The organism is Acinetobacter sp. 228 (genome assembly GCF_048147885.1).
On the sequence record NZ_JAYWYV010000012.1, the window covers coordinates 1 to 95,100 of the forward strand.

A 95,100-nucleotide genomic window follows, 5' to 3' on the forward strand; every position below is an offset into this window, starting at 1 on the left:
TGGCGAGACCCAGGATCGAACTGGGGACACACGGATTTTCAATCCGTTGCTCTACCTACTGAGCTATCACGCCGATGCGGTGTATTAAGCCGTATCTGGCTTCATTAGTCAATCAAAATTATGAAAAAAATATTTGAGTGCCTGATTTTTGGCCTAAAAAAAATCCCTGATGGGATCAGGGATTGAAAACTTTTAAATCGTTTTAAAATATGGTGGCGAGACCCAGGATCGAACTGGGGACACACGGATTTTCAATCCGTTGCTCTACCTACTGAGCTATCACGCCGATGTCGCGTATTAAACAGTCTCCATTATAAATCGTCAAGAGCGGAGAGAATAATTTTCATCAAATGTTTACTTTTCCATCAACTCGGGTCAATTTGAGTCACAATTCAAACAGTTTTTACCAAAGACCTTAGCAATTCAAACAGATCTAGACGCTTGCTTACATAAAAAAGCAGCCTTAAGGCTGCTTTTGACTGCGCTATCTTTATATCTTTTCCAGATTGGCCAGACAACGATGAATGGCCCCACAGCCCGGTACAAAATTTTTCACGCCTTTATCTTCTTCCATGCGACAGACTTCACTGACCAGCCTTTCTGCCACACCACGACCACGGTTGGCCGGATGTACCACGATATTTTCCAGAATCCGGCTTTCGCCCTGCCCGGTGCACCAGATTGCCCCAATAATTTTGCTATTAAATTCTGCGCTATAAACTGAGGTATACTGTGCAAGGTTTTGCTCTAGTTGTTCCATGGCATCTGACCCGTCGCTAAATTCCGGGCTCGTGTCATACAGTCGCTCAAGCTGGCTGCGCACTTCGTCATTTTCTAAAGAAGTATAAGCATGTACGGTGATAGGCATTGATAAACCCTCCTGAGCAATCTAATATGCGGTGACTTCGTCACGGCGAAAATATTTTCTACATCAATCATTTTGACGTATTTGAGGAACGTGTCTATGACAGATCGTATCAGTGAAGTGGTAAGAAATACCAACGAAACCAAAATTCGAGTTCGTTTGAATCTCGACGGTACTGGTCAAGGCACCTTAAACACGGGTATTCCCTTTTTAGATCATATGATTGATCAAATCAAGCGGCATGGCCTGTTTGATATTGATATTCATTGTGAGGGCGATCTGGAAATTGACGACCATCATACTGTAGAAGACTGCGGTATTACGCTGGGTCAGGCTTTCGCGCAAGCGCTGGGTGATAAAAAAGGTTTGAAACGCTATGGCCATTTCTATGCGCCACTTGATGAATCTTTAAGCCGTGTCGTGGTCGATCTGTCGGGTCGTCCGGGCCTATTTATGGATATTCCATTTACCCGTGCCATGATCGGCCGTTTTGATGTAGACCTGTTCTCTGAATTCTTCCAGGGCTTTGTGAACCACTCGCTGATGACCGTGCATATCGACAACCTGAAGGGCAAAAACAGCCATCACCAGATCGAAAGCGTATTTAAAGCATTTGCGCGTGCACTGCGTATGGCCTGTGAAGTCGATCCACGTGCTGCCAATACGGTAGCTTCAACCAAAGGTACGCTGTAATGACCCGTATTGCCCTTCTTGATTATGGCATGGGAAATTTGCACTCTGCGGCAAAAGCATTAGAACATGTCGGTGCCACGGTTGATGTGACCAATGATCCAAAACTGATTGCACAAGCAGACAAGATTGTCTTTCCGGGCGTAGGCGCGATGCGTGACTGCATGCAAGGTATGCACGAAGCCGGGATTGATGAAGTGGTACGCAACGCCGTATTTAACAAGCCGGTACTGGCCATTTGTGTGGGTATGCAAGCCTTGATGCAACATTCCGAAGAGAATGGCGGTGCAGAGGCACTGGGTATTTTTGAAGGCGCAGTCAAGCATTTTCCGGAAATGGCGGGCTTAAAAGTGCCGCATATGGGCTGGAACCAGGTGCATCAGGCTGATCCTGATCATCCGATGTGGAACAATATCGAACAGGACGCGCGTTTTTACTTTGTGCACAGTTACTATGTAGAACCACAAGATTCAGACCTGGTGGCAGCGACTTGTACCTATGGCATCGAGTTCTGTACCGCAATTCATAAAGAAAACCTGTTTGCGACCCAGTTCCATCCGGAAAAGAGCCATACCGCCGGTTTACAGTTATTGAAAAACTTTGTGGATTGGAAGATCTAATCTCAGGATTTTTAAAGTTTCTAAAAAGCTCGCATCTGCGGGCTTTTTTATTCATTTAGATTAGTTCACTGCTAGAATTCTGACTATTTTTTAGCCATTAAAATTGTTATGATTTTGAAGTAACTCATTATATTTAAAAATAATTAAACTCAGGGGAAATACAATAATGAATCCACACTATCCAAGCAATGAATCAGCTTTAAGCCCAAATGGTCGTTTTGGCCGCTTGTCTTATCTCGGCTGGAACATGCTAATGACCTTTTCGCTCCTGATCATCATTGGGATGATTGCAGCTTTTTCACCTGGCCTATTTATGGATAGCTCTACCTTGGCAGGCTCATCCATGGTTTCAACTGTTCTCATCGGACTCGCTTACTTGGTCATGCTATATTTTAGTTTTGTTTTTACTATTCGCCGTCTACATGACCGTAATCACACAGGATGGTTATCCTTACTTGTCCTCATTCCGCTGGTCAATCTGATTTTTATCCTTTACTTAATTTTTGCTAAAGGGGATGACCGTCCCAACCAATATGGCCCTCGACGTAGCACCCGAACATGGGAAAAGGTTTTAGGCTGGCTCTATTTTTTAATTTTCCCTTTAGCTATTCTGGCTGCAATTGCGCTTCCGGCATATCAAGACTATGTGACTCAGGCTCAACAGGCGCAGATGGAACAGAGTAGCTATCACACTGATTAATCCTTGTTAAATTTTGCATAAAGCCCATTCTTCATGGGCTTTATTTTTGCCTAGAACAGCAAAAGTGATTAAGCTGAATGCATTCATTTAATGATTGAAGCTTATGCAACAGCTGCTGGATACTTTACCAAGCAAGGAACAAATTCAGACTTTTCTTGTATTTAAAAATCTTCCAATGCAACAGATTCAGGTGATTAATCGTCTGGAACAGTGTCATGCCCTTGAACAGGAGCTAAAAAGCTGTGCCGTCCTGGGTTTCGATTCTGAATCCAAGCCCACCTTTAAAGTCGGTGAAGTCTCTACCGGGCCACATCTGATTCAGCTAGCGACTTTGCACAAAGCCTATTTATTTCAAATGAATGATTCGATCTGGGATTTTCTTAAACCGATCTTTGCCAGTCGAGACCAGATCAAGGTCGGTTTTGGCCTGAAAAATGATGCGCATCTGTTCCGTAAAAAAGGCATTGAACTCAACAGTGTGGTCGAACTGTCCAAATGTTTTAAAGCTTTTGGTTTAAACAATCCGGTCGGATTAAAAAATGCCATGGCTTTGCTATTTCAAGTAAATTTTCCTAAATCCAAACGGATTAGTACCTCGAACTGGGCCAGCAAGAAGCTCAGCCCGGCACAGATTGACTATGCCGCGGCAGATGCCTATGCGCCCGTGCTGGTATTTGAAGAATTGTTGCAGCGAGGTCTTTTACCCAAAGAGATTCCCAATACGTCACTGAAATTGAGAATCCGCCCCTCATCGACGGCTTAAGCACTTGAGCCACGTATTGCGTCTGGCATGACAAGGATGACTCCAATATTGCTTGATATACGAATGAAAGCCGGGATGAGTAAAGTCGAAAACGGAGTTTCAACAGCAATGTCTTTTTACCGTTTTGATTAACGCTCAGTTCGATACGCGACCCACTATAAAGATCTGATCTCCATTCACTCGCAGACTCATTAACGCCATTAAAATAAATTACCTAACTCCTACCTGTCTGCGTACAGGTTTTCTTTATTCATACCGTTTAAGAGTTAGAAATTTCGACTTTATTTGCTAAGATGAAGCCACTGAAATTCATTCTAAAGATTGAGCAAGGAGCGAAAGCATGCTGATCATTCCTGCAATTGACCTGAAAGATGGCAAATGTGTCCGTTTAAAACAAGGTCGTATGGAAGACGATACCGTATTTTCAGACGATCCGGTCGCAACAGCACAGCATTGGGTAAATGAAGGCGCTCGCCGCTTGCATCTGGTAGATTTAAACGGTGCTTTCGCAGGTACGCCAATCCATAAGCCAGTGGTTGAAGCCATTGTCAAATCCCAGCCTGACTTGCCGATCCAGATTGGCGGCGGTATTCGTTCTCTGGAAACCATCGAGCATTATCTGCAAGCTGGTGTTTCTTTTGTGATTATTGGCACCAAAGCAGTTCAGAATCCTGAATTTGTTGAAGAAGCATGTCAAAAATTTGCCGGCCACATTATTGTGGGTATTGATGCCATGAATGGCATGGTGGCAACAGATGGCTGGGCCAATGTGACTGATGTCAAAGCTACTGACCTGGCGAAACGTTTTGCCGATGCTGGTGTATCCAGCATTGTCTATACGGATATCGCGCGTGATGGCATGATGCAGGGTGTAAACATTGAACAGACCGTAAACCTGGCACAATATTCAGGCCTGCCTGTGATTGCTTCAGGTGGCGTGACCAATCTGGATGACGTACGTAACCTGAAAGACCAACCGGGTATTTTAGGCGCAATTACCGGTCGTGCAATTTACGAAGGTACCTTAAGTTTACGTGAAGCACAGTTATTGCTAGATGAGCAACAAGCGCTATAATTAAGCCTGCTGTAAAAGAGGTCTTCGGACCTCTTTTTTATTTTTTATTTTTCTGATCTCCTCGCATGTCTACACTTATTTCCAAAAATCACTCCGGCTGGATGGTGAAAGCGCCGCAACTCGCCCTGATCCTGATCACCATTATCTGGGGAGGCAGTTTTATTACTGTGCAATACGGGCTGAATTTTAGCAGTCCGATGATATTTGTCGGTCTGCGCTTTGCTGCAGCAGCGCTTGCCGTCACCCTGATTTCACTGAAGTCGCTAAAAGGCATGAACCTGAAAGAGGCGTTCGCCGGCGCGGTGATTGGATTTATGATTTCCATTGGTTATGGCACCCAAACAGTGGGTTTACAGACCATTAGCAGCAGTGAATCGGCTTTTTTAACCGCCTTGTATGTGCCGCTGGTCCCGATCCTGCTCTGGCTATTGTTTGCTAAAAAACCACAGGTGATGACCTGGATCGGAGCGCTGTTTGCCTTTACCGGTCTGGTATTTTTGACAGGCAATGGCTTTGCTGCAATTCAGCTCAGTTTCGGGCAAACCCTGACGTTGCTTGGTTCGATTGCAATTGCACTGGAGATTATTTTCATCAGCCATTTTGCTGAACGGGTCAATGTACGCCGGGTTACAGTGCTGCAACTGATTTTTGCATCATTGTTCTGTTTTATGATCGCACCCGTTTTAGGTGAATCTCAGCTACCCGAATTTCACTGGCATCTGGCAGGAATTTTAGTCGGTTTAGGCATTGCCAGTGCCTTGATTCAACTGGTGATGAACTGGGCGCAGCGCATGGTCAATCCTTCGCAGGCAGCGATTATCTATGCCGGCGAACCGGTATGGGCAGCCCTGTTTGGCCGTCTGGCCGGAGAACGTCTACCTGCGCTCGCGCTAGTCGGTGGATTGATGGTGGTGCTTGGCGTGATTGTCAGTGAATGGAAACCAAAGTTTTTAAGAAAAGAACCAACAGAAGAATTAAAGCAAGATCTTTCTTAATTCCACTAAATCCCCCTTAAAAGGGGGATTTTTTCTCTGGGGAAATACGGCTAAAATTATTTGTTATACATCGGCTTGTTGTCATTTAAACGCATGATACCGCGGATCGCCCGATAGACAATCCAGATCCAGGAAACAAAAATGACAATCAAACAGAAAGCGGAAGCACCAAAGGTTACGCCGGCAAATAGATCGGGATCTTCATGAGTAAAGAACAGGAACAGGAAGGGAACAAAAGCAATAATATTCCAGAACAGATACCACCAGAAACTGCGGATCTGCCAGGTAAAGTGGCTTTCAAAGATGGAACCACGTACATCGCGCCGTTTTACATAGTTAATGATGAGGGCTACGACAGCCAGCAGGCCAGCACTAAAAATGGCCACGATATATAAAATGTATAATGCAAAAGTCAGTGTGCGGTTTGGGTCTTTATCAATGGAATAGTTCACATCCCCTCCTCGTATTTTCCCCTAGATATTTAAGCTATTGAATGGGGAAATCAGCCATAGAATCAAAATGATGTTAAAGCCTATGGTACAAAAATATATCTGCCGGAACGGTTGTTTTTGTGTTTTATGGCGTAATTTCTGCTGTGCCAGCCAGGCTGCCGGCCAGCCGCCCAAGAAGGCCACCAGATGCAAGGTATTTTCCGGAATACGGCGATTACCCAGCTGTGCTGCTTCCTTGTCTTGTGCGTAGAGCCAGTAGCTCAGTGCATTCATCAGGCTGACCAGCAATAAGACCAGTCCACTGAGTAAACCCGCCAGCGTCAGAACGACCAGAAACAGAAGATAACCCACACAGGCAATTTGCATGGGTTGTAATTTCTGTGTCTGCTGCGGCTTGGACGGCTTGAGTTTGGCTTGCAGACCTTTGCTTTGCGATGCTTTAAGGTACATCACCTGCTGCGCGCGATAACGTCCACGTTCATCCAGAACGACCAGATAATCCAGCGCACAGCCCACGATTGGACGTGGGCCAGGCTTGGCAAAATCCTTGATATGTAGAAATACGCGATCTTTGGCGGGGTCACTGGGCTGAATGAAACCATACCCCTGTTCATCAAACCATTCCACTAAGCGTCCCTGATCGCGCATATCCCCTATCCTTTTTAATCTGATTGTTTAAGCAGTGACGAATTTTAAGCGTTCAATCAGCATATTACGCATTTCGTCCGGATTTTTTTGCAAAATATCTTCGCCATTCCGACCCAGTGCTGCATTACGCTGTGCCACCTGCAGACGCATCATCCAGAAACGCCCAGCCGCCATGGCCAGATAAAGTTCCAGACAGGATTTTTCATCCTCAGTTAAGGGACGAACGGTTTCATACGCTTTTAAAAAGGCATTGGCCTTTTCTTTATTAAGGACCACGTCAGGATATTCAGTACAGAAATCATTTAACGTAATCGCGATGTCAAACAGGAATTCATCTTGATTCAACTCATAAAAATCCAGAATACCATTCAGCTGATCGCCTTCAAATAAAGTATTGTCACGGAACAGATCTGAATGAATAAAACCGCGTGGACGGTCCGGATATACCGCCGTTAAAGCCTCATATAAACCTAACAGTTTACCCAGCAAGACTTTATCTGCCGGATTCAAGCTTGGTTTGATCTCTTGAGACACTGCCAGCCAATATGCATGATCACGTACGAAATTACGTTGCAGTTTAAAGTCTTGTAACGCCACGTGCATTTTCGCCTGAGCCACTGCAATCGCTTCAACTTGTCCGATGGTAGAGGGCATCGGATGTTCACCCATCAGGCGCGGTGCAATTTGTGCCGGTTTATCTTTAATACTGTGAATCGCTTTGCCTGAATGCGATAAAGGCACCGGAACAGCCAACCCAGCCTGCCCCAGATGTTCCAGAACCGGAACCAGTTCGCCTGCTGCCTGTTCATCCATATCTTCAAATACGGTCAGCACATATTGCTGGTCTTCGCAGACTAAAAAATAGTTGGTATTTTGAATACCGCCTTGAATGGGAATCAGATCAATCGCCTTTAAACCATAAGGCGCTGCAAAATCCTGAACTTCCTTTAAAGTCAAAGTGGTATAAACCGACATAGAAAACCTGCGAAAAAACTTACATAATTTTGCTAGAATACCGTTTCCATCTGCCAAGGTGTAGCGCTTGCGTGGGTGAGTTTCATAATCGGCTGTAATAATTGGAAAAATTTATGCTAGCTAAACGTATTATTCCTTGTCTGGACGTGGATAACGGCCGCGTGGTCAAGGGTGTCCAGTTCCTTGATATTCGTGATGCGGGCGACCCGGTCGAAGTGGCGCGCCGATATAATGAACAAGGTGCCGATGAAATTACATTCCTTGATATTACCGCTACACATCATGGACGCGACACGACTTACCGTACCGTGGAACGTATGGCCGAATCTGTATTCGTGCCTCTGACTGTCGGGGGTGGTGTACGTAAAGTTGAAGATATCCGTTTACTGCTCAATGCCGGTGCAGACAAAGTCAGTATTAACTCGGCAGCCATTTATAATCCCGAGTTTGTGCAAGAAGCATCACAGCGCTTTGGCGCACAGTGTATCGTGGTGGCGATCGATGCAAAAAAAACTGGCGACCACAAATGGGAAATTTTCACCCACGGTGGCCGTAAAGAAACCGGGATTGATGCGATTGAATGGGCTGTGAAAATGGCTGACTTCGGCGCAGGTGAGTTACTGATTACTTCGATGGATGCCGATGGCACCAAAGCCGGTTACGATATTGCCCTGATGCGTGCGATTAATGACCGCGTCACGGTACCGACTATTGCTTCTGGCGGTGTGGGTAATTTACAGCATTTGGCGGACGGCATTATTCATGGTGGTGCCGATGCGGTACTGGCAGCTTCAATTTTCCATTTTGGCCAGCATACCATTCCGGAAGCCAAAGCCTATATGGCAGCCCAAGGGATTGAAATGCGCCTTTAAGCCGTTTTAGATGATGATTTGATTAAAGAGTGTTTTTATAAACACTCTTTTTTTATGCCTTAAATAAAACAACACAGCAAATACGGGACAAAAAAAAGGAGTCTTACGACTCCTTATAAAACCAAGATAAGACTACAGCACTTGGTATTCAAAATAACTCATTACACCCAGAAACATTATCAGTATGAGGCTTTGCTCACCGACAGGAGCAAATATAAGTGAAATCCGCAGGACAATATTGACAATACAATCGTATTTTATTGACAAATCACGACAAAGCCCTGTTTTACTCCATAACCTGTGTATTTAACTGCTTCATTACCGTATTTTTTGCAGTATTTTTCGTCATTTTAGTGGAAGCATCGGCCGATTTAACCGGAAAATATTGTTCTGCCCAGCGGTTCAGTTTTTTCGAGATCGGTGCAGGCAAGCTCAAACCTAAAGGATTCTGTTCCTGCAAATCTGCCGAGGAAACCACCCGGGTACCGAGCAGATAATCAAACCAGGGCTTGGTGACGCACCAGTTCGCATCCTGATTACTATTCATATGATGATCATAATGCCAGGGCAATTTCTTTTTGGCCCATTCCGGTTCCAGATGAGCCCGGCGATGTAAATAATAATAGTTACCTGCACTATATAGGGTAGCCAGTGTCATGCCTTTGGAAAAAGGATAAAAACTGAGTCCAAAAACGGTTGCGACCACTGCAAGTGAAGCTATTTCATTACGGGTACGCCAGTTATCCAGTCCTTCTACATAACCGAAATCGGAAAATTCCGTTTTGCGCACAACCCGGTGATGTTCCCAATGGGAGCGCATACTTTCCGGCACCGGACTATAGCGGCTCTGTCCCGGCCGGTGAACACCATGCAATACATACTTATGCGCAAACCATTCAAACCCATTTGCAACGACGAGTCCTGCCAGAAAACCTTTCCACATGATCTTTTACCTCTTGGTCTATTTTGAATATAGGCTAAATAAAGGACTAGATATTGACCAAAATATTCAATATGATTGACAAAATACGACAAAATAAAAGAATTAAAAATGCTGGTTCTAAAAGACTACGTAGGCTCGGTATACGGGGGTTTAGGACATTTGCTTTTGGACTATTATCAGTTGAAACAGCTTGAAGTCCCTAAGAAATTATTGGCCATTCAAAACCTCGAATGCTTCGATTTCGTCCTGTGGCGTGAGCTGTTAACAACACTTGATCAACAGCTGCAACGACCTGCTCTGGGTCTGGAAATAGCCCAACTGGTAGAAGTCAAACATCTCGGGATCATTGGCTATCTGACCCTCTCAAGTGAAACCTTGGGGGAGGCCTTCATGCGCTATCATGATTATCATCGCCTGATCTATGATGGCGGTCCACTCCAGCTGCAGTGGGAAGGTGATTATGTGTCGATTGGCTGGGCCGAAGTCCCTTTTAATTTGAATACCCAATTGACCGATGAAATCGCCATTGCACTGATGACCGAGTTCATTAAGACCATTGTTCAGGATCCGCGTGGTGTACAGTTATATGAAGTACATTTTCAGCATTCAATGCCCAAAAATATTTCCCTTTATGAACAGCATTTCCGCTGTAAGGTCCGTTTTTCCCAAGCTAAAAATCAGGTATTGGTACATGTAAGTGAACTTTCCATGCCACTGAAACAGGGCGACCAGACCTTGCAGAAACTGTTGATGCAACAGGCCAACGCACTGTTAGAAAAATTCCCGCACTCCACCCTGATTGATCAGCAACTGCAACAGGCGATTCTGATTGGCCTGCAAAAAAACCTGTTCCAGATTGAGCATATTGCCGAGCAGATGAATTTTTCAGTGCGTCAGTTACAGCGCCATTTGCAGAAACAGGGCAAAACCTACCAGCAACGGATGCAGGAAATCCGCTGCATGATGGCCATGCAATACCTGAAAGATCCACACTTGAGCTTGCAAGAAACCGCAATGTTACTCGGTTATTCTGAACAGAGTGCCTTTCAGCGGGCATTCAAGCAGTGGACCAAGCTGACGCCACAACAATGGCGATTAGAAAGCATCTCAATGTCGTGAACCCTGACAGGCACGAATAAAGACAGCAGCAATCTGCTCTCCCTATTGCAGCTTACTGATATAAAATTTAAAAAAAGCAAATAAAAACAATAAAGGAATACACTATGGATAAATATATTGCAGAATTGATCGGTACGTTCTGGCTGGTCTTCGGTGGTTGCGGCAGCGCGATATTAGCAGCGGCTTTTCCGGAACTGGGAATTGGTTTCGCTGGCGTCGCCTTGGCATTTGGTTTAACCGTACTCACCGGGGCTTATGCCCTCGGTCATATCTCGGGAGCACACTTTAATCCTGCGATCAGTGTGGGCTTATGGGCAGGTGGACGTTTTGAAGCTAAACAGCTGCTTCCCTATATCGTCTCACAGGTGATTGGTGCAATTCTGGCCGCCTGGTTACTGTATGTGATTGTACAAGGTCAGCTAGGATTTACCGGTACCGGTGCTTTTGCCAGCAATGGTTTTGCTGAACTCTCGCCCGCCCATTATTCTATGGGGTCGGCATTAATCATCGAGATTATACTGACTGCAATCTTTCTGATTGTAATTATGGGAGTTACTGATCGTCGTGCACCTGTTGGCTTTGCGCCAATTGCCATCGGTCTTGCCCTGACCCTGATTCACCTTATCAGTATTCCCGTGACCAATACTTCGGTCAATCCTGCGCGTAGTACAGGTGTAGCACTTTTTGCACAGACTGCAGCATTGAGTCAATTGTGGTTATTCTGGGTTGCCCCGATAGTTGGCGGCATTATTGGCGCATTGATTTACAAGACCCTGCTGGAAAAGAAAAACTAGTGCTTGCAGGGATAGAGATATAAAAATCTCTATCTAATTTATAAGTTCATTTTCTGCATGTTTCCCTTAGAACGTGCAGAAAAACAGAGCTGCACGTTTTATAAAAATGGATTTTCAATTTCATCCAGGTCATTACGCTGAATTTTTTCTGGCAGGTCAGGTGTGTTCTCGAGCTGCTGCACGACATCATCGATAAAAGCCTGCAAGGCTTTGGCCACTTTCAGCCCCTGCTGATCCTTGGTGATCTGCAAGTTACCATACAGGCTGACGCAGTCCAGATCATTTTCCAAAGTCAGATCATGAATGGCATGGGATTCGTTGCCATTTTCAAATGCTTTAAACATATCCTTTTCACCTGTCTTTGTTATTTTCTAATCAAGCTGTGATATCGATGCTACCTGAATTCCGGTTTTTTCAGCAAACTTATTTCAACAGCTGCAAAATATATTGCAATAAGGCATCAATCAGCTGTTTCACGATAGTCTCTTGCGTTGCGCTATCCATCGCACTGCCAGCTGCAGGTGAGGTCGAGCCGCTTGAGGCAAATTTGAACTGGCGTTGCAGCGCCTGCAGGTTTTCTTTGGAAACGTCTTCGGCACACTGGCTTTCCGCATCCCAGTTCGAATATTCAATTTTCTGGTTGGCTTTTACTGCCTTGGCTGTCAATGGCAGGCGATAAGTATTGCGCTTCTGCTCTTCAGTGAGCTGCGGGAACAGGTTAATTCCCAACTGTTCTTCCAGATAACAGACACTGACTATACGTACTTTGAGTGAATTATCATTCGGAGCATAGTAGGCACCAATGGCACCGGTTTTCGGCATATAAACTGCTTTATAGACCGCAGTCGGCACGATTACACCATTGCCGATGGTTTTGAGTTTTTTCCCTGCAAATACCGGACCGGTGATGACATAGACATCCTGCTTTTGCTTGGTCACAATCGCACGGGTAGCCTCTTCCAGCTCACGCCAGACCTGCTGATTGTTCTTGGGCGCCTGCGGCACCATATTGGCCAAGGAAAAACTGTCAAACTGTGCCGCTTTAGTCGGCATGTCAGCATTGGGTGCCATATGCCCCCGGTCATAGCCCGACCCGCGATAATCCGCCAATGTGGCACGATGTTTCGCACTAACCCGCTCTTCTTCATGAAAACTGTCTTCACGAGGAATTTTCTTGCTTAAGCGTGCCGGCGTTAAAGCTTCTGCCACCCAGAGCGGGGTCTTGGATACTCCGGAATACTCTACATTAAAGCCATTAAAACACAGTGAATAACTGTCTTTTTTCAGGCTCTCTCTCATCAGGTAAGGGGGTACATCACGGTAAAACTGGTTCAGGCAGGCAGAATCGGTAGAGGATGACAGTGATACCCATTGACTGATTTTTTCTTGACCAAAAGCGATGGCGAAGCTGCTCGAAGCCACTACACCCAGAATGACTTTAATACTATTATCATTTAAAAACTGAAAAAATGAATTTTTGGATTTACGCTGCTTCTTGGCCATTCTTACACGTACTTTTTAGATCAACACCGACTTTAATTGAGCTTAACAAGCTGTATAAGCGAAGTATATCTTGGCTCCACTATTCGTTTACTAAATAAACAATAACTGTGTATAAACCGCATTCGTTGTAACAAACTGTCTGGTTTTTATTTCTTTTTAAATGAATTTTCACGGTGTTTACGTAGCTTTGTTTGGCCTCATAGACTGAGTATGTAAAGCTAAGCGCCTATCCAATTCGTACAATTATTAGTAATGGTGTTAATTATGAATTCCAAATTCTCTAAAATATTAAGTTTAGGATTATTTACAAGTGTGATGAGCGTAGGGGCATTTGCCGAACCCACCATTCAACCGGGTGAAACACTTGAAAGCCTCTCTAAAGCTAAAATCAGTACAAAAGTGAATGGCCAGGAAGGCTCTTTAGAAAGTTTGGTAAATTCGGGCCAGATCCGCCTAGTTGACCCGCGTACAGTGGCACCACAGCCCGCAATGCCAAATACACCCGCCCCAATGTCTAATGATCCAGCAATGACTCAGGCACCAAATTCAGGTACTGTTCCTCAACCAGCTATGGTAGAACCTGGCATGAATGAGGCAGGTGTAGAGGCAAACATGTCTATGGCTGCGCCTCAACCACAACCAGCACTGGAAGAGCAGCAAACTGCTGCTATTACGTCAGAACAATCAATGCCTGAAGAGCAACAAGCTGCTGTGATTGAAGCAGAGGTAAGCAATGAACAGGCTGAAGTTGCGGTGCAATCGGATGCAGAGCCAGTACAGATGGAAGAACCTTTGAATGCGGCACCTGAAATGCCAGCTGCGGTAGAGCTTGAGCAATAAACCAAACTCGCCGGTTTATTGTTTTCTGTATAAAAAAACCAGAGTATGGCTCTGGTTTTTTTGATTTCTCATCTTACTTAGATCTGGATCTGGGTGCCCAGCTCGACTACACGGTTGGTTGGAATCTGATAAAAATCGCTGACCGGACTGGTATTACGCTGCATGGAAATAAACAGCTTTTCCCGCCAGGGTGCCATGCCCTCACCCACAGTATGCATAATCCGTTCACGTGAAATAAAGAAACTGATCTGCATTAGGTCATATTCAAAATTCCATTGCTCATAGGCCTGTTGTAACGCATCCGGAATATTCGGCTGATCCTTAAAACCGTAATAGATAAATACCCGGTAAAAGTGTTCACTCAGTTTTTCTACCTCAATCCGATCTTGTCTGTCGACAAAAGGAATGTCGCGGGTAATTACCGTGAGCATGATATTTCTTTCATGTAAGACTTTGTTATGCTTAATATTATGTAGCATGGCATGTGGCACAATATTGGGTGTACCCGTCAGGAAAACAGCATCCCCTGGTACAAACTTGGTGCCGTCCCCCATCGAGATGCTTTTAATAAATAAGTCTATCGGTAAAGCATCCTGCTCAAGCCGTGTCAGCACCAAAGCACGCCCGTCTTTCCAGGTCATGAGAATTGTAAACAGTACTGCACCAATCAGAATTGGTACCCAACCTCCTGAAGCGATTTTTAAGGAAGTTGAAGCAACAAAGATCAAATCCAGTGCCAAAAATGGCACAGCAAATAAAGCCACTTTCCATACCGGCCAACGCCAGAAGCCATACGCCAGAATTGAGATCAGAATTGTGCCGCAGAGCATGGTCATGGTCACTGCAACACCATAGGCACTGGCCAGACTGGCACTATTTTCAAACAGTAAAATCAGGATCAGGACCGAGATAAACAGCATCCAGTTAATGAAAGGCAGATAAATCTGACCGCGCTCCACTGCCGAAGTATGCTTGACTGACAGGCGCGGCAAATAACGCAACTGAATGGCCTGATTGACCATAGAAAACACCCCGGTAATAACCGCCTGTGAAGCAATTACCGCTGCTGCCGTTGCCAGTCCAATCATCGGGAACAAGGCCCACTCAGGTAACAGCATATAAAAAGGGTTCTCTAGTGCTTCAGGATTACGCAGCAACAATGCTCCTTGCCCGGCATAATTCAGCAATAGACACGGCAAGACAATAATGAACCAGGCCAGACGAATCGGCAGACGGCCAAAATGCCCCATATCGGCATAAATTGCTTCACCGCCGGTCATGGTCAGGATCACCGCCCCCATGGTCAGAAAAGCCACATAAGGCTGATCAACCACAAAGTGATAGGCCCAGTAAGGGTTTACCATCCAGAGTACAAATGGGGTCTGGATAATGCTCCATAAACCAAAGCCACCAATGGACAGAAACCAGAGCAGGGTTAAAGGCCCGAAGAACTTGCCCATCGTCGCCGTACCATGTCGCTGAATTATAAACAGTCCAGCCAGAATTCCGATCGATAACGGCACCAGCCATTGATTGAAAATGGGTGTCGCAATACTCAGGCCTTCGATGGCTGAGAGCACAGAGATTGCCGGAGTAATAATTCCGTCACCAAAAAATAGTGATGCCCCGATAAAGCCCAAGGCGATCAGGAAAATTTTCTTTTGATCGGAAATGCGTGTGGTACGCAGGTTCAATGCCAGCAGTGACATGATCCCGCCTTCACCATTGTTGTCAGCACGCATGATGATGGTGACGTATTTAAAACTGATGGTCAGCATCATGCACCAGAAAATCAGGGACAGGATGCCGAGTACTGAAGCTTCGCTAATGGCGAGATGTGCAGTGAGGAAGCATTGGCGCAGTGCATACAGCGGACTGGTCCCAATATCTCCAAAAACTACTCCAAGCGCAGCCAGCGTAATGACCGGAAGAGCTGCCTTTTGTGCAGTGCTTTGCATAAATTGTCTTCGTTTTTAACAAGCATTTTTGCGAATCATAGCACTGCGTTCAAAGTTTTTCCGCAAATCAATTGTTTCAAGCTTGGCAGACTGGCTTTTTTTCTATATCATCCACGGCCATGGTGAGGTGTCCGAGTGGCTGAAGGAGCACGCCTGGAAAGTGTGTATACGTTTATAGCGTATCGAGGGTTCGAATCCCTCTCTCACCGCCAAATATCATTATCATGTCGCCGCATGATGTCTCAAAAGGTTTAAATCTAAAGGGTTTAGGCCTTTTTTATTATCTAATACACTCCATAGCATAACAGTAGAATACCCGCACTTTTGCGGGTATATTTGCGGGTATCAGCCTTCATTCTCTAGGGAATGGACGACAAAAATGTCATAGTCATTCAAATTTATACCCGCTTGAACTGTTCTTGCGTGTGATTATGATCAGTTTTGAAACGAGGGAGATAGTGAAGGCTTTACCGAAGCTGGATATTTGAATATTAAGTTTTAAGGCATTAGAGGGGGTCTAATGCCTTAATTAAAATTAATTTATGAAAGAAATAATTTATGAATTTATATGAAATATTGCATATTTCTCAAGATGCACCAGAAGAAATTATTAAGCTTGCATATAAAGGGTTGGCTCAAAAATATCATCCAGATCGATATAAAGGTAATGATGCAAATGAAATAATGATTAAAATTAGAGAAGCATATGAAACTTTAATCGATCCAATTAAACGTAAAAATTATGATCAATTTCTTACAGAACAAGCCCGACGTAAGCAGCAACAAGAAGAATATATTAAGAAGAAGGAACAAGAAGAGTTTATGCGAGCTCAAAGAGCAGCTTTTGAACAGCAAAATAAAACCAACTCCACTAACGGCTCAAAAGACAACAGCCAAGAAGCTGATTCTGAAAGTTTCAAAATGAATATCTCCATTGATGTCCCACATAGCTTTTCTATTTTCTTCCCTTTTATAAAATTTAAAAATTGGATAATTTCAAAGAAAAAAGTTTTCATACAAATAGGTAGTACTTGTATTGCATTAGCTTTGATTTTCATAATTGTAATTGTAGCAAACTCATATATGCAGAGTTTATCGGATAAATCCGATGTAGAAGCAATTCTAGCTGCTGAAGAGGCAAGAGAGGCTGCTGAAGAAGCTGAAGCAGCAGCAGATGCCGCTGCGGTAGAGGCGACAGGAATTGAAGAAGATTACAGCCTAGCTGATTCAGAGTTAATGAATGATAGTGAAGAAGTTTATGCAGAAAGTGATGAAGCCAATACAGTTACTGATGAAAGAGCGATGTCCACATACGAAACTGGACTATTATATTACTTACAACCTAATCCTGCAGAAATTAAGACATCGTCCAAACAAGTGTATGATACTTTTAAAGAAAGTGGAATTATAGGAATTAAAGATCTTATCTCGAATTGCTATATTACATTTCAAAAATCAAAAAAATGTTTGTATTTAGACTTGGCTGGAAAATATATTAATGATTCAGGAGCAGATGCTGGACTTCCAGCAGATGAATTCTTTGAGAATGAAGCTATTATAGAAAGAATGAATAATAATTTTTATATTCCTAATAAAGTTGGAGCAGATTTAGCTACGCCTCATGCTGAACAAATAGCTCATCAAACCTATGAAACAATAGAAAAAATTATATCTGATGAAATGGCAGAAATGTAGTGTAATATGATCAGCGTTGATCAATTAAGCTTTTGGGACTAAAGAGTAATCATGTATCTAATTATAATTTCCCCAACCTAATTGATCAAAAAACTCAATTATTATTTTGTTTGAGGGTATTTTTGTGGGAAAATAGTCAATAATATTTATAATATTCAAATACTTAATTACAAAACCTAGCTTCCTCACTCTCACCGCCAAAATTCATTATCATGTAGCCACATGATGTCTTAGAAGGCTTAAATCTTAAGGGTTTAAGCCTTTTTTGTTGCCTAAATTATGAGGTGATGCGTTAAAAATAAAAGAATAACTATACAAGTTACATAAATGATGCCGGATGGCTGTTGAATGACACTGAGGAATATTCGAGCATGATCCTATCTTGGTAAAAAATGATGGATCGCTATGAAAGATGATGAAAAACCCCTAAATTTTGATGATGATAACGAGCCTCTGGATTTCGAAGATGAAGAGTTCACTGACGATAAAAAAGAGGATGAAATGTACAACCCGATCACCAAAGATGGATCAAGTGTAGATCCTGCGGATGATGGCACACGTCATCTTCGTCCTGAAGATGGTGATCCGCTAGAAGTCGAGCCTTAAGCCCTAGCCCAATTTTATATTGGGCTTTTTTTATAGTCTAAAACCTTAAAAGTGAGCATCTTGGACAGATGAATTGAAAAAGGATAATTCATTTTACTGGTTATTTTTGAGATGAGTATTGCTTGCCTTTTCTTTTGATAGATTTAAAGATGTAAGGATATAGGTTGGGATATATTGAAATAAATTCTCTGGATAAAACCATGATATATCCATTTTTATTAATTTCTTAACTTTATGTTCTTCTTTTAGTTTATTTATATGATGGAGACAAAAACTGGCATAAAAATAGCTTAATTTAATTGTCATCATCGCTATGTTATGGTGGAATCAAAACAGGATAAAAGGAGAATAAAAACCTAAAGATAGAAAACGTTATTGCTTGAGTCTTCCTTATTTGAGTTAGAAAAAAGTGGAAACACTGCTATTCGGAGAGTGAACATGAATAACAGCGCAAACTATGCAAAACAGATTAAAAATGCAAAACGTGGCGGTTATACCCCAACCCTTGCCAAGGACATCAATAAACATAAAATTCAAAAAGCCTTAAGACTCATCGAACAGTGGAGAAGCCTCGCTCAAGAACTCAAACCTCAAATGCAGTTTGATATGGCCTTTACTTTAGAGGAATGTGCACAAGAATTAGATCGTATCCTGAAAAACAGATAACCCTTTTAACGAACTCATATCCATAGCAAATCCTATAATTTCACCCTCGCCCATATTTTGATGTATGGGCAATTTCCTTACGAATAGCCAAACACAGAACTTTTCAATCATCAGATTGAAATAAGCAAATTCTGCCGAAACTGATTAAACGGTTATTTTTTGGCTTGCGTGACTATCAAAAATCTGTAAAATGCACTCCACCATGCCGGCATAGCTCAGTTGGTAGAGCAACTGACTTGTAATCAGTAGGTCCACAGTTCGAATCCGTGTGCCGGCACCATATCTTAGCCTCGCTTTTTAGTGAGGCTTTGATGTTTCTGGACCTGGGGTTTTTATAAGTAAGTGGGGGTCTGCAGCGCTTTATTCATTCTTCGATTGTGCCGTCACTTGCACATATCTAACGATCCCTTCCTGATATAATTTCTGGCACAGTTTTGCTGTCATCTGAATCTTAAATTGATCCAGTTTCGAGCCTTGAGCCTGAGCATCTGATGACTTTGAATTCAAAGTCTGTTGCACATAATCAGCAAAGCCGGAAAATACCGGTTCGGACAGATCCTGAATCTCAATATTTTTAAATTTAAAACGATCCAGACAGGCATATAACGCACCTACTGTCATTAAATCTTTTAAATTCACATCGGCAGATTTCAATAAGAACTGATACTTACGTCGTTGTAATGCATTTAAAGTTTCCCAGCGCTCGGACAAAACCAGATGATGGAAACCAATCCGCGCATTTGAATTTAAAACACTGCGGACCTGCTCTAAGAATACAGGCACAGGACTGTGATAGGCTGCATCCAGGCATAACACCACATCAAAACGCTGGGAAAATGGCAATTCTTTTAAACGCAAAAATGACGCCTGATAAATGGCATTCAGTTCTGGTAAATATTGCTGAATATTGGCTACACAGGCAGCTTGCAGCTCAACCCCGGCCAGATATTGCACCTGATAATGTTGTTGCCAGTACAGCAAACTTGCGCCCTGACCGCAGCCTAAATCCAGCAGTTTATCTTTTGAATTTAAATTCACAGATTGTGCAAGGTGATCGGCGAGCATTCGACAGGCAGCCGCATAATCCTGCTGACCTGTTTGCCAATACCCTAAATTGCTCCAGGGCAATTGGGCGTGATCGCCCAACGCAGCAGCATCAATCGTATACTTGTGCTGGGGAAGACGCTGACGCAATGCCTGAAGCCATTGCATGGATTAATAACCCAGTTGCGGTGCAACCTCGACCACAGGTTTTAAACCCTGAAAAGGTAAAGGTGCACCAAAAATTTCCGCAATTTTCATCGCTGAGGTCACCGCCGACTCCAGAATCGGTAAACCATCACATGACCATGAGCCACAGAAGAAGACCTTACGATTGGCTTCTAGATGACGTTGCTGCAATTCTTTATTCAGTGCCACCGTATTAGCATCAACAACTGCACGCGTCAGCATTACCGATTTGATCACTTTCTTCGGATCAATGTCAGTCACTGGACGCCAGGTCTGAAATACGGCCGATTTGCCAACCAGAGAAGGCTCAATCGAGTTGAGCCACACGGTAAATTGCTGACGGGTAAATTTACGGTCCATCATATAACTGAGTACGGCCCAGTCTTTACGTTTTGGCGGCATCACGCTGGCATCGGTATGAATCACCAGTTCGCCCTGTTCGAATTTGAATTTCTTCAATAACTCAATTTCACTGGCAAACTGTTCTGCATCCAGGAACTCCTCAATTTTGGTGGTCGGGGTCGCGACAATCACCCGGTCAAACAGTTTTGAATAACCGGCTGCATTTTCCACTCTGACCTGATCGCCTTGCTCTTGTACCAATGTGATCGCTGAACCGTCTTCAATCTGAATGCCTTCAATCAGCTTGTCGACCAGCGCCGGTGTACCGCCTTGCAGACGCAGTAACGCATCACCATCGGTTAATTGACGCAGGAAAATCAACAAGGGTTTAGCTGGCCATTCACCAATAGTTTTCGGATTACAAGTACAGATGGTATATAGCACCGGCATCACCGCACCATGCCAGAATACTTCTTCAATCTCGTTGCGGTTGATAAATTCTGCCAGGCTGATGTCCTGATTTTTTGATTTAAAGAATTTAGTCAATGCAACTTTTAACTGCAACAGGCCTTTGACCAAACGCCAGCCATACTGCTGCAAGCCTTTACGGTTGTTGATAATCGGGATATTGCCAATACGGCTGCGCGATGTGGTCAGCCAAGTTTCAGTTTTATCTTCAAATAACCAGCTGCAGGCCATATAAGTCCGCACCGGATAAGTTTTAATGCCTAGATGTGTGGCCAGGCTCAGGGTGTTTTTCCACAGATAGGGGTTCATCACACGTAAAGGTGCATCAATCAGCCCCCCTTCAAATTCAAGGCTATGACTGTCCATGCCGCGACCAGGAAGTGCTTCGAAAATCGTGATGTGATGCCCTGCATCTTGGAGCATTCTGGCTGTAGCCAGTCCGGCCATGCCACTACCTATTACTGCAATATCCAAACTGATCATCCGTCATTGAAAAACTACAGAAATTATGTACCATGCGCCAGTCAAACAGGTTATTAAAATCTTCCAGAATATATGTTTTTCGTAAAAGCTTTTGGATTGACGTGCTGCTGTTTTTTTATCTATTTCTTAGTATCAGTCCAGTTACATCAAATCTAGGATTTTACTCATATTTTTGCCTAATTGACTAAAAATACACTTTAAAAACAAATAATTTAGTTAACCATTTTTATAACCTTTGGTTGACAAATACTTTTAGAATACCTATGATTCGCAGCATAATAAAAGCTTAAACTTATCTGCTTAGACTCGGATGGGTTTATGCGAAAATTATTTAAAACGACAAGAAACTACAGCGCCTTTTAAATAAAAGCCTCTGCGAAAGCAGGGGCTTCTTTGTTTTCATACTTTATAAATCACGTAGCGTGGTACTGGACTCACCTGATTAACCGGAATAAGTAACTTGAAAGGCGGATAATAAAACTCTACCTTTCTTGATTTATCTTCAAATGAGGCGCAAATAGCTGAATTAAGAATTAAAAAATCCAGCAACTTGTGCTGGATCTTTTGCTGCAAAAAAGCAGGTATGAATTAGATTTTACCCACCAGGTCGATGGATGGTGCAAGTGTTGCTTCACCTTCTTTCCATTTTGCCGGACAAACTTCACCTGGGTGTGCATAGACATATTGTGCTGCTTTCACTTTACGCAGAAGTTCTTGTGCATCACGGCCGATACCACCCGCATTGATTTCAACAATCTGGATTTTACCTTCTGGATCAATCACGAAAGTACCACGATCTGCCAGACCTTCAGCCTCAATCAATACTTCAAAGTTTTTAGACAATGTCCAGGTCGGATCCCCGATCATTGGATATTGGATCTTTTGGATTTCCTCTGAGGTATCGTGCCAAGCCTTATGAGTAAAATGGGTGTCGGTAGAAACAGAATAAATTTCTACGCCCATTTTCTGGAATTCGGCATATTGATCAGCTAAATCTGCAAGTTCTGTTGGACAAACAAAGGTAAAATCTGCAGGATAGAAAAACACCACTGACCATTTACCTTTCAGGTCCTGCTCAGAAACTTCGATGAACTGACCATTGTGATAAGCAGTTGCATTGAACGGTTTGATTTCAGTATTGATTAAACTCATGAGATATTTCCTCTCGCTTATTTCTGGGATTGCTTATGTTGTGAAGCTAGAATACGAAAAATCTTCAAATAGGTAAAACCGTAAGTTTTTATAAAAATGATCGCTTTTTTAGATCATAAATTTCTATCGGTATTGCTTATCTCATTTATTTTCTCGATGCAGAGTTGTTCTGATCAAAAGCAACGTCATGCTTTAAGACTTCTTAATATTTTAATAAATCAGTGCTTTATTCAAACTTAATACAAATATTCAAGACATAAAAAACCCACCATATTCAGGTGGGTTTTAATGATGATTTACCTTCTGATCTAGAACGGTAGGTCATCATCTAGATCTGCTGCAGGCGCTGCTGTTGGAGCAGGTGCAGATTTCGGCGCAAAACCACTCGGATTATTGTTGCCATAGCCACCGCCTTGATTATTGTTGTTAAAGCCACCTTGCTGTGGCGTTGAACCATAACCAGATTGCGGGTTATTACCATAACCACCCTGGTTGTTGTTCGCCTGATTATTATTAAAACGTGGCTGATTAAAGCTGCTCTCACCCTGATCGTTTTGAGGGCGGCTAGAGTCTAGCATCTGCATTTGTTCACCACGGATTTCCGTCGTATAGCGTTCCTGACCATTCTGGTCAGTCCACTGACGGGTACGTAATGAACCTTCAATATACACTTTTGAGCCTTTGCGAAGATATTGCTGTGCAATTTCACCTAAACGGTTATGCAGCACGATACGGTGCCATTCCGTTTGTTCTTTGCGCTCACCCGTACTTTTATCTGTCCACGAATCGCTGGTTGCAATCGAAAATTGAGTGAGAGAACCACCATTTGCAAAAGTTTTGGTTTCCGGATCTTTACCCAAAGTACCCACTAAAATAACTTTATTTACACCACGCATCTGCCGTCTACTTCCTATATATTTCTGTATTTTACTTTATAAGAGTTATGATTAAATGGCTACCTCTTTACCTAACAAGTGCGTTAATTGTTGTCGCGAAGCATCATCTATTTGCTGTTTATCGACTTTTACATAGGCAACTTGCTGTTCAGACATCACCACGACCTCTTCAATACCACGAATCGCCAAAAGCTGAGAAGTCCATTCGTCAGTTTGTCTGCTTTCCGGCAATCGCAGTACCAATGAGGACAGATAACGCGGCTGAGCCAGACCAAAACTCATCAGCAGCCAGATTATCGCGATCCCTGTCAGGATACTCCAGCCCATTGAGGTATTATTGAGCAGCAGCAATTGTCCGCCAATCATACCGCCAAAGAACGCCCCTAAAAACTGGCTGCTGGCATTCACGCCCATTGCCGTCGCTTTGGACTGGATCGGTGCCGCTTTCGATAACCAGGATGGTAACAGGGCTTCCATCACATTAAAGGCGATGAAGAACAGGCACAGACCGGTCAGCAAGACATATTTGGATTCAAAACCAAATGCCATCACCATTAAACCCAGAATAATGCCAGTAATGGCGACCAGAAAAATCGCGCGCATTTTATGGTATTTTTCTGCCAGGATAATACTTGGAAAAGCAAAAAACAGACTGAGCACCAATAGCGGTAAATACACCCAGCCATGACTGGCTAGTGGCAAATCTGCAAATTCGATCAGCTGCGAAGGCACATAGATAAACATGGCGGTAAGCAATAAATGCAGGGTAAAGACCGATACATGCAGCCGGTTCAGATCACCGATTTTGAGTACCTGTTTCAGCTGTGCCAGATAGCCCTGCTGAAAGTTTTGATGATGGCGCGTGACTTTCGGCACCATCAACAGCATGGCAATCGCCGCCAGGCCCATCACCGTGGTCACCCAGAATAATCCCGAGATGCCGACCAGACCTGTGAGCCAAGGCCCCAGACTAAAGGCCACCACAAAAGACAGACCGATACTCATCCCCATGATTGCCATGGCTTTCATACGGTTTTCTTCACGGGTCACATCTGCCAGCAATGCCATCACCACAGCAGATACTGCCCCGCCTCCAGCAATCGCACGGCCGATAATGACACCATAAATGGTGTCCGACATGGCGGCAATTGCCCCACCTAATGCAAATAAAAGCAGCCCTAAAACCACCAGCGGCTTACGGCTATAACGGTCCGCAATCAGGCTGAATGGAATCTGTAACAGTGCCTGGGTCAGACCATAGACCCCGACCGCCAAACCGATCAGTGCAGGTGTCGCATATTGATATGCCTGCCCTGCCACCGAAAATACCGGGATAATCATAAACAACCCCAGCATGCGCAGTGCAAAAATACTGCTCAGGGCAAAGGTTGAACGACGTTCTAAAGCATTCATCATAAATTATGGCGATTGGGTTAATTAATCTGGAGCCCAGATTATAGGACATTCAGCTCATTAATAAGACAAGAATTTTAGTTGAAATAAAGATGATGCCGATCTAAAAATAAAAAAGCGCGGCCGGAGCCACGCTTTTCAGTCAAGAGCAACATTTTATTTGTCTAAAGCTGCCTGACGTTTTTTATACTGGATCGAGGCAATCACAGCCCAGACAATAAAGGCCACACCGATCAGACCGGTCACGACTTCTGGCACATGCACGCCAGTCCCGCTGGCGATCATGATAAAGGCCAAGGCACCAATCGCATAATGTGCGCCATGTTCCAGATAGATATAAGCATCCAGTGTACCTTTTTCGACCAGATAAATGGTCATGGAACGCACGAAGATCGCACCAATCGCCAGACCCAGCATGATAATCACCACATCCGAGGTAATCGCAAAGGCGCCAATCACGCCATCAAAACTGAAGGAAGCATCCAGAACTTCGAGGTAGAGAAAGCCACCGATACCGGCTTTTACCACGCCAGTAGGCACGCCATTTTCGTCATGACGAACTGCATTGCCATTTTCATCGACTTCCGGCTCACCACCCAATAGATGGCTCAGGACCTGTACCCCGATGTAGATCACAATACCCCAGATCCCCGCCATCGTCACGACCAGACGCTTGGCCTCTACCACATTGGCCGCCATAATCAGCAGCGCCACCAGGGCGATAAAGACCGACATTGCAGGAACACTGGCTATATTGGATAGACGGCGTTCTACACTTCTGAACCAGTGCGTGTCTTTTTCTTCGTCCAGGAAGAAGTTCAGGAACACCATCAACAGGAAGGCACCACCAAAGGCTGCAATCTCAGGATGATGTGCCATTAAACGCGCCGAATATTCTTTTGGATCATTCAGGGCCAGCTGGACTACTTCCATAAAGCCCATGTCTGCGGTTACCGCGACGATGGCCACCGGGAAGATTAGACGCATCCCGAAAACGGCAATTAAAATTCCGACCGTCAGGAAGAGCATTTTCCAGAAATGATCCCAGCCGCGAAGGACAGATGCATTGACAACCGCGTTATCAAAAGATAACGACACTTCCATAATCGCCAGAATAGCGGTGATGGTCAGTGCTGTGAACATGGTTTGCAGGCCCGCTTCCGGACCGTGGGTATAACCCCAATAAGCAGACAAACCAAGACACACAATCGAAAATGCAATTGAGAAACCAAAATGTTTCAACATACATATCGACCTTAGATAAATTTCATTGAATGTATTTCTTTAATTACAGGGAAATACTAAAACCAGAAGTTGTCTCAATTATGAAACTTTTGTCATCTAAACCAAAGCACTTCCTGAGCCATATTTGAGTATTTTCTGCTTTTCCAGGTTGTTGATCTTTTAAACAGGGCGTTCTTTGCTATAGTGCTGCATGCTTAGACCTCAACTGCTCAGGATTTTAGTATGAGTTTCTCTCAAGATGTATGGCAACGTAATCTCGAACTTTATCAGAAGACATTGGCGTTGCCTTTTAACCAGCAGCTGGCACAGGGCACCTTAAGCCGTGACGCCTTTAGCCATTATGTGATTCAGGATGCGCATTATCTGCTGGCCTATGGTCGTGCGCTGGCAGTCTGTGCAGCCAAAGCTTTTGAGGCAGATGACGTTATCCAGTTTAGTGAAGCAGCTAAAATTGCAATTGTGGTAGAACGCAGCCTGCATGATGGCTTTATGCAGGATTTTGGTATTAGCAAGGCGCAATTTGAGCAGACACCGTTGACGCTGGCATGCCATCATTATACTTCTTATTTGCAGGCGACGGCTTGGGCCGAAAGTTATCCGGTGGTATTGGCTTCGTTGCTGCCGTGTTTCTGGATTTATGCAGAAGTCGGCAAGGATATTGTCGACAATGCTGCAGCAAATAATCCTTATCAGGCCTGGATTGATACCTATGCCGGGGAAGATTTCCATACCGCCGTGCGTAATGTGATTGCAACCGTGGATCGGGTGGCAGCGCGTGTCGATGCCGATACCCTAGAAAAAATGCATACAGCTTATACCCATGCAGCGCGCCTGGAATGGCTATTCTGGGACAGTGCTTATGAACAACGCCAGTGGCCTGGTCTGGATTAATTTAAGCTGAATTTAGCCCTGTTCAATACAGGGCTTTTTTTCTAAAAAATTTTAAATAATGCAAAATAGTTTTAATATTCATCTTGATTGATACTCTGCACTTCCATGCACTCAACCTTTTGCAGACGTCGAATCCATATTTAAACGTCTTGATAAAAAGGTTGGCCAGAATTTCAATGGAAAAATACATCATCCGTTTCTAAATAGTTGCTTTTATACTGATCTTTTGACCAATCACCGACATAACTTGACGTTTAAAATACTTTTATTTGCACTTGAACATTTTTCATCCGGTATCATATAAGAGTTTTTGATGAATATTCTAGGATTCTTGCATGAGCCAAAGCCACATCCGTATTCGAGGCGCACGTACCCATAACCTGAAAAATGTGAACCTTGATATACCACGCGACAAGTTTGTGGTGATTACGGGACTGTCTGGTTCAGGTAAGTCCTCATTGGCCTTCGATACCTTATATGCCGAAGGTCAGCGCCGTTATGTCGAATCGCTTTCAGCCTATGCCCGCCAGTTCCTCTCCCAGATGGAAAAACCGGAAGTCGATTCGATCGAAGGCTTAAGCCCAGCTATTGCTATTGAACAGAAGTCTACTAGCCATAACCCGCGTTCGACTGTAGGCACTATTACCGAAATTTATGACTATTTACGTCTACTCTATGCACGGGTCGGAACGCCTTATTGTCCGGAACATGACCTGCCAATGGTGGCACAAACAGTCACTGAAATGGTCGATGCAGTCAAAGCACTGGAAGAAGGCACTACTCTGTTATTGTTAGCACCGGTCGTGCGCGAACGTAAGGGCGAATATACAGCGCTGTTTGAACAGCTACAAAGTCAGGGTTTTGTCCGCGCCCGTGTGGATGGCGAGATCATGGAAATTGATCCACCACCTGAGCTGGATAAAAAGAAAAAACATACCATTGAAGTGGTGGTCGACCGCTTTAAAGTACGTGATGATCTGGGTAACCGTATTGCCGAAAGTTTTGAAACCGCGCTACGTCTCGGTGGCGATATCGCGATTTTATCCTGGATGAAAGGCGAACATAACGATCGCGTGTTTTCAGCCAAGCATTCCTGCCCGCAATGTGACCGTGCTGTGGCTGAACTGGAACCACGCCTGTTTTCATTCAACAATCCCTTTGGTGCCTGTCCGGTCTGTGACGGTCTGGGGACCCGCAGCCATTTCAGTGCCGACAAACTGATTCCCAACCCTGAGATTAGCGTCAGTCAGGGAGCCATTCGTGGTTGGGACCGTCAGCGTCCATATTATTACAGCATGATCCAGAAAGTCGCCGAGCATTTCGGTTTTTCTCTAGAAACGCCGTGGAATGAACTGGATGCCGATACCAAGAAAAAATTTCTGTACGGCACCGGCAAAGAAAAAATTGATTTGAGTTATATCGATGAACGTGGCCGTCGCCATAATCGGGTCATTCCCTTTGAAGGAATTTTGCCGCATCTGGAACGCCGTTATCGTGAAACCGAAAGTAATTATGTGCGTGATGATCTGGCACAGTATCTGTCCAATGCCGCCTGCGATGCCTGTGATGGTTCACGCCTGAATGAAATTTCACGCAATGTGAAAATTCTGGACAAGACCATTGCCGACATTACCCGCATGTCGATTGGCGATGCTGAAAGCTATTATCAAGGCATTCATCTGGAAGGTGCACGGGGTGAAATTGCCGACAAGATTTTCAAGGAAATCCGTGAACGTCTGCACTTTCTGGTTTCGGTGGGCCTGAACTATCTCAGCCTGTCGCGTTCTGCGGAAACTTTATCTGGTGGTGAAGCGCAGCGGATTCGTCTGGCCTCACAGATCGGTGCCGGTTTGATGGGCGTCATGTATGTGCTGGATGAACCGTCGATTGGTTTGCATCAGCGTGATAACGACCGTCTGTTACAAACCCTGATCCGTCTGCGTGATCTGGGCAATACCGTCTTGGTGGTCGAGCATGATGAAGATGCGATTCGTGCCGCTGACCATATTATTGATATTGGTCCAGGTGCCGGCGTACATGGCGGACATGTGATTGCCGAAGGGACTTATGATGAAATTCTGGCGAATCCTGACTCGCTGACCGGAAAATATTTATCCGGCAAATTAAAAATCGAAGTGCCGAAAAAACGGATTCAACCGCCTAAGCCTGAGGAACAGATCAAGCTGATGGGGGCATCCGGACATAACCTGAAAAAAGTCGATCTGACCATTCCTTTAGGTATTATGACCTGTGTTACCGGGGTGTCCGGTTCGGGTAAATCTACCCTGATCAACCGCACCTTGTTACCTTTGGCGGCAACCCAGCTCAATGGTGCCACTACTTTAACTTCGGAAAAGTTTGAATCGATTGATGGTTTGCAGTTCCTCGACAAAGTGGTGGATATTGACCAGAGTCCGATTGGACGTACCCCGCGTTCCAATCCGGCAACCTATACCGGTCTATTTACCCCGATTCGTGAACTGTTTTCACAGACGCAAGAAGCCAAGGCACGCGGTTATGCTGCCGGTCGTTTCTCGTTTAACGTGAAAGGTGGTCGCTGTGAAGCCTGTGAAGGTGACGGCATGATCAAGGTGGCGATGCACTTCCTGCCGGATATGTATGTGCCTTGCGATGCCTGTCATGGCAAACGTTATAACCGTGAAACGCTGGAAGTGAACTATAAGGGCAAGAACATTTCCGATGTACTGGAAATGACCGTTGAAGATGCCATGCATTTCTTCGATGCCATTCCAGTGATTCACCGTCGTCTGGAAACGCTGAATCAGGTGGGCTTAGGTTATATCCGTCTGGGTCAGTCTGCTACCACCCTTTCCGGTGGTGAAGCACAGCGGGTCAAACTGGCACGCGAGCTGGCCAAACGTGATACTGGTAAAACCCTGTATATTTTGGATGAACCGACCACAGGTCTGCATTTTCATGATATTGCCAAACTGCTGGATATCCTGCATCAGCTCCGTGACAAGGGTAATACCATCGTGGTGATTGAGCATAATCTGGACGTAATTAAAACCGCCGACTGGGTGGTGGATTTGGGACCTGAAGGCGGTTCGGGTGGCGGTATGATTGTCGCGGAAGGAACGCCTGAAGAAGTAGTGAAAGTCAAAGCTTCACATACAGGTAAATTCTTGAAGCCGTTGTTGAAGTGATTTATTTTTTAAATCCTCCCCAACCCTCCTTTGAAAAAGGAGGGATTTTTCTTCTTTATCTGACGTCATATAGGACTTAGGGCTAGGGAGATTTTTTATTCAGGTAATAAGTATGCTAAAACGGTGATTCGTTCACCGTTTTTTATCTTTCACTAGACTATTGAACGAATTGCTTTAGCCAATTGCGCCAGTTCTTGATCATCTGCTCTTTGCGCATCATGCGATGAAATATATCCTTCATAGGCATCGAAATATTTATCGATTGACGAATTCACAGGTTGCCAATTCTTATGCAGGCCTTGAGTCTGATGCATCGGAAATAACTTGGCATGCACATGATCAACACCAAAACCTTCAAATACCATGCCGGTTCGACCCACATCTTCAAAATAATGATCCAGCCTTAATGCCACCTGTTTGGTGTAGAGAACCAGATTTGCCAGAACCTGATTGCTCAGTTCAAATGCATAACTAGAATAATGCTGTTTTGGAATAACAACTGTTACGCCCAGGGTATTTGGATAAATACTGAGGAAAGCCAAAAAATCCTCATTTTCATCGATCAGATGACAAGGTAATTCACCTTTCACAATCTGACAGAAGATACAATTTTCACTCATTTTAAACCTTTCTGAATTTTATAATTTTCAATCATTTAAATGGACGATACTTATTCTATTTTTATCATTACCAAATCTAAGGATGATTGCTTTCAAAACATTAATTTTAAATATTCTATTCAGTGTATTTAAACCTCAGCCACCGCATTGCGTCCTTTGGCCTTTGCCGCAAACAAAGCATCATCTGCATTTGACAATAAAGCTATCCAAGAGCCAGCACCAATCGCTACGCCAATACTGACCGAAACCTTAATCTCATCTCCTGTTGCAGTCACAATATGACGCTCAGCCACTTCAGCACGGATTTTATCAGCCACAATCAGTGCCTGCTGCATCTGGATATTTTCAATCAGTACCAGAAACTCATCACCCCCATAACGCACCAGTAAATCTGTAGCACGGACATTGGCTTTTAAACGCTCGGCCACCAGCTGAATGACCTGATCACCAATAATATGTCCATATTGATCATTCACCTGTTTAAAATGATCAATATCAATAATCATCAGACAGGTTTGGCTCAATTGACCCGGCTGATTTTCCAGAAAGCGGATATATTCTTCCAGGGCAAAACGGTTGGATAATCCGGTCAAAGAATCGGAGTGGGCAATATTCTTTAAACGAAATTCCAGGGCATCGCGTTCCTGCAACATCTGCTGCAATTTCTGAATGGCTGCAAATAGAGAATCCGAATGGCTCGTGTCACGCAGCGGCATATCAATTTTTTGACGACCCGAATTTTTAGATAAATTCAACAGCAGGCGACGCGCCTGAATCAGCGGCAGAAAAACCTGTTTGCGTGCAAAGACCATGGTAGAAATAGCGGTCAGCAATGAAATCAACGACAACAATATGCTCCAGGTCAAACGCTGCATATTGCTGTTCATTTCCCGGATCGCTGCATCTCTACTGTATTGCAGCAGGTAATTTTGCAGATCCACCACGGTCGCAAATTTGTCTACGATCGCTTCAGTCAGCTGGGTTCCGCTTAAATGGTAATCACGTTGCTCCAGACTATCATCGATCAGCTCGCTGACGATCGGTAAACCTTGCTGAATAAACTCGGTTTCTACCCGCCGATGCAAACGGATGAATTCCTCGGTCTTATCTTGAGCAGGTTGAAGGGTATCAATTAATGACCACAGATAACGCACCTGATGCTGGGTCTGTAAAGAGCGGGTAATATTTTCTGTCGGGAGCGGGGTGTCAAATGTCACATGCGCCATGACAGACGAGGCAACCCGCCCCGCCTGATCGCGCAAATCAGATAAAAATAGAATCTGGCTAATATAGTTCTTTAGATGAGTTGATGAGCTATCTGAAGTCATTGCCACACCCCGCAAAAGTTCGCGGCAACTTTCCCAGGCAGCGAACATCGCCAGAATTGCCTGATCCATTTCCTGTGCATTACGTTGCTGACGTGGCATCCGGGTATAAGCATCAACCTGTGCACGTCCTTTTTTCAGACTGATTTCAAGCTGTGAAAGTTGCTGATTCAGATCGTTAAAACCGACTTTTGCCAATACTTCAGTCGTCAGGCACAATTGCTGGTCTACCTGCTGCCGATAGCGGATTAACTCTTGCTGATGCTTGGCAAATTCTTGCACCGAACTGGACATGGCTTTATTGGCAGGTGCGCGCTCACGCGAAATTTTATTTGCCAGATCAGCGACCTGTTGCAAGGCATTAAGTTGTTGATAAGTTTGTCTGGATTTTAAATAGCTTTGACTGCTACTGACGATCAAGGGAATACAGATGCAGAGTAAGCACAAAATAATAATCGACATCGACCCGTATAAACGTTTACTGATCCACTCAGAGCGTAATGTATTCATGCTGTTGTATTACGCCCCAATATTACAAACAAATCCAAATAGAATGTTTATTATACAAATAAAAACAGATTTTCTTAAAGTCTTTAGTCTTAGTTAGCTTATGTTTTTCATAATTTTTTTAATCTAAACTTCTTAAAATCTGTACTATTGCTCCTTTCAGACGATACAGCAGAGTTTTATATCTACAGCCCCACATAAACGCATATCAAAATAAGAAAATATTTATAGTTAAAAAAATATAAAAACTTGCTTTCTGCACTATTTACACATGCAACAAAGAGGTGCATAATGCACCGCATTAGGGCGAGTTAAATTATTCCTCAGCAGATATTTTAGTTTACCCGCAAATTTTGGCGAAAAAACCCCAGTTTTCTATGAAAATTGGGGTTTTTTTTAACTATTAAGTTTTTTCATTCTATTTTTACTTTTCAAATTGCACCATTTTAGTGCCATCCAATTCTTAATATATCTGCTTTTGTCTTGAGTGTTTTAACTCAGGAATCGAGGATCGTTAAAATTAAAAATTCGGGGCAAAAAAAAGCCCAACCTTGGGGAAAGCTGGGCCGATAAAACAAAAAATTGTGGAGAATCAGGCTAAATCACCCTGAAAGTGTGAACTCTAACTTGATTTTTATATTATGTAAAATTCTCTTAAAAAAGTAAAGCCGATTGCTTCGCTCAAGATTATAAAACATTCTTATTTGGCTTAAAAAATAGGCATCCACCATGCCATCCGACCTATTTAGGCTAAAAAATAATCAACCCAATCAAAGATTTGATGAGCTGAATAGTTTAAGTTTGTTGACATATTTATGGAAAATTCCACCTCCCATTAATTGATTTTACCAATCTAAATTTTAAATTTAATTGAATTAAGAAATAAAAATATCAACATAATTTCTCCTTAATTTTAGAACTTGATTTTAATTTTAAAGTTTACCTTTTGTTATAAAAGAATTTTTTCTACAAAGAGGAGATTCATCAAAAACATGAAATTTACACAAAAATAATACAATTATTTAGCTTAAAAAAATAGCTATCGCAGACCAGATTGACTTAATAAATTGTTACAATACAATATGTTCCAAGCTGTACACATCTTGTAACAAAACGGTAAATATCATGAAAAAACTCGGTTTAGCCACTGCTTTATTATTAGCCATGACCGGTGCTCAAGCATATCAATTCGAAGTTCAAGGTCAGTCAGAGTTCATCGACAATACTGTAAATGACAAAGATTTCACTGGTGCTGTTCAAGGTACTTACTACTTTAAAAATGTTGATGCGACTAAAGGTCCTTTAGCTGAAGCTGCTTTCCTTAATCAGGCATCAAACGTTTCTGCTGCTTATACATATGGCGAATACGATGTAGACGCTGATGCCAAAGACCAGACTTCTCATACTTTTGGTGTGAAAGGTGAAGCTTACATCCCGACTCAAGTTGTTCCTGCTTATGCAAGTGCATCTTATAGCCATACCATTACTGATGGTAAAGGTGGTCAAGCGGATGACAATGGCGACCGTTATGCATTAGAAGTAGGTGTATTACCGATTCCTAATTTCTTGGTTGCTGTTGGTTATACCAGCGTCGCAGACCAAACGTCTTATGACGCGTTCAACATGTTTAATAACGGTGTTATTAAAGCAGGCTTAGAGTCTCAAACAATCAATGGAGACCAAGATGCAATCACTGCCCGTACTAAATACGTAGGCGCGATTGACGGAACCAACATGTCAGTTGGTTTTGAAAGCGGTCTGGTTTATGGCGAAGACACTGCCTACAACTTAGGTACAACTCTTTTCCTTAACCCGCAGTTAAGCGTAGGTGCTTCTTATATGGAATCTAGCTTTACGGGTTCTCCAGACAAAGCATGGGGCGCGAACGTTAACTACTTCATCACCCCTGCTGTTGCAGTTGGCGCATCTTATGTAAATGCTAACTATGAAGCGAATCTTGCAAAAACTGCTCAAGTTCGTGATACACAGACGATCGGTGTAAATGCGAAATTCCGTTTCTAATTTCTGATTAGATGCTGAAAATAAAAAAGGACGCGATATGCGTCCTTTTTTGTTAGCAATTTACTACTGATTAAAGGTTGACCTTTTGACTTTTATTCATGAAAATTCAAATGTTTTTTCATTAACTTAATTGGAATGCGTATGAAAAAGGTTTATTTAGCATCAGCATTATTACTTGCTGTGACAGGTGCCCAAGCCTACCAAGCTGAAGTACAAGGTACTGTAGGCTATTACGATGCCGAACTTAACGATGGTAACTATAACGTTGGGGTACAAGGGACTTATTATTTTAAAGATGTCGACGCTTCTAAAGGGCCATTAGCTGAAGCTGCTTTCCTGAATCAAGCAAGCAGCATTTCTGCTGGCTACAATTTTGGCCAGCTGACTGCCGATATTAACCGCACAGTTAATGTGAATGGTAATCCAGTTACGATAAATGAAGAGTTTGATGCAGAACAACACACTTATGGCATTAAGGGTGAAGCCTATATTCCTACAAGTGTTGTGCCAGTATATGCAAGCGCATCTTATAACCACTCTAAAACTGACGCTAAAAATGATTTCACTGCTTTAATTCAAAATGATGATTCTGGCGATCGTTATGCACTAGAGCTGGGTGCCATGGTTTTACCAAACTTCCTGATGGCGGTAGGTTATACCAATATTGCTGCTACAGAATCCTTAGATACTTTCAACATTTTAAATAATGGTCTGATGAGTGCAACTATGGAATCGCGCGCGATCCGTGAAAAGAAAGATGCAGTCACCGCACGAACTAAATATGTAGGTCCAATCGATGGTACTGACATGGCTATCGGTTTTGAAGCTGGTTTAGTTTCTGGCGAAGATACGATGTATCAACTGAAAACAGATCTTTATGTAACGCCTAAACTGGGTCTAGGTGTTTCTTATACAGATGGCAGCTACAAGAGCTCTACCGTGCCGACCTCTGCAGTTGGCGTGAATGCAAGTTACTTTGTGACTCCAGCAGTATCACTTGGCGCAAGCTACGTTTATGCTGATGGTGAATACGGTGCGAATGATGCACACCTAGGTGCGCTTAATGCGAAATTCCGTTTCTAATTTCTGATTAGATACTGAAGTAAAAAAGGACGCAATATGCGTCCTTTTTATTGTTTTATGAAGCTGTTTACTCAGGTGTGCGCACCAGACTTAAAAAATGCAGATGACGTTCATACTGATCAATGATGTCCTGAAGCAGATCTTCTTGTGTCCATTCCATCACATCATAGCCCTGCCCGCCTTCTCTTAAAAAGACTTCTGCCTGATAAGACTGGGGAGAGTCAGCATCCGGCATAAAACTTGGTACTACAGTCTGCGTAGCAATGACCTGATAGATAAAGTTCATTTCATCCTGATGATCGACCCGCAACTCAAGACCGTCCTCCAGTTGAGCAATTTTTACCTGTATCTGCCGCCGTTTCAGTTCAGCCTGAAAACTGCTAAATGCTTTGCTGACCGTGGTCTCAATATAATCACGTACTTCACCCTGGCTATGCGCATAATGCATGATTAGACCTAAGCGCTGTTGCCAGCTACGCGGATTCTGGATGGCACGCGGGGTGATCCGTGCTGCTTGCAGTGCATGCATTTTGGTGACATCCAGATGCAAAGCTTTGATTAAACCCCAGCACATCAGCAGCATAATGAAGGTAAATGGCAAGGCACTCATGATCGTGGCCGATTGCAGTGCCTCTAAGCCGCCTGCCAGTAAAAGGATGATCGCCAGTAAAGCCATGAGTACGGTCCAGAACAGACGCTGCCAGGTCGGTGAATTTTCACTTTTTGCTGTCAGATAATCAGTCACCAATGCTCCTGAATCGGCAGAAGTCACAAAGAATAGCATCACCAGCACCGTCGCAATGATACTGGTCACTGAACTGAAAGGCAGATGACTGAGAAACTCAAACAGGGCAACTGAAGAATCACGCTGAACTGCTTCTAGCAAGCTGGTATTGGCTTCATGCATAATGCTGTACAGTGCGGCATTGCCCATAAAACCCATCCAGATCAGGGTAAATCCAGTGGGAATCAGCAGTACGCCAACGATAAACTCACGAATACTTCGTCCTTCTGAAACCCGGGCGATAAACATGCCGACAAATGGCGACCAAGAAATCCACCAGGCCCAGTACATGATGGTCCAGCCCCCAATCCAGCCACTTGGCTGATAGGCATACAGGTTAAAAGTCATACTGAACAGATTTGAAACATACTGTCCGGCATTCTGAATAGTGGTCTGCAACAGGTAAATACTTGGACCTGCCACAAAGACAAAGATCAGCAACAGTAGTGCAAGCACTAAATTTAGTTCAGATAAGCGTTTAATTCCTTTATCTAATCCAAAAAACACAGAAGTCGCTGCCATGGCACTCACCACAATGATCAGGATCACCTGAGTGCTAGGTGCCTGTTCAATACCAAACAGGTAATTCAAACCTGAATTGATCTGAGTAACCCCGAAACCCAGTGTTGTGGCGACACCAAATACCGTACCAATGGTGGCAAACGTATCGACCCCATCTCCAAGCGGACCATAGATTTTTTGACCAATTAGCGGATATAGGGCCGAACGGATTTTTAAGGGTAATTGATGCCGGTAAGCGAAATAAGCCAGCGACAGGCCAACAAGCGTATAAATTGCCCAGGCATGCAGACCCCAGTGGAAAAAAGTAACCCGCATAGATTGCTGTGCAGCCAGCACCGTTTCAGGCGTTCCGGCCGGCGGCGTGACATAGTGCATCACCGGTTCAGCTACGCCAAAGAACATCAGGCCAATCCCCATCCCTGCGGTGAATAACATCGCAAACCAGGAGGTATTTTTATATTTAGGCTGACTATGGTCAGGTCCCAGCTTGATTTTACCCATGTCTGACAGGGCAATATAAATGAGCAGGATCAGAAATATCGCCACAGACAAGACATAGAACCAGCTAAACGACGTAGTAATCCACTGGTTCAGTTGCTGGGTGAGAAGTGAAAAAGCATCGGGCGCAAATATGACCAGCGCTAGAAATATCGCAATAATACTTACAGTACTGATAAAAACATTTGGATTGATATTGGCAAACCAGGATGGTTTCGCAGAAGGCATACATCCTCCATTTTTAAAATTGGATCGACAAACAGCGTCAAATAATTATTAAGAAAGTTAAAATACGGGAACAGATTCAGTCTATGAGAGCAAGATCTGCTGTTATTTTAGGAGGTTAGAAAAAATAAAGCCGTTAAGTTCCTGTAACAAATAAAATAAAAAATATAAGGTTTAGTGTTCAGATGGGTGCTCTCTGTCTTTGACGTTATTTTTATGCGGCAGGCGCGAGATATATTGCAAGGCAATTAAGCGTGACACAATCAGCGCCAGATACATCACCCCGACAAACATCTGGACAATGGCCAGCATCCGGGCGACCGGACTGACCGGCATCATATCGGACAGTCCTGTTGCAGACTGTACACTGAAACTGAGAAAAAGCAGGTCCAGCCAAGGCTGATAGGCGTGCAGGTCAGGATCCGAAAAACTGTAGGGCACCAGAAGCTGGCAAATACTGTAAAGGAAGGCAAAGCCCCAGGCCAGCAAGGTAAATACTGCACCAGCAGCAAAGAGTTCATCTTTGGTCAGATAGCGATCATGAAACATATAACGCAGCAGGCCATAGGCTGCACTGAAATAAGCCCCGGCTTCAAACAGGTTGGCGGTAACATGGATCCAGGTATAACGCAGCCCCAGTACAATCAGGGAGGAAAATAAAATCGCGCCGGCGACAAAGCTGAGTCCAAGAATAGTAAACATCGGGGTCTGGCGAATGACCCGAGCAATCACCAGTAATACCAGCACACCAAGCACCCAGGTTCCCGCCCGGTAAGACACACTTTCATAACTTAAAACGGACAAGATCAGGATCAGCAATTGCAGACATAACAGCCATGCAGAAGGCAGCTGTGTAAAGCTGTTCCAGAACTGCTGTAAAGTTTGCTTCATAATGACCTTCTAGTTGCTATTGTCATGCAGGGAACGCATTGTTGTTATAAGCAGCGTTAACATAGCATGTTCAAAACAGCTTGCAGATATGCGATTTGTATGAAAATTACTGAAATAGCACACTATAGAAATCTGGCTCATCCATTCCAATACGGGACTTCTTTTAACAAGAAATATAATCATGCCCCCATAAAAAAAGCCCCTCACGGGACTTTTTTTGTGTAACGCCAATCTTAGTGATCCGATGCGCCGGAGATACCAAGACCGGTTTGTGAACGTACAAACTGGGCATCAAAGGCTTTGCGTTCTGCCTGAGCCTGTGCCGAGCTATCCGTCACAGAGAACAACCAGCAGCAGAAGAATGACAATGGCATCGCGAAGATTGCTGGGCCATTGAACGGATTCACTGGTGTATCGGAAATACCCAAAGTATCTACCCATACTGCTTTAGACAGTACAATCAAGGTTACAGCAGTCACCAGACCTGCCACACCGCCAATCACGGCACCACGTGTCGTCAAACCTTTCCAGAACATGGACAATACCAGTACCGGGAAGTTGGCACATGCTGCAACCGAGAACGCCAGACCTACCATGAAGGCTACGTTCTGTTTCTCGAACAGAATCCCGAGAATCATCGCGAAGATCGCAAGACCTAAAGTCGCAATCTTAGACATACGTAGTTCAGAGGCAGGCGTAGTCTGGCCTTTCTTCAGGACGTTGGCATACAAGTCATGCGAAATAGCCGAGGCACCTGACAGAGTCAAGCCTGCAACCACTGCAAGAATCGTGGCAAATGCAACTGCAGAAATAAAGCCCATGAACAGGTCACCACCGACTGCATCAGACAGGTGAACCGCCGCCATGTTATTACCACCGACCAGCTCCAGCTTGCCAGTCACTGCCATTTTCGCAACATCAAGGAATTGCGGGTTATTCGATACATACAGGATCGCACCGAAACCAATGATGAAGGTCAGCAGGTAGAAGTAACCAATAAAGCCTGTTGCTACCACTACTGATTTACGTGCTTCTTTCGCATCTTTTACCGTGAAGAAACGCATCAGGATATGTGGAAGACCTGCCGTACCAAACATCAATGCCAGACCCAAAGAGATCGCATCAATCGGGTTAGACGCCAGACTACCTGGCCCCATGATCTTGGTCGCATCTGCCAGGCTCAAGTCATGCACTTTTGCATAGACATCAATGGCCTGTTCAAACATGTTGGTAAAGCTGAAGCCTACACCTTTCATGACCATAAATGCCATAAAGGTTGCACCAGACAATAACATCACCGCCTTGATAATCTGTACCCAAGTGGTCGCCAACATGCCGCCGAACATTACGTAGGCCATCATTAACAAGCCCACAATGACCACTGCAATATTATAGTTAAGACCGAACAGCAGTTTGATCAGCTGACCTGCACCCACCATCTGTGCAATCAGGTAGAACGCGACCACAACCAGCGAGCTTAAAGCAGCCAAGGTACGTACCGGTTTTTCCTGTAGACGGAAAGACACTACGTCTGACAGGTTGTATTTACCCAGGTTACGCAGACGTTCTGCCACCAGGAACAATACGATCGGCCAGCCCACCATGAAACCCAGTGAATAAAGCAAGCCATCAAAACCGGACAGGAACACCATCGCGGAAATACCCAGGAAAGATGCGGCTGACATATAGTCACCGGCAATCGCCAGGCCATTCTGAAAACCGGAAATACCGCCACCGGCAGTATAGAAGTCTTTGGTATTGGTGGTTTGTTTCGCTGCCCATTTAGTAATAAACAGCGTAGCACCTACGAAAATCACAAACATGATAATCGCGTGCCAGTTGGTCGCCTGCTGTTCTGCTGCACCCAGATCAGGACCAGCCAATGCAACGCCTGAAGCCACTATCGTGGTCGCCAGGGCAATAAGAGAATTCCATTTCATCTTAGTGGTGTCCTTTTTCATGCGCAATCGCTTCGACTTCACGGATTGCTTCTTCAGTCAATTGATCAAGTTTGTTATTGGCAATGTAGGAATACACACCACACAAGATAAACGACAGGACAATGATACCCAGACCAAGTGGAATACCCCACGTGGTCACACCACCTGAAATTGAAGACAATAGAAATTCTTTGTTGTAACCAACCAGCAACATGAAACCCACATAGACAAATAGCATAATGCCGGTCAACGTCCAGCTGAGCATACTTTTCTTGCGGACCATTTCCTTGAATTTTGGATTTTGTAGAATACGATCTACTTGTACCTCATCCATAATTACTACTCCTGTAGCCCAACCTTGGGCTGCCTATTTTTTAATTCGAATTATCACTGTTGCAAGTTAACAATAATCGTAGGTGCTTGTAATTTAGACTTTGGTCGTTAAAAAATGATCAATTTAAACTGTAGCGTTCACGATGCGTTATCATAGCGGCATGCTCAGTACACATCAGGCTATATGAACAGTTGGCTCATCATAGGGGTACTCGCCCTCTATATCGCATTACTCTTTATCTGCGCTTTCTACGGGGAAAAACATGCCAGCCGGCTGAGTACCCGTGGGCGCATGCTATTGTTTAGTTTAACTTTAGGAGTGTACTGCTCCTCCTGGACCTTTTACGGCGCCACGGGTGCTGCGGTACGTGAAGGCATTATTTTCCTGCCGATCTATCTGGGTCCGCTGCTCTTTGTTGCTGTCGGCTATGACATCTGGCGCCGTCTGGGACGGGTTCGGCAGCATCATGCTATTTCTTCAATCGCAGACTTTGTCGCTGCCCGCTATGGTAAAAGTGGCCCCCTCGCCTCGCTGGTGACCATTCTGGCGGTGGTGGCGATTGTGCCTTATCTGGCCTTACAGTTACGTGCGATTGCCCTGAGTGCCGCCGTCATTCTGGAGCCTTCCGCAGGTGTAACCGGCACGACCAATGGCGTACTGTTTCTGACCGGGGTTCTGGCAATACTGGCGATGATGTTTGGTACCCGTCAGATTGCCAATACTGAACAGCATGGCGGTCTGATGCTGGCTGTAGCATTTGAGTCGTTTGTAAAGCTCTTTGCCTTACTGGCTGTGGCCTGTTTCTTCATGTTTGAAGCACCAGGAAATATGGCACAGATCAGTCATGATATCAGCACCACTTTTCGTGAGGTGCAACTGTTTGGCGTACCACAAAGCTTCTGGATTCAGACCCTTCTGGCGGCACTGGCAATTATCTGCCTGCCACGCCAATTCCATGTGGCGGTGGTGGAACTGCGCGATGAAAAACATATCCGCGGTGCACGGCGCTGGTTCGCAGTTTATTTGATTTTAACTACCCTGGCGATTATTCCAATTGCCAGCTGGGCATTGCATGCAGCACCCCAATATCTGGCCATTCCGGATGTAGCCGTACTGTCTTTACCACTCAGCTATAATCAGGACTGGCTCACTTTACTCGCCTTCTTGGGCGGTTTTTCTGCCTCTACCGGCATGCTACTGGTGTCTTCCGTAGCCCTGTCGATCATGCTCAGCAATGACCTGATTATGCCGGCATTATGGCGCTTAAAACTGATTTCACGGCATGACAAGCGCTTACCATTGGTACTGAAATTTACCCGCCGGGTCTGCATTCTGGGTGTAATGTTGATGGGCTTTCTGTTCTTCAACTTCTTCAATGATATTGATCAGCTCTCGGTTTTTGGCCTGCTGGCGTTTAGTGCGGTGGCACAATTCGCTCCTGCCCTGATTGGCGGCCTGTACTGGCGCGGTGGCAGTAAACAGGGCGTATATGCCGGACTGTTAACTGGTTTTGCCCTGTGGGCCTATACTTTGCTGTTTCCAACCATTTTGCGCAGCCTGCCTGAAGCCTATAAAGGCTTCAGCCAAAGCCTGCTCACTCATGGTCCTTTTGGCTGGAACTGGTTACGACCAGAAGCCCTGATCGGTTTTGAATCTTTTGACCCACTGACGCATGGGGTGGTCTGGGCGCTGGGTTTAAACACCCTGCTGTATATCTGGATTTCCCGTATTTTCCGTCCAAGTGTGGCCGAGCAGATTCAGGCGGAAAGTTTCTTCTATTATGAAACCAAGCCCTTACCCTCACAGAGTCCTTCTACCGAAGTCAGCTATTCCCATCAGGATGTCGCACGTTTAAAAGTCGGTGACCTGATTACCCTGGCCAAACGAATTACTGGTGAAGGCCCAACCACACGTGCTTTCCAGCAGTTCTGTACCCAAAACAGCGTTGAGCTGAATGAAAACAGCAGTGCCAATGGTATGTGGTGGCGTTTTACTGAACAGTATCTGGCCGGAACCATCGGGGCAGCTTCAGCACGTACCCTGCTTACTACCGCCATGGTCAACAATGGTCTGGCCTTGGGTCAGGTCGCCAATATTCTCGATCAGGCCTCACAATGGCAACGCTTTAACCAGAACCTGATCATGACCATGATTGATCACATGACCCAAGGGGTCAGCGTGGTCGATGAAAACATGTGTCTGGTGGCCTGGAACAATCAGTATCTGAAACTGTTTGATTATCCCACTGATATTGTCTATGTCGGTTGTCCGATCGCCGACTTGATTCGTTATAACGCTGAACGTGGTGAATGTGGTCCGGGTTCGGTGGAAGAACATGTCCGTAAGCGGATTCACTGGATGCAGGTCGGTAGTGCCCATGAATTTGAACGGATTCGTAAAGATGGCCGGGTGATTCAGATGCGCGGTAATCCGATTGAAGGGGGCGGTTTCGTTACTACTTTTGCCGATATTACCGCTTTCCGTGAAAATGAAGCCGTACTTGAAGCGCGGGTTCAGGACCGTACCCAGCAGCTCGCCGATGCCCTGTCCGAGCAGCAACTGGCACGGGAACAGGCAGATAAGGCCAATATGTCAAAAAGCCGCTTCATTGCCGCCGCCAGTCATGACCTGTTGCAGCCGATGCATGCTGCGCGACTGTTCAGTACCGCACTTGAACAAAGTGTACAGAATGACGAAGACCGCAAGACCTTGCAGCAACTGGATCGTGCCTTGCATGGTGCCGAAAGCATGCTGTCGGCCCTACTGGACATTGCCCGACTGGAAGGCGGCACCATTCAGCCTAAACGTCAGGCTTATCCGCTGCATGACCTGCTGCGCGATCTGGAACTCCAGTTCAAATCGATTGCTGCACAGCGTGGCATCCAGTTCAGTGTGCATGATGTGCAGTTCTGGATTGATACCGATCCGCAATGGATTCGCCGCATTATCCAGAACTTTGTCAGTAATGCCCTGCGTTATACCGCAAAAGGTAAAGTCGTGGTCGGCGTGTTACGTTCGGGTAGCAAGCCAGATCATATCCGCATTGGCGTCTGGGATACCGGACCGGGGATTGCTGAAGAACAGCGCATCAAGCTGTTTCAGGAATTCGAACGTTGCGGCCATACCTCGCCTTGGGGTGAACAGGGGCTTGGTTTAGGCTTGGCGATCGTACAGCGTATGACCAGCATGCTGGACTATCCGGTATATGTCTTCTCCGAGTTGGGTAAAGGCTCCTGCTTTATGATTGAAGTACCTGTGGTTGAAGCACCGAAAGTTGTGGCAGCACCAATCCAGACTGTTCCTTTAAAGAGCAAAGCTTTTAGGATTCTGTGTCTGGACAATGATGAAACCATCCTCGAAGGCATGTCCACCTTATTAAGTAAATGGGGCTATCAGGTCTTCAAGGCTACTGAACCGGAACAGGCACAGCAGCTGATTGAACAGGAAAATATTCAGGTCTGGTTGATAGATCAACATCTTAACCAAGACAAAATTGGTCTGGATTTTATTCTGGAACATCGGCGTAGCGATATTCCGGTCGCCCTGATTACGGCCGATTCCGATCCGGAACTGCCACAGCGTCTCAAAGAGCTGAACATTGTTCTGCTGAAAAAGCCGCTAAAACCGGCCTCGTTACGTTCTTGGCTATCCGGACTGAAAATTTCTGACACCTGAGCAGATTTTGACCGCGATCAATGCCCATTTCAGCTCCTGAAATGGGCATTTTTTATACTCATCTGCTACATAGAATTACTTTAATTGCATAAAATTTATTCCAATGTGCTAAAAGCAGTAAAAACTCCGAAAATATCGCTCAATAAATTGACCAAAATGATCATTTTTCAATTCACTATGGCAAAAACTGACGAATGTATTAATGGTCATGTGTACACTTAGTTACAATTATTTATGCTGATGTTTTTTATAAAAATTAAAGATCGATTTTTTATTCCTATAACTTTAGTCGTATGTTTTATCCCCTGCACTTGGCTTTAAAAATAGAGGAAAAGAAACGATCAGTTTCCATCTCATATACATGCCTTGATTCCTTTGGCAGCTGATCTATTTTTCTGTATATCGGAGTTCTTCACATGAACATAGATCAAAACCATGACTTGAATCAGACTCAGCAGTTTCACCGTCAATATGGTGCCAATGCCCTATTGCCAAACATTGACTGGACACAAATTTTTAAATACAGCAAGCTGAATGATGCCCAGTATCAGGCACTGGAAACGCTGTATCAGAGTGCAGTCCCGCTGGCACTGCAAGTCTTTGATGAATTACATTTTGATGTCTTTGAACCTTATGCCTACAAGCCACAAGGTCTGGGTTTATTTGAAAAGATTGCTGAACAGGAAGATAAATTAATTCAGTCTCTTGAAGTTGAAGCCAGGGATCTCCCGGCAGCAACCCGACATCAGATCTGGAGCATGCTACTGCGTGGTGGTGCAGTACTGGTATTTAAAGCGTGGCTGGGCAAGGTCAAAAATGAAGAAGATTGCCTGGATACCAGCCAGTTCGACGAGCTGTCCGATCTGTTATTTATCAAAACTTGCCCACATGAGCTGGCGCAGCGTTTACATGTTGACCCGACTGCACCGGACGATCACATCTTCCTGATGTATGACAATGAAGTTTATCTGGACCGTTTCAACAGTCTGGAAACCGCGGCACTGTTTGTAGATCTGGGAGTATATGACGCGACCTTCCTGAGTCTGCGTGATGATCGCGTGGCAGAATATCTAAAATCCAAAGGTTATGTCACCGAAGAGCAGATTGATGAACTGCAATGTGCCTTAAACCCACTGTTTTGTGATGATTTTACCCGCAAACAGGATTATATCGCCTAATATCTTTATATCTTTTCACTTAATTTTTTCCATAAAAAAGACCTCCAATGAGGTCTTCTTCAATTCGAATAGCAGAAGCCTACATTTTGCGGTCTTCAATATTCAGCGCATTAATGGCCAATACTGCTTGCGTCCGGTTCTGTACACCCAGCTTACGGAAAATTGCCGTGACATGGGCTTTAATGGTGGCTTCGGATACATCCAGTTCATAAGCAATCTGCTTGTTCAATAAACCTTCAGCTACCATCATCAACACCCGGAACTGTTGCGGTGTCAAAGACTGGATCCGTTCGGCCAAAGCCGTTTCATCGGCAGCACGCGGATCAAAGTTCATATTGGCCGACAGATTGGGTGGTAACCAGATTTCACCTTCCAGTACTTCGCGAATCGCTTCACCAATATGGCTTGGGTGGGCAGATTTAGGAATATAGCCCATCGCACCATGCGCAATAGCGCGCTGGATGATGCTGACTTCTTCATGCGCAGACACGACGATAATCGGTAAAGACGGATACTGTGCGCGAACATGCACCAAGGCAGAAAACCCGGATGCGCCCGGCAGGTTTAAATCCAAGAGCACAAGATCAGGCTCAGGGCCATTTTCTAGACGTTCATAAAATTCATTGACTGCCGCAGTTTCATGAATCTGGGCTTGTGGCAGACTATAACGTACAGCCTGAATCAGGGCATGACGAAATAGTGGATGATCATCAACGATTAAAATATTCATAGGCAACGTGAGAAAGATCTTGGCACGGTAGGCCCTATTCTAACCACACAACCCGGTTTAAGGATATGCAAGACACTATTATTTTTAAAATAATATGCAGTTTTTCTTTTTAAACTGCCCGTTTTTGCAGTATTTCAATAATTATTTAATTCTCATCACTTTTTTATATATATCTTATTCCTCACTGAAAAAGCTTATATTTATTCAATATAAGTATAAATATCATAGGTTTATTAAATATTTTTTACTTATAAATCAGGCTTTTTTTGTATATCAAAAAATCAGATAACTTTTCTGCTTTTCGTTATTTTACAGTCCTGCGCTGAATCAGGATTAATAAGGACATTCCGAGATTAACCCTATTTTCAGGTTCTAAATATGTCTAATTTTAATGCGCAAAAACCCTTAAATATTGTGGCCGTATCTGGCGGTTTAAATCATCCTTCAAAAACCGAAGCCCTGGTTCAGGCGATTCTGGATAAACTGGGAGAAGCCACACCGATCAATGTACATTTCATTAAATTTAGCGAAATTGGTTCGCTGCTAGGCGGCGCGATTTACCGCAATCAACTGCCACAACGCATTCAGGATGATCTGGCAGCCGTAGAAGCCGCAGATGCGCTGATTGTCGGCACCCCGGTTTACCGCGCTTCATTTACCGGCCTGTTCAAGCATTTCTTTGACTTTGTCGAGCAAACGGCACTGGTCGATGTGCCAGTATTGTTAGCAGCTTCTGGCGGCAGTGACCGTCATGCCTTGGTGCTTGAACATCAACTGCGTCCTTTATTCAGCTTCTTTCAGGCGCAGACTTTGCCGATTGGTGTTTATGCCACCGACCGCGATTTCACCCCTGAATATACCATTCACAGTGAATTGCTACGTGACCGGATTACCTTGGCTGTGGCGCGGGCATTACCTATTCTGGAATGGGCACCTGCCAAAGGACAGCGTGCTGAAGTGATTAAAGAAAAAACCATTCAGGCCAGTCAAAATCTGGGCATTAACAAGCAGATTGAACAGGAAGAAGTATTACCATCTGCAGTGGTACCTAGCCTGGATGCAGCAGAATCGCGTTTACACAGCAAGAAAGCACCAAAGGCTCAAGTGGCTTAAATATGCACGCAGAGGGTAATCAGCATGTCGAATGATAAAAATATCGTATTTGCCTATTGGGTGCCGAATGTCAGTGGTGGGCTGGTGGTCAGTAACATCGAGCAGCGCACCGACTGGAGCTATGACTATAACGTGCGTCTGGCACAAACAGCTGAACAGGCAGGCTTTGATTATGCTCTGACCCAGATCCGTTTTACTGCCGGCTATAACGCAGAAAACCAGCATGAATCGGTGAGCTTCAGTCATGGCATTCTGGCCAAAACTGAACGCCTGAAAGTCATTGCCGCGATTCTACCGGGTCCGTGGAAGCCAGCACTGGCCGCCAAACAACTGGCGACAATTGACCATCTGAGCAATGGCCGGATCGCGATCAATGTGGTCAGTGGCTGGTTCCGCGGTGAGTTTGATGCGATTGGTGAAGAATGGCCGGAACATGACGAGCGTTATGCCCGTTCGGAAGAGTTTATCCGTAGCCTGAAAGGAGTCTGGACCCAGAACAATTTTAATTTTGAGGGTAAATATTATCAATTTAAAGACTATACCTTGAGTCCTAAACCATTGCAGAAGCCTCATATAGAAATCTTTCAGGGCGGCAGTTCCCGGGCAGCACGTGATATGGCATCCCGTGTATCCGACTGGTACTTCACCAATGGCAATACCCCGGAAGAACTGAAAAAACAGATCGATGATATTCGTGAAAAAGCCAAGGCAAATCATCACTCGGTGAAAATTGGTGTAAATGCCTTTGTGATTGCACGAGATAGCGAAGAAGAAGCGCAGGCTGTATTGCAGGAAATTATTAGCAAGGCCAATGTGCAGGCGGTGAAATCTTTTAGTGAAGCGACCCGTGAAGCTGGCGCAGCAAGTCAGGAAGGCGAAGGCAACTGGGCCCAATCCACCTTTGAAGATCTGGTGCAATACAATGACGGGTTCCGCACCAATCTGATCGGGACACCGCAGCAGATTGCTGAACGGATTATTGAACTGAAAAAAGTGGGCGTTGATTTGATTCTGTCAGGCTTCTTGCATTTTATTGAAGAAGTCGAATATTTTGGCCAGAAGGTATTGCCTTTGGTTCGTGAGCTTGAAGCACAACAGGCAATGCCTGTGCAGCAAGAAGAAGCTGAGCCCGTATAATTATTCCAATAAATCTCAGCAGACTCCCTCCCTCCCTCAAGGCTCGGCTTGGGGGATTTTTTATGTGATAAAATTGTTGTCTGGCTAGGTTTAAAACCATCAATTCCTTAAAATTCTGCACTAACGACTTTCCAAGAATTTTAACAATGCAACTGATCTGGTTTCGTCAAGACCTCCGCATTCATGATCATGCCGCGCTCTGGCATGCCACCCAGCAAGGTACCTGTATAGCAGTAGTGGTGCTCTCTCCCGAACAATGGAAGCTGCATCAGGATGCCCGGATTAAAATCGATTTTTATCTGCGCCGCCTCGACGTCTTAAAGCAGCAGTTAACGCAGCTGAATATTCCATTAATCATTTTAAATATTCCCTTATGGCAAGACCTGCCTGCCGAAATGCGAAGCCTGTGCCAAAAACTGCAGATTGATACGCTACATGCCAATATTGAAGTGGGCGTGAATGAACTGCAACGTGATGCACAGGTACAGCAGATGCTGGAACAGCAGCAGATCCGGGTCGAGCTGTATCATGATCGCAGCCTGTTTCCACTGACCAGTATCCGCAATCAGTCCAATCAGCCCTATCAGGTCTATAGCGCATTCAAGAAAAAATGCTATGAGCGACTGATTCATAATATACCGGGCTGCTATCCTGCCATTCAGACTCAAGATCCGCTTGAATTACCAGACCAGCTGACCAGCTTTGATCTGCAAAAATTTGCGGCTGATTATAAGGTCGATCATGCTGCCCAGCTCTGGCCTGCAGAAGATCAAACTGCCTTTGAGCTGCTCAATGATTTTATCGGGGAGAAAATGGCTCACTATAAAACCGAGCGAGATCTACCTGCAGTCGATGGTACCAGCCGCCTGTCACCGTATCTGAATATCGGTATTCTCTCGATCCGTCAATGTATGCAGCCCCTGTTTAACGACGGTTATTTCCAGATTGATGATATCGGTCAGCAGACCTGGCTGGATGAACTGCTCTGGCGCGAGTTTTATCTGCATACCCTGTTTGATTTTCCCCGTGTATCCAGACATCGGCCTTTTAAGGAAAATACCGATAACATCCAGTGGCGTAATGCACCTGAAGATCTGGCTGCCTGGCAACAAGGACAAACCGGGATTCCGATTGTCGATGCCGGTATGCGGCAAATGCGAGCCACTGGCTGGATGCATAACCGGGTACGCATGATTACTGCAATGTTCCTGTGTAAAAACCTGCTGATAGACTGGCGTCTGGGAGAAAGCTGGTTCATGCAGCATCTGATTGATGGTGATCTGGCAGCGAACAATGGCGGCTGGCAATGGTGTGCTTCGACCGGCATGGATGCCGTGCCCTATTTCCGGATTTTTAATCCGGTCAGCCAGTCACAGAAGTTTGATCCGAATGGGGATTATATTCGCCGCTGGGTGCCGGAACTGGGGCATCTGGATGCTAAATTTATTCATGAACCTTATGCCAAAAATCCGGATCTTGCACTGGATTATCCAAAACCGATTGTGGATTTAAAAGCCTCTCGTGTAAGAGCGATTGAAGCGTTTAAGCAAATTTAAAACCAAACTTTTTCATCCCGAATAAAACAGCCTCCGATAAAGAGGCTGTTTTATTTTCAGATCAGGAATAAAAGCTTGGATCAGGCACTTTTCCAGTTAGCACCCATTCCCCCACTTCCTGATACTTATAATCTATTGGGTCATGCAAGGTCTGGGTGCGGACATTGCGCCAGAAACGGTCCAGATTGAGCTTGGCCGTGGTAGCCCGCGCACCCATCACCTGGAAAATATTCTGGGTAATATAGAGAGAGGTATTGGTTGCGGCAATTTTAGCGGTGGCAATGGCAACCGAGACTTCACCGCGCTGTTCGGCACTTAAATCATTCCCAAGCTCCCAGGCTGCCTGTAAAGCCTGAACTGCTTTATCTGCCAGTAAGCGTACACCTTCTAGTTGTACATAAAACTCAGCGAAATGCTTCTGGATAAAAGGATCATTCACCGCATCTTCTACCAGTGATTTGGACCAGGCTTTTTGAGTTTGTACACCCTGTCTGGCAGTTTCAAATGCCCCTTCTGCCACGCCCAAAAATAGATGCACGAAAATCAGTTGAGCAATCAAAGGCCGTAGGCTGGAATACGGCGTACTCAGTGGACCTGGATTTAACAGCAGTTCATTTTCATGAATTTTGACCTGCTCAAAGTGACTGGTACCACTGTCGGTCTGGCGTTGGCCCATATTGTTCCAGTCGCCCAGAAAACTTACTCCTTTGCGTTGGGTAGGAATCACACCAATCAGCAATTTTCCGGCATCGTTATAGCCTGAACACAGCAACATATCTGAATCGATCGAACCTGAGCAGAAGCTTTTATCTCCATGAAAAATATATTCTTTTTCTGAAACTTTTGTAGCTGTGGTGCGACGGTCCAGCGGATTTAGAGTATTACCCCAGAACAGATTATTTTGGGCCGTCTGTTCAAACCACGAGCCATATTGTTCCGCTTGGGAAAATAATTGCACGGTCGCAATTAGCAAATGGTGAAAGCCATAGACATGCGCCAGTGAACTGTCGACTTGGGCAATAATTTGAATGGTGTTAAAAATGGTCTGCCAATCTGCCTCCTGACCGCCATACTGTTTTGGAATGGACAGGCCAAGCAAGCCACTCTGGCGAATCAGGTCACGCTCGGCTTTGGGATTCCCCCCCTGTTTGTCCCGCTCTGCGGCAGTCAAAGCAAAATTTTCAGCAAGTTTCTGGGCAATATCGACAGGAGACTGATTTAAATATGGGGATTGTGCATTCATTATTTTAACTCATGTTCAGCATGGAAACAGCTTAGCAGATCAGGGTACTGACCTATATCCGAAAGCATGCAGAGCTTATGACTGATATAAAAATACCGGCAGAATGCCGGTATTGGAACCGCTTGAATTTAAACTTTATTACGCTGTACTTCTGCGATCAGATGCTCCACCACCTGCGGTTCAGCGAGGGTTGAAGTATCTCCCAGACTGTCCAGCTCATCGGCTGCAATTTTTCGCAGGATCCGGCGCATGATTTTGCCGGAGCGGGTTTTTGGCAAGGCCGGTGCCCAGTGTAAAGCGTCTGGTGTGGCTACTGGACCGAGAGTCTTACGCACCCAGCTCACCAGCTCACCGCGTAATTCATCTGAACTTACTACAGCGGCCTGCAAAGTGACAAAGGCACAGATTCCCTGTCCTTTAATATCATGTGGCATACCAATAACAGCAGCCTCGGCCACCGATTCATGCGCCACCAGTGCACTTTCAATTTCTGCCGTACCTAGACGATGTCCGGACACATTCAGGACATCATCCACCCGGCCGGTAATCCAGTAATAACCATCTTTATCACGACGTGCCCCATCCCCGGTAAAATAGGTGCCTGGATAGGTCGAGAAATAGGCTTCGATAAAACGCTCAGGATCACCCCAGATGGTCCGCATCTGACCCGGCCAGGAATCCTTAATGACCAGATTACCCTCGGCTTCTCCCTCCAGTTCCTTGCCGTCAGCATCGACAATGGCCGGCTGTACGCCGAAGAAAGGCCGTGTCGCCGAACCCGGTTTTAAGGCAGTCGCACCCGGCAATGGCGTAATCATGAAACCGCCGGTTTCGGTCTGCCACCAGGTATCAATGACTGGACAGCGACCTTCACCGACCACGCTGTAGTACCAGTTCCAGGCTTCCGGATTAATCGGCTCACCCACTGATCCTAAAATTCTCAGGCTGCTACGGTCACTTTCCCGTACAAAAGCATCCCCCTCGCGCATCATGGCACGGATCGCTGTCGGCGCGGTATAGAGAATGGTCACGTTATGCTTGTCGACAATATGCCCGGTACGTGCCCAGCTCGGATATTGCGGAACCCCTTCAAACATCACAGTGGTGGTACCATTTGAAAGCGGACCATACAGCACATAGGAATGCCCGGTAATCCAGCCGACATCTGCAGTACACCAGAACACATCATCCTGCTTGATATCGAACGCTTCACGGAAGGTACAGTTCACATAAGTCAGATAGCCGCCAGTGGTATGCAATACTCCCTTGGGCTTGCCGGTAGAACCTGAGGTATACAGGATAAACAGCGGATCTTCGGCATTCATCGGTTCGGGTGGACAGATGTCATTCACTGACATAATTTCCATGTGATACCACAGATCACGTCCTTCCTGCATTTCGATCGGGTTACCGGTGCGATGTACCACGATGACATTCTGAATGGACTCTGTACCTGCAAGTTTCAGTGCTTCATCGACATTGGCTTTCAGTGGAATGGCCTTACCGCCACGCATGCCAGAATCAGCGGTAATCACCATTTTGGCCTGACAGTCTTCAATCCGGCTGGCTAAGGAGTCTGGCGAAAAACCGCCAAATACTACACAATGAACCGCACCGATCCGGGCACAGGCCAGCATGGCAATCGCGGCTTCAGAAACCATCGGCATATACAGCATGACCCGGTCACCTTTCTGGATGCCATTTTTCTTCAGCACATTGGCGAAACGGCAGGTTTCATCATGCAGCTCGGCAAAGGAAATAATCTTGTGCCTTGAAGGATGGTCACCTTCCCAGATAATCGCCGGTTTATAGGGATGTTCTTTCAGATGCCGGTCCAGACAGTTGGCACTGACATTCAGCTGGCCATCGGCAAACCATTCGATTTTAAAATCATCTTTGTTAAAACTGGTATTTTTGACTTGGGTAAAGGGTTTAATCCAGTCCAGACGTTGCGCCTGCTCTGCCCAAAATTGATCTGGCTGTTCTATAGAATACTGATAACGCTCAAAATACTGCTCTTCGAGCGTACGTGCTGTTTTTTTAAATTCTTCAGGTACTGGATAGATCTCTTGCATAATTCACTTCCTTGATTTTGTTCTATCTCATCACGAGAGGTTAATGCGGCGTGGTTGATTGTTTTTTATGCATAATGGCAGTATGGCCTGCTTATTTCAAATCCGGCAATCATGCTTTCGTCGTAGATTATTTATACAAATTCAATCAAAATAAACCACAACTTACAGTACAGAATTTTCTACACAACTGTGTATGATCTGTAGTAATTCCCTTTAAAATAAAATTGCCCTCTCATTGGGTCTGGTTTAGCAGGACACTCTCTTTATGACATCGCCTGAATCTCCCTACTTTAGTCCGCCTGATCTGCCTCTAGCAGATCATCCCCTGTCGATGAAAGGGCGTTTCGGGCGCTTGAGCTTTATTGCCTGGTCGGCGTTTCTACATTTCATTTTTTTATGTTGCACCCTCGCACTGGGCCTTAGTATTGATATTGTAAATATTGCCACACCTTCCATGGACCCGAACTGGCTGATTTCATTACAAGGCTTGGGCAGCATTGGTGTACTGCTCATCGTTCTGGCCTACCTGTATTTTGCTTTAGTCGTTACTGTTCGCCGTTTCCATGATTTAAACAGGAGCGGCTGGTGGGTGCTGTTATTATTACTCCCCTTAGTTAACATTTTTGTATGGCTTTATATAATCTTTGGTTCGGGTGATCGTGGCATAAATCACTATGGTCCGGCACGGATCACCTTGTTCTGGGAAAAGGTCCTGGCTTGGCTGATGATTATCCTGACTCTGCTTAGCCTGTTGGGTTCACTGGCTTTATTCGGCTATATGAGTGGTGGAGAACAGCCGCAGACTCCGACGGAAATGATGCAGAAAACCACAAAATATTTTTAATATTGACTTTAGCCTTGGAAGAAATACCTGGCCATGCTGGCAAACCCTGGTTAATTTTTTGCTGAACATCAGGCAAAATAGGCAAAATTTAAATGCGGGAAATTTCGTGGCAGAAAAAGAAAATACTTTGAATCAGGTCACTGAAGGCACGACTGAGCTGTTGCACGAGGCAACTGAAAAAACAGCACAGACCGTAATTGAACATACCGCCAAGTATAATGATGCTTATAGTGCCATTGACAAGATCATAGAAGGCTTTTGGGAGCGTGTGCCCTATTTCTGTATTGCCTTGGTGGTGATTTCGATTTTCTGGTTACTCTCCAAAATATTCAAGTTTTTTATTCGCAAGACTTTAGAAAACCGCTCTTATACCCGGCAGAATCTGGTGCTGGTCCTGAACCGTGTAGGCAGTACTTTTATTATATTTTTCGGTGTATTAATCGGGCTGGTGATCGCAATTCCTGGCTTTACTCCAGCTCAGCTGATGAGTGCCCTCGGGATTGGCTCAGTGGCCATCGGTTTCGCCTTCAAGGATATTTTCCAGAACCTGCTTTCCGGCGTACTGATTTTACTGAGTGAACCTTTCAAGATTGGCGATGACATTATCGTGAATGGCATGGAAGGTACAGTTGAAGATATCCAGATTCGCGCGACCTTTTTACGCTCACCAGATGGCCGGCGTATCGTCATTCCCAATGCCACGGTCTACACCAGTGCAGTAACTGTAAATACCGCCTATACCCGTCGCCGCTGTGAGTTTTCGGTCGGTATTGGCTATGAAGATGACATCCAGAAAGCCAAGGATATTATTACTGCAATCCTGGATAAGGATCCAACCATCCTGAGTCAACCTGCCTTTAGCGTCAATGTCATTGCACTGGCAGACTTCTCGATTACCTTGAAAGCTTTATGGTGGGTCGACACCACAGATACCGGAACCGGAACTTCGATCAGTGCGGTGCAGGAACGCGTGATTCAGGCTTTTGCAGAACACAGTATTTCAATCCCTTATCCCGTTCAGGAAGTGAAGGTCTATCGTGGGGATGGTCATGACGATGCCTCAGCTCGCGCTAAACAGCCGACCTAAAACATAAGGAATTGCCGTCTCGGTACGCAGAATACGGTTGCCAAGGTTCACTGCCTGACAGCCGTTTTTTATGAGCAGATCGATCTCATAGGGAATAAAACCACCTTCTGGGCCAATCACGATACTGCAAGGATGCTGAAGCGCAAATGGCATAGGCTGTTCGGCATAAGGATGTGCCACAAAAGCTGGACAATCCGTACTAATCAAACCCGGCAAGACATCTTCCACAAAAGGTTTAAAGCGTTTATATAGCACTATTTCTGGAGCGATCGTATCCCCTGCCTGCTCCAGGCCCAGTTCAACATAATGATCCAGCTGCTGCAAAAACGGTGTCTGCCAGTAGCTTTTATCTACCCGATAGCTGTGCAGTAAAATGATTTTTTCTACTCCCATCGTGACAGCATCCATGATCAGACGACGCAGGACTTTGGGTCGTGGCAAAGCCACAATTAAGGTCACAGGTAATTTTTCTGGAACAGCTTCCTCTTGAAGCGGTTTTAGTTGTACTGATTTTTCAGAGATTTCAACAATTTCTGTAAGATAACGCTTGCCTTCACGGATACCCACTTTGAGCGTATCACCGACTTGAATGTCCAAATGTGTCTGCAAATGTTCCAATTGACGTTTGGCACTGATCGTCCAAATCTCAGATTGGGTTTGACGGGGATCAAGCAGGACGATGTTCATAAAAAAGAAGACCAAAAAATATGATATATCCCTCTATTGGCTAGAGGGTGGCGACAGGGATGTCGCCTGCAGTGCTGAGGGACAGGACGTCCCTTCAGCGCTGCAAAAGGCTTTTGTTAGGCTGATGACACTTCCTTGTATCACACAGCCTAACGACGGCATCCCTGCCGTCTTGGGAAATCCAATATCTGTTACTTATCAATGTAAATTAAAGATACTGATCAATCACCTGAATATGCTTAGCCAGTGAACCCTGATTTTGCTGCATAATCTTTTCCGCAGCCGTATTCAAACTTTCAGCCTTTTCTGAATTATTTAAAAGCTCCAATAAAGTCGTCGCTGCCTGTTGAGCATTTTCGACCACTTCTACAGCTTGAGCTTCTAAAAACTCATTCACAATGGTCTGGAAGTTAAAATAGTTCTTGCCCAAAATGGTAGGTACATGCAGCGCAATCGGCTCCAGAATATTATGTCCACCACCTGGTTCATTTAAAGAACCACCAACATAACATGCCTGACTCAGAGCATACCAAAGCCACATTTCACCCATAGAGTCGGCCAGATAAACTTGGGTATCTGCTTCAATATGTTGCCCCAAACTACGGCGCCGGATTGTTAAACCTAGTAACTGTGTCGCCTGAAACACCTCATCAAAACGTTCCGGATGACGTGGCACCACAATACAGACCAATTTAGGATCAGCCTCCAAAGCAGCTTTTAAAGCACTCAGAATTTCTTTTTCTTCAGGAGCATGGGTGCTGGCCAGCGTGATCACTTGACGACCTGCTAAAGGCCATTGCTGTTTTAACTGATCTGCCTGCTGGATAAAGTGCTCAGGCGCAGTAATATCGAACTTGATATTGCCCAAAACTTGGGTTTTTCTAGCTGCAATTCCCAGTTCGATATAGCGTTGCCGGGTAACAGCATCCTGTGCCAAAAGGCCAGTTAAATTTTTCAGCATGCCACGGGTCAGACCTTTGACCTTGGCATAGCCTTTGGCGGATTTTTCAGAAAGTCGGGCATTCAGCAGTAAACAGGGCACCTTAAAATCCGGTGCCTGATCAATCAGATTCGGCCAGAGTTCCGTTTCCATTAACAACAGTAGCTTAGGCTGATATTTCCGATAGAAATCCTGAATCAGTGTTTTCTGGTCAGCAGGCAAATACACGGCCTGAAATAAGTCTAAGTAAGGTGGCTTTAAGAATAGCGATTTGGCCCGGGCCTGACCGGTTTTGGTGGTATTGGTGACCAGCACCGAATGACCGAGTTTTAAATAATGCTCAATTAAAGGTTGGGCCGCGTTGGTTTCACCTACTGACACTACATGAAACCAGATGGCATGCAGGTTTTTAGGGGATTGAAATGGACCGAAACGTTCTGTCATTTCTTGTTGTAATTGTTCCGGCTCGGTCGTACGTTTACGAATACGCGATTGATATAAGGGTTTAACCAGCGCCAAGGCTGCGTTGTACCAAAATGGAGTGGCCACTTTGCGCCCCTGTCCAAAGATTCAATGGGCAGAATATAGCAGAGCCACATCAACATGTTAATCAATGTGGCTCAATTTTAGATTATTCTGCGGTGCTTAAAGCTTCTGCTTCAGCCAAGGTTGGATAATCAATATATCCTTCAGCTGCCTGGCTGCCGATCATGTTTTCCAGTTTTAGTTCATTCAATGGTGCATCTTCAAGCAGTCGCTCATACAGATCCGGATTGGCAATATAGGCTTTGCCAAAAGATACTGCATCAGCTTTGCCAGACGCTAACAGTTCAATCGCATCTTCACGGCTCAAGCGCATATTTGCAATGTACGGTACGCCATGTGAGCGCTGTTTCATATACTTGGAAATACTGTCTTCTGCCAGATACTCACGGGTAAAGAAAAATGCGATCTGACGTTTGCCCAGCTGCTCCATGACATAACCGAAGGTTTCACGTGGATCATTATCGCCCATATCATGCTCATCGCCACGTGGTGCCAGATGTACACCCACACGATCAGCACCCCAGACTTCAATCAGTGCATCCATGACTTCTAGCAGGAAACGCGCACGGTTTTCAACTGAACCGCCGTATTCATCTTCACGTTTATTGGTTTTGGTTTGCAGGAACTGGTCAATCAGGTAACCATTGGCTGCATGCAACTCAACGCCATCAAAACCGGCTGCTTTGGCACGAATTGCAGCCTGTTTATACTGCTCGGTAATTGCTTGAATTTCAGCAATTTCTAATGGGCGTGGTAGGACGTATGGACGTTTTGGACGTAACAGGCTGACGTGACCAGCCTGTTGTACGCTGCTCGCCGATACTGGTGTTTCACCGTTTAACAAATCTGGGTGCGATACACGGCCGACATGCCAAAGCTGTGCAACAATCAGGCCGCCCTTCTCATGAACCGCTTTTGTCACCTGTTTCCAGCCTTCTACCTGAGCATCGCTAAACAGTCCTGGCGTATTCAGATAGCCATTGGCTTCTTCAGAAATAACAGTTGCTTCAGAGATGATCAGACCTGCACTTGCACGCTGGGCATAGTATTCAGCCATCATTGGCGTTGGCACACGGTCAGCAGTAGCACGACTACGGGTCAGCGGCGCCATAATGACACGGTTTTTGAGTTCTAACGCACCGAGCGTTAAAGGAGAATTTAATTCAGCCATCGTTACTCCCACCGGTTAAAGGTGTTGTTGTAAATGTTCGATAAATTGCTGAATCAAAGCTTCATTGCGGGAAAAATACGACCATTGCCCATGTTTGGTGGCGGTAATTAAACCCGCCTGTTGCAACACGGACAAATGGTTGGACATGGTGGATTGAGAAACTTGTCCTAATTTTTCAATCTGGCCCGCGCAGACACCACGCTGAAAGCCGCCACACTCCTCCACAGACAGATATTGTTCTGGAGATTTCAACCATTCCAGAATCTGCCGACGGGTCGGATTGGCCAAGGCTTTAAAAATTAGATCAAGGTCCATAAGCACATCACAATCAGTGGCGCAACGAAACTTCATTCAGCATCTGCAATCATTATATCGTATTTTTTCGATTTATATATCGATAAATTTAGATATAAAAGTCACAAACTGTTAAAGCATTGTTACGCCAGCTTTAAACGACTTGTTACAAGCCCTGTTTCAGGCTTGCTTCAATAAATTTGTCCAGATCACCGTCCAGTACGGCACCCGTATTGGAATTTTCTACGCCAGTACGCAAATCCTTGATACGTGAATCATCCAGTACATAAGAACGGATCTGGCTACCCCAACCGATATCAGACTTGGAATCTTCCAGCGCCTGGGCAGCTTCATTACGCTTGTTCATTTCCAGCTCATAAAGCTTGGCACGTAACTGTTTCCAGGCATGGTCACGGTTAGCATGTTGTGAACGCTGGTTCTGACAGGCCACCACAATACCGGTCGGAATATGGGTCAAACGCACCGCAGAATCAGTTTTGTTAATGTGCTGACCACCGGCACCTGAGGCACGATAAGTATCGGTACGCACATCTGAAGGATTGATTTCAATTTCGATGTTGTCATCCACTTCAGGTGACACAAACACGGCAGAAAATGAAGTATGACGGCGGTTACCCGAATCAAATGGCGACTTACGCACTAAACGGTGTACGCCAGATTCAGTACGTAACCAGCCATAAGCATACTCGCCTTCTACACGAATCGTGGCAGACTTGATCCCGGCTACATCGCCGTCAGACTCTTCCATCAGTTCAGCTTTAAAGCCATGACGTTCGATCCAGCGCAAGTACATACGCAGCAGCATGGACGCCCAATCCTGTGCTTCCGTACCCCCTGAACCGGCTTGAATTTCCACATAACATGGATTCGGGTCCATCGGATTACTAAACATGCGGCGGAATTCAAGTTTGGCCAGCTCTTCTTCAGCAGCATTCAGCTCAGCCTGCACATCTTCAAGCATGGCTTCTTCATCTGCTTCAACGGCCAGATCAAGCATCGCTTGCGCATCTTCCAGCTGGGTCTCTAACCCGTCCAGTACATTTAATACGTTTTCCAGCTCGCCTTTTTCTTTAGCCATGGCTTGGGCACGACTCTGGTCATTCCAGATGGCTGGATCTTCTAATTCACGCAGGACCTCTTCTAAACGCTCTTTTTTCAGATCGTAGTCAAAGATACCCCCGTAGTGTCTGACCACGTTCGTTTAAATCTTTTAATTGGTTTAGATACGGATTAATTTCCACGTGAATTACTCTCAATCAGAATTAGGCACAAATTATTTAGCCCGCGATTATAGCACAGTCTTTTTTTGCAGTTTGCGCGTCCTCAGTGTTGGCTAAAAGTTCAAATGATTATTTCTTAGGACTTACTTTGTAACACTCAGCACCGCCCTAAAATCCCCTTATTAGTTATTTTTTATTTAATGGTTTCTATTATTTTTTACTGCTATTTATTCAGTTAGTCTCTGAAGACTGTGGATCTTTTTTTCTTTTTTAAAAAGCATACTAAAAAAAATAAAAAGTAGCAATTTCAATACATTCCACAATATCTACACAATTTTAATAAAACACTACATTATAAATTTACTTTTATTATTCAGTGACTTATTTAGATAAAATTACATAAGATTACGCTATTCACATTGCGGTAACTTTCCTGTGATTGACGATCTTTGGAATTGGTCTACACTTAAAGTTGTAACAAAAAGTGTAATATTTTAACTCACGATTTGAGGGGTATTAACCATGAAAAAATTAGCGATTGCTTCAGCACTACTTTCAGCAATAGCCATGACTGGAACAGCAGCACATGCTTACCAGGCTGAAATTGGTGGATCAGCGGGAGTAATTGATCCGGACAACGGTGGAACCAGCGGTTCTTTCGGTGTTGATGGTACATATTACTTCAATCCAGTTCAAACTCGTAATGCCCCATTAGCAGAAGCGGCATTCCTTGACCGTGCTAGCAATGTAAGCGCTCAATACCAATATGATGAAGTGGGTGATGATGATCGTCATCGTTATGGTGTAGGCGTTGAATACTTTGTACCAAATTCCGATTTTTATTTAAGTGGTAACGTGGGTCGTGATGATATCAAACGCGACAACGGCCGTGATTTTGATGAAACTGTCTATGGCGCCGAAATCGGTTATCTTCCAGCACCAGGCTTATTAATTGCTGCGGGTCTGAAAGGTTATGATAATGACTACGATGATGGCGTAGATCCAACACTTCGCGCTAAATATGTGACTACATTAAGCAATGGTAAAGATATTAACCTGGAAGCAGGTGCAGGATTTGGTGATCTAGATGAATGGAATCTGGCAGCAGACTACTTCATCGATAAAACTCTCAGTGTTGGTGTAGATTATTATAGTAAAGATCATGGTTTTGCAGATACCAATGAATTTGGTATCAGTGCACGTAAGTTCATTAACCAGCAAGTAAGCTTGGAAGGTCGCGTAGGTTTTGGTGAAGTAGGGAATAATGACTACAACAAATTTGGTGTAGCTGCGAAATACCGCTTCTAATTTAAACCACGATACTTTTCATTCAAAAGAAACCCATCCTCGGATGGGTTTTTTTATTGCACTTTTAACAGGCATTTAGGTATTTTTTGCACATTGACGGATCAAATATAAACCGTACAATTTGTTACAACTGTTAATCAAACAGTTATATTTTTATAACAAAGAGAGAAATCTAAATGCTTAAGAAACTTGCTCTTGCTACAGCACTTATTGCTAGCCTAGGAACTGCACATGCTTATCAAGCTGAACTCAATGCTGGATATGAGAACACAGATCTTGATGGTTTTAGTGATGATGTAAATACATTTTCTATAGGTGGAAAATATTATTTAAACGGAGTGCAAGTTAAAAATTCACCTCTTGCTGAAGCAGCTTTTTTAGGTAGAGCAAGTAATATTGGTTTAGCTTATGCTCATGCGAATACTGACGATGAAGGCGCTGAGCTTAAAATTGATACTGTAGGCATCAATGGTGAATTCTTTATTCCAGATTCGCAATTCTACGTTGCTGGTAGCTTAAACCGTGCAGAAGTAACTGTTGAAAATGAATTTGGTAAAGTGTCTGATGACAATACAGGTTACGCTGTTGAAGCTGGTTATTTACCGATTAATGGCCTACTTTTAGCTGTTGGTATTTCAAAAGAAAATATCGATGCGTATCAAGCAGGCAAAAAAGGCTTTATCAATACTTTTAGCTCTGCTTCTGCATTAGCAGATGATACTGCTTTTACTCTACGTGCTAAATATGTAACTCTCATTGGCAACCACTACGCTAACTTTGAAGCGTCAACTGCTTTCGGTGATGAAACAGCATATGGTGTTGCTGCTGATCTTTATATTGATCCAACGTTAAGCGTTGGTGTATCTATTAACGATACAACTTTAGAAGATTTTGATACTGTCTTCTCAGTACGCGCACAAAAATTCTTTACCCCTGCTATTGCAGCTGGCGTAAATTATACGACTACTGACGGTGCTGACTCTTTTGGAATTAACGGTACTTTCCGCTTCTAATCTCTCCTTTGAAAAGAAAAAACCGCTCTAGTGAGCGGTTTTTTATGGCCTATTAGCTACTGTTCTAAATGAATAATCCGCATCTGCAGGCTGACATTGCTGTTAAAGATATTTTTATCCAGCTCATAGACCAACCGGGTATTTTTCATCGGGTCAAAACTATATTTATCCGCTGCATTGAAGGCAATCGCATCCACCACCTGACCATTCTCCAAAGCCACGCGCAATTTCAGATGGACATCTTTGAGCCAGCGATAGTCCATAATTTTAAATACACCCTCAAAAGTCGGCTGGGGAAATTTTTGCCCCCAAGGACTTAAGTTTTGCAACAAGTCGACTGTTTCAATCTGAAAAGCAGAACTTGGCAATTCCCCATCTGTCCATAAAGTTGCAGTGAATAAATCCTCATCCATCTGTGCAACGAGATTTTCAAAAACCTGTTTAAATTCAGAAAAGTACTGTTTTTTTATCGTCAAACCTGCCGCAGCTGCATGTCCACCAAAGTGGCTGACCAGATGCGGATACTGTTCCGCAACCCGTTCAATGCTATCCCGAATGTGAATACCTTCAATCGAGCGTGCCGAACCTTTAATATGAATGCCATCTTCATCAGCAGCGAAGACAATACTTGGACGATGAAACTGCTCTTTCAAACGTCCTGCTACAATCCCGATGACGCCCTGATGCCAATGCTGTTCAAACATAATCAGTGCAGCAGGCAGTTCAGTTGCATCCCACTGAATTTTATCCAGCTCAAGCAGCGCTTCCTGCTTGATTTTTCCTTCCACCTGACGGCGTTCGACATTGAGCTGATTGAGTTGTTCAGCCAGTGGATAGGCCGTGGCCAGATCAGGAGCCAGCAGACATTCGATGCCAATGTCCATAGTTTCCATGCGTCCAGCGGCATTAATCCGCGGGCCCAGCACAAAGCCCAAATCCTGAGCTTTCAGACCAGCGGGGTCACGTTTGGCAATATCAAGTAGCGCACTGATTCCTGCGCGGCAGTGTCCTTGCTGAATCCGTTTCAGACCTGCATCGACCAGAATCCGGTTGTTGTAGTCCAGGCTCGCGACATCGGCATAAGTACCGAGCGCCACCAGATCAAGATAGTTAATAATTGAGGTGGTGGATTTTCCCAGTTTTTTACGATGTGTGGACAAATTAGCAAGAACGTAAAAAGCCACCCCGACCCCGGCCAAGGCTTTACTTGGAAAGTCGCAACCCAGTTGATTGGGATTGACCACCGCTTCAGCTTCGGGTGTCAGCTTGGTCGTCAGATGATGATCGGTAATGATCACCTGCATGCCGTGATCCTGCGCCTGTTTTACTCCGTCATGGCTGGAAATGCCATTGTCCACGGTAATCAGTAAATCAGGGGTAAAATTGACAAAGGCCAGGTCTGCAATTGCAGGTGTCAGTCCATACCCATATTTAAAACGGTCCGGTACCAGATAATCGACCTTTGCCCCCATATCCCGAAGTGCCAGCACCATCAAAGCAGTACTGGTCGCGCCATCCGCATCATAATCACCGACAATCACGATTTTCTGGCCACGATCAATCGCCTGATCGATCAGTTGAATGGCTTCAGGCAACCCTTTCATGGTCGGTGCCAGCAGATGCTTCAGCTTGAGTTCCAGCTCCTGCTCGGACTCTACCCCACGCCGGGCCAGAATCTCGGCTACAAATGCAGGAACACCCGATAAGTTTTCAGGACGAGTTACAAAAGGTCGCTGCTTGATTTCCAGTTTTTGCATGGTTATGGCATTAAGCGCTCTAAAGTCCAGCCATCATCGCTTTTACGATAACTCAGACGGTCATGTAAACGGTTGGGGCGACCCTGCCAGAATTCATAATAATCTGGCTCGAGACGATAGCCACCCCAGAAGACCGGTTTGTCCAGCTCTTGCTGATTCGCAACCTGATGATGTAAATCCCAGAAGCGCTGTTGCAACTCTTCACGGCTACCAATCACCCCGCTTTGCGGCGTACTGACATGTGCGGCAATCTGGCTATCACGTGGACGTTTATGATAGTAATCGGTGGATTCTTCTTCCGAGATTTTCATTACACGACCCGAAATACGAATCTGGCGCTCCTGATCCTGCCAGTAAAACAACAGTTCGGCATACGGATTTTCAGCAAGATCCAGACCCTTCTGACTGTCATAATTGGTATAGAAGTCATAGCCCGCTTCAGTGGCACCACGTAACAGCACAGTACGCACATGCGGACGCCCTTGTGCATTGGCAGTCGCCAGCGACATGGCATAGGGTTCATGCGATTTCGCTTCCAGTGCATGGTTAAACCATTGCAGGAACTGCATATGCGGATTCGGATTGACTTGCTGTTCCTGCAACTCGCCTTTTTCATAATTCAGGCGTAGCTCACTCAGATCCTTGATCAGATTACTCATCATTTATGCTCCCGTTAAGCAGCATTGGCACGTACAGCATCTGCCAAGCTATTTGCAAGTATGGTAACTTCAGCCAGATCATCACCTTCGACCATCACCCGGATGACTGGTTCTGTGCCTGATTTGCGAATCAACAAACGGCCACGGCCTTTCAGCTGCTGTTCGGCTTTTTCAAATTCAGCTGCCAGTGCCGGCACTGAATAAGGATCAAACATGGCATCTAAACGTACATTGACCAGGACATTTGGTAGCAGTTTAAAGTCAGCTACCAGTTCATGTAGGGCTTTTTTCTGTTCCACCATCACCGTTAAGACCTGCAATGCTGCAATAATTGCATCGCCTGTGGTGCTCTTGTCCAAAGTCAGAATGTGGCCTGAAGGCTCACCACCAATGGTCCAGCCATTTTCTTCCAGACCCTGCAATACATAACGGTCGCCCACTTTGGCACGCAATAAGGGTACTTGCGCTTTTTCTAGCGCTAGTTCCAGTGCCATGTTGCTCATTAAGGTACCCACAATTCCGGCCGGTTTTTTCGAGCTTTGAGTTGCCAAGATATACAGTATATGGTCGCCATCAATCAGTTTACCGTATTGATCCACCAAGACCACACGGTCGGCATCGCCATCAAACGCAACCCCCAGATCCGCTTTATGCTCAAGTACTGCCTGTTGCAAGCTTTCAGGATGGGTTGAACCGCAATTATCATTAATATTTAAACCGGTCGGTTCATCATGAATGGCAATGACCTTGGCACCCAGTTCACGGAACACCGCAGGTCCGACGTTATAGGCCGCGCCATTGGCACAATCCACCACGATAGTTAAATCATTCAGATCCAGGTGATATGGGAACGTCGATTTACAGAATTCAATATAACGGCCGTTGGCATCTTTGACCCGGACACTTTTACCCAGATTCGCAGTATCCTCAATGACCATTTCTTTATCAAGTTCTTGATTAATTTCTTCTTGTATAGCATCTGGCAATTTCTTGCCTTCCGCAGAAAAGAACTTGATCCCATTGTCAAAGTAAGGATTATGTGACGCAGAAATGACGATTCCCAAGCTGGCATGTAGGGCACGAGTCAGATGGGCAATCGCTGGTGTCGGTAATGGACCCAAGAGATGAACATACACACCGGCAGCATTTAAACCTGCCTGCAAGGCCGCTTCCAGAATATAGCCAGACAAACGGGTGTCTTTACCTAAAACCACCAGCGGTTTGGATTTTTTGCTATGACGTTTTAAAACTTTTCCGGCTGCAAATCCCAGTTTCAGGGCAAACTCAGGGGTAATCGGCAATTCGCCAAACTTTCCACGGATACCGTCTGTACCAAAATAACTCATCTTTATCTCACTTCTTCGCGGATGATTGATATCACCCATTTTTTTCCTTGTGCCACACTTTACACCAAAATAAAAAAGCCGTCATTTGCATGACGGCTTTTTCAAATTTTAAATCACGGGAGATTAACCCACACGATAGTTTGGTGCTTCTTTGGTAATCGTCACATCATGTACATGTGATTCCGACATACCGGCAGAAGTGATTTTTACAAACTTGGCATTTTGACGCAGGTCTTCAATCGTCGCAGAACCGGTATAACCCATCGAAGAACGTAGGCCACCCATCATCTGATGTACGATATTACCCATTGGACCTTTGTACGGTACGCGACCTTCAATACCTTCTGGAACCAGCTTCTCGGCACCGGCCTTGGAATCCTGGAAGTAACGGTCAGCAGAACCTGTGGCACCCGCCATCGCACCCAATGAACCCATACCACGATAAGCTTTGTAGTAGCGGCCCTGGAAAAATTCAACTTCGCCAGGCGCTTCTTCAGTACCTGCCATTAATGAACCGACCATAATGGTGCTCGCACCGGCGCCAATCGCTTTGGCCATATCACCAGAGAAACGAATACCACCATCCGCAATCAATGGAATCTGATCTTTAAGTGCAGAAGCTACGCTATCGATGGCAGAGATTTGCGGCATGCCAATACCAGCTACAATACGTGTGGTACAGATTGAGCCAGGACCGATCCCGACTTTAACGGCATCAGCACCTGCATCCAGTAAAGCCAATGCAGCATCACCTGTGGCGATGTTACCGCCAATCACCTGAACTTGTGGATAGTTGGCTTTCACCCAACGCACACGTTCGATTACACCCGCAGAATGGCCATGTGCAGTATCGACTACAATCACATCCACACCTGCATCAACCAGGGCTTCTACGCGACTTGGCGTTTCTGCACCGGTACCGACAGCAGCACCAACACGTAGACGACCCAGATCATCTTTACAACTGTTTGGATACAATTCAGCTTTACGGAAATCAGTTACCGTAATCAAGCCTTTCAGCTCTTGCTGATCATTGACCACCAGTACTTTTTCAATACGATGCTGTTGCAATAAGGCTTGAATGTTTTCTTTCGATTCGCCTTCACGAACCGTCACCAGACGGTCCTGACCAGTCATGATATTGCTGACTGGCTGCTCAAGATTGGTTTCAAAGCGTGTATCACGACCGGTCACGATACCCACCACTTTGCCGTCTTTCACAACGGGCACACCACTGATATTGTTGGCTTGAGTCAGCGCAATCAGTTCACGTACTGTGGTTTCAGGAGTCACTGTAATCGGGTCTTTGACCATACCCGCTTCGAATTTTTTCACACGGCGCACTTCTGCAGCCTGAACAGCGATATCCATGTTCTTGTGCAAAATACCGATACCACCATTTTGCGCCATTGCAATTGCCATACGGGACTCAGTCACCGTATCCATTGCTGCGGACACAAGAGGAATATTCAGGTTAATGCCACGAGTTAAACGTGTCTTTAGAGAGACATCTTTTGGAAGAACAGTAGAATAGGCAGGGAGTAATAGGACATCATCGAAGGTTAACGCGTCTTGAACGATGGTCAACATAACAGTCTCACTGGTAATTTCCGTGCACTATTATAAACAAATATCGGCTTAAATTTCATTGCAATTGCAAAATTATTTTTTCTTCAAGCGTTGTACCAGCAGAGCGATTTGTGTTCTGGGGCAGTCCCTTATGCTTAATAATCAAGTTTCCTAACTTAATATATACCCTGATCCTTCAAGACTACTGTAAAAAGCAGAGCCTAAGCTCTGCTTTGGATGGATTTAACTGACATATTCAAAACTGTCATCATTCTCGGCTTCATCAGTTTCAATCTGAACAAAGGACAACATATTGTGTGCCACACGTGCCTTGTTGCATTGCTGATCGGCAATCTGCACTTCTTTGCAGGATGAACTGCGCAGCTCATACATACCGCAGCTGACCTGCTGGCCGATGGTGCCATCCAGTGCGATACAGCGTGGATTTTTTTGATTGGTTCCAGCCATACATGAATAAACTGCATTAACAGGTTCAGTATAGTGCTCAGGCATATGAATTCCTTCGGCCCAATAAAAAGAAACCCTGAAATAGGCGCAGCACGCCCCACAGCTTAAACACGCATCCGGTGTTGGAATTTGAGACAACATTTCTTATAAGTTCTCGTCATCAAAAAAATTTTTTGAAGAAGAAATATAAAAAATGTTGTTTTTCCATACAAGAAAAATTTTATCTTTTGGATGAACTATTCAGGACAGGTAAAAACCGTTTCATCCATCAGATCGGTACCACATTGCAGCGTTTCAATCCAGTCGAGAAACTGGGTAATCTGTTCTTTGCCGATAAATGGCGTACCATGCTGCGGCACGATCATCTCGATCTCCATGCCGCGCACCATTTGCACCCAGAGACGAATGACCTTGTTATTGCACATATAGCGCTGATGGAAACTTTTCATTTTCGGAATATGCGCGGCAAAGTTTTCCAGTGGCTTTGCGGCATCTTCAACCATGGACGCGCCCATATCACCGGAAAACAGGATTTTGGCAACCGGATCATAAAACTGGAAGTTCCCAACCGAATGCAGGAAATGCGCCGGTACTGCCACAATATGAGATTGACCGAGCGGAACGATCTGACCGTGATCAGGAAGCTCTACCAGGCGGTCCAGCCAGTTACCTTTCATCCGGTCACTCATAAAAGCAGAGTTTAAGTGAGGCAAGAAACGTGCCCAGAGCTTGGATGCGACGACTTTGGCATCCGTATAGACCAGCCAGCGTGGCATCGAGGTAATAATATCCGGATCCTGATGCGAGGCCATGACATAATCCAGATTGGTCAAACGGGTGTATTTATTCAGTTCCATGGTCAGCGGCACATAGGTTAAATCCCCCCCCGGATCGAGCACTGCAGCACGTTCATGATCAATGATCAGAAACTGGTTTGCCTGAACGCCTTCACCTTTAACCAGGCTGGTAAAGCTGATGCATTTATGCGTCCCGTTATCAAACAGAACCTGCGATGTGGTGCGTTCAAAAGCCATGTAAATTCCCCAATTTATAATAAAAATGACACTTTTATACCCGTATAAAATATATGGAATTAATCAAACTTACAATCAATAGAACTGACCATATCACGCTATTTATCAACATTTCGATAGCATTTTAATCATAAAAAATCCTGAGTTTTTAGCTCAGGATTCACATAAATATTATTTTATTCTTTAAAAGAAATAATGTTGAACCAGGGTTGCCACACCAATCACCAGGAAAATCGCCGCACCAATTTTATGAATCAGGCTGATTGGCAATCTGTTGGCGAGTTTATCACCTAAAAAGACCGCAGGTGCATTGGCCAGCATCATACCCAAAGTGGTCCCAAGCATGACCCAGAATACGCTGTCGAAACGTGCCGCCAGTGCAACTGTGGCAATCTGGGTTTTATCGCCAATTTCTGCCAGAAAGAACAGAATAAAGGTCGCACCAAATACCCCGAATTTTTGCCATTTATTGATGCTGGCATTTTCATCCCCGAGTTCATCCGGAATCAGCATCCAGATAGCCATCGCGATAAAGCCAAGCGAAACGATCCACATTAGTACCTCTGGCCCAATCACTGTAGTGACCCATTGTCCCAATACCGCAGAAAGACCGTGGTTAATCACCGTCGCCAATAAAATGGCAACTAAAATAGGAACAGGTTTGCGAAAGCGTGCGGCAAGCAGCAATGCCAGCAATTGGGTTTTATCACCCATTTCAGCCAGTGCTACGATTGCAGTCGACAGTAGGAATTCATACATGAGGTTTTTCTCTGGCTAGCATCCAATACCAATGACTCACCGCTCCTGCTAGCCAAAATCTGCAGAGTGGTAAATCAAAGGTCTTGCCAACAAAAGAAAGCTTGGAAAAGCTGACTTGGTTCTTTGCTATGATGACCATGCCCGGTTGAGCAAATATGTTGACCATCACCCTTCTGCTTTGCGCAAAAGGCGGCTACTCCCCAATGAAGTGCGCCAAGTATATAATCAAATAGATTATTTTTCAATGCAGCAGCAAAAAACCCTGCCGAAGCAGGGTTTTTTATATCCTCTTTGTCTTTCTCTCAGAGAGAAAAACAAAGGCCTAGAGATAAGGTTTTAGATGAGCAAAGTACGAATATCTTTAAGCAGCTTGGTCAGCTTGTTGGTGAAACGAGCAGCATCTGCACCATTGATCACACGGTGATCGTATGACAATGAAAGCGGCAGCATCAAGCGTGGATCAAAACCTTCACCATTCCAGACCGGTTGCATTGTTGCAGGTGAAATACCCAGAATCGCCACTTGTGGCCAGTTGACCAACGGTGTAAATGCCGTACCACCAATTGAACCCAGGCTAGTAATAGTGAAGTTCGCGCCTTGCAGATCTTTCGGTGACAATTTCTTGTCACGCGCTTTCTGGCTTAGTTCTCCCAGCTCAACTGCAATCTGTTTAATTGACTTCTGATCTGGATGACGCAGCACAGGCACGGTCAAACCATCTGGCGTTGCGACCGCGATACCCATATGGATCTCGTTACGTAACAATACTGACTTGCCATCATCAGCCAAGTGACCGGCAAACTCTCGCTCTTCTTTTAACAAGTGCGCAACTGCTTTGATGATGAACGCCATAATGGTCAGACCAATGCCGTCTTTCTTGAAGTTGCCTTTCAGTTCATTACGCCATGCTTCCAGTTCCGTAATATCTGCTGCATCAAACTGGGTCACTTGCGGAATGAAATTATTCAGCGACAACTGTGGAATGGACACTTGTTGCAAACGCGTCAAGGTTTTCTCTTCCACTCCACCAAAAACGCTAAAGTCTGGCAGTTTTGGCAGTCCTGCGACTTGGGCAGCAGCGGCGACAGGAGCCGCCTGCGGCGCAGTAAGACGCGATTTGACATAGGCTTTCAGGTCTTCTTTCATGACGCGCGCATGTGGACCAGAGGCCTTGACATCTGCCAGCACGACGCCAAGCTCCCGAGCCAGTTTACGCACAGCAGGACCGGCATAGACTTTCGAGTTGGCCGCATTCTGCTCTTTGGTCAGCTTGTCGACATTATCCGACGTCGCGACTGCCTGATTAGAAGATGCCGCAGGTGTCGGTGCTGCTTTTGTAGCAGGCACTTTTGATTCTTCTGCTGCTTTTGCTACTTCTGCCTTGGCTGCAACAGGAGCAGCTTCTGCTTGCGCTTCAGCTTCGATTGTCACCAGTGCAATACCTTGAGAGACATTTTGACCCAGTTCAACATGAATGGCTTTAATCACCCCGGCCGCAGTACTTGGTACTTCAACAGTCGCCTTGTCTGATTCAACCACGATGATGCTCTGGTCTTTTTCAACCGTATCTCCGACCTGAACCAGAATTTCAGCCACAGCCGCCTTGTCTACACCCAGGTCAGGCACGGCAATTTCAATATCCCCCGCAGGTACTGCTGGCGTTTGTGGTGCTTCGACTGCTTTCTCTTGGGTCGCCGCTTGAGCAACTGGTGCTTGAGGTGCTTCTGTCGGTGCTTGCGCTGCCGAAACAGCCGTTTTCACTTTCAGAATGACTACACCTTCTTTGATCGTGTCGCCGTCTTTAATCTCGATGGATTCCACCATGCCTGAAACCGTACTTGGCACCTCAACAGTCGCCTTGTCTGATTCTACCACCACGATGCTTTGATCTACCTCAATTTCATCACCGACAGCGACCAGGATTTCACCCACTGTGGCTTTCTCTACACCAATATCAGGCACTTGCACATCGACCACTTTTGAGCCTGCTTGCGCTTCAGGAGCAGCAGAAGCTTTGGGTTGATGTGAAGCGATTTCCTGCATGATTTCCTGATCAGGCAATGCGGTTGGCGTATTTTCTGAAGTTTTTTGTGATGCATCTGCTTGCTGTGGCTCGACCACATCAGTGCTACCGTCTTCAGCTTGCAGTTCAATCAGTACCGCGCCTTCAGCCACTTCATCACCCTGGCTGACCAGAATGCTTTTCACCACACCGGCGGAAGTGCTAGGCACTTCAACAGAGGCTTTATCAGATTCAAGCAATACGATGCTGTCATCGACCGCAATCGTATCACCGACTTTGACCAGAATTTCGGCCACTGTTGCCTTATCTACACCAATATCGGGAGTCGTAATTTGCATGCTTAGTTCTCCTCTTTGTAGTCAGCAACAGCATGTACTGATGGAGTTTCTTGCGGTGCCCAAGCCACTGGACGATCGGTATCAAGCTCGAAAGTCGAGATCGCATCTTTAACCAGACGCGGATCAACTTCACCTTCATCAGCCAGTTTTTTCAGGGTGGCCACTACAATATGTGCAGCATCAACACCAAAGTAGCTGCGCAAGTTGCCACGTGTATCTGAACGGCCATAACCGTCAGTACCCAGTGCTACGAATGGACGGTTATCCGGAAGATAAGCACGAATCTGTTCGCTATAGGCACGCATGTGATCGGTTGCAGATACCACAATACCTTCAGTACCACGGAGCTGTTTCGATACCCATGCTTCTTTCACGTCTTCAGCCAGCGGATGCAAGCGGTTGTATTCTTCACATGCCATGCCGTCACGTGCCAGTTCATTGAAGCTGGTCACACTGTAGACATTCGAGTGGATCTGGTATTCCTCACGCAGGATCTTCGCTGCCTTGATCACTTCACGCAGAATCACACCTGAGCCCAGTAACTGAACGGTAGCTTTCTCGTCTTCTTCAAGCAGGTACATACCGCGCTTGATACCTTCTTCAACACCTTTTGGCATTTCAGGATGCTCGTAGTTTTCGTTCATTACGGTCAGGTAATAGAACACACGTTCCTGATTCACATACATACGTCGTAAACCGTCATGCACGATCACTGCCAACTCATAACCGAAACATGGGTCATAAGCGACACAGTTTGGAATGGTACTGGCCAGGATGTGTGAATGACCATCCTGATGCTGCAAGCCTTCACCGTTCAGTGTGGTACGGCCTGCGGTTGCGCCCAGCAAGAAACCTTGTGCCTGTGCATCACCTGCAGCCCATGCAATATCACCGATACGCTGGAAACCAAACATCGAGTAGTACATGTACATCGGAATCATTGGCAGGTTATTGGTTGAATAACTGGTGCCTAATGCCGCCCATGCACTCATGGCGCCGGCTTCGTTAATCCCTTCTTGCAACATGTGACCGTCTTTGGCTTCACGGTAATGCATCAGCTGTTCTTGGTCTTCCGGGGTATATTTCTGGCCATGCGCGGCATAAATACCCAGCTGGCGGAACATGCCCTCCAGACCGAAAGTACGTGCTTCATCAGGCACGATTGGCACAACACGATCTTTAATCGCTTTCTCTTTAAGAAGTGCCGAGATTAAACGTACCATCACCATCGTGGTCGACTGTTCTTTGCCGTTCGAACCCGCTAGGACCGAATCAAATACAGACAGCTCAGGAATTGCCAGCTGCTCGCTGTCCTTGCGACGTGCAGGCAGATAACCACCCAGCGCTTCACGACGAGCCTTCATATATTTGATTTCAGGAGAGTTTTCACTTGGACGATAGAACGGCACTTCTTCCAGCTGTTCATCAGTGAAAGGAAGATTGAAACGGTCGCGCACATATTTCAAAGAATTAATTTGCATCTTCTTGATTTGATGCGTTTTGTTAACTGCTTCGATTTCTTCCGACAAGCCATAACCTTTCACGGTTTTCGCCAGGATCACCGTCGGCTGACCTTTGGCAGTACAAGCTTCGGCATAAGCCGCAAAGACTTTGTACGGATCGTGACCACCGCGGTTCAGATTATCAATATCTTCATCACTTAAATCTTTCACCAGCTCTTTGGCTTCTGGATATTTACCAAAGAACTTTTCGCGTGCATAAGCACCACCTTTTACCTGGTAGCGCTGGAAATCGCCATCCACCGCTTCTTCCATTACTGCTTTCAGTGCACCAGATTTATCTTTCGCTAGTAATGGATCCCAGTGACGGCCCCACACGACTTTAATTACACGCCAGCCTGCACCGCGGAATAGCGACTCAAGCTCCTGAATGATCTTGCCATTCCCACGTACCGGACCATCCAGACGTTGCAAGTTACAGTTCACCACCCAGATCAGGTTATCGAGCTTTTCACGACCGGCCAGAGAAATTGCACCCAGGCTTTCCGGCTCATCCATCTCGCCATCGCCCAGATAAGCCCAGACTTTACGGTCTTCTTCTTTGATCAGGCCACGGTTCATCAGGTACTTTTGAATATGCGCCTGATAAATTGACATGATGGGACCTAGACCCATCGATACCGTCGGGAACTGCCAGTAGTCCGGCATCAGATAAGGATGCGGATAAGATGGCAGACCTTTACCGCCGACTTCTCGACGGAAATTATTCAGATGCTCTTCGGTCAGTCGGCCTTCCAAAAATGAACGCGCGTAAATACCCGGTGCACAATGGCCCTGGTAATAGATCATGTCACCGCCAAAATGGTCACTGTTGGCCCGGAAAAAGTGGTTAAAGCCGACATCGTAAAGGGTCGCAGAAGAAGCAAAGCTCGCCAGGTGACCACCGAGGTCATCACCAGTTTTATTCGCACGCAATACCATTGCCAGAGCATTCCAGCGGATCAGCGCACGAATACGACGCTCCATATCCTGATCACCCGGCATGGCAGGTTGTTCTTCAACAGAAATCGTATTTAAGTAGGGAGTATTTAAACGCTGAATAGGAACATGCTTTGCGATTGCGCGTTGATAAAGTTTTTCTAATAAAAATGCTGCACGCTCAGTGCCCATATGCTGCAAAACCGAATCAAATGCATCTTGCCATTCCTGGGTTTCTTGCGCGTCTGTATCACCATAAAACGCCATAATCTACAGTTCCTAAAAGCCTAATCTAATAGCCTATATGTACCATATTTGAGACCTCAGCTGGTATGGCCCTAGCTGAATGCGATTTGGCAGTACTATTTAGGAACTAAATGATTGGTGACGTATAATTACACTACATAACAAAAAACAGCCAATAAAGGCGATTTATTATACAATCATTATAATAGTTGGTGATAATATGATATTTAAAAGCGATTAAATAAAAAGCCCCTCAATTTGATTTGAAGAGCTTTCAGATTAAGTGTTTAAAACTGCTTAATGGAGATTATTTATGTATAGAGATATATCTCGCTATCCCAGACTATATTTAAGGTAACATGGCCAAATAAGTCGATGGGTTTTTACGTTGACCGTCTTTTACTACTTCATAATGTAAGTGTGGACCGGTACAGCGACCAGTACAGCCTACATTGGCAATATGATCACCCGCTTGCACCTGTTCTCCCACACGTGTAATAAGTCGTGAAGCATGAGCATAACGTGTTAAATAGCCGTTGCCATGATTGATTTCAACATATTGGCCATAACCTGTACCCCAACCTGACTTGGTCACAATACCGGGACCAGTAGCATAGATCGGTGTACCGCTTGGTGCAGCGAGATCAAGGCCTGAATGATTTTCAGCACGGCCACCCATGGTACGCCCGCCGTAACTTGAACTTATGCGAGAATTAGGTAAAGGATGGGAAATCAACCAAGAGTAAGTGCTGTTTGCTGCCGCTTTGTTAGAGGAAGTACTGGCATACTTCTGAGCAAGTGTTCGATTGTTAAGCTCAACAGGTTTCTCACGCAGTTGAACATTTAATTTGGTTTGCGCTGGGATATCGATATCATCTGGATGAGTATATGCACCCTGTGCCAAAGTCCGTGTCAATTGCTCGATACGATCTGTTGAACCATTTTCTTGATTTAGATTGACTAAATCTGCAAACGCTACCGAGGCAGCTGAAGCCGACAAAGAAAATGCCAACAAAATACGTCGCATATGCATAAAAAACCTCTCTAAACTGCTTTAATCGAGTTTCTTGAAGATCTCTATCCTTGATATCCACTAAAAGAAGCGCATAAGATTAAGACATAAATATGTAGGAACAATGTATGTCTGAACCTGTCAACGTTTTTCAACAAACAAGAAAGCAGATAAAAACAGGAAACTTTTCGTTTCTCTCATCACAAGTTGCCGCTTGGCAGAAACTTACGAAACTCGTACAACCGCTGTTGCCCCAACCGGAACGCTGGCAAGTTGTTTGCTATCAAAATGGTGTGTTAACGATTACTGGTGAAAACCAGGCCATGATCAGTCAACTGGCCTATCTTCAAAAGCAATACATCTCACAACTCTCTCAAATAAATGAATTAACAGATCTCACTAAAATTCAAGTTTGCTTGCGGAATCCTTCGCAAATACCCCCTGCTCCAGTAACACCTGAAAGGGCCTTAAATGCAGAAACACAGGAATTACTTCGTAGTGCGGCTGACTTTATAAGCGACCCTAAGCTTAGCCAAGCTTTACTACGTTTGGCAAGCAATAAAAAGTAACATAGCAATCAAATGTAATAAATTAAAAAGTAACCATTATGTGACCTGTATCACAGTATTAACGCAGTAATAAAAACATAAAGGCACAAACACAATGACTTATGTCACATTCACATACATGATTGGACAATTAGACTCGTCATCAAATGTTACAATTTCATAGCAGCTTGGATCACTTTTCACATTGCGTAAAAGTTGATTATTCAAGGCATGTCCAGATTTATAACCGTCAAATTTGGCAATAATCTGATGTCCGAGCAGATATAAATCACCGACGGCATCCAGAATTTTATGCCGTACAAATTCGTCCGAGAAACGCAAGCCTTCTTCATTAACGACCCCGGTTTCATCCACTCCAATCGCATTTTCCAGACTGGCTCCCAACGCCAGATTATTGGCTTTGAGATAATCCAGATCTTTCATAAAACCAAAGGTACGTGCTTCACTGACTTCATAAACAAAAGTTTCAGTAGAAAAATCGATGCTGGCGGACTGATGTTCTTTTTTAAAGGCAGGATGATCAAAATCGATGGTGAAATTAAGCTGGAAGCCTTGATGGGGGCTAAAAACGGCACGCTTGTCATCAATCAGTGCTTCAACCGGTTTAATAATCTTGACGAATTTTTTGGCAGCATCCAGCTCTTGTAATCCACCTTGCATTAACAGGTAAATAAACGGACCTGCACTGCCATCCATAATCGGTACTTCAGAGGCAGAGACTTCAATTATCAGATTATCAATTCCCAAACCGGCAATCGCACTCATGACATGCTCAATCGTACCCACTTTGGCATTTTCCTGAACCAGATTCGAGCACATAAAGGCTTCCTGAATCAGCATGGCATCAGCCGGAATGTCCACTGGTGGGTTCAGGTCTATACGACGAAACACAATTCCCCCATCGGCATGGTGCGGCACAAAGTTAATCATGACTTTCTGCCCACTGTGAAGACCGATTCCGCTCGCTTTCACGATACGTTTCAGGGTGCGTTGTTTCAACATGCTTTTATCATCTGTTCATCTATAAAACCGCTATACGTTAGCATATTTGGCCATTGATAAAAAACAAAAAGGTGGCTTTTAAGCCACCTTTACTGTGTAATCCAAGTAAACACATCATGTTACATGTTATTTACGTTGTTGATTCTTAAGATAATCCTGAATGCTCATTGGCGTTGGCCGCGGGCTAGAAACTGATGCTGCTGCCGGGTTCGCTGCTGCTCCTGTTTCATGCTGCTGACGCTGAATTGCCGGCACATCGTCATCTTCAACCACTGCCTGTGTAGCAGCTGGACGAGTTGCCTGTACATTGGTACGTTTGGTCGGCTCAACTGAATCGGCTGCATGACGGGTGAGACCTGTTGCAATCACGGTCACACTGATTTCATCACGTGCATCCGGATCAAAAACGGTACCGTAGAACACCTGACCTTCATCTAAATCGACAATCTGATTGACAACATCAGTGATTTCTTCAATTTCACCAAAAGTCACATCATCGCCACCGGTTACATTGATCAGAATACCTTTGGCATTCATGATGGTTACGTTATCGAGCAATGGACTACGGATCGCCTGTTCAGCTGCCTGACGGGCACGGTTTTCACCACGACCCAAACCAACACCCATCATGGCATAACCACGTGTGCTCATGGCGGTTTTCAAGTCAGCAAAGTCAAGGTTGATATGACCTGGACGTACCACTAAATCAAAAATACTGCGTACAGCATTCAGTAGCACATCATCCGCTTTTTTATATGCATCTTTCATTGAAATATCACGAAAGACTTTCAATAACCGCTGGTTTGGAATGATGATCAACGAGTCCACATGCTGCTCAAGGGCTTCGATACCTTTTTCAGCAGACTGTAAACGACGTTTTCCTTCGAAGTTGAAAGGCGTCGTTACCACACCTACAGTCAGGATACCCATTTCTTTGGCAATTTCAGCTACGACTGGCGCAGCACCGGTACCGGTACCACCCCCCATACCTGCAGTCACAAATACCATATCTGTGCCTTCAAGCTGCTGACGGATCAGTTCACGGCTTTCTTCCGCTGCAGTCTGGCCCACTTGCGGATTTGCACCGGCACCCAGACCACGGGTACTCTGCTCGCCCAGCTGAATTTTAAATTCAGCTTCCATGCGATCCAGTGCCTGCTTGTCCGTATTGGCACAAACAAACTTTACACCCTGAATATCGGACTGCAACATATGCTGTACAGCATTACCACCCGCACCACCTACACCAAATACAGTGAAACGGGCTTGACCATTGCTATCGCTATGATCGTCTTCGAAAAATTCAAATGAGGCCATGACCTATAAAATTCCTAATTCATAATTGGCAGTCACTAAGCCCGTATACTGCCTTAATCTTGATAAAATTGTTTTTAAGAATGCTGCTCATGCGTTCACTTGTCAAGTACAAGCCCGATTAACTACATCTTCTCAACAATATTCACAATAAAAATCGACTTAAAAGATGGATTTCAGGGTGTCGTTAAAGCCAGACCAGGCTCTTTTAACCCGCTGAGCCAATGACAACCGTTCTACATCATCCTGTTCCACTATCGTGTCCTGGGTATCACTCTGACTAAACATCAACAAACCAGCCACAGTACTATATTGCGAACGACGCAAAGCGGCCTGATGAGGTTCATCCGCATACACCTGAGTCGGCGGATTACCTAAATGCGCCGAGACTCCCATGGTACGGCGGACAAAACTCACCATTCCTTCAATATGACTGGCATCTCCGGTCAGTACTACCCCATGATATAAGCCTTGGAGAGCACCGTTTTTCACCAGCTCATCACGCACCAGTCCGAGAATTTCTTCATAACGCGCCATAATGATTTCAGTCAGCTCGATCCGGCTGATGGTCTGTGGTCCATCAATGCCCTGGAACTGAATCATATGGTCAGGCTTGACCACTTTCAGGTCAACACAGCCGTACAGCAATTTCAGACGTTCAGCTTCTTCAGTTGTGGTTTGCAATACTGCTGCAATATCACGGGTTACATGTTCACCGCCACGCTGGAAAGTATGGGTTAAGGCCAGACGGCCATCTACATACACTGCAACGTTGGTCGTGCCGGCACCAATATCTACCAGACATACGCCATATTCTTTTTCATCTTTGAGCAGGCTGGCTTCAGCGGTGGCCAGACTCGACACCACCATTTTTTCTACGCCGATATTGGCCCCCTTCAGGGCACGGTCAATATTCTGCATGGTACTGATCGGCAGCATCATCAGATGATAATGTCCGGTCATGCTATGTGCCGACATCCGAATCGGATTCAGCACCCATTCCGGTGAATCATCTAGCTCAAAGCCCAGAGGCACAGCACTGACCAGATAATGATCTGAAGTCAAATGACTAGCTTTAGCCAATTCCAGTGCACGTACCACTTCGCTGGTGGTAATCGCATGTTCGCTATTATCGATCGAGGTACGCCCCGATGCATAAAAGCTTTTTAATTCGGCACTTGGAATAGAAACCCAAGCAGAATGTACTCGACATTCTGCCATATCTTCTGCTTCTTGAACGGCATTTTTAATTGCAGTAATAACTTTATCGAGACTGACAATTTTCCCTTTACTCATGCCTCGGTTACGAGCGGTGGCCATACCAATCACTTGGATATTGTCTGGCGCGTGTACCTTGCCAATCAAAACTGAAACTTTGTGTGTCCCAATGTCAATCGCCACAACCGAGGGAACAGCTTCACTCATTATTCACTACTACCATTACGTGTTTGTTAGATTTATGGCTTTAAACGCCTCTATTTTTTAAAGCCGGTCATTATGGCTTTACTGTTACATTATTCTCAACGCCCATGTCATTAATGGTTACAATAAAATGTCCATTTACAATTTTAGGCGGAATTGAATTTTTCCACTGTATCGACAATCCATTGCGATAACGCAGGTCGATAGCCGAGATTTTAGACCAGACCGGCTTCAAATCACGCTGGGATAGCTGACTTAAACGCTGTAATTTGCTCATGGTCTGATCTTTATCCACAATTATTCTTAAACCCGAATCAAACTGCATAAACCAGGTCATTCGCTCGGTGAGGTATAATTCTTTTAGACGAATGCCTTGTGGTAAAAATAACTGATTAATTTCATTATAACGACGCATCATGGTTTCCGCATGGCTCGCCGGTCCATGTAACAACGGTAATGCCTGATAATTCTTGGGTGTGACTTCCGTAAAAATCACACCACTGTCACTTAGTAAACGCCCTGTTCCCCAACGTGCAATTGCATGATGCGGCATGACCCTGACCCGAATACCATTTGGCCAGGCTCGAGAAACCACGACCCGGTCTACCCAGGACAATTCCAGGGTACGGTCGCGGATCGCTTCCAGATCCGAAGTAAAATAGTTTTCGGTCACAATCGGTGATACATATTGCATGACCTGACGCTGTTCAGCAGCCGAGCGCGTACCTACCACGCCCAGTTCTGCCACATCAGTATTGGTCATGACTTTATATAAACCCCATACTCCAGCGGCCAGTACCAGCACCGCGATACACAACAATAACCAACCACCAAAATTAGCCAGCTTTTCTTTGGGTGTCGGCGGCTTGTCGTGAATCGAGGTAATTGCAGCACGTTTACGGCGCATGGAAACAGGAAGCTGAGCCATATTTAGTGTGCCGAACCGGTCAGAGTCTGTTCCAGAATCGCAACACACAGCTCATCAAAACTGCATCCGACTGCAGCTGCCGCTTTTGGCACCAGAGAATGACTGGTCATACCCGGCACGGTGTTGACTTCAAGCAGCCAGAAATTGCCCTGTTCATCCTGCATGGCATCAATCCGGCCCCAACCGCTGGCGCCGACTGCCTGGAACGCGCGTAAACTCAAGGCTTTTAACTGCTGCTCTTCAGCTTCGCTTAAACCACACGGGATGCCATATTGCACATCATTACGGTTATATTTAGCTTCATAGTCGTAGAAGGCAACATCTTGAGGCGGTTCAAGACGAATCACCGGCAGTGCCTGACCATTTAAAACCACAATGGTGAATTCACGACCGGTAATCCATTTTTCTGCCATCACCACGGCATCGTGTTCAGTTGCCTTGGCAATCGCTTCGGCAAAGTCTTCAATTTTTTCGACCTTGCTCATACCGATACTGGAACCTTCATGTACCGGCTTGATAATCAAAGGCAAACCTAAAGAATTAACAATGTCAGCCGCATCGGAATCTTTGATGACAATGCGATATGGTGCTGTCGGCAATTCCGAGCCCTGCCAGACCTGTTTGGTCTTGACCTTGTCCATGCCGATGGCAGAACCTTGTACGCCCGTACCGGTATATGGTACGTCTAACCATTCCAGCACACCCTGGATCTGGCCGTCTTCCCCGCCACGACCATGCAATACAATGAATGCACGATCATAATTCACCAATTCTGTGACACTACGCTCCTGCGGATCAAACGCTTCCGCATTGACCCCTGAACGCACTAATGCCTCAAGTACCGCCGTACCACTGTCTAAAGAAACCTCACGCTCTGCAGATTTACCACCAAGCAACACGGCAACTTTTCCGAATTTTGAAGCATTTGACACGTTTATATCCTTAAACTTTTTTCAATCTGGTCAATTCAATTCAGTCACGCAAGATGACTATTTTATATATAAGTGATTTTGCGCAAGTTCGACTGAGATTGCTCCAACATTACCTGCGCCCTGGGTTAATAACAAGTCATTTGCTTGCAATACTTTTCTCATGATCTGATTCAGGTTGCCGTCCGCCGCATCGACCAGAATTGGCTCGACTTCACCACGTAGACGAATGCTGCGGGCCAAAGTACGGCTGTCCGCCCCGACAATCGGTTTTTCGCCAGCAGGATAAACATCCAGCAACAATAACTGGTCTACAGTCGAAAGTACTTCCACAAAATCATCAAAGCAGTCACGGGTACGGCTATAACGGTGTGGCTGGAACATCATTACCAGACGACGGTCCGGATGACTCTGACGCGCAGCTTTAATCGTCGCTTCGACTTCTTTTGGATGATGACCATAGTCATCCACCAGTTTCACGTCACCGCCTTCAATCGCAAACTCACCCTGAACTTCAAAGCGGCGACCCACACCACTAAAACCTTCCAGTGCACGGCAGATTGAAGCATCAGACACGCCTTCATCAGTTGCTATACCAATCGCAGCCAAGGCATTCAGCACATTATGCAAGCCTGGCTGGTTGACCGTTACACGCAATGGCTCGCGCTCTTTACGCAATACGGTAAAGTGGGTTTGCATACCATCCTGATCAACATCTACTGCGCGGATATCATTGTCTTCATTGAAGCCATAAGTCAGTAACGGACGTGCAATTCGCGGCATGATTTCACGGATATTGGCATCATCACCACAGACTACGGCCAAGCCGTAAAATGGCAGTTTTTGCAGGAACTGGATAAAAGTATCTTTCAGGACATCGAAGCTACCGCCATAGGTATCCATATGATCGGCATCAATATTGGTCACCACGGCAGCCATCGGTTCCAGATGCAGGAAAGAAGCATCTGACTCATCGGCTTCGGCCACGATATAACGGCTGGCGCCTAAGGCTGCGTTCATCCCAGTACGGTTCAGCAAACCACCGATCACATAGGTTGGATCCATGTTTTCTTCAGCCAGCATACAGGTGATCAGACTGGTGGTCGTGGTCTTGCCATGCGTGCCGGCAACGGCAATACCATGACGATAACGCATCAGTTCACCCAACATTTCCGCACGGCGAACCACAGGAATACGGTTTTCAATCGCGGTTTTAATTTCCGGATTTTCCTTATCAATCGCGGTAGAGACCACGATCACGTTGGCGCCCTTAATATTATTTGCAGTATGTCCGATATAGACTTTAATGCCATTCGCTTCCAGCTGTGCGGTGGTATTGGATGTCTTGATATCTGAACCGGAAACTTTATAGCCCTGGTTTTTCAGCACTTCCGCAATACCACACATGCCTGCGCCACCAATCCCCACAAAATGAATGTGTTTGATACGGCGCATTTCTGGCACTTTAATTAACTTTTTCGCTTGTTCAGCTGGGGTTGTTGGAGACATAGTTTACTCGGATTACAATTCTTGAATTAAACGGACCACATGTTGAGTCGCATCGGGTTGAGCCTGTCGGCGTGCTTTCACGGCCATTTCCATTAACAGTTGGCGATTCAGCATCGGCTCTAATAATGTTTTTAAACTTTCCGGGGTCATTGTGGCCTGCGGGCAAATCTTTGCCGCATTGATATTGGCCAGGAAACCGGCATTGGCCGTCTGATGATCATCCACTGCACTTGGAAGCGGCACAAAAATCGCAGCTACGCCGGCAGTGGCAATTTCAGTTACAGTCAAAGCTCCGGCACGGCAAATCACCAGATCGGCATCAGAATAGGCTTTGGCCATATCTTCAATAAAGGGCTGTACTTCAACTTGCAAACTGGCTGGTGCATTTTCATAACGTGCCCGTGTCGACTCGGCATGGTTTTGCCCACACTGATGATAGACGCTTAATGGCACATTGAGTTGCTTTAAAGCTTTCGGAACCCGTTCATTTAAGGCTTGCGCCCCCAAAGACCCACCAACGATCAGAATACGTAAGGGTAGTCCTGCCTTGTCACGCTCCTGATAACGCCAGGACGGATTTAAAATTTCGCTAATTTCTTGTCGTACCGGATTACCTGTAGTCACGACTTTTTCTTGGGCCGGAAAAGTATTTGGAAAAGCCTGGCACACCGTCTTTGCCACACGCGACAATTGGGTATTGGTAAAACCGGCGACTGCATTCTGCTCATGGATCAACACCGGAATGCCTAAGATACGCGCGGCCAAACCACCCGGGCCTGCCACATAACCGCCAAAGCCTGCCACGGCATCGACCTGAAGCTGTTTCATGAATTTCATGGCACTGAAGGTGGCTTTCATGATTTTAAAAGGCGCCAAGGCTTTACGTAAGAAACCATTGCCACGCACACCCTGAATATCAATGTGATAAATGGGAATATTCTGGTTTTTTAACAGGCGGTTTTCCATGCCTGTGGGGGTGGCTAACCATGAAACCTGTATACCTTTTTGTTGTAAATCTTTGGCAACAGCTAACGCTGGAAACACATGTCCACCTGTACCTGCGGCCATCATCATGACATGTTTAGGCTGTTTTTGCTGAGCGTCGGTCACGGTTTAATTCTTCAATACTAAAAATGGAGCAGGAAATCTGATTTAAGTAATCAATTGTAATCACAAACCTCAGGCCATGAAAGTTTATTTACTTTATTTCAACAAGGCTTTAATTGTTTTTTTCACGCAAATTTCAAGTTTGGACTCGTTTTATTTATAAGGTCTGCACTTTTCCTTCGACTTAAGTGACATATCATATCAATTTTAAACTCACTTTTCATTATATTATCAATGATCTTGCCCCGGATAGGGCTTTATTTAGAACCATTTACAGCTCACTCCCGGTCAATCCATGTCTTATCATCGACTAATGAGCTTAGGCTTAAAACCTATAAATTTTATAAAACTTTCATGTTATTCATATCTATATATGAATGATGCTTGATGTACAAGCAGATGCTTTAAATGGACTCAGTTCGGATAGATGTCAAAAATCTCATTGCGTGATGTATGGATTATCTTGGCCGGTTATCTGGCTGCGATCCATGTGGGCAAACTTTCGGCCGTGATTCCTGTGTTGCAGCAGGATTTAAACCTGAGTTTTACTCAGGCTGGTTTTTCGTTAGCATTGGTGCAGGCCGCCGGAATGCTGTTTGCGCTATGCATTGGCGCCTTCTCGGAAAAAATGGGATTAAAGCGCTGCCTGATCATGGCCTTAATCATTTTAGGGCTGAGCAGTCTTGCCGGGCTCTGGATTACGCAGCCTGCCACTTTATATGTATTGCGTTTTATGGAAGGAATCGGGTTTTTAACCATCTCCTTGTGTGCGCCAGCAATTTTAAAACGTACCAGCCGCGCTGAAACACTGAATTTCAAGATGGGACTCTGGAGTTCCTATATGGGCATCGGTGTCAGTCTGGCCGTATTGATGATTCCTCTCCTGCTTGAATATCTGGACTGGCAAACGATCTGGGCCATTTTGGGCTGCCTGTGCCTTGTCATTGCTGGCATGATCAAACAATATTTAAATATTGAACCTGCCCTGGTAACACAGCCAGACTCTTCCCAGGCAGCTACAGAAAACACCTCATTCTGGCAGATTGTTCAAATTACCCTGACTCATCCTCCCATTATCTGTCTGGCGATTATTTTTGCCTGTTATACCAGTCAATGGATTACTGTCACGGGCTTCCTGCCTACGCTGTATGTTGAACAGGGGCTGGACTTAAAACGCGCAGGGATGCTGGTCTCGATGGTCGTTCTGGCCAATCTGGGTGGTACTTTTGGCGCAGGCATGTTGCTGCAACAGGGTTATAGACCGCGCACCTTATTGAGTACCGGATTTGTGGCAATGCTCTGTAGCAGTTGCTTGGTATTTGCCGCAAATTCCTGGCTCTCATTTGAATTGCAGGTTGTCAGTGCCGTGCTGTTTTCACTGATTGGCGGGATGATCCCGACCACTGTTTTTGCGATTACCCTGCATTATGCACCACGCGCCTATGCAGCAGCGGCCAGTGTGGGTCTGGTTTTACAAATTTCAGCCTGCGCACAGTTTTTTATACCGACCCTGAGCGCTGCGCTGATATCTGCCACCCAATACTGGGCCAATCTTGCCATTATCACCGTCTGCCTTTCGATGCTAGGCATGGTAATGACGGCATATTTATTTAAGCGTTACCCGAAATAAAAAGGTAAAAAGAGCCTGCAAGCAGACTCTTCTTTCACCTGATTTTACCTTTAAACCTGATTGGCCTGACCTGCTTCCAGCACGGCAAACAGATCATCCGCAATCGAAGTACCAAACTGGGCGTCAATTTCACGAATACAGGTTGGACTGGTCACATTAATTTCAGTGACATAATTTCCGATCACATCCAGCCCCACAAAAACCAGACCTTTCTCTCTGAGATACGGCCCTACTTTTGCTGCAATGGCCTTGTCAGTTTCAGTTAGTGGGCGCGCCTCGCCCAAGCCACCCGCGGCCAGATTACCGCGCACTTCACCATTTTGCGGAATACGGGCCAGACAATATGGCACTGGCTCGCCATTAATCATCAGGATGCGCTTATCGCCTTCGACAATTTCCGGAATATAACGCTGCGCCATGATCGGCTGGGTACCATTATTGGTCAGCATTTCAATGGTTGAACCGATGTTGATGCCATCCTGATACAGGCGGAAAATCCCGGTGCCGCCCATGCCATCCAGTGGTTTTACAATCACATCGACCTGTTCCTTTAAAAATTCACGAATCAGGCTTTGCTGCGAAGTCACCAAGGTCGGAACTTGCAGATGCGGGAACTGGGTCGCGAACAGTTTTTCATTACAGTCACGCAGGCTTTGCGGCTTGTTGATAATCCATGCCCCTTCGCGCTCTGCCTGCTCCAGAATATAAGTGGTATAGACGAAGTTCATATCAAAAGGCGGATCTTTACGCATCAAGACAACGTCATAAGCAGCGATCGACTCTTTTTGTTTTTCGCCAAGTTCATAATAATGGTCGTAGTCTTCAAACACCTGTAACGGCGCGATCAGACCAAAGGCCTTGCCCTGATCGATATATAAATCTTGCTGCAATGCATAACCGAGTTCATGCCCGCGACGTGCTGCTGCCCACAGCATCGCCATGGTCGAGTCTTTTTTCAGGTTTACATTTTCGATGGGATCCATCACAACAAGTACGCGCATGTGTCTCTGCTCTTTTTCAAAAAATGACTTGGCAAGGAGTATAGCTTGTGTCGATTCTTTTGTTTATGGTGATTTTGCATGACTTATTTTGTATAGGTTTTTAGATAGGTGCTCAGGCAATTTGAGCTCAAGGGAGGTATGCCATGCAACAGGCCATCATCGATTTTCATCTGGATGAAGAACAGCATTGGGTTGCAGAGCTGGCCTGCGGACATGGCCAGCATGTGCGGCATACCCCGCCCTGGCAAAATCGCCCATGGGTGATGACCGAGCAAGGACGTAAAGAAAAACTCGGGATACTGCTAGACTGTAAAAAATGTGAAAAGTGCGAAACTGAAACCTGAACCTATGAAAAAAGTAGTATGTAGGTGACCTAAAAAATAATTCTGTCCAGAATTTGCTAATTTGAGTTACTGCGTTTATGCTTTTATTGCTCAAACATGCAGCGCATTTTTTCAGGGTGTACTTTTGCTCATACGGCTCGTCAAACAGATCTGGTTGGTGATGCTTGTGGTTTTTGCCATAGGCTGGAGCAGTGTGTCTGTCGCATCTGCAAACACCATGCATCTGGTCATGTCGACTGAAAAAATGAGCAGTCATTGTCTGGAAATGAAAAAACCATCTGCTTCTCACTCGCTGCATGAGACTGATCATCATCAAGATCAGAATCTGGTACAACCGGATTGTGTCAGTGACAGCACCCAGCATTCGCCAGACTGTCTGGATTGCGGCACCATGGCCTGTCAGAGCCTGATCACCAGCCTGCCCATTGCAGCGCCCGAGTTAAGCGTGCCTGATCACGGTTATCCGGAAAAAACCCTCCTCCCTGCTTACCATGCCCAGCACCTTGCCGGTTACTGGCAAGAAATCCTGCGCCCCCCCAAAGCTTGATCCTGAATTTTTAAATTTTTTTATTCATTAAGGATTAAGTTATGTTGCTTAAAATCAGTCAAAGCCTGTGTCTGGGCTTCGGTCTCATCTCGTCGTCTGCCCTGTTTGCAGCCGTAAAAGAATATCATCTGGTCATTGATGAAAGCCCGATCAATCTCACCGGAAAGACGGTCAAGCGTATCACTGTAAACGGAAAATTCCCTGCACCCTTGCTGGAATTTGAAGAAGGTGATGATGCAGTCATTCATGTACAAAACAACCTGAACAATCAGGATACCTCGCTGCACTGGCATGGCCTGCTCCTGCCCGGGCTGATGGATGGCGTCCCCGGATTTAACGGTTTTCAGGGGATCAAACCGAAACAGTCTTTTACTTATCGCTTCAAGGTTCGTCAAAACGGCACCTACTGGTATCACGCACATTCCAAAGGTCAGGAACAGGACGGCCTCTATGGCGCATTGGTGATTCGCCCCAAAGCCCAGACATTGCTACCTGCACATGAACAGACCGAGCGGGATTATGTGGTGATGCTGTCGGATTTTCACGAACAGGGCAGCCAGCAGATTCAAAACAATTTAAAAAAATCGGCCGAATATTATCAGACCCAGCGCGAAACCGTAGGCGATGTACTCCAGCAGGTGAAACGTGATGGCCTCAAGGCCACCTGGTCAGACCGCAAGATGTGGAACCAGATGCGCATGCTGAAAACCGACCTGTCTGATGTTACCGGTTATACCTTTCTGGTCAATGGAAAAACACCACAACAGAACTGGAGTGGCCAGTTCCAACCCAATGAAAAAGTCCGCCTGCGATTCATTAATGCCTCGGCCATGTCGTTTTTCGATGTGCGTATTCCCCAGCTGAAAATGACCGTGGTCAGCGCCGATGGACAAGCTGTGCAGCCGGTCGCTGTAGATGAATTCCGGATTGGAACCGCTGAAACCTATGATGTGATTGTGGAACCGACTGCGACCCATTATCAGATTGAAGCGGAATCGATCGACCGCTCAGGCTTTGCCATTGGCAGTCTGCATCAGGCAACTGATTCAAGCAAAACCGCAGCGCCGGTTCAATTACCAACACCGCGCCCTCGTGCCTTATTGACCATGGAAGATATGGGACATGCTGAGCAGCATTATATGTCACATGACGCACACAGCAGTCAGACCACACAATCTGCAACAGGTACGCCTAAACATGATGATCATGCCCAGCACGACATGCATGCAAGTCATAGTGCCATGTCCGGAACCAATCAGCCTCATCAGCCGGTTGAGGGCTGGGCCAATATGTCTACGCCTGCAGGGCACAAAGCCTTGCAATATCAAGACCTCAAAGCCCTGACACCACAACCCGATATCCGCGCAGCAGAACGTGAACTGGTGATTCGTCTGGGTGGAACCATGGAGCGCTATATCTGGACCATTAATGGTAAAAAATTCAGTGATGCTGAGCCACTTCAAGTGAAATATGGCGAGCGGATCCGGCTGAAATTTATCAATGACAGCATGATGGCCCATCCGATGCATTTGCATGGCATGTTTATGCAGCTGGAAAATGGTCAGTCTGCTGCAAATATGCCAAATAAACACACTGTCATTGTGCCGCCCGGGAAAACGGTGACCACCCTGCTCACGGCTGACGAACTGGGCGAATGGGCGATTCACTGCCATCTGCTCTATCACATGAGTGCCGGCATGATGAACAAGCTGATTGTGGCACAGGTTGACGAAGATCAAGCATCTCACCCTTCTTCACAAAAAATACCGTCAAAGCCAGCAGCTGCTCAAGGAGAAAGCCATGCACATCACTAATCTTTTGGTAAAGTCAGTGCTCAGCAGTGCGCTTACCCTAAGCAGTCTGAGTATTTTTGCGGCAGCTTCTAGCGAGCATACGGGTCATAATGAACATCAGCATCATAGCGGGCATCATGCCATGCAAAACATGGCTGATGACCACGCACAGCATACTGAAACTACAGATGAAGCATCCTATCAACTGCCACCAAAGTTATTGCATCAACAGCAGGTGCTGAGCACACCAAAAAATTCAGTCAGCTCTGCCAGCGAACATGATCACCGTAAAGAACATGGCGCACAGATTTATAGCCAGATCATTCTGGACCAGAAATGGCAGCATAGTTCAGAGGGAAATGGAGCATTCAAGTCCAAGAACCAGGCCAGAGTCGGCACGGATGAAAATAAAATTTTCCTCAAGCTAGAAGCCGACAAATATGAATCCCATTCGGCCGAATATGATGCCAAAGTGTTGTATAGCCGAAATATTTCTGATTTCTGGGATGTACAGGCTGGTGTGCGTTACCGTCAGGAAAATTTAGCTGGGGCTGCAATACGACAACAGAACGAGCGTTTCGATGCGGTATTTGGCCTGCATGGCCTGGCTCCCTACTTTTTTGAAACTGATGCTTATCTGTATATCGGTGAAGATGACTTTGTGGGATTAAAGCTGGAAACGGAACGTGACCTGTTATTGACGCAGAAACTGATTATGCAGCCTTTTATCGAGCTGGATCTCACCCTGAATGATCAGGCAGCGAATGCGAAAAAAACCGGTCTTCGTCATGCAACCTTGGGTCTGGAAACACGTTATGAGCTGAGCAAAAAGCTCATGCCTTATCTGGAAGTGGGTTATGAATACAGTAAAGGTAACAAACAGACGGACTGGCAGCAAAGCTCTGACTCTGAAAAAGGCTGGATCTATGGGGCAGGCCTGAGAATGATGTTCTAAGTTTTTCTTAACTTTAATTTTTTACAGGTTAATTATGTCGCTACGGAAGATGAAACTACATTCATACTCCGTAGCCCTATGCTGCTGTGTTTTGGGCTGAAGATAATTTGTTTTGATTTTAGATTTTATAAGCATTCTCATTATACTTTTTGGGTTTTCCGGTACACTCCCGCTTATGCCGATATCTGTTATTTTGCTAACAACTAGTCTTCATCACTTTGATTTCTATTGTTACTTTTTGCTACCAGCGTGCCGAGCATAATGATAAAAGTACTCACGCCACCGATTAACAGGCTCATCAGACCCATTTCCAGCATGAAATTACTATTGTGACTTTGAGGCACACCCCAAAGAAATTGCAGACGGTCACCGAAGATAAAGTTGATCGCACACATAATCAGAAAACCGATCAAGGTGGCTATCAGCAAAGTCACCACCAGATTTTTCCACATTTTACATCCGACAAACAGGATGATCATGGCCAGCCCAACCATGGTGATGATGGATATAAGCAACACACCGTTCCAGTAATCCATGAGACTCACTCTTGTTATGGTTTTAAATTAAAATTAAGAAATTCTTATAGTTAATTTTTCCAATTAATTTTTAATATAGGTGGATTCTTATACCTCGGCAATGACAATAACTAACTTAAACACAAAATCCTTATGTCAACCAAATTCATAAATTACATATACTTATAAAAACATTGTTACTTAAAAAATGATTTTTATTAACATAAAACAACTTAAGCACAACATAGATTTAGGGGATTTAATTCGCTGATGCTGAAATGCTCTGCATAAAGCGCAAACGGATCAGGACAAAATTTAAAAGCAAAAAATTCGAGTCTTTTTTTATAAGAAAAATAAATAATAAATATAAAAAACTTGAATATTTTATGATTTAGGTTATGCTGTCTTTAACTAGAAAAAAGCGTTGTTTAGTTAAACTTCTTTAAGTGCCGCAGTATTATTTATAATCCTCAGTTTTTTCAGATCTTTATTTCAATTCTTGTTGTTTTTCCAAGTTATCCATAGTCATTTCGATGACTAAAATTATTAAAAATTTAACAGGTTTATATTATGTCTACTACAGTTACCGGTACAGTAAAATGGTTTAACGAAACTAAAGGTTTTGGTTTTATTCAACAAGAATCAGGTCCTGACGTTTTTGCACACTTTAAAGAAATCAGCAGTTCTGGCTTCAAAACTTTGTTTGAAGGTCAACGTGTTTCTTTTAGCGTAGTTGATGGTCAAAAAGGTCCAAATGCGATCAATATCGTTGCGCTATAATTTAGCCCAACAATGAAAAAAAGCACCTGAAGGTGCTTTTTTTAGCTTTGAAGATAAATAATTTTGAGTCACTGCTGTTCTGAGTTGGACTTTATAAAAAGATAAAAGTGAAAAACCCCCAGCATCCTGCCAGGGGTTTTCCGTGTTGGTTTGCTTGGTATAACTCCTGTCGTACCTTACTTTCCTTGTATTTATCTCTGGTTATTCTTCTATGGAACATCCTGTTCCTGATGACTTCATCATAGGAAATGACGGGCAGCTCGTATAGATGCAAAGTACCTGAATTGACGTAAGCAAATGCGTACAAAAAATAATGAAATATTAATTTCGATCTCCAGTATTTTTATAAAACAATGCATTAAATTAAAGTTATTTCACTTATCTTAATCTAGATAACTATTAAATAGCTGAATTTATAAATAAATTGAATCTTAAAATAAAAATGTACGGTCTAATTCCTTCTTCTGAGCAATAGTTTTGATCGTAGGTCCTGTTACCTGTAAATAAAAAAAGGAAGCCAAAACTTCCTTTTCTCTCATGATTCAGGCTTAGATCCCGTATTTAACCCGGTAATCTTCCATTTTCGCCAACGCCTCTAGGTCGCCTTTCACTTCCAGATAGTCCATTAAATCTTTCATTGTAATTAAGGCATGTACAGGGATCTCAAGCTCTTGCTGTACTTCCTGAATCGCAGATAAATCCCCCTGACCTTTTTCCTGGCGGTCTAGCGCTACCAGAACTCCAGCAATTTGAGCACCGGCATTCTTCAAGATGGTGACGACTTCACGAATCGCTGTGCCTGCGGTAATCACATCATCAATGATCCAGACTTTTTTACCTGCTACAGAAGCACCGACCAATACCCCACCTTCACCATGGTCTTTGGCTTCTTTGCGGTTAAACCCCCACGGCACACTCACCCCATGATTTTGCGACAAGGCCACCGCCGTAGCTGCCACAAAAGGGATACCTTTATATGCAGGGCCGAAGATCACTTCCACATGGTCACATTCAGTCAGTTTCGCAGCATAGCCAGAAGCCAGCAGGGTCAAGGCTTCACCATCATTTAGCAGGCCCGCATTAAAAAAATAGGGACTCACACGTCCCGATTTTAAAGTAAACTCACCAAATTTAAGCACACCGCGTGATAATGCGAGTTCGATAAAAGCTTGCGGGTTAAACTGAGCTGGCGTTGACATGAGGTGCTCCTAAATCCATTAATTAAGGTAAGACTTGCGCATGATACCAAAGAGTAGCTATCCAGGTGATCAAAAAATTCTTCGCGTCGTTTCAATTAATGTCAACGGCTTACGCTCATCTGTCACCAAAGGCCTATTAGAATGGATGGAACAGTCTGAAGCTGATGTAATTTGCATGCAGGAAAGCCGGATCACTCATGCGCAGTGGACCGATAAATTCAAGCCTGAAGGCTGGTACGCGCACCTGTTTCCTGCCGAACGTCCGGGGTATGCCGGTACTGCCATTTATAGCCGCCTGCCTTTTGTCTCTTTAACCGATGGCCTGGGTTTTGAACTGGCCGATTCACAAGGCCGTTTTATTGCCGCTGAATTTGACTTGGGTCTAGAGCAAACTGTACAGATCTGTTCACTGTACCTGCCTTCGGGTTCATCGGGTGATGAAGCGCAAGCACGTAAAGATCACTTTCTGGAAGAATACGCGAAAATCCTGAAACAGTGGCGTGATGAAAATAAGTCGGTGATTGTCTGTGGTGACTATAATATCGTGCATAAACGTATTGATATTAAAAACTGGTCAGGTAACCAGAAATCTTCAGGATGCTTGCCGCATGAACGTGCCTGGCTGGATCATATCTACGATGAGCTGGGTTATGTCGATACTTTCCGTGAAGTGCGCAAAGAAGCCGAGTTATATTCCTGGTGGTCAAACCGTGGTCAAGCACGCGCCAAGAACGTGGGTTGGCGGATTGATTATCAGGCCTGTTCTCCAGACTGGAAAGAGCGCACTGTGAATGCTTGGGTCTATAAAGATCAATGGTTTAGTGACCATGCTCCCGTGATTATTGACTACAAACTATAAATCCGTACGATGCAACATAGTAAACATATGTTCACTCAGTTAGGGTTTATCTCTTACATGACATGACGTATTTCTTGGGTTTATCTCCATGTAATAACATAGCATTATAGCGCTACGGCACAGGGACAGGTCAGGATGACCATATAAGGACAGGACGCCGTAGGACGAAAATAAAACAGACTATAGATGTAGCCTGTTTTGCATGGATGTGACAATGGACGTTGGATTGAGACCCGCATGATCAGGATGATTAAATGCGGGTTTTCTATTTTTATTACTTCTGCTACACCTCAATTTCATTTTTTATGATGCAGATCTCTGCACACGACAAAAAAAACAAAAAAGTCTGTTAAAGCAAAGGCATAATAGTAATTTTTAAGACGAATCAGACCA

Annotated in this window: 82 protein-coding genes, 4 tRNA genes and 1 riboswitch; of the genes, 36 read left to right on the forward strand and 50 right to left on the reverse strand. The window is 45.1% G+C overall.

Going from position 1 to position 95,100, the window contains the following annotated elements; genetic code table 11:
* The 3 genes from VXQ92_RS10170 to VXQ92_RS10180 all read right to left on the reverse strand — a co-directional run bounded on the left by VXQ92_RS10170 (position 1) and on the right by VXQ92_RS10180 (position 868).
* Positions 1-73 (reverse strand) — tRNA-Phe (locus tag VXQ92_RS10170).
* 137 nt (positions 74-210) lie between these two features.
* Positions 211-286 (reverse strand) — tRNA-Phe (locus VXQ92_RS10175).
* Positions 287-490: 204 nt separating this feature from the next.
* Positions 491-868, reverse strand: coding sequence for a GNAT family N-acetyltransferase (locus VXQ92_RS10180; protein ID WP_064095005.1), 378 nt, complete (start codon positions 866-868; stop codon positions 491-493).
* A 96-nt stretch (positions 869-964) separates the two neighbouring features.
* Here VXQ92_RS10180 and hisB point away from each other — a divergent pair, with 96 nt between their 5' ends.
* The 6 genes from hisB to VXQ92_RS10210 all read left to right on the forward strand — a co-directional run bounded on the left by hisB (position 965) and on the right by VXQ92_RS10210 (position 5,708).
* Entirely contained in the window at positions 965-1,558 is a 594-nt protein-coding gene (gene hisB / locus VXQ92_RS10185; RefSeq protein ID WP_005095198.1) for an imidazoleglycerol-phosphate dehydratase HisB, read from the forward strand.
* A complete protein-coding gene (hisH, locus tag VXQ92_RS10190; RefSeq protein WP_416681375.1) occupies positions 1,558-2,175 on the forward strand; it encodes an imidazole glycerol phosphate synthase subunit HisH in 618 nt (205 codons plus the stop codon). Before hisB ends, hisH begins: the two co-directional genes overlap by 1 nt.
* A 166-nt stretch (positions 2,176-2,341) precedes the next feature.
* The gene (locus tag VXQ92_RS10195; RefSeq protein ID WP_416681377.1) at positions 2,342-2,875 is read left to right on the forward strand and encodes a DUF805 domain-containing protein; all 534 of its coding nucleotides are present in this window, start codon (positions 2,342-2,344) and stop codon (positions 2,873-2,875) included.
* A 103-nt stretch (positions 2,876-2,978) separates the two neighbouring features.
* A complete protein-coding gene (locus VXQ92_RS10200) occupies positions 2,979-3,638 on the forward strand; it encodes a 3'-5' exonuclease (protein ID WP_416681380.1) in 660 nt (219 codons plus the stop codon).
* A gap of 340 nt (positions 3,639-3,978) precedes the next feature.
* Positions 3,979-4,713, forward strand: a complete 735-nt coding sequence (hisA, locus tag VXQ92_RS10205) for a 1-(5-phosphoribosyl)-5-[(5-phosphoribosylamino)methylideneamino]imidazole-4-carboxamide isomerase (protein ID WP_416681382.1) — start codon at positions 3,979-3,981, stop codon at positions 4,711-4,713.
* A 65-nt stretch (positions 4,714-4,778) separates the two neighbouring features.
* On the forward strand, positions 4,779-5,708 hold the full coding sequence (locus VXQ92_RS10210) for a DMT family transporter (RefSeq protein WP_064095009.1): 930 nt from the start codon (positions 4,779-4,781) through the stop codon (positions 5,706-5,708).
* Between the two features lie 56 nt (positions 5,709-5,764).
* Here VXQ92_RS10210 and VXQ92_RS10215 read toward each other — a convergent pair whose 3' ends face one another.
* Genes VXQ92_RS10215 through VXQ92_RS10225 form a run of 3 tightly spaced genes read right to left on the reverse strand, consistent with a single transcriptional unit; the run spans position 5,765 to position 7,783 of the window.
* A complete protein-coding gene (locus VXQ92_RS10215) occupies positions 5,765-6,160 on the reverse strand; it encodes a DUF4870 family protein (protein WP_064095010.1) in 396 nt (131 codons plus the stop codon).
* A gap of 21 nt (positions 6,161-6,181) precedes the next feature.
* Entirely contained in the window at positions 6,182-6,808 is a 627-nt protein-coding gene (locus VXQ92_RS10220) for a DUF1294 domain-containing protein (protein ID WP_064102631.1), read from the reverse strand.
* A gap of 27 nt (positions 6,809-6,835) precedes the next feature.
* A complete protein-coding gene (locus VXQ92_RS10225; protein ID WP_416681384.1) occupies positions 6,836-7,783 on the reverse strand; it encodes a homoserine kinase in 948 nt (315 codons plus the stop codon).
* Between the two features lie 113 nt (positions 7,784-7,896).
* Here VXQ92_RS10225 and hisF point away from each other — a divergent pair, with 113 nt between their 5' ends.
* Positions 7,897-8,655: an imidazole glycerol phosphate synthase subunit HisF gene (gene hisF, locus VXQ92_RS10230; protein ID WP_004647284.1), complete on the forward strand. Its 759-nt coding sequence runs from the start codon at positions 7,897-7,899 to the stop codon at positions 8,653-8,655.
* 286 nt (positions 8,656-8,941) lie between these two features.
* On the opposite strand, the gene VXQ92_RS10235 is transcribed toward hisF, so the two are convergent.
* A complete protein-coding gene (locus VXQ92_RS10235; RefSeq protein ID WP_416681386.1) occupies positions 8,942-9,598 on the reverse strand; it encodes a hypothetical protein in 657 nt (218 codons plus the stop codon).
* 108 nt (positions 9,599-9,706) lie between these two features.
* Between VXQ92_RS10235 and VXQ92_RS10240 the strand changes: the two genes are divergently transcribed.
* Positions 9,707-10,717, forward strand: coding sequence for an AraC family transcriptional regulator ligand-binding domain-containing protein (locus VXQ92_RS10240; RefSeq protein ID WP_416681389.1), 1,011 nt, complete (start codon positions 9,707-9,709; stop codon positions 10,715-10,717).
* Between the two features lie 104 nt (positions 10,718-10,821).
* Entirely contained in the window at positions 10,822-11,511 is a 690-nt protein-coding gene (aqpZ, locus tag VXQ92_RS10245) for an aquaporin Z (protein WP_064095016.1), read from the forward strand.
* Between the two features lie 98 nt (positions 11,512-11,609).
* On the opposite strand, the gene VXQ92_RS10250 is transcribed toward aqpZ, so the two are convergent.
* Both VXQ92_RS10250 and VXQ92_RS10255 read right to left on the reverse strand, forming a co-directional pair.
* Positions 11,610-11,855, reverse strand: a complete 246-nt coding sequence (locus tag VXQ92_RS10250; protein WP_064095017.1) for a hypothetical protein — start codon at positions 11,853-11,855, stop codon at positions 11,610-11,612.
* A gap of 79 nt (positions 11,856-11,934) precedes the next feature.
* On the reverse strand, positions 11,935-13,014 hold the full coding sequence (locus tag VXQ92_RS10255; RefSeq protein ID WP_416681392.1) for a DNA/RNA non-specific endonuclease: 1,080 nt from the start codon (positions 13,012-13,014) through the stop codon (positions 11,935-11,937).
* Between the two features lie 264 nt (positions 13,015-13,278).
* On the opposite strand from VXQ92_RS10255, the gene VXQ92_RS10260 reads away from it, so the two are divergent.
* Positions 13,279-13,854, forward strand: a complete 576-nt coding sequence (locus VXQ92_RS10260) for a hypothetical protein (protein ID WP_416681394.1) — start codon at positions 13,279-13,281, stop codon at positions 13,852-13,854.
* A 77-nt stretch (positions 13,855-13,931) separates the two neighbouring features.
* Here VXQ92_RS10260 and VXQ92_RS10265 read toward each other — a convergent pair whose 3' ends face one another.
* On the reverse strand, positions 13,932-15,812 hold the full coding sequence (locus VXQ92_RS10265; RefSeq protein ID WP_064095020.1) for a potassium transporter Kup: 1,881 nt from the start codon (positions 15,810-15,812) through the stop codon (positions 13,932-13,934).
* A gap of 121 nt (positions 15,813-15,933) precedes the next feature.
* Here VXQ92_RS10265 and VXQ92_RS10270 point away from each other — a divergent pair.
* The 5 genes from VXQ92_RS10270 (at position 15,934) to VXQ92_RS10290 (ending at position 19,059) form a co-directional block, all read left to right on the forward strand.
* Positions 15,934-16,024 (forward strand) — tRNA-Ser (locus tag VXQ92_RS10270).
* Between the two features lie 346 nt (positions 16,025-16,370).
* Entirely contained in the window at positions 16,371-17,507 is a 1,137-nt protein-coding gene (locus VXQ92_RS10275; protein WP_416681397.1) for a J domain-containing protein, read from the forward strand.
* Positions 17,508-17,912: 405 nt separating this feature from the next.
* Complete coding sequence (locus VXQ92_RS10280; protein WP_004781578.1) at positions 17,913-18,113, forward strand: hypothetical protein; 201 nt, start codon at positions 17,913-17,915, stop codon at positions 18,111-18,113.
* A 438-nt stretch (positions 18,114-18,551) separates the two neighbouring features.
* On the forward strand, positions 18,552-18,779 hold the full coding sequence (locus VXQ92_RS10285; RefSeq protein WP_004729215.1) for a hypothetical protein: 228 nt from the start codon (positions 18,552-18,554) through the stop codon (positions 18,777-18,779).
* A 204-nt stretch (positions 18,780-18,983) separates the two neighbouring features.
* Positions 18,984-19,059, forward strand: a tRNA-Thr gene (locus VXQ92_RS10290).
* Between the two features lie 80 nt (positions 19,060-19,139).
* Here VXQ92_RS10290 and VXQ92_RS10295 read toward each other — a convergent pair.
* From VXQ92_RS10295 to VXQ92_RS10320, 6 genes are all read right to left on the reverse strand, one after another.
* On the reverse strand, positions 19,140-19,991 hold the full coding sequence (locus VXQ92_RS10295) for an SAM-dependent methyltransferase (protein ID WP_416681400.1): 852 nt from the start codon (positions 19,989-19,991) through the stop codon (positions 19,140-19,142).
* 3 nt (positions 19,992-19,994) lie between these two features.
* Entirely contained in the window at positions 19,995-21,302 is a 1,308-nt protein-coding gene (locus tag VXQ92_RS10300; RefSeq protein ID WP_064102628.1) for an FAD-dependent oxidoreductase, read from the reverse strand.
* A 588-nt stretch (positions 21,303-21,890) separates the two neighbouring features.
* A complete protein-coding gene (gene ahpC, locus VXQ92_RS10305; RefSeq protein ID WP_416681403.1) occupies positions 21,891-22,454 on the reverse strand; it encodes an alkyl hydroperoxide reductase subunit C in 564 nt (187 codons plus the stop codon).
* 308 nt (positions 22,455-22,762) lie between these two features.
* Positions 22,763-23,350, reverse strand: coding sequence for a single-stranded DNA-binding protein (gene ssb / locus VXQ92_RS10310; RefSeq protein ID WP_416681405.1), 588 nt, complete (start codon positions 23,348-23,350; stop codon positions 22,763-22,765).
* 51 nt (positions 23,351-23,401) lie between these two features.
* Complete coding sequence (locus VXQ92_RS10315) at positions 23,402-24,766, reverse strand: MFS transporter (RefSeq protein ID WP_416681407.1); 1,365 nt, start codon at positions 24,764-24,766, stop codon at positions 23,402-23,404.
* A gap of 153 nt (positions 24,767-24,919) precedes the next feature.
* On the reverse strand, positions 24,920-26,008 hold the full coding sequence (locus VXQ92_RS10320; protein ID WP_064095026.1) for a DUF475 domain-containing protein: 1,089 nt from the start codon (positions 26,006-26,008) through the stop codon (positions 24,920-24,922).
* Between the two features lie 222 nt (positions 26,009-26,230).
* On the opposite strand from VXQ92_RS10320, the gene tenA reads away from it, so the two are divergent.
* On the forward strand, positions 26,231-26,899 hold the full coding sequence (gene tenA / locus VXQ92_RS10325; protein ID WP_144724791.1) for a thiaminase II: 669 nt from the start codon (positions 26,231-26,233) through the stop codon (positions 26,897-26,899).
* Between the two features lie 335 nt (positions 26,900-27,234).
* Positions 27,235-30,066 carry an excinuclease ABC subunit UvrA gene (gene uvrA / locus VXQ92_RS10330; RefSeq protein WP_416681410.1) on the forward strand — a complete coding sequence of 944 codons (2,832 nt, stop codon included), beginning with the start codon at positions 27,235-27,237 and terminating at the stop codon, positions 30,064-30,066.
* Positions 30,067-30,218: 152 nt separating this feature from the next.
* Here uvrA and VXQ92_RS10335 read toward each other — a convergent pair whose 3' ends face one another.
* On the reverse strand, positions 30,219-30,686 hold the full coding sequence (locus tag VXQ92_RS10335) for an HIT family protein (protein WP_064095029.1): 468 nt from the start codon (positions 30,684-30,686) through the stop codon (positions 30,219-30,221).
* 128 nt (positions 30,687-30,814) lie between these two features.
* Complete coding sequence (locus VXQ92_RS10340; RefSeq protein ID WP_416681412.1) at positions 30,815-32,521, reverse strand: diguanylate cyclase; 1,707 nt, start codon at positions 32,519-32,521, stop codon at positions 30,815-30,817.
* Between the two features lie 1,122 nt (positions 32,522-33,643).
* Here VXQ92_RS10340 and omp33-36 (VXQ92_RS10345) point away from each other — a divergent pair.
* Positions 33,644-34,540, forward strand: coding sequence for a porin Omp33-36 (gene omp33-36, locus VXQ92_RS10345; RefSeq protein WP_064102623.1), 897 nt, complete (start codon positions 33,644-33,646; stop codon positions 34,538-34,540).
* Positions 34,541-34,681: 141 nt separating this feature from the next.
* The gene (gene omp33-36 / locus VXQ92_RS10350) at positions 34,682-35,623 is read left to right on the forward strand and encodes a porin Omp33-36 (RefSeq protein WP_064102622.1); all 942 of its coding nucleotides are present in this window, start codon (positions 34,682-34,684) and stop codon (positions 35,621-35,623) included.
* Positions 35,624-35,690: 67 nt separating this feature from the next.
* On the opposite strand, the gene VXQ92_RS10355 is transcribed toward omp33-36 (VXQ92_RS10350), so the two are convergent.
* The 4 genes from VXQ92_RS10355 to VXQ92_RS10370 form a co-directional block, all read right to left on the reverse strand.
* Positions 35,691-37,655: a BCCT family transporter gene (locus VXQ92_RS10355; protein ID WP_064095033.1), complete on the reverse strand. Its 1,965-nt coding sequence runs from the start codon at positions 37,653-37,655 to the stop codon at positions 35,691-35,693.
* 171 nt (positions 37,656-37,826) lie between these two features.
* Positions 37,827-38,543, reverse strand: a complete 717-nt coding sequence (locus VXQ92_RS10360) for an ion channel (RefSeq protein WP_064095034.1) — start codon at positions 38,541-38,543, stop codon at positions 37,827-37,829.
* 233 nt (positions 38,544-38,776) lie between these two features.
* Positions 38,777-40,483, reverse strand: a complete 1,707-nt coding sequence (locus tag VXQ92_RS10365) for a cation acetate symporter (protein ID WP_416681415.1) — start codon at positions 40,481-40,483, stop codon at positions 38,777-38,779.
* A 1-nt stretch (position 40,484) separates the two neighbouring features.
* Positions 40,485-40,817 carry a DUF485 domain-containing protein gene (locus tag VXQ92_RS10370; RefSeq protein WP_004281374.1) on the reverse strand — a complete coding sequence of 111 codons (333 nt, stop codon included), beginning with the start codon at positions 40,815-40,817 and terminating at the stop codon, positions 40,485-40,487.
* 183 nt (positions 40,818-41,000) lie between these two features.
* Here VXQ92_RS10370 and VXQ92_RS10375 point away from each other — a divergent pair, with 183 nt between their 5' ends.
* Together VXQ92_RS10375 and VXQ92_RS10380 are read left to right on the forward strand one after the other, a co-directional pair.
* Positions 41,001-44,492, forward strand: a complete 3,492-nt coding sequence (locus VXQ92_RS10375) for a PAS-domain containing protein (protein ID WP_416681418.1) — start codon at positions 41,001-41,003, stop codon at positions 44,490-44,492.
* A gap of 416 nt (positions 44,493-44,908) precedes the next feature.
* Positions 44,909-45,670, forward strand: a complete 762-nt coding sequence (locus VXQ92_RS10380; RefSeq protein ID WP_416681421.1) for a hypothetical protein — start codon at positions 44,909-44,911, stop codon at positions 45,668-45,670.
* Between the two features lie 79 nt (positions 45,671-45,749).
* Here the strand turns inward: VXQ92_RS10380 and VXQ92_RS10385 are convergent, their stop codons facing one another.
* On the reverse strand, positions 45,750-46,400 hold the full coding sequence (locus tag VXQ92_RS10385; RefSeq protein WP_064095039.1) for a response regulator: 651 nt from the start codon (positions 46,398-46,400) through the stop codon (positions 45,750-45,752).
* A gap of 378 nt (positions 46,401-46,778) precedes the next feature.
* Here VXQ92_RS10385 and msuE point away from each other — a divergent pair, with 378 nt between their 5' ends.
* The 3 genes from msuE to VXQ92_RS10400 all read left to right on the forward strand — a co-directional run bounded on the left by msuE (position 46,779) and on the right by VXQ92_RS10400 (position 50,206).
* A complete protein-coding gene (gene msuE / locus VXQ92_RS10390) occupies positions 46,779-47,513 on the forward strand; it encodes an FMN reductase (RefSeq protein ID WP_064102621.1) in 735 nt (244 codons plus the stop codon).
* 24 nt (positions 47,514-47,537) lie between these two features.
* Entirely contained in the window at positions 47,538-48,650 is a 1,113-nt protein-coding gene (gene sfnG, locus VXQ92_RS10395) for a dimethylsulfone monooxygenase SfnG (RefSeq protein WP_416681424.1), read from the forward strand.
* 146 nt (positions 48,651-48,796) lie between these two features.
* Positions 48,797-50,206 carry a cryptochrome/photolyase family protein gene (locus VXQ92_RS10400; RefSeq protein ID WP_416681426.1) on the forward strand — a complete coding sequence of 470 codons (1,410 nt, stop codon included), beginning with the start codon at positions 48,797-48,799 and terminating at the stop codon, positions 50,204-50,206.
* A gap of 61 nt (positions 50,207-50,267) precedes the next feature.
* Here VXQ92_RS10400 and VXQ92_RS10405 read toward each other — a convergent pair whose 3' ends face one another.
* Positions 50,268-51,449 carry an acyl-CoA dehydrogenase family protein gene (locus VXQ92_RS10405; RefSeq protein ID WP_416681428.1) on the reverse strand — a complete coding sequence of 394 codons (1,182 nt, stop codon included), beginning with the start codon at positions 51,447-51,449 and terminating at the stop codon, positions 50,268-50,270.
* Between the two features lie 128 nt (positions 51,450-51,577).
* The gene (gene acs / locus VXQ92_RS10410) at positions 51,578-53,524 is read right to left on the reverse strand and encodes an acetate--CoA ligase (RefSeq protein WP_416681430.1); all 1,947 of its coding nucleotides are present in this window, start codon (positions 53,522-53,524) and stop codon (positions 51,578-51,580) included.
* Positions 53,525-53,789: 265 nt separating this feature from the next.
* Here acs and VXQ92_RS10415 point away from each other — a divergent pair, with 265 nt between their 5' ends.
* Together VXQ92_RS10415 and VXQ92_RS10420 are read left to right on the forward strand one after the other, a co-directional pair.
* Positions 53,790-54,368 (forward strand): DUF805 domain-containing protein, encoded by a 579-nt coding sequence (locus tag VXQ92_RS10415; protein WP_144724161.1) that lies wholly within the window; start codon positions 53,790-53,792, stop codon positions 54,366-54,368.
* Positions 54,369-54,474: 106 nt separating this feature from the next.
* Entirely contained in the window at positions 54,475-55,455 is a 981-nt protein-coding gene (locus VXQ92_RS10420; protein WP_191731054.1) for a mechanosensitive ion channel family protein, read from the forward strand.
* Here VXQ92_RS10420 and VXQ92_RS10425 read toward each other — a convergent pair.
* From VXQ92_RS10425 to prfB, 5 genes are all read right to left on the reverse strand, one after another.
* Positions 55,429-56,142: a 16S rRNA (uracil(1498)-N(3))-methyltransferase gene (locus tag VXQ92_RS10425; RefSeq protein ID WP_416681432.1), complete on the reverse strand. Its 714-nt coding sequence runs from the start codon at positions 56,140-56,142 to the stop codon at positions 55,429-55,431. The genes VXQ92_RS10420 and VXQ92_RS10425 overlap by 27 nt on opposite strands.
* A 208-nt stretch (positions 56,143-56,350) precedes the next feature.
* The gene (locus tag VXQ92_RS10430) at positions 56,351-57,631 is read right to left on the reverse strand and encodes a 3-deoxy-D-manno-octulosonic acid transferase (protein ID WP_416681434.1); all 1,281 of its coding nucleotides are present in this window, start codon (positions 57,629-57,631) and stop codon (positions 56,351-56,353) included.
* Between the two features lie 82 nt (positions 57,632-57,713).
* Complete coding sequence (locus VXQ92_RS10435) at positions 57,714-58,799, reverse strand: alkene reductase (RefSeq protein ID WP_416681436.1); 1,086 nt, start codon at positions 58,797-58,799, stop codon at positions 57,714-57,716.
* Positions 58,800-58,814: 15 nt separating this feature from the next.
* Positions 58,815-59,114: an ArsR/SmtB family transcription factor gene (locus VXQ92_RS10440; RefSeq protein ID WP_064095178.1), complete on the reverse strand. Its 300-nt coding sequence runs from the start codon at positions 59,112-59,114 to the stop codon at positions 58,815-58,817.
* A 145-nt stretch (positions 59,115-59,259) separates the two neighbouring features.
* A protein-coding gene (prfB, locus tag VXQ92_RS10445) for a peptide chain release factor 2 (protein WP_144724157.1) occupies positions 59,260-60,355 on the reverse strand; the annotation gives its coding sequence in 2 pieces (ribosomal slippage) (positions 59,260-60,282 and positions 60,284-60,355; 1,095 coding nt in all).
* Positions 60,356-60,856: 501 nt separating this feature from the next.
* Between prfB and VXQ92_RS10450 the strand changes: the two genes are divergently transcribed.
* Together VXQ92_RS10450 and VXQ92_RS10455 are read left to right on the forward strand one after the other, a co-directional pair.
* Positions 60,857-61,642: a putative porin gene (locus VXQ92_RS10450; RefSeq protein ID WP_064095051.1), complete on the forward strand. Its 786-nt coding sequence runs from the start codon at positions 60,857-60,859 to the stop codon at positions 61,640-61,642.
* 176 nt (positions 61,643-61,818) lie between these two features.
* The gene (locus VXQ92_RS10455) at positions 61,819-62,655 is read left to right on the forward strand and encodes a putative porin (protein ID WP_064102613.1); all 837 of its coding nucleotides are present in this window, start codon (positions 61,819-61,821) and stop codon (positions 62,653-62,655) included.
* A 56-nt stretch (positions 62,656-62,711) separates the two neighbouring features.
* On the opposite strand, the gene recJ is transcribed toward VXQ92_RS10455, so the two are convergent.
* The 10 genes from recJ to VXQ92_RS10505 form a co-directional block, all read right to left on the reverse strand.
* Complete coding sequence (gene recJ, locus VXQ92_RS10460; protein ID WP_416681440.1) at positions 62,712-64,412, reverse strand: single-stranded-DNA-specific exonuclease RecJ; 1,701 nt, start codon at positions 64,410-64,412, stop codon at positions 62,712-62,714.
* Between the two features lie 2 nt (positions 64,413-64,414).
* Positions 64,415-65,071 carry a pyridoxamine 5'-phosphate oxidase gene (gene pdxH, locus VXQ92_RS10465; protein ID WP_416681486.1) on the reverse strand — a complete coding sequence of 219 codons (657 nt, stop codon included), beginning with the start codon at positions 65,069-65,071 and terminating at the stop codon, positions 64,415-64,417.
* Between the two features lie 14 nt (positions 65,072-65,085).
* Positions 65,086-66,417 carry a phosphoglucosamine mutase gene (gene glmM / locus VXQ92_RS10470; protein WP_416681443.1) on the reverse strand — a complete coding sequence of 444 codons (1,332 nt, stop codon included), beginning with the start codon at positions 66,415-66,417 and terminating at the stop codon, positions 65,086-65,088.
* Between the two features lie 123 nt (positions 66,418-66,540).
* The gene (gene guaB / locus VXQ92_RS10475) at positions 66,541-68,007 is read right to left on the reverse strand and encodes an IMP dehydrogenase (protein ID WP_064102609.1); all 1,467 of its coding nucleotides are present in this window, start codon (positions 68,005-68,007) and stop codon (positions 66,541-66,543) included.
* 222 nt (positions 68,008-68,229) lie between these two features.
* Positions 68,230-68,595, reverse strand: coding sequence for a YkgJ family cysteine cluster protein (locus tag VXQ92_RS10480; protein WP_416681446.1), 366 nt, complete (start codon positions 68,593-68,595; stop codon positions 68,230-68,232).
* Positions 68,596-68,690: 95 nt separating this feature from the next.
* Positions 68,691-69,488 (reverse strand): MBL fold metallo-hydrolase, encoded by a 798-nt coding sequence (locus VXQ92_RS10485; RefSeq protein WP_064102608.1) that lies wholly within the window; start codon positions 69,486-69,488, stop codon positions 68,691-68,693.
* 183 nt (positions 69,489-69,671) lie between these two features.
* A complete protein-coding gene (locus tag VXQ92_RS10490) occupies positions 69,672-70,247 on the reverse strand; it encodes a TMEM165/GDT1 family protein (protein WP_064095059.1) in 576 nt (191 codons plus the stop codon).
* Between the two features lie 73 nt (positions 70,248-70,320).
* Positions 70,321-70,461: riboswitch (yybP-ykoY riboswitch) on the reverse strand.
* A 122-nt stretch (positions 70,462-70,583) separates the two neighbouring features.
* Entirely contained in the window at positions 70,584-72,608 is a 2,025-nt protein-coding gene (locus tag VXQ92_RS10495) for a 2-oxo acid dehydrogenase subunit E2 (RefSeq protein WP_416681450.1), read from the reverse strand.
* Positions 72,609-72,610: 2 nt separating this feature from the next.
* Positions 72,611-75,313 (reverse strand): pyruvate dehydrogenase (acetyl-transferring), homodimeric type, encoded by a 2,703-nt coding sequence (gene aceE / locus VXQ92_RS10500; protein ID WP_064095061.1) that lies wholly within the window; start codon positions 75,311-75,313, stop codon positions 72,611-72,613.
* Between the two features lie 328 nt (positions 75,314-75,641).
* Positions 75,642-76,325: a M23 family metallopeptidase gene (locus tag VXQ92_RS10505; RefSeq protein WP_416681454.1), complete on the reverse strand. Its 684-nt coding sequence runs from the start codon at positions 76,323-76,325 to the stop codon at positions 75,642-75,644.
* Between the two features lie 107 nt (positions 76,326-76,432).
* On the opposite strand from VXQ92_RS10505, the gene VXQ92_RS10510 reads away from it, so the two are divergent.
* Positions 76,433-76,873 carry a DciA family protein gene (locus tag VXQ92_RS10510; RefSeq protein ID WP_416681457.1) on the forward strand — a complete coding sequence of 147 codons (441 nt, stop codon included), beginning with the start codon at positions 76,433-76,435 and terminating at the stop codon, positions 76,871-76,873.
* A 99-nt stretch (positions 76,874-76,972) separates the two neighbouring features.
* Here the strand turns inward: VXQ92_RS10510 and lpxC are convergent, their stop codons facing one another.
* The 7 genes from lpxC to murG all read right to left on the reverse strand — a co-directional run bounded on the left by lpxC (position 76,973) and on the right by murG (position 85,087).
* Positions 76,973-77,875 (reverse strand): UDP-3-O-acyl-N-acetylglucosamine deacetylase, encoded by a 903-nt coding sequence (gene lpxC / locus VXQ92_RS10515; RefSeq protein WP_064095064.1) that lies wholly within the window; start codon positions 77,873-77,875, stop codon positions 76,973-76,975.
* Between the two features lie 126 nt (positions 77,876-78,001).
* Positions 78,002-79,192, reverse strand: coding sequence for a cell division protein FtsZ (gene ftsZ, locus VXQ92_RS10520; protein WP_416681460.1), 1,191 nt, complete (start codon positions 79,190-79,192; stop codon positions 78,002-78,004).
* 159 nt (positions 79,193-79,351) lie between these two features.
* A complete protein-coding gene (gene ftsA, locus VXQ92_RS10525) occupies positions 79,352-80,614 on the reverse strand; it encodes a cell division protein FtsA (RefSeq protein ID WP_064095066.1) in 1,263 nt (420 codons plus the stop codon).
* A 70-nt stretch (positions 80,615-80,684) separates the two neighbouring features.
* A complete protein-coding gene (locus VXQ92_RS10530) occupies positions 80,685-81,539 on the reverse strand; it encodes a cell division protein FtsQ/DivIB (protein ID WP_416681464.1) in 855 nt (284 codons plus the stop codon).
* A gap of 2 nt (positions 81,540-81,541) precedes the next feature.
* Positions 81,542-82,471 carry a D-alanine--D-alanine ligase gene (locus VXQ92_RS10535; RefSeq protein ID WP_416681466.1) on the reverse strand — a complete coding sequence of 310 codons (930 nt, stop codon included), beginning with the start codon at positions 82,469-82,471 and terminating at the stop codon, positions 81,542-81,544.
* Positions 82,472-82,528: 57 nt separating this feature from the next.
* Complete coding sequence (murC, locus tag VXQ92_RS10540; protein ID WP_064095069.1) at positions 82,529-83,977, reverse strand: UDP-N-acetylmuramate--L-alanine ligase; 1,449 nt, start codon at positions 83,975-83,977, stop codon at positions 82,529-82,531.
* Positions 83,978-83,989: 12 nt separating this feature from the next.
* Positions 83,990-85,087 (reverse strand): undecaprenyldiphospho-muramoylpentapeptide beta-N-acetylglucosaminyltransferase, encoded by a 1,098-nt coding sequence (gene murG, locus VXQ92_RS10545; protein WP_416681468.1) that lies wholly within the window; start codon positions 85,085-85,087, stop codon positions 83,990-83,992.
* Positions 85,088-85,511: 424 nt separating this feature from the next.
* Here murG and VXQ92_RS10550 point away from each other — a divergent pair, with 424 nt between their 5' ends.
* Entirely contained in the window at positions 85,512-86,714 is a 1,203-nt protein-coding gene (locus VXQ92_RS10550; protein WP_191731015.1) for a CynX/NimT family MFS transporter, read from the forward strand.
* Positions 86,715-86,764: 50 nt separating this feature from the next.
* Here the strand turns inward: VXQ92_RS10550 and gshB are convergent, their stop codons facing one another.
* Positions 86,765-87,715, reverse strand: a complete 951-nt coding sequence (gene gshB, locus VXQ92_RS10555; protein WP_004281308.1) for a glutathione synthase — start codon at positions 87,713-87,715, stop codon at positions 86,765-86,767.
* A 143-nt stretch (positions 87,716-87,858) separates the two neighbouring features.
* Here gshB and VXQ92_RS10560 point away from each other — a divergent pair, with 143 nt between their 5' ends.
* From VXQ92_RS10560 to VXQ92_RS10575, 4 genes are all read left to right on the forward strand, one after another.
* Positions 87,859-88,059 carry a DUF3565 domain-containing protein gene (locus tag VXQ92_RS10560; RefSeq protein WP_416681471.1) on the forward strand — a complete coding sequence of 67 codons (201 nt, stop codon included), beginning with the start codon at positions 87,859-87,861 and terminating at the stop codon, positions 88,057-88,059.
* A 124-nt stretch (positions 88,060-88,183) separates the two neighbouring features.
* Positions 88,184-88,606, forward strand: coding sequence for a hypothetical protein (locus VXQ92_RS10565; protein ID WP_416681473.1), 423 nt, complete (start codon positions 88,184-88,186; stop codon positions 88,604-88,606).
* A 41-nt stretch (positions 88,607-88,647) separates the two neighbouring features.
* Complete coding sequence (locus VXQ92_RS10570; protein WP_416681475.1) at positions 88,648-90,420, forward strand: copper resistance system multicopper oxidase; 1,773 nt, start codon at positions 88,648-88,650, stop codon at positions 90,418-90,420.
* On the forward strand, positions 90,407-91,354 hold the full coding sequence (locus tag VXQ92_RS10575; RefSeq protein ID WP_416681478.1) for a copper resistance protein B: 948 nt from the start codon (positions 90,407-90,409) through the stop codon (positions 91,352-91,354). The genes VXQ92_RS10570 and VXQ92_RS10575 overlap by 14 nt, the downstream gene beginning before the upstream one ends.
* A 203-nt stretch (positions 91,355-91,557) precedes the next feature.
* On the opposite strand, the gene VXQ92_RS10580 is transcribed toward VXQ92_RS10575, so the two are convergent.
* Positions 91,558-91,890, reverse strand: coding sequence for a hypothetical protein (locus tag VXQ92_RS10580; protein ID WP_416681480.1), 333 nt, complete (start codon positions 91,888-91,890; stop codon positions 91,558-91,560).
* A 549-nt stretch (positions 91,891-92,439) separates the two neighbouring features.
* Between VXQ92_RS10580 and VXQ92_RS10585 the strand changes: the two genes are divergently transcribed.
* Positions 92,440-92,649, forward strand: a complete 210-nt coding sequence (locus VXQ92_RS10585) for a cold-shock protein (RefSeq protein WP_004281299.1) — start codon at positions 92,440-92,442, stop codon at positions 92,647-92,649.
* A 548-nt stretch (positions 92,650-93,197) separates the two neighbouring features.
* On the opposite strand, the gene pyrE is transcribed toward VXQ92_RS10585, so the two are convergent.
* Positions 93,198-93,848, reverse strand: coding sequence for an orotate phosphoribosyltransferase (gene pyrE, locus VXQ92_RS10590; protein ID WP_416681484.1), 651 nt, complete (start codon positions 93,846-93,848; stop codon positions 93,198-93,200).
* A gap of 40 nt (positions 93,849-93,888) precedes the next feature.
* On the opposite strand from pyrE, the gene VXQ92_RS10595 reads away from it, so the two are divergent.
* Positions 93,889-94,707 carry an exodeoxyribonuclease III gene (locus VXQ92_RS10595; RefSeq protein WP_064095079.1) on the forward strand — a complete coding sequence of 273 codons (819 nt, stop codon included), beginning with the start codon at positions 93,889-93,891 and terminating at the stop codon, positions 94,705-94,707.
* Positions 94,708-95,100: the final 393 nt, after the last annotated feature.

Bases quoted from the DNA above. Each gene is read 5' to 3' on its own strand.
- VXQ92_RS10280 (WP_004781578.1), top strand. From the start codon at position 17,913: ATGAAAGATGATGAAAAACCCCTAAATTTTGATGATGATAACGAGCCT.
- VXQ92_RS10275 (WP_416681397.1), top strand. From the start codon at position 16,371: ATGAATTTATATGAAATATTGCATATTTCTCAAGATGCACCAGAAGAA.
- VXQ92_RS10485 (WP_064102608.1), bottom strand. From the start codon at position 69,488: ATGGCTTTTGAACGCACCACATCGCAGGTTCTGTTTGATAACGGGACG.
- VXQ92_RS10240 (WP_416681389.1), top strand. From the start codon at position 9,707: ATGCTGGTTCTAAAAGACTACGTAGGCTCGGTATACGGGGGTTTAGGA.
- glmM (WP_416681443.1), bottom strand. From the start codon at position 66,417: ATGAGTTATTTTGGTACAGACGGTATCCGTGGAAAGTTTGGCGAATTG.
- VXQ92_RS10510 (WP_416681457.1), top strand. From the start codon at position 76,433: ATGTCTGAACCTGTCAACGTTTTTCAACAAACAAGAAAGCAGATAAAA.
- omp33-36 (WP_064102622.1), top strand. From the start codon at position 34,682: ATGAAAAAGGTTTATTTAGCATCAGCATTATTACTTGCTGTGACAGGT.
- VXQ92_RS10495 (WP_416681450.1), bottom strand. From the start codon at position 72,608: ATGCAAATTACGACTCCCGATATTGGTGTAGATAAGGCAACAGTGGCC.
- hisH (WP_416681375.1), top strand. From the start codon at position 1,558: ATGACCCGTATTGCCCTTCTTGATTATGGCATGGGAAATTTGCACTCT.
- VXQ92_RS10195 (WP_416681377.1), top strand. From the start codon at position 2,342: ATGAATCCACACTATCCAAGCAATGAATCAGCTTTAAGCCCAAATGGT.
- VXQ92_RS10265 (WP_064095020.1), bottom strand. From the start codon at position 15,812: ATGCAAAGCACTGCACAAAAGGCAGCTCTTCCGGTCATTACGCTGGCT.
- VXQ92_RS10225 (WP_416681384.1), bottom strand. From the start codon at position 7,783: ATGTCGGTTTATACCACTTTGACTTTAAAGGAAGTTCAGGATTTTGCA.
- VXQ92_RS10530 (WP_416681464.1), bottom strand. From the start codon at position 81,539: ATGGCTCAGCTTCCTGTTTCCATGCGCCGTAAACGTGCTGCAATTACC.
- VXQ92_RS10320 (WP_064095026.1), bottom strand. From the start codon at position 26,008: ATGTTGAAACATTTTGGTTTCTCAATTGCATTTTCGATTGTGTGTCTT.
- VXQ92_RS10400 (WP_416681426.1), top strand. From the start codon at position 48,797: ATGCAACTGATCTGGTTTCGTCAAGACCTCCGCATTCATGATCATGCC.
- pyrE (WP_416681484.1), bottom strand. From the start codon at position 93,848: ATGTCAACGCCAGCTCAGTTTAACCCGCAAGCTTTTATCGAACTCGCA.
- VXQ92_RS10415 (WP_144724161.1), top strand. From the start codon at position 53,790: ATGACATCGCCTGAATCTCCCTACTTTAGTCCGCCTGATCTGCCTCTA.
- VXQ92_RS10455 (WP_064102613.1), top strand. From the start codon at position 61,819: ATGCTTAAGAAACTTGCTCTTGCTACAGCACTTATTGCTAGCCTAGGA.
- VXQ92_RS10440 (WP_064095178.1), bottom strand. From the start codon at position 59,114: ATGGACCTTGATCTAATTTTTAAAGCCTTGGCCAATCCGACCCGTCGG.
- uvrA (WP_416681410.1), top strand. From the start codon at position 27,235: ATGAGCCAAAGCCACATCCGTATTCGAGGCGCACGTACCCATAACCTG.
- hisA (WP_416681382.1), top strand. From the start codon at position 3,979: ATGCTGATCATTCCTGCAATTGACCTGAAAGATGGCAAATGTGTCCGT.
- VXQ92_RS10295 (WP_416681400.1), bottom strand. From the start codon at position 19,991: ATGCAATGGCTTCAGGCATTGCGTCAGCGTCTTCCCCAGCACAAGTAT.
- VXQ92_RS10550 (WP_191731015.1), top strand. From the start codon at position 85,512: ATGTCAAAAATCTCATTGCGTGATGTATGGATTATCTTGGCCGGTTAT.
- sfnG (WP_416681424.1), top strand. From the start codon at position 47,538: ATGTCGAATGATAAAAATATCGTATTTGCCTATTGGGTGCCGAATGTC.
- VXQ92_RS10435 (WP_416681436.1), bottom strand. From the start codon at position 58,799: ATGGCTGAATTAAATTCTCCTTTAACGCTCGGTGCGTTAGAACTCAAA.
- pdxH (WP_416681486.1), bottom strand. From the start codon at position 65,071: ATGAGTAATCTGATCAAGGATCTGAGTGAGCTACGCCTGAATTATGAA.
- aqpZ (WP_064095016.1), top strand. From the start codon at position 10,822: ATGGATAAATATATTGCAGAATTGATCGGTACGTTCTGGCTGGTCTTC.
- VXQ92_RS10335 (WP_064095029.1), bottom strand. From the start codon at position 30,686: ATGAGTGAAAATTGTATCTTCTGTCAGATTGTGAAAGGTGAATTACCT.
- VXQ92_RS10300 (WP_064102628.1), bottom strand. From the start codon at position 21,302: ATGATCAGTTTGGATATTGCAGTAATAGGTAGTGGCATGGCCGGACTG.
- ahpC (WP_416681403.1), bottom strand. From the start codon at position 22,454: ATGAGTTTAATCAATACTGAAATCAAACCGTTCAATGCAACTGCTTAT.
- VXQ92_RS10255 (WP_416681392.1), bottom strand. From the start codon at position 13,014: ATGGCCAAGAAGCAGCGTAAATCCAAAAATTCATTTTTTCAGTTTTTA.
- VXQ92_RS10505 (WP_416681454.1), bottom strand. From the start codon at position 76,325: ATGCATATGCGACGTATTTTGTTGGCATTTTCTTTGTCGGCTTCAGCT.
- VXQ92_RS10260 (WP_416681394.1), top strand. From the start codon at position 13,279: ATGAATTCCAAATTCTCTAAAATATTAAGTTTAGGATTATTTACAAGT.
- VXQ92_RS10250 (WP_064095017.1), bottom strand. From the start codon at position 11,855: ATGTTTAAAGCATTTGAAAATGGCAACGAATCCCATGCCATTCATGAT.
- aceE (WP_064095061.1), bottom strand. From the start codon at position 75,313: ATGGCGTTTTATGGTGATACAGACGCGCAAGAAACCCAGGAATGGCAA.
- VXQ92_RS10200 (WP_416681380.1), top strand. From the start codon at position 2,979: ATGCAACAGCTGCTGGATACTTTACCAAGCAAGGAACAAATTCAGACT.
- VXQ92_RS10210 (WP_064095009.1), top strand. From the start codon at position 4,779: ATGTCTACACTTATTTCCAAAAATCACTCCGGCTGGATGGTGAAAGCG.
- VXQ92_RS10570 (WP_416681475.1), top strand. From the start codon at position 88,648: ATGTTGCTTAAAATCAGTCAAAGCCTGTGTCTGGGCTTCGGTCTCATC.
- VXQ92_RS10235 (WP_416681386.1), bottom strand. From the start codon at position 9,598: ATGTGGAAAGGTTTTCTGGCAGGACTCGTCGTTGCAAATGGGTTTGAA.
- murC (WP_064095069.1), bottom strand. From the start codon at position 83,977: ATGTCTCCAACAACCCCAGCTGAACAAGCGAAAAAGTTAATTAAAGTG.
- ftsA (WP_064095066.1), bottom strand. From the start codon at position 80,614: ATGAGTGAAGCTGTTCCCTCGGTTGTGGCGATTGACATTGGGACACAC.
- acs (WP_416681430.1), bottom strand. From the start codon at position 53,524: ATGCAAGAGATCTATCCAGTACCTGAAGAATTTAAAAAAACAGCACGT.
- VXQ92_RS10375 (WP_416681418.1), top strand. From the start codon at position 41,001: ATGAACAGTTGGCTCATCATAGGGGTACTCGCCCTCTATATCGCATTA.
- VXQ92_RS10385 (WP_064095039.1), bottom strand. From the start codon at position 46,400: ATGAATATTTTAATCGTTGATGATCATCCACTATTTCGTCATGCCCTG.
- recJ (WP_416681440.1), bottom strand. From the start codon at position 64,412: ATGCAAAAACTGGAAATCAAGCAGCGACCTTTTGTAACTCGTCCTGAA.
- guaB (WP_064102609.1), bottom strand. From the start codon at position 68,007: ATGTTGACCATCGTTCAAGACGCGTTAACCTTCGATGATGTCCTATTA.
- VXQ92_RS10480 (WP_416681446.1), bottom strand. From the start codon at position 68,595: ATGTTGTCTCAAATTCCAACACCGGATGCGTGTTTAAGCTGTGGGGCG.
- VXQ92_RS10380 (WP_416681421.1), top strand. From the start codon at position 44,909: ATGAACATAGATCAAAACCATGACTTGAATCAGACTCAGCAGTTTCAC.
- VXQ92_RS10360 (WP_064095034.1), bottom strand. From the start codon at position 38,543: ATGAAGCAAACTTTACAGCAGTTCTGGAACAGCTTTACACAGCTGCCT.
- VXQ92_RS10595 (WP_064095079.1), top strand. From the start codon at position 93,889: ATGATACCAAAGAGTAGCTATCCAGGTGATCAAAAAATTCTTCGCGTC.
- lpxC (WP_064095064.1), bottom strand. From the start codon at position 77,875: ATGTTGAAACAACGCACCCTGAAACGTATCGTGAAAGCGAGCGGAATC.
- VXQ92_RS10560 (WP_416681471.1), top strand. From the start codon at position 87,859: ATGCAACAGGCCATCATCGATTTTCATCTGGATGAAGAACAGCATTGG.
- VXQ92_RS10340 (WP_416681412.1), bottom strand. From the start codon at position 32,521: ATGAATACATTACGCTCTGAGTGGATCAGTAAACGTTTATACGGGTCG.
- gshB (WP_004281308.1), bottom strand. From the start codon at position 87,715: ATGCGCGTACTTGTTGTGATGGATCCCATCGAAAATGTAAACCTGAAA.
- VXQ92_RS10220 (WP_064102631.1), bottom strand. From the start codon at position 6,808: ATGCGCGATCAGGGACGCTTAGTGGAATGGTTTGATGAACAGGGGTAT.
- VXQ92_RS10450 (WP_064095051.1), top strand. From the start codon at position 60,857: ATGAAAAAATTAGCGATTGCTTCAGCACTACTTTCAGCAATAGCCATG.
- msuE (WP_064102621.1), top strand. From the start codon at position 46,779: ATGTCTAATTTTAATGCGCAAAAACCCTTAAATATTGTGGCCGTATCT.
- omp33-36 (WP_064102623.1), top strand. From the start codon at position 33,644: ATGAAAAAACTCGGTTTAGCCACTGCTTTATTATTAGCCATGACCGGT.
- VXQ92_RS10285 (WP_004729215.1), top strand. From the start codon at position 18,552: ATGAATAACAGCGCAAACTATGCAAAACAGATTAAAAATGCAAAACGT.
- hisF (WP_004647284.1), top strand. From the start codon at position 7,897: ATGCTAGCTAAACGTATTATTCCTTGTCTGGACGTGGATAACGGCCGC.
- VXQ92_RS10425 (WP_416681432.1), bottom strand. From the start codon at position 56,142: ATGAACATCGTCCTGCTTGATCCCCGTCAAACCCAATCTGAGATTTGG.
- VXQ92_RS10370 (WP_004281374.1), bottom strand. From the start codon at position 40,817: ATGGATGAGGTACAAGTAGATCGTATTCTACAAAATCCAAAATTCAAG.
- VXQ92_RS10365 (WP_416681415.1), bottom strand. From the start codon at position 40,483: ATGAAATGGAATTCTCTTATTGCCCTGGCGACCACGATAGTGGCTTCA.
- VXQ92_RS10180 (WP_064095005.1), bottom strand. From the start codon at position 868: ATGCCTATCACCGTACATGCTTATACTTCTTTAGAAAATGACGAAGTG.
- VXQ92_RS10355 (WP_064095033.1), bottom strand. From the start codon at position 37,655: ATGCCTTCTGCGAAACCATCCTGGTTTGCCAATATCAATCCAAATGTT.
- tenA (WP_144724791.1), top strand. From the start codon at position 26,231: ATGAGTTTCTCTCAAGATGTATGGCAACGTAATCTCGAACTTTATCAG.
- VXQ92_RS10575 (WP_416681478.1), top strand. From the start codon at position 90,407: ATGCACATCACTAATCTTTTGGTAAAGTCAGTGCTCAGCAGTGCGCTT.
- VXQ92_RS10315 (WP_416681407.1), bottom strand. From the start codon at position 24,766: ATGATGAATGCTTTAGAACGTCGTTCAACCTTTGCCCTGAGCAGTATT.
- ftsZ (WP_416681460.1), bottom strand. From the start codon at position 79,192: ATGGCCTCATTTGAATTTTTCGAAGACGATCATAGCGATAGCAATGGT.
- VXQ92_RS10580 (WP_416681480.1), bottom strand. From the start codon at position 91,890: ATGGATTACTGGAACGGTGTGTTGCTTATATCCATCATCACCATGGTT.
- VXQ92_RS10405 (WP_416681428.1), bottom strand. From the start codon at position 51,449: ATGAATGCACAATCCCCATATTTAAATCAGTCTCCTGTCGATATTGCC.
- ssb (WP_416681405.1), bottom strand. From the start codon at position 23,350: ATGCGTGGTGTAAATAAAGTTATTTTAGTGGGTACTTTGGGTAAAGAT.
- hisB (WP_005095198.1), top strand. From the start codon at position 965: ATGACAGATCGTATCAGTGAAGTGGTAAGAAATACCAACGAAACCAAA.
- VXQ92_RS10490 (WP_064095059.1), bottom strand. From the start codon at position 70,247: ATGTATGAATTCCTACTGTCGACTGCAATCGTAGCACTGGCTGAAATG.
- VXQ92_RS10585 (WP_004281299.1), top strand. From the start codon at position 92,440: ATGTCTACTACAGTTACCGGTACAGTAAAATGGTTTAACGAAACTAAA.